Below are 115,343 nucleotides of genomic sequence, written 5' to 3'. Positions count from 1 at the left end.
TAAACGGCCTGCAACACGGTCAATTATTGGAATTTTTAATTGAAGACCGGAATGGCGTATACTGGTAAAACGGCCAAAACGCTCTATGATCGCAGCGGTTTGTTGTTTCACAATAAAGAACGAAGAGATTAAAATAATTAATCCCAGAAATAAAATGGGAATCAAATAGAAGCTCATAATAAAATATTAAAGGTTAAATAAGAAGCATTATGTTATCCTTAAAGATACAATGAAAAAAAGGATAATCTAATGTATTAGTAGTACTAACCACCTATTTTGTTACAAAAACCTCTGAATGTTCTTAGAGGTAATAGCGACTTATATCTGACTGAGAAAGGTGTCGATCCTCTTTGCGGTTTCATTTTTACCGATCATGAAAATGATATCGAACACATCAGGTCCCTGAAGTGCACCAACCAAGGCTAAACGCAGTGGCATCATCACTTTTCCAAAACCAATATTGTTTTCGGTTATCCAGCCTTTAATATCACTTTGTAGCGCATTTACCGAGAAGCTGTCGATATGAACAACGAGTGATTTTACTTGCTTCAGAATATCTGAGGTATCGTCTTTTATGGCTTTTTTCAACGCTTTCTCATCATAGGAGTCCGGTGCTTTAAAAAAGTAATGGCCTAAGTCCCAAAAGTCGGAAACAAAATTGGCACGTTCCTTTATAAGACCTATAACCATAGCGATGTAATTGATGTCAGTAGCATCAGAATTTAATTGGGCATCAACAACAGGTTTAAAAGCAGCAGCTAATTCGTTATTAGATTTAGTTTGCATGTAATGGTGATTGTACCATTTGGTTTTATCCGGATCGAAACGTGCACCGGATTTATGAACGCGGTCCATATCAAAGGCTTCCACAAGTTCTTCTAAACTAAATAATTCCTGTTCCGTTCCAGGATTCCATCCTAGAAAGGCAAGGAAATTGGTAACGGCTTCGGGGAAATATCCGGATTCACGGTACCCCATAGCCACATCACCGGTTTTAGGATCTTTCCATTCCAGAGGAAATACAGGAAACCCAAGTTTGTCGCCGTCGCGCTTACTAAGTTTCCCTTTTCCGGTAGGTTTTAAAATGAGAGGTAAATGGGCAAATTCAGGCGCTTCCCAACCAAAAGCCTTGTATAATTGGTTGTGAAGGGCAAGAGAAGGCAACCATTCCTCACCTCGAATCACATGAGTGATTTCCATGAGGTGGTCATCAACGATATTAGCCAAATGATAAGTGGGCATGCCATCGCTTTTAAATAATACTTTGTCATCAAGAATATTCGTGTCAATGGTCATTTCCCCGCGAACCTGATCTTTGAAGTGAAGCGTTTCATCTTGCGGGCTCTTAAAACGGATCACATAATCTTCTCTGGCATCTAATTTTGCCTGAGTGTCTTCCGCGCTAAGCGCCAAAGAGTTATCGAGTTTTAAGCGGTTATGCCAGTTGTAAATAAATGTTTTTCCCTGGGCTTCATGGCCTTTTCGGTGGGCATCAAGAGCTTCAGCGGTATCGAAAGCATAGTAAGCGTTTCCAGAGGCAACGAGCTTATCAGCATATTCTTTGTAAAGATGTTTGCGTTCACTTTGACGATAGGGTCCAAATTTTTCGTTTTTCCCCGGACCTTCATCATAAGGAATACCACACCAGTTCAAGGCATCGACAATATACTTTTCAGCACCTTCAACATAGCGATTTTGGTCGGTATCTTCGATGCGTAAAACGAAAGTCCCATTATTCTTTTTAGCAAACAAATAATTAAACAGCGCGGTGCGAACGCCGCCTATATGTAAGGGTCCTGTAGGGCTAGGTGCAAATCGTACGCGAACAGTATCACTCATCTTTCATAAATTTGCTGTAAAGATACAATTAACACCTAATTTAGCGAGCAGAAGGAAATAAAATTGTAGATTTATAAGTTATAGAAAACGCAACATTTTTTCGGTTTATTAAGCTGAAAACGTCATTTTTAGTACTTTACCCAAATTGAATTATGAAAAGCCACTTTAAAACCATAGAACAAAAATTAGAGGCAATCATAAAACGTTACTATGTGAACGTTTTATTGAAAGGGCTTATTTTGTTTGTTGCTATTTGGTTGCTTTACGTGTTGGTTACCCTTTTTGTTGAAAATGTGTTTTGGTTAGGAACAATAGGGCGTGGGATACTTTTCTGGACTTGTATTTTAGTTTCTGTTGGTTTACTGGGGTATTTAATTTTTATGCCTTTGGCGAAGTTGGCCAAGCTTCAAAAAGGTATCAATTACAGCGATGCTGCTGTAATTATTGGAAATCAATTTCCAGAGGTAAATGATAAATTACTCAATGTACTTCAACTTCATGAAAGCGCCGAACAATCAGAATTGGTTCTGGCCAGTATCGATCAAAAATCCATCGCCTTAGAACCTGTTCCATTTAGGAAAGCCATTAACCTTAAAAGCAATGTTAAATATTTAAAATATCTTGCCATTCCTTTTATTATAATTGGTCTGGTTTGGGTTTCCGGTAACTTACATTGGTTCAGTGATTCCTACCGTCGTGTGGTTCATTATAAAACAGCTTATGAGCCTCCGGCCCCTTTTCAATTTTTTGTGTTGAATGATGATTTACAAACCATCCAAAATAAAGATTTTGTTCTAAAGGTAAATACGGCCGGGAGTGTTATTCCTGAAAATGTTCAAATCTCTTATAATGGTCAGCAGTACTTCTTAAAACAAATCCTGCAAGGTTCTTTTGAATATACCTTTGTTAAACCTAACAAACCTATTGAATTTGTGTTACTGGGAAATGATGTTACATCCAAGCCTTACAGGTTGGAGGTCTTGGAAGCCCCGGCATTATTAAGTTTTGGTATGACATTAGATTACCCGGAGTATACCAAAAAAGAGGATGTCATATTAAAAGGATCCGGTAATGCCACGGTGCCGGAAGGCACCATAATTACCTGGGACCTTAAAACCAAAGCCACTCAAAATGTGACGTTTTATTCGCGGGATACCGTGAATTTTAATGCTGTGGATCCAGATAATTTTAGTTATAAATATCAAGCTAAATCCTCTTTCGACTATGTTATTGCCGCAAGCAATTCTAGGCTACAAGATTATGAAAGTCTGGGCTACGGAATTGAGGTTGCTAAGGATGCTTATCCGGAAATAGCTGTGAGATCGGAAGTTGATACTTTAGGAACAAATATGATGTTCTTTTACGGTCAGCTAAGTGATGATTATGGTTTATCTCAGCTGGACTTGGTGTATTATCCGTCGAACAATGTGGATAACAAAAAGGTTGTTCCTATAACTTTTAACAAAAGTACTATAGCCGAGTTTTACAATGCGTTTCCGGATGACACTTTAGATATTATTCCGGGAGTCTCTTATGAGGTTTATTTTCAGGTTAAGGACAATGATCAGGTAAACGGACCCAAATCGGCCAGGAGCAAAACCTTTGTATTTCGAAAAGCAACAAAGGAAGAGTTAAATCAAAAGCAACTTGATCAACAGCAAAACACAATCAAAAATATAGGGAGATCTATGGAGGGTTTCGAGAAGCAAGAAAAGAGTCTTGAGGAGTTGGCTAAGACCCAAAAGGAAAAACGCTCTTTAAATTTTAACGACCAGAAAAAATTAAAGCAGTTTTTGGAACGCCAAAAACAACAGGATGAATTGATGAATCAATTTAATCAGGATTTGCAGCAAAACCTTGACGAGTTACAACAACCTGAAAATTCTGATCAAGGTTTTAAAGATGATCTGGAAAAGCGGCTTAAGGATAATGAAGAGCAATTAAAAAAGGACGAAAAGTTACTTGAGGAATTAGAAAAAATTAAAGATAAAATTTCTCAGGAGGAGCTAACAGATAGATTGGATGAACTTGCTAAGCGGAACAAGAATAAAAAACGAAGTCTTCAACAGTTATTGGAACTCACCAAGCGTTACTATGTTCAAAACAAGTTGGAGCAATTAAAAGATATTTTAGGAAAACTGGCCGAAGAACAGGAGTCACTTTCTAAAGAAAATTCCGACAATAGCAGTCATAAACAAGAGGAGTTGAATAAGCAGTTTCAGGACTTAAAAGAAAGCCTGGATCAGCTGGAAAAGGATAGTCAGGGCTTGCGAAAACCCATCGATATTCCCAGAGATAGGTTGGATGAGAATGCTATTCAAAAGGAACAAAAGGACGCTTTGGGATCTCTTGAGGAATCCGAAAGGCAGTCAGATTCCTTGGGTGTAAAACCTGAGTCTAATCCGAGCATGCAGAGGGCTAAGCAAAGTCAGAAGAACGCCTCTGATAGGATGAAGGAATTACAAAAGAAAATGAAAACAAGTTCTATGTCCATTGGCCAGGAACAGTTACAGGAGGATACGGATATGTTGCGTCAAATTTTGGATAATGTTGTGTTGTTCTCCTTTGATCAGGAAGCTTTGATGAATGTATTTAAGAATAGCCCTGCGGAGAATAATAAGTTTGCTTCAAATCTTTTAAAACAGAATGATCTTCGAAATTATTTCGAACATGTTGATGATAGTTTGTTTGCACTTTCTTTAAGACAACCAAAGCTATCCGAAACGGTAAATAAAAATATTTCTGATGTTTACTATAATATAGATAAGGCCTTGGATCAATTTTCTGAAGGTGATGTTTATCAAGGGACCTCGCGACAGCAATTTGTGGTTACTTCTGCTAACAATCTCGCTGATTTTTTAAGTGAGGTTTTGGATAATATGGAGGAGAATTTGAATATGTCTTCAGGCGAATCAGGTGAAGGAGAAATGCAATTACCTGATATTATCATGAGTCAGGAGCAATTAAATAAAATGATGCAGGAGGGGATGGAAAATAGCATGAAGGGTAAGGAACAGGAAGGCGATGATAAGGATGGTGAAAAATCTAAAGAAGGTAATAAAGGTGAACAAAAATCCGGGAATGGTTCCAATGAAAACGGACAGGAAGAAATGAACGGTATGTTATATGAGATCTATCAAAGGCAACAGGAACTTAGGCAACAGCTTCAGGATAAATTAGCCAAGGATGGTTTAAGCCCGGGTGAAACGAATGTATTGAATAAAATGGAAGAGGTGGAATCCGATTTATTGAATGATGGATTTACTAATGAAACACTCCAGAAAATGCTTGACTTAAAACATCAGTTATTAAAAATGGATGACGCTACGTTTCTCCAGGGTGAAGACAATAAACGTGAATCCAATACAAATCGGAAAGACTTCCAAAACCATTCTAACAATCAAATTCCTGATTTGAAAAGGTATTTTAATTCCTTAGAAATTTTAAACAAACAAGCTTTACCTTTGCAGCAGAACTACAAGAAAAAAGTTCAGGAATATTTCAAGGAAAAGAATGATTCAATATAATTTTGAAACGGATTTTGAATTACAGGATTCCGGTATGTTGACCGATTGGATTTCTATGGTGGTTAATGAAGAGTCTTTTACATTGGGAGACGTAAATTATATTTTTTGTGACGATGACTATTTGCATAAAATCAATGTTGAATTTTTGAATCATGATACCCTTACGGATATTATTAGTTTCGATTATAGTTTAGGAAAAACCATACATGGGGACATCTATATTTCCGTAGAACGCGTTCATGATAATGCCAAGGATTTTAATGTACCTTTTGAGGAGGAATTACATCGCGTTATGGTTCACGGGATATTACACTATTGTGGTTACAAGGATAAGACAGATGAGGACGCCAGGACCATGCGCCAGAAAGAAAATCACTATCTCAAAATGTTAGGTTAGTTTAAGTTAAACGTCTTATATTTGCACCCTTAAAATTAACAGGTGTTCCACGTGGAACATTAAAGAAAATTACAAGTTTATGTTTAATGATGTTTATGATGTTATAGTTGTTGGTGCCGGTCATGCCGGTAGTGAGGCCGCTGCGGCTGCCGCCAATATGGGCAGTAAGACGTTGCTTGTAACCATGAATTTACAGAATATTGCGCAGATGTCATGCAACCCGGCCATGGGCGGTATTGCTAAGGGCCAAATTGTTCGGGAGATTGATGCGCTTGGTGGTTATAGTGGTATCGTTGCAGATACGTCGGCCATTCAATTTAAGATGCTTAATAAATCAAAAGGTCCGGCCATGTGGAGTCCAAGAGTGCAATCAGATCGGATGCGTTTTGCTGAAGACTGGAGGTTGCTTTTGGAACAAACTCCGAATCTGGATTTTTACCAGGAAATGGTGTCTGGTATTTTAGTTAAAGGAGACAAAGTGGTTGGCGTTAAAACATCCCTTGGTATCGAAATAAAAGCTAAAACGGTTGTCCTTACCAATGGTACTTTTTTAAATGGTTTAATCCATATTGGTGATAAAAATTTTGGTGGTGGTAGAGCAGGAGAAAGAGCCGCTAAAGGGATTACCGAACAGCTTGTTAATTTTGGTTTTGATTCCGGTAGAATGAAAACCGGAACACCTCCAAGAGTGGATGGAAGAAGTCTGGATTTTTCTAAAATGGTTGAACAACCCGGTGACGAAAACCCTGAGAAATTTTCATTTTTAGATGTTACAAAACCTTTGAAAAATCAGAGGTCTTGTCACATGACTTATACGAGTCCGGAAGTTCATGAATTGCTCAAGGAAGGTTTTGATAGATCACCTATGTTTAATGGCAGAATTAAAAGTGTTGGACCAAGATATTGTCCTTCCATAGAAGATAAAATCAATCGGTTTGCTGATAAAGATCGTCATCAAATATTTGTAGAACCTGAAGGCTGGAATACCGTTGAGGTGTATGTTAATGGTTTTTCTACATCGCTACCTGAGGATGTTCAATATCGCGCTTTAAAATCTGTAGCTGGTTTTGAAAACGTAAAGTTCTTTAGGCCAGGTTATGCTATAGAATATGATTATTTTCCACCTACACAATTGCGCCATACTTTAGAAACGAAATTGGTTTCAGGCTTATATTTTGCCGGACAAATTAATGGTACAACGGGATATGAAGAAGCCGGTTCCCAAGGATTAATGGCTGGAATAAATGCAAGCTTGAAAGTTCAGGAAAGAGATCCTTTTATCTTAAAAAGAGACGAGGCTTATATTGGTGTTTTAATTGATGATCTTATCACAAAGGGCACCGAAGAACCATATAGAATGTTCACCTCAAGGGCAGAATATCGTACGTTGCTTCGTCAGGACAATGCAGATTTACGCTTAACACCTAAGGGTTATGAGTTAGGTTTAGCTTCCGAAAAGCGTTTAAGACGGATGGAAGAAAAGCACGATTCAGCTAAAAAATTTGTAAGCTTTTTTAAAGATACCAGTGTAACTCCGGAGGAGATAAACCCGATTTTAGAGTCAAATGATTCTTCGCCCGTGAATCAATCCGGTAAACTTTTTAAGATATTTGCGCGCCCAAATATTTCTATGGACGACATCAGAAAAGTTGAAGCTGTAGAAGCATATATCCAATCCAATAATTTGGATAATGAGGTTATTGAACAAACCGAGATCCAGGTAAAATATTCCGGGTATATCGCCAAAGAAAAAAACAATGCCGATAAACTTACGCGTTTAGAATATGTAAAAATTCCTGAGGATTTTGATTATTCTAAAATTAAATCCATGAGTTATGAAGCCCGAGAAAAGTTGAAAAAAATTCAACCCACCACCGTGTCTCAGGCATCAAGAATTAGTGGAGTTTCACCAAATGATATTTCGGTATTATTGGTGTATATGGGTCGATAATTCATTCTGAATTTTAATTCGTTCCACGTGGAACATGTAATAGTTTTATAAAATAATTAAGCCTTTTTCAGTTTCTTTTAATATTCCATGACGTACAAACCAACAGACTTGCATATTAAAGATCATTCCGTTTCCGGAGAATTATTCCGACTAAAAAAGAATGAACGCTATGGTTTTTTGGAGACTGTTCCGGCTCCAGGTTTAAAGAAACTTCCGGAGTATTACGAGAGCGAAGATTACATTTCTCACACCGATGCAAAACGGAATCTTTTTGAAAAAGCCTACCATGCGGTTCGTGAGTTTTCAGTAAAACAAAAATTAAATTTGATTTCGAAATACGCCACGTCGGGAAAACAACTTCTAGATGTTGGGTGTGGTACTGGAGATTTTTTAAAGAAAGCACAAAATGATCAATGGACGGTTTTTGGAATTGAACCTAACGAAAAGGCCAGGGCCATAGCGAATCAAAAAACAGGACAAGCTGTTTTTAATTCTGAACAATTATTCAAGTTTGAAAAGAATAAATTTGATGTGATCACTTTGTGGCATGTTTTAGAACATCTTCCGGATCTGGAAAATCAGTTGCAACAATTTCATGAACTTTTAAAACCCAACGGCATTTTAATTATCGCCATTCCAAATTACAAAAGTTTTGATGCAGAACATTATCAAACGTTTTGGGCGGCTTATGATGTGCCGAGACATTTATGGCATTTTGATAGAACATCAATTAAAAGAATTGCAGACGAATTTCAATTCAAACTCTTAAAAATTAAACCCATGTGGTTCGATGCATTTTATGTGAGCCTGCTTTCTGAAAAATATAAGACCGGAAAAATGAATCCGGTCAAAGCAATTTGGATAGGCTTCCTTTCAAACTTCAAAGCTTTTTTTACAAAAGAAGCCTCTTCTTTAATTTATATCCTTAAAAAACACTAAAAAGGTCGCCAAGCGACTCTTATTAATTTATTTCATTTGAATATAGCGGATATGCTTACTAAAAAATGAAGTGCGCTTAAATCGCTTTATTTTAATTCATTTCAAATAGTTAAAAATTATAACGCGAACCAAAACCCATAATTATAAACTATTTAACAAAACACCAATATATATTTAGCGTTTTCTTAAGGTTTACTTTATTACATTTGCTTGTGTTAAAATAAAACAAACCATGAAAAATTTATTTGTTATTGCCCTGAGCTTATTAGCTTTTACGTCATGCCAGAAACAAAACAAGATCGGTTTTGTAGATAATGGTGTTATCATAAATAAGTACAAGGAAAAATTAGATCTCGAAAATAAATTCGAAAAAAAGAAAGAAGCCTTCCAAAAGAAATTTGATAGTATTGATGCTTCTTTTAAAACCGAGGTTCAGGATTTCCAAACGAATGCTCGTAAAATGTCTCAGGTAAATGCTCAGAAAAAATACCAGGAGCTGGGACAGAAAAAACAAATGCAAGACCAACAGAAGCAAATGGAAGCTCAAAACTTTCAACAATCTTTTCAAACGGAACTTGATACCATCATCCAAAAAGTACGTCGTTACGAAAAAGCTTATGGAAAGCGTCATGGTTACACCTTTGTGCTTGGAACTACAGATGCCACTTCTACAGTTCTCTACGGTGACGAACAATACGATCTTACTCAAACCATCTTAGATTCGTTGAATGCTGATTATGGCTCAAAATAAATGTAAATAATTGAAAATCAATTAAATAAAATAAAAAAACCTCGTTTTAAACGGGGTTTTTTATTGGACTGAAGTTTCTTTTTTATGAAGTAAACGCGTTAGTTTGATAGACAGATCGGTAAGGATGATCTTAGCATTTCCGTTGCGCTCAATATGATACATGGCATCCTGCAACTCATTGCTAATTTCCATGATATTACCACCATGAACGAAAGGGGCGAATTTTTCTAATTCGAAGGAGTCTGTTTCCGGTTCGTAATACACCAGATCGTGTGCCTTATAATTGAGTAACATGGCCTGGCGGAAAAAATCCAAACAAAAATGCAAGAACTGTTTTTGCGTTTCGCGTCCGGATTTTGCGATATCTTCACTCCAGGAAATGAGATCATGAATGGCCGCTTTGTTACCTTTTGCTTTAAAAGCGCTGCGGATCCAAAAAATGAACCAGGTCTCAAACTGTAAGTCTTCAGAACTTTTATTTATAAGATCGCAGGCCTTGTTATAATTTCCGTTGGATTGATGTGCAATTTTAGTGGCTTCAACTTCATTCAAATGTTTATTTTTCATCAAGGCATTCTTGATGATATCTTCCGCCAGGGGCGGAAAATGTAAAACCTGACATCGGGAGCGAATGGTATTAATGATCTGTTCTTCGTCTTCAGCAATTAAAATAAAAATGGTTTTATTTGGTGGTTCTTCAATAAGCTTCAGGAGTTTATTGGCGCAGGCAGCATTCATTTTTTCCGCCATCCAAATGATCATAACCTTAAAACCACCCTCGTAAGCTTTTAAAGACAACGATTTTACAATATCCTGAGCTTCATCAACACTAATCAAACCTTGCTTATTGTCTACACCCAACATCCGGTACCAGTCAAAAAGATTACCGTAAGGCTGTTCTTTTAATAGTTGGCGCCATTCTTCCAAATAGTGAGCAGAAACAGGATGCTTTTTCACCTTATCGCTACTGGTTACCGGAAAAGCAAAATGCAGATCGGGATGCGATAAATGTTCAAACTTTAAATTACACGCGGCGTTTCCGGAATTATTTTCACCATGGCTATTGTTACACAGAATATATTGCGCATAAGCGATCGCCATAGGCAAGGTACCACAGCCTTCGGGTCCCACAAACAATTGCGCATGAGGCAAACGCCCATTATCCGCAGATTGCGTAAGGTGTTTTTTGATGTGTTCCTGACCTAAAATTTCTGAAAATAGCATAAAACAAACCTACATAAATTTTTAAAGCTTTTCTAATGAAAACAGCCGTTCGAGGAAAATGAATTTGGCATTTTTAAAAAATCTTTACAGCTTCAAACGTTTTCGTGAAAAATCCCATTTCAATTACTTGTTTATTTAGTTACATTTGTGAATCAAACGCTTAAAAATAAAAACATTATATATAGATGAAGACTTTAGACGATTTTAATTTTGAAAATAAAAAGGCGCTGATCCGCGTGGATTTTAATGTGCCATTGAATGATAAATTCGAAGTAACTGATGATACCAGAATTGTATCGGCAAAACCAACGATCATTAAGATTCTGGAAGACGGGGGAAGCTGTGTGCTGATGTCGCATTTGGGTCGACCAAAGGGATTTCAGGATGAATTTTCGTTACGCCATATCGTACCAAAAGTGGAAGAAATTTTAGGTGTTGAAGTGATCTTTGTTGATGATTGCATTGGCGAAAAAGCTGAAAAAGCCGTTGCAGCACTGGAACCCGGGCAAATTATATTACTTGAAAACCTGCGTTTTTATAAAGAAGAAACCGCCGGAGATGAAGCATTTGCTAAAAAACTCTCGAAATTAGGCGACATTTATGTTAATGACGCTTTTGGAACTGCCCACCGAGCTCATGCTTCTACAACCATTGTTGCGAAATTTTTTGAAGGTAAAAAATGCTTCGGAAAATTGCTGGAACAAGAAATTGAAAGTATTGATAAGGTTATGAAAACCGGAGAAAAACCGGTATTAGCCATTTTAGGTGGTGCGAAAGTGTCTTCAAAAATAACCATTATTGAAAATATTTTAGACAAAGTTGATCATTTGATCATTGGTGGTGGTATGGCCTTTACCTTTATAAAAGCGCAAGGCGGAAAAATAGGTAACTCTATTTGCGAGGATGACAAAATGGATCTTGCCATGGATATTTTAAAGCAAGCCAAAGCCAAGAATGTTGAAGTTCATTTACCGGTTGATACCGTTGCCGCTGATGCTTTCAGTAATGATGCCAACACTCAAATTGTGCCTATAAATGCTATTCCAGATGGCTGGGAAGGTGTGGATGCCGGACCAAAATCCATCGCACAATTCCATGATGTTGTAATGCAATCAAAAACCATCCTTTGGAATGGTCCTTTAGGTGTTTTTGAAATGGAGTCTTTCGCTAAAGGGACTATAGAATTAGGAAATTCAATTGCTGAGGCCACAAAAAATGGTGCCTTTTCTCTTGTTGGTGGTGGCGACTCTGTAGCTGCCGTAAAGCAATTTGGGTTTGAAGACAAAGTAAGCTATGTGAGTACCGGAGGTGGTGCCATGTTAGAAAGTTTAGAAGGAAAAACACTGCCGGGAATTGCAGCTATTTTAGAATAATTAGAATTTAGTTTTTAATTGCGCCCAAAAAATACGAATTTAGCCAATACAGCGTTCACAAGTGAAAGCAGAGAAGTTTTATGGCTATGAGATATTTTATTCTATTTTTTTTGATTGGATCTATTGGGTTTTCGCAAACAAATGGCGGAGGTTCTCCTGAAAATAAGATCCGGAAAACCACGAAGATCGATGGGACATTAACGATTGTTAAGCCAATGATCGCCGTGGATAGTATGCCTAAAAAACCGCTAAAAGACGATCCTACCTTAGCAAAAATTGATGAAGCATGGTATCAGGAATTGTACACGGAAAATAGTTTTGACAGTCTACATCCGCCATTAGCTGACATAGATTTCAAGGAGGTTGATTATCCTGAATTATCAACCGAAACATTGAAGGCGCAACTTAAAGAGCTTAATGCAAGAACACCTTTTAATGTAGAATATAACCCTTCTTTAGAGAGTGTTATCAAGTCATATTTAAAAAACCGTAGAGAACACTTGCAACATCTTATGATGTTGAGTGCTTTCTATTTTCCGTTGTTTGAACAAGAATTGGACAACCAGAATATTCCTCTGGAAATTAAATATTTGGCCATTGTAGAATCCGCTTTAAAGCCTCGTGCAAAATCACGCGTAGGAGCTACCGGTTTATGGCAGTTTATGTTTTCAACCGGAAAATTATATGGTCTTGATGTAAGTAGCTATGTCGATGAGCGCAGCGATCCTATAAAATCCACCGTTGCCGCATCAAAATATTTGTCTAAACTTTATGAAATTTTTGGTGACTGGGATCTCGCTTTAGCCGCCTATAATTCCGGGCCGGGGAATGTTACCAAGGCTATTCGGCGTTCTGGTGGTTATCAAAATTACTGGAATTTAAGATATTATTTACCACGTGAAACCGCTGGATACTTGCCGGCCTTTCTGGCTACAATGTATATTTTTGAATACGCCAAAGAACTCGGTTTTACGCGTTACAAACCAGAGCAAACCTATTTTGAAACCGACACCGTTCGGGTAAAACAAATGATCACCCTCGACCAGGTTTCAGAAGTTACAGGAGCGCCAATAGAACAGTTAGAATTTTTAAATCCCTCTTATAAATTAGATATTATTCCGGTAATTAAAGGTGAAAATTACAGTTTGCGTTTACCAAATGAGGTAATTGGCAAATTTGTAAATAACGAGGATAGTATTTATGCTTACGCTAAAGCGGAATTTGATAAGCGTGAAAAACCATTACCACAATTCTTCAATGCCAACGACCGAATCCGTTATCGCGTGGTTTCCGGTGATTATTTAGGATTGATCTCAAGGCGTTATGGTGTTCGCGTTAGCGACATTAAACGCTGGAACGGTTTAAGAAGTAATAATTTAAATATAGGCCAAAGACTTATTATTTACCCGCGTAAACCTTATGTGGCACCACCCCCGAAAAAAACTACTAAAGCTACACCAAGCAAGCCGTTAACGGGTGATGTAACGACCTATGTTGTGAAGAGTGGCGACTCACTTTGGAGCATTTCTCAAAAATTTCCTGGAGTTTCTGTCCAAAATATTAAAGATTGGAACGGTATTAGTGGCACTAATTTAAAACCGGGGATGACGCTGAAAATTTCCAAGAGCTAAACCCTAAAAACAAACGTTATCATGATTATAAAAAATATACTAAGTGTAGCTTTAATCTGTGTGTTCATAGTGTCTTGCAATGGGAAAAAGACCTCACAAAAAACAACATTGCTGGATTCAACAGGGAACATCAATCACGTTTCGGTAGTTATTTCAAACGATCTTTGGAATGGTTCTGTGGGTGATGCTGTTCGGAATGTTCTGGCTACACCCATTTATGGATTACCTCAGGATGAACCGATGTTCACCATTGCACACATTCCACCCTCTGTATTTTCAGGATTCGTTACCAAGAACAGAACTATTTTGATTATCGAATTAGGAAAAGATGCTGCTGTTACCGTAAAAGATAACGTGTATGCGCAACCACAAAAAGTAATTACGGTCTCTGGAAAATCTAAGGAAACCATTATTGAAGCGCTTCAAATGAATAAAGATGAAATCATCAGATTATTCAGAAATGAAGAAATTGCAGAGCGCCAGCGTCAAATGAACCTGTCTTTACACAGCACAATAACATTACAGGATTCTTTGGATATTACAGTTGATTTTCCTTCCATTTACAAACTTATTAAGGAGGATGGCGACTTTTTCTGGTATTCAAAAGACATCGCATCGTCATCCGGTTCGATGCATTTAATGTTTTACGACATTCCTTACGATGCTGTGAAGAAGAATGACAGTACCATCAACCAGATTATAAAAATAAGAGATTCTGTGGGTAAAGTCGAAGTACCGGGACGTTTAGAAGGATCATACATGGGCACTGAAAATGCGTACACGCCCTTTCATGATAAAACCGAAATAGATGGTAAGTTTGCCTATGAAACCAAAGGCCTCTGGGATCTTAAAAATGCTTTTATGGCTGGGCCCTTTTTAAATTACACCATTGAAGATAAAAAGAATAATCGCTGGGTAGTTGCTGAAGGATTTGTATTCTCGCCATCGGTAGATAAGCGTAACTACATGCTTGAGGTTGAAGCGATCTTAAAGACCCTGAAAATAAAGTAGGAAGCAGAATAATAGCATAAAAAAAGAGCAATTTTTAGAAAATTGCTCTTTTTTTTATGGTCTATTGTGTTATTCTTTTTTAGTGTCTTTGGTATCGTCTTCTTTGGTAGCATCTTTAAATTCTTTGATGCCACTACCTAACCCACGCATGAGTTCAGGAATTTTTTTCCCTCCAAATAATAACAATACTACCACAACAATTAAAGCTATTTGCCAAGGCCCTATAGCTAATGGAATCATGTATAAACTCATAATCTTTAATTTAGGCTACAAAGGTAATAATTAAACTGAAACAAAAGCGTTATTGACTTAAACTTTAATCGTTTTAAAAAAATAGGTTATGGCGTTATTTTATTTACTTTTGTTTTAAACGGAGCATATGAGCAAGAAGAAAAAAATAAAGCGGAAACTCCTGGATAAATACAAGCTGGTAATCCTCAACGAGAACACCTTCGAGGAGCGCTTGTCTTTAAAATTAACACGCTTAAACGTATTTGTTATAGGTTGCCTTATAACTATAATTTTATCAGTTACTGTATTCACCATAATCGCTTATACCCCATTAAAAGAGTATATCCCGGGGTACTCGTCTACCGCATTAAAGCAAAAGGCCACGGATCTTAGCTACAAGACCGATTCCTTAACTCAGGTTATCCTGATGAACGAACGCTATTTTGAATCGATCAGAAAAGTTTTAAAAGGTGATGTGAGCCCTGAGGATTTCAATAAAGATTCCATTATTCAAGCGACTCAAGTGGAAGCAAGTAAGGTTGATTTTGCGCCTTCGGCGGAAGATTCGCTCTTGCGTGAAAAGGTGGATAAAGAGGATAAATACAACCTGTTTGAATCTGCAACTTCAGCGACAAATTTTGTGTTATTTCCTCCTGTAAATGGGCAAATTACATCGGATTACGATGTAAAAACCAAACATTATGCCGTTGATATAGCCGTTGCAAAAGACACACCGGTTAAGGCTGTAGCCGATGGCGTTGTTGTTTTTGCCGGTTGGACGGCCAGCACCGGATATGTTATTATTTTAGAGCATAGTTATGGTCTAATATCGGTGTATAAACACAATAGTTCCTTGTCTAAAGCACAGGGTGATCTGGTAAAATCGGGAGAAGTTATTGCTTCAGCTGGCGATTCCGGAGAGCTCTCCACTGGACCACATCTTCATTTTGAACTTTGGAATGACGGCTATCCCATCAACCCAACAAATTTTATCGATTTCAACGAATGATTTTTAAGGCGTATCTCGCAAAACTTCTCGCTAAACGCGTGCATAGGCAGATCAAAAAGTGGTCTGATAACCCTGTAGGCACTCAAGAACAGGTTTTTCAAAATCTGATCCAAGAGGCTAGAGACACTGCCTTTGGAAAAGATCATCATTTTGGGAATATCAAAACTCATGAAGATTTCGCTAAGCACGTTCCCGTTAGGGATTACGAAGCATTGAAACCCTATGTGGAACGTGTGGTTGAAGGCGAGGAAAATGTATTATGGCCAGGTAAACCCACCTATTTTGCTAAAACATCAGGAACCACTTCGGGAGCAAAATATATTCCGATTACAAAGGCGAGCATGCCCACTCATATTGAAGCTGCCAGAAATGCGATTTTAATGTATATCTACCACTCTGGAAAGAGTGCATTTGTAAATGGGAAAATGATCTTTTTGCAAGGAAGCCCTGTTTTAAAAGAACAAAATGGGATAAAATTGGGGAGGCTCTCAGGTATCGTAGCGCATTATGTGCCCAAATATTTGCAAAAGAATCGTATGCCTTCTCTGGAAACGAATTGCATTGAGGATTGGGAAACCAAGGTAGATGCTATTGTTGAGGAAACAAAAGATAAGGATATGACGGTGATTTCCGGAATACCATCCTGGGTGCAGATGTATTTTGAAAAGCTCATTGAAAAAACCGGAAAACCTGTTGGAGATTTATTCAAGAATTTTGATCTCTTTATTTACGGTGGGGTGAATTATGAACCGTATCGTGCCAAATTCGAGAAATTGATTGGCCGGAAGGTAGATAGCATAGAGCTATATCCGGCAAGTGAAGGCTTTTTTGCATTTCAGGATAAGCAAGATGACAATGGCATGTTGCTCCAACTTAATTCCGGGATATTTTATGAGTTTATAAAAGCCGATGAATTCTTTAACGAAAACCCCAAACGCCTTACATTGAAAGATGTAGCTTTGGGTGTGAATTACGTCATGATCATTTCAACAACGGCAGGACTTTGGGCGTATAATATCGGTGATACAGTTCAATTCACATCTCTAAAACCTTATCGTGTTATCGTTTCCGGGCGTATCAAGCATTTCATTTCGGCCTTTGGCGAGCACGTTATTGGGAAAGAAGTCGAGGAGGCGCTTCAGGAGGCTTTAGCAGACTCAGATGCCAGTGTTTCCGAATTTACGGTAGCACCTCAGATACATACAGAAAATGAATTACCATATCACGAGTGGTTTATCGAGTTTGATAAAAAACCGGAAGACCTTTCCTCTTTAGCGCAAAAAATCGACAAAGCGCTTCAAAAACAGAACAGCTATTATTACGACCTGATTCAAGGGAAAGTATTACAACCACTTAAGATACAAGAGGTTGAAAAAAACGGATTTAAAAACTATATGAAATCTGTTGGTAAATTAGGTGGTCAGAACAAGCTGCCACGCCTGTCCAACGACCGAAAAATTGTTGATACATTTACTTACAAAAGATCGAAATAATAGTATCTTTGCCAAGATCAAATTAAAGCATGGGCAAAAAGAAATTACAAGGGAGAACGCGGGCACAGGAGAGCTCGAATGCCATTGAGCGTATGTACATAACCATGCGTCACCTGTTTAATCGCGGGTTTTATAAGCCTATGGGTGTTTCAGGTGAGACCTTGCGCCAGTCCTTGTTATTACTGCGCCCCGAGATTTATGGGTCGGTAGGCGATGAAAAAGCAGAACTTGCAGGTTTACATTATGTAGTAGATCGTCTTCCACAAGGCATTGAAGAATGCCGTTTTATTAACCTAACCAGTGACGAGGGATATTCCTCATCACATTTCAAACCGATAATTCCTGAAAAACGTCGTAGAAATTGCTATCGTATAGACGATGAGCAAATGAATATTGAGATCACGCGCGGGCGATCGGAGATTTATGATATCTTAACGCACCTTACTTTTTTATTTATTGAATCGCATAAAATAAGCAATAAGGTCGTTATAAATGAAGATGGCGCTACAACCCGTGATTGGGTGAAGTTGGAAAATGCCGTAAATAAGAAAAAATTAACCCAGGAAGATCGTGAAGTTGCCATTACGCATATGGCTAATATTCTGGGACACACATTTCAGGAGATTACAGCGGTTTATAAAGATTTTGCAACACCATCGCAACCGGAAAGACTCTTGCATTTGATCTATTGGTTAGGTAAATTAGCCATTGACGAACAGGTAAATGATAACAAAAGGACCGTAACATTCAGTCCCGTGTTAAGAGAAAGGATTGGTCACCACATTCACGGTGAGATCTGGGCAGATAACATCAAAGATGTGTTGTTTAAAAATAATTTGATCGATCGGCCTTTGCACATTATTAGTGCCAACATGCACAGTGTTATGAATACGCTTTTTACCCCAAAGGCCTTGAAAGCTGAGGTGGATAAAAAAGATGTGTTTAAGGTTTATGAATCCTTGAGTAAAAAGGGAAATCAAGCTTTACGAAATAAAGTTCATGAAGAGGCAGCACAACAGGGGATGATTTATATTCAGGACACCTCTGGAACCAATATAGATGTTCAGATATTTGACACCTCGAAAATAGATCTTGCCGGTTTGGATATAAAGTTGAATGCAGAAGCAGTAAAGAAAAATAAACCAGTAATCCTGGTGATGGATTATGCTTTTGGAGAACAGGCTTATGAGACCATTGATGAGCTTTTAAAGCCATATCAATTAAAGAAGAAAAAATACCATCTCAATGTAGATTCTGTTTCCATCATGGGTAAAGCAGGAATTTTAGAAGGTGGCAAAGGTGATATTATGATTCCTTCTGCGCATATATTTGAGGGAACAGCGGATAATTATCCGTTTCATAATGAATTGAACAAAGCCGATCTAGAAGGACAAGGTGTTGCTGTTTATGAAGGCACGATGATTACGGTATTGGGAACATCTTTACAAAACAAGGACATATTGAAGTTCTTTTACAACTCCACCTGGCAGGTGATCGGATTAGAGATGGAAGGCGCCCATTACCAAAAGGCGATACAAGCGGCGGCCAAAGTTCGCAGTAGTATTAGTCCGGATGTAAAAGTGCGTTATGCCTATTATGCCAGTGATAATCCGCTGGAAACAGGAGCCACTCTGGCTTCAGGAGGATTGGGTACTTCGGGCGTAAAACCCACGTATTTAATAACACGAACTATTTTAGAACAAATCTTAACTTAATTCATACAATGAGCAAAGAAACCTCAAAACCGGAAGCTTCAGAAGAAGTAGACTTAGGCCAGTTATTTAAATTGATCGGTAATGCCTTTGACCGTTTTTTTAAATTTATAGCCAGTATTTTTATTGGACTTTATAAGTTTGTCTTATTATTACTCATACACTTTTATAAGCGTCTTTGGTGGTACGCAGGAGCTATTTTTATTGGTACTATTTTAGGTTTTATTATTGATAAGTCTTCGGATAAGCTTTACGGCGCCAATATGTTTATTGAGACCAACTTTAATTCTGCAAGACAGGTTTATGAGAATATCAAGCAATTTCAACAACTTGCAAAAGTAGATCAGGATACGGTTGAGCTTGGAAGGATTTTAAATATCTCGTCTACCGAAGCAGCAAAACTCAAAGGCTTCTACATAGAACCGGATATGGATGAAAATAAGATTGTAGAAATGTATTCTGATTTTTATAAAAGCTTAGATTCTTTATCCCGGGCAGATATGACCTACGATAGATATAAAGAATCTTTAAATGCTTATAATTTTAAAACACACAGGATAGGTGTCGCATCAACAGATAAACATCTGTATAAAAAAATTGAAAAGGCATTTACTCAAGAACTTGTCAATAACACTTATTTGGAAGATCTTTTAGAGGTAAATCAACTCAATCTAGATCGAAAAGAAAAGACATTATCGGAACAGGTTCAGAAAACAGATTCCCTGGTAGAAGCTTACTTAAAAATAAGGATAAATGAATCGAATAAGGAACCCATTCCAGGCTCTGGAACCACCTTATATATGGGAGATGCTGAATCGGGTAATTTAGTAGTCGATGAGTCTAAAATTGTTGACAAACGCCTGAATTTGGAAAATCAAAAACTTGAAGTTTATCAACAAAAGGTAGAGGGTCAAAATGTAGTGAATGTATTAGCAGGTTTTCCAAATACAGGTTATGATATAAGAAGTTGGTCTGATAAAATGAAATTCACCTTGCCAATAGCCTTATTTTCTCTAACATTTTTAGTGTTTATGTTTTTAGGTTTAGGTAAATATTTAGATAAACAAAGCAAAACAATTTAAATTAGAATGCATGAAAATTTTGATAACAGGCGGCGCAGGCTTTATCGGATCTCATCTGGTGCGGTTGTTTGTTACTAAATACCCTCAATATTCAATTTTTAATCTGGATGCCTTGACCTATGCGGGAAACCTCGAGAATTTAAAGGATATTGAGGGGACCCAAAATTATAACTTTGTCAAAGGCGATATTACCGATCAGGACTTTATCAATACCTTATTTAAAACGCACCAGTTTGATGCTGTTATTCATTTGGCGGCCGAGTCGCATGTAGACCGTTCCATAACGGATCCTTTGGCTTTCGCCAAAACCAATATTTTAGGAACACTAAATTTATTAAATGCGGCGAAGGAAACCTGGAAGGGCAATTTTAAAAATAAATTATTCTACCATGTAAGTACCGATGAGGTTTATGGCACACTTGGAGACACCGGCTTATTTACAGAAACCACAGCATACGATCCCAATTCGCCGTATTCAGCTTCCAAAGCCAGTTCTGATCATTTTGTACGTGCTTATGGGGAGACCTATGGTTTGCCTTATGTCATTTCCAATTGCTCTAATAATTATGGCCCCAATCAATTTCCTGAAAAATTAATTCCATTATTCATTAACAACATCATCCATGAAAAACTGCTACCGGTTTATGGAGACGGAAACTATACTCGTGATTGGCTTTATGTTATTGATCATGCCAAAGCCATTGACCTCATTTTTCATAAGGGAAAATTAAAGGAAACATACAATATAGGAGGTTTCAACGAATGGAAGAATATCGATTTGGTAGCCTTGCTTTGCCTACAAATGGATGAAAAATTAGGGCTTTCAAAAGGAAGTTCTGAAAAACTTATTACCTATGTTAAGGATCGTCCCGGACATGATTTGCGCTATGCAATAGATGCTTCAAAAATTAATAAAGAACTAGGTTGGAAACCTTCGGTGACCTTTGAAGAAGGTTTATCCAAAACGATTGACTGGTATTTAGGTAACACAAAGTGGTTGGAGCATGTGACCAGTGGGGAGTATCAGAAGTATTATCAGAAGCAGTATGAATGAAGTTACGAGGTTAAAGAGTTACAAGGTTACAAGGTTACAAGGTTACGCAGTTATAAGGTTACGCAGTTACAAGGCGATAAAATTAGAATTGAATAAAAACGCTATAACAATATAACCGTTTAACTTTTTAACCACGATTATGGAAAAATTAAAATCACATCAAGATTTGAGAGTTTGGCAGGAGGCTATGGATTTGGTTACTAAAGTTTATGAATTAACTAAAGACTACCCGAAAGATGAGTTATATGGATTGACCTCACAAATTAGAAGGTCAGCAGTCTCCATACCTAGTAATATAGCAGAAGGAGCAGGACGAAATGGGCAAAAGGAATTAATTAGATTTTTGTACATAGCCATGGGGTCTTTATCAGAATTAGAGACGCAATTAGAAATATCGAAAAGGCTTCATTATATTTCGGATTCAGAACCGTTAAATAAACAAATTTATTTTATTCGAAAGATGTTGTCTAAGCTCATTAAAAGCTTTTAGTTTTATAACCATATAACCATATAACCATATAACCGTATAACCGTATAACAACATAACAATGAAAGGCATCATATTAGCAGGAGGTTCAGGCACAAGACTACATCCACTAACTTTAACGGTGAGTAAACAGCTTATGCCTATTTATGATAAGCCGATGATTTATTATCCTTTGTCCACTTTGATGTATGCTGGAATTCGTGAGATTTTGATTATTTCAACACCAAAGGACCTACCTTTATTTAAGTCTTTATTGGGTGACGGAAAAAAATATGGATGTCGGTTTGAGTATGCAGTACAGGAGGCTCCAAATGGTCTCGCGGAAGCTTTTATTATCGGAAAAGAATTTATTGGAGCGGATAAAGTAGCCTTGATTTTGGGAGATAATATTTTTTACGGAACAGGGTTGTCGAAACTATTGCAAGCTAATAACGATCCTGATGGAGGCATTATTTATGCTTATCGGGTAAATGACCCTCAACGCTACGGTGTGGTTGAGTTTGATGACATGGGCCAAGCAATTTCTATTGAAGAAAAACCCAAAATTCCTAAATCTAATTATGCAGTTCCGGGAATATACTTTTATGATAATACTGTTGTTCAAATTGCTGAAAACATTAAACCTAGTACAAGAGGAGAGTTGGAAATTACCGATGTAAACAAGGCTTACTTAAATCAAGGAAAATTAAATGTAAGTGTTCTAGACCGTGGAACAGCCTGGTTAGATACCGGTACGTTTCAGTCGTTGATGCAAGCTTCCCAATTTGTGGAGGTGATCGAAGAACGTCAGGGCTTAAAAATTGGGGCTATTGAAGCAGCGGCTTATGAGATGGGTTTTATTGACGAAAGACAATTAAAAGCGCTGGCTGAGCCTTTAATAAAAAGTGGCTACGGAAGAACATTGTTAGGGATACTAAAGAAAAAAGAATGACTGTAAAAGAAACAAAATTACAGGGATGCTTTGTGATTGAACCCACCGTTTTTGAAGACAAACGCGGCTATTTTTTTGAAACGTTTAACCGAAAAAATTTCAAGGAAGCCACGGGATTAGAAATTGACTTTGTACAGGATAATGAATCGTATTCAACCAAAGCCGTATTGCGAGGACTGCATTTTCAGACTGGAAAATATGCTCAGGCTAAGTTAATTCGGGTTGTAAAAGGGAATGTGCTTGATATTGCTGTTGATCTTAGAAAAGAATCCGCAACTTTCGGGCAGTGTTTTAGCATTGAACTTTCAGAGAAAAATAAAAATCAATTATTTATCCCACGTGGATTTGCCCATGGTTTTGTGGTATTAAGCAATACAGCTATTTTTTCTTATAAATGTGATAATTATTATAATAAGGCTTCTGAAAGCGGAATTATTCATAATGATCAAGATTTAAATATTAATTGGAAATTACCTGAAGAAGATTTAATCATTTCTGAAAAGGATAAACAATTACCAACCTTCAAAGAATTTTGTCATTCAGAAGGCATATAAATTGTCATTGCGAGGACTCCTTTTTGTCATTCCTGCGAAGGCAGGAATATATTTAAACGAATCAGCTGTGATTCAGAAAAAAGTAAATATTTAAGAACCTAAACATTCGTAATTGCGAGAAAGGAAGTGACCTGATAATCTTTTAAATTGAAAACCAAGGTCATTCAGACGAAGCGAAGCGGTGACTTGCCAGCCGATAGTAGGAAGAATCACTTTCAACAAGAAGACTCCTCTCTGTCATTCCTGCGAAGGCAGGAATCTATAAAAACGAATAAGAAAAACAAGTTACAATAACCATATGCCTCAACACAACTCAAATAAAACAAAAAACATTTTGGTCACAGGCGCCAATGGCCAACTAGGTCTATGCATCAAAGCCCTTCAAAGCAAATATCGTGATCTACGATTTGTTTTAACGGATTATGAGGATTTAGACATTACAGATTTAGATCAGGTTAAAGCGTTTTTCAAAATGAATAATTTTGATTATTGTATTAATTGCGCGGCCTATACCGCTGTAGATAAAGCTGAAACAGAAAAAGAATTGGCTTTTAAAATCAATATGACCGGAGCAAAAAATTTAGCCGTTGCCTGTAAAGCTTCTGAGGTCGTATTGATCCATATTTCAACTGATTTTGTATTCGATGGAAACAATACCAGACCTTACAAGGAAACTGATGCTACAAACCCCTTAAGTGTTTATGGAAAAACCAAATTAGAAGGGGAAACCGCTATTCAAAAGCTCTTAAAGAAGTATTTTATTATTAGAACCTCCTGGTTGTATTCGGAATATGGTAATAACTTTGTAAAAATCATGTTGCGTTTGGCGGAAACTCGGAATGAAATCAGTGTCGTTTCCGACCAAATAGGGTCACCCACTTATGCTGGTGATTTAGCTGAGGTAATTCTTAAAATCATTCATATACAATCGGAGGATTACGGCATTTACCACTATAGTAATAAAGGTAAAACAAGTTGGTTCGAATTTGCAAAAGCTATTTTTGAGGAAGCTAAAAAAAAGATTGAGGTTACGCCCATAAAAACAGAGGCCTATCCAACAGCCGCTAAAAGACCTAATTACAGTGTTTTAGACACCTCAAAAATTAAGAAAAGTTTAAAAATTGAAGTGCCATTTTGGCAATCTAATATAACCAAAGCTATTAAGTAATAAAATTAATACAAACCTTGTTGAAGTTATCAATTATGTTACTTTTGCAAAGCCACCTCAACGTTAGTTTTTTTGAAAAGACGAAATTAAAAATATGTAAGTGAAAAAAAAGAATTTAATTGTTTTTGGAACAAGACCTGAAGCCATCAAAATGGCACCTTTAGTTAAGGCCTTTTTAAAACAAGATGGGGTTTTTGAAACAAGGGTTTGTATAACGGCACAACATCGTGAAATGTTAGACCAGGTTTTGGAGTTTTTTGATATTACTCCTGATTACGATTTGGATTTGATGAAACCTAATCAAAATCTTTATAGTTTAACGGCAGATATCATTACGGAATTAAAGCCTGTTTTAGAAGATTTTAAACCGGACTTCGTTTATGTTCATGGAGACACTACAACGACTATGGCAGCAAGTATAGCAGCCTTTTATTGTGGAGCTAAAATTTGTCATGTTGAAGCGGGGTTGCGTACTTTTAATATGCGATCACCTTTTCCGGAAGAAATGAATAGGTCCGTTACCGGTGTGGTAACTAACCATCATTTTGCACCTACCATGAGATCAAAAGAAAACCTAATAAAAGAAAATAATAACGAAAAAAATATCCTGGTTACAGGGAATACAGTTATTGATGCCTTACTTTTTAGTGTAAACAAAATTGGTAACAATTATAGTGATGCCGAAATAAGTGAATTAATGAAAATTCTAGACCCCAACCAAAAAATAATATTGGTTACAGGACACAGGAGAGAAAATCACGGTCAGGGATTTATAAATATCTGTGAAGCCCTAAAAAGCATTGCTTTGCAACATCCCGAATGCCAAATTATTTACCCGGTACACTTAAATCCAAACGTTCAAAAGCCCGTTTATAAATTATTAGCTGATTTAGAAAATGTCAAATTAATAAAACCTTTATCTTATCCGGCCTTTGTTTGGCTTATGGAAAAGGCGTACTTAATTATTACAGATAGTGGCGGTGTTCAGGAGGAAGCGCCTAGTTTAGGTAAGCCGGTTTTAGTAATGCGTGATACTACAGAGCGCCCGGAAGCTGTAGAGGCTGGAACTGTTTTGCTCGTTGGCACGGATGTTTATAAAATTATTAATGAAACAAATAAACTATTAAGTGATGTTTCATCATACGAATCCATGAGTAAATTGCATAATCCTTATGGAGATGGTAAAGCCAGCGATCGTATTGTAGAATATATTAAACAACTTTAAGAGCTATCATTAGCTCATTCAAAAATGGAAAATATGAATAAACCTGATGTGGTTATGATTGGTTTGGGATATATTGGCTTACCTACTGCTACCCTGATTGCCCAAAACAAGGCGTATGTTTATGGTGTAGATATTAACCCGGATATTGTTAATACTATTAATAGCGGAAAGATTCACATTGTTGAACCGGAATTGGATACCGCTGTAGCGAAAGCTGTAAAGGAGGGTTATTTAAAAGCGGGATTAAAGCCGGTCGAGGCAAATACTTACTTGATCGTTGTACCAACGCCTTTTAAGGCAAAGAATGAGCCTGATATCTCATTTGTTGAGGCAGCAACTAAAGCAATAATTCCTCTCTTAAAGGAAGGGGATCTTTATATTATAGAATCTACCTCTCCTATAGGAACAACTGAAAAAATGGAGAAATTAATTTATGACGAACGTCCGGAGCTTTCAGGTAAATTGAATATTGCCTATTGTCCTGAACGTGTTTTGCCTGGAAACGTCATGTATGAGTTGGTTCATAACGATCGGGTTATTGGTGGGATTAATGAAAAATCCACGGAAAAGGCGGCTTCCTTTTACAAACAATTCATAAAAGGCAATTTGCATAAAACCAATGCGCGAACCGCTGAAATGTGTAAGTTGGTTGAGAACTCTTCCAGAGATGTACAAATTGCTTTTGCTAATGAATTGTCATTAATCTGTGATAAAGCAGATATAAATGTTTGGGAACTCATTAATCTTGCCAATAAACACCCTCGGGTAAATATTTTACAACCCGGATGCGGTGTTGGCGGGCATTGCATTGCAGTAGATCCTTATTTTATTGTTTCAGATTATCCCATGGAGTCAAAAATCATCGGGACTGCCCGAGAAATTAATAATTATAAATCCTTTTGGTGTGCTGAAAAAATTCAAAGTACCAAATTACAGTTCGAATTAGAACATGGGCGTAAGCCAAAAATAGCATTGATGGGCTTAGCCTTTAAACCAAATATTGATGATTTAAGGGAATCACCTGCAAAATATATTGCTCAAAAAGTATTACAAAATGCTAACAATGAAGAATACTTTGTGGTTGAACCAAATATTCGGGATCACCATGTTTTTAAAATCACAGATTATAAGGAAGCCATGGATAAAGCTGATATTATAGCTTTTCTAATAGCACACGATGAGTTTAAAAACCTGCAAATTTCAAAAAATAAAGTTATTTTAGATTTTTGTGGTCTGCAATTATAACGAGGTTTCATGTACGTAAAAACAGCAATAAAAGCAGTATTAGAAGCTGGTAAAGAAATTTTAAAAATTTACGAAAAAGATTTTACCATTGAATGTAAAGACGACAAATCTCCCTTAACTGAAGCCGATCTAGCCTCAAATAAAATTATTCTTAGCTATCTTAAAAAAACCAACATTCCAATAATTAGTGAAGAAAACAAGCTGATTGATTATTCGGAGCGGAAAAGTTGGAAATCATGTTGGATTGTAGACCCTATTGATGGAACGAAAGAATTTATCAAAAAGAATGGAGAGTTTACGGTTAATATTGCTTTAGTTGAAAATGGAGAGACACGGTTAGGTGTCATTTTTGTACCGGCAAAAAATGAATTGTATTACACAAACGAACATAAAACAGCAGCATTTAAAACAGCTATTACAGCAGAAAAGGATATTGAAAAAGATTTGTTTTGTGACACAGACCGAATTGAACCTGCTCCAACAAATTCACAAAAAATAAATGTCGTGGGAAGCCGTTCTCATATGAATCAGGATACACTTGATTTTGTGGAGGAATTAAAACAAAAAGGAAACGACGTTGATATTGTTTCTCAAGGCAGCTCCTTAAAATTCTGTTTGGTAGCAGAGGGCAAGGCAGACGTATATCCGCGCTTTGCTCCAACCATGGAGTGGGATACTGCTGCAGGGCAAGCTATATGTGAAGCAGTTGGTTTAAAAGTAATCGATCAGAACACTCAAAAACCTATGGTTTACAATCGAGAAAACCTGTTGAACAATTACTTTTTAGTTACTAAATAATGCCTAAAAACTCCTATAAACGCCATATTGCGAAAGCCATTACATGGAGAATAATTGGTACGGCCGATACTATTTTACTATCCTGGTTGATCTCCGGAGATTCTTTTGTTGGTATGCAAATAGGTGCTTTTGAGCTTATCACGAAAATGGCCTTATACTATGGTCATGAGCGTATTTGGTTCAAAATGAATATCACGGAAAGTAAGAAAAGACACCTCATAAAAACCATAACATGGCGAATTATAGGAACCATGGATACCATGCTTTTAGGTTGGATTATTTCCGGCAACCCTTTAACCGGATTTAGTATTGGTATGGCAGAGGTAATTACTAAAATGGTCTTATATTACACCCATGAAAGGATTTGGTATAAAATTGATTTCGGTCTGGAAAAAAGAAGACGATTAAAACGATGGAAAAACATATCACAAAGCACGACTATAGGGTCACAAGAGTAGAACGTCAACAACTAAATAACCACAATTCATTTTTAGTTTTTTTTACAGGGCTTTCAGGATCCGGGAAATCCACACTTGCAAATGCATTGGAGGAGAAGCTTCATGAAGAGAAAGTACACACCTATGTTTTAGATGGGGATAATGTAAGACGAGGCATCAATAAAAACTTAGGATTTTCACCAGAGGACCGTTCAGAAAATAACCGCCGAATTGGAGAAATTGCAAAGCTGTTTATCGATGCAGGACTCGTTGTATTGGCAGCTTTCGTGGCTCCTTATAAAAAAGACAGAAAATTCATTAGAAAAACCGTCAATTCTGATAACTTTGTCGAGGTTTTCGTGAACACCAGTTTAGAAGAATGTGAGCGTCGCGATGTAAAAGGTTTGTACAAAAAGGCCAGAGCCGGAGAGATTAAGAACATGACAGGAATCTCTGCCCCATACGAACCACCGGAAAACCCAGATGTCGAGGTGTCTCACCTAAACACAATTGAAGAAGCAGTAGAACTAATTTATGATGCCATTAAGGCCAAATTAGAATTAAAATAAATGAGCAAGTACTATTTAAATTATTTAGATGAATTAGAATCAGAAGCTATTTATGTCCTTCGGGAGGTTTGGGCACAGTTTCAAAATCCAGTTGTTCTTTTTTCAGGAGGAAAAGATTCTATTGTGGTTACCCATTTAGCAAAAAAGGCATTTTATCCATCTAAAATCCCTTTCTCCTTGATGCATGTTGATACCGGCCATAATTTTCGGGAAACCATTGAATTCAGGGACAATATTATAAAAGATTTAGGTGTAGAATTGATCGTTGGTTCTGTTCAGGAATCGATCGATGAAGGGCGGGTTGCTGAAGAACGTGGTAAAAATGCGACACGAAACGCCCTTCAGATCACAACACTTTTAGATGCTATCGAAAGTAATAAGGTAGATTGTGCGATTGGTGGTGGCCGGCGTGATGAAGAAAAAGCTCGGGCTAAAGAACGTTTCTTTTCGCATCGTGATGATTTCGGTCAGTGGGACCCCAAAAATCAACGTCCTGAATTATGGAATTTGTTCAATGGAAAGTATTTTGAAGGTGAGCATTTCAGAGTATTCCCGATCAGTAACTGGACCGAAATGGATGTATGGAACTACATTCTTAGAGAAAACATAGAAATACCATCCCTATACTTTGCTCATGAACGTGAAGTGGTTTGGCGCCAGGATTCCTGGATACCCAATTCCGAGTTTTTAGTTTTGGACGATAGTGAAGAAATTGTTACCAAAAAAGTTCGGTTTAGAACCCTTGGCGATATTACAATTACAGGAGGGATTGAATCTGATGCGGATACACTTGAAAAAATTGTTCAGGAAGTAGCCGGCATGCGGCAAACCGAACGTGGAAACCGCAGTGATGACAAACGTTCTGAATCGGCCATGGAGGACCGCAAACGGCAAGGGTATTTTTAATGAATTAAATTTGAAAAATTATGTCAGCCTGAGCCTGTCGAAGGCGGATTCTCGAATTTTGAAATTACATATGAATACCTACTACGTATATATTTTAGAATGTTCAGACCATTCGTTTTACGTTGGAATCACTTCAAATTTAACAAGAAGAATTAATGAACATAACAACGGAGTAGCTTTAAATTCTTATACATATAAAAGAAGACCGGTAGAATTAAAATGGTTTGTAGAATTCACGAATGTTGAATTAGCTATAGAAAAAGAAAAACAGCTCAAGGGCTGGAGTAGAAGAAAAAAGCAGGCTTTAATTTCAGAAGATTGGGATAAGTTAGTTCAGTTTTCAAGAAATTATACGGAATTTGGTAAAAACTAGTAAATGCTTCGACAAGCTCAGCATGACAGTTTACTAAAATTAAGATTTGAATAAAAATTAATATGATAGATAATAATCAATTACTTCGATTTACTACAGCTGGAAGCGTCGATGACGGAAAAAGCACCTTAATAGGCCGTCTCTTATACGACTCTAAATCTATATTTGAAGATCAATTGGAGGCCATCGAAACAACGAGTAAAAAGAAAGGTCATGAAGGTGTAGACCTGGCCTTATTCACCGATGGTTTGAGAGATGAGCGCGAACAGGGCATTACTATCGATGTAGCGTATCGTTATTTCACAACACCAAAGCGTAAATTTATTATTGCCGATACACCTGGTCATATTCAATATACCCGAAATATGGTAACCGGAGCCTCAACAGCTAATGCCGCACTTATTTTGGTGGATGCCCGCCACGGTGTGATTGAACAGACCAGAAGACACGCTTTCATAGCCTCACTACTTCAAATACCACATATCATAGTATGTGTAAATAAAATGGATCTGGTTGATTTTGATGAAGGAGCTTACAATAAGGTTCTTAATCAATTTGAAGAGTTTTCCTCTAAATTATTAGTAAGAGACGTGCGTTTTATACCCATGAGCGCCTTATTAGGGGACAATGTGGTAAACCGTTCCAAAAATATGGACTGGTATCAAGGAGCCCCATTATTACACACCTTGGAGACGATGCACATTAGTAGTGATATTAACAAAGTAGATGCGCGTTTTCCGGTACAAACGGTCTTAAGACCTCAACGGGATGAGTTCATCGATTACAGAGGCTATGCAGGGCGTATTTCAAGCGGTGTTTTTAGAAAAGGCGATGAAATTACGGTGATGCCATCTGGATTTACCTCAAAGATTAAAAGCATTGACTTTTTCGATCAAAGTTTAGAAGAAGCCTATGCACCGATGTCTGTTTCCATTACCCTGGAAGATGATATTGATATCAGTCGGGGTGATATGATCGTTCGAACGAAAAATATTCCAGAGGCCTCTCAGGATATCGAAGTCATGCTATGTTGGTTGAATACTGCGCCATCACGCCCTAGAACTAAGTATAGTATTCTCCATACAACCAATGAACAGAAGGCCATGGTTAAGGAGATCATCTATAAAATAGATATAAACTCCTTAAATAGAATGCAGGTGAATGAAGAACTAAAAATGAATGAAATTGCTAAGGTAAAAATAAGAACTACGAAACCTTTGATGATCGATTCTTATCGAGAAAATAGAAGTACAGGGAGTATTATTTTGGTTGATGACGCTACGAATGAGACTGTGGCTGCGGGAATGGTGGTTTAATTTTATAACCAAACCCTTATGGGAAAAAAGAGTATTATTAATAAGGTATAGTTTTATGAAAAAAACAGCATTGATTACTGGAGTTACCGGACAAGACGGTGCTTATTTAAGTGAGTTTCTTTTGAAAAAAGGATATGAGGTTCATGGTATAAAAAGACGTTCTTCTTTGTTTAATACTGATCGAATTGATCATTTATACCAGGACCCGCATGAAGAAAATCAAAATTTCTTTCTGCATTATGGTGACCTAACCGACAGCACCAATTTGACCCGGATTATTCAAGAGGTACAGCCTGATGAAATTTATAACCTGGCTGCTATGAGTCATGTACATGTGTCTTTTGAAATGCCTGAATATACAGCTAATGCCGACGGTATTGGAACCTTGAGATTGTTAGAAGCCATTCGTCTTTTAGGAATGGAGAAAAAAACGAGGATCTACCAGGCCTCCACCTCTGAATTATATGGTAAAGTTCAGGAGGTGCCTCAAACCGAAACAACACCGTTTTACCCACGCAGCCCTTATGCCGTTGCTAAAATGTATGCTTATTGGATCACAGTTAACTACAGGGAAGCTTATGATATCTATGCTTGTAATGGAATTTTATTCAATCACGAATCACCAATACGTGGAGAAACCTTTGTGACCCGCAAAATAACAAGGGCAACTTCAAAAATTGCTTTAGGACTTCAAGATAAAATATTCCTTGGCAATTTAGATGCGCAACGTGATTGGGGCCATGCCAAAGATTATATCCGAATGATGTGGATGATCTTACAGGCTGATGAACCTGAGGACTGGGTCATTGCTACAGGAAAAACAACTACGGTAAGAGATTTTGTAAAAATGTGTTTCGTACATGTTGGCATTGAATTAGAATTCAAGGGAACCGGGGTTGACGAAAAAGGAATTATCAAATCTTGTTCTAATCCTAAATATCAATTGGAGATTGGCAAAGAAGTCATTGCTGTAGACCCGAAATATTTTAGACCTACTGAAGTAGATTTACTGATTGGAGATGCCTCCAAAGCTAAAGAAAAACTAGGTTGGGTTCCAAAATATGATCTACCAGCTTTAGTTGAAGATATGATGACCAGTGATATCAAGTTGATGGAACAACAACAATACCTTAAAGACGGTGGTTATCGAATTAAAAATTATTTTGAATAATTTCGACATCACAGCGAAATAAGCATGTCGGAAGCAAACTCAAAAAAATGATGCAAAAAGACTCCAAAATCTACGTAGCTGGACACCGAGGATTGGTGGGCAGTGCCATCTTAAAGAACCTTCAGGGAAACGGCTATCAAAACATTATTACCCGAACACACAAAGAACTTGATCTAACGGATCAGCAAGCTGTAGGCGCCTTTTTTAAGAATGAAAAACCTGAATACGTATTTTTAGCCGCAGCAAAAGTGGGTGGTATCGTTGCCAATAATGTGTATCGTGCTGATTTTATCTATGAGAATATGATGATTCAGAATAACGTGATTCATCAGAGTTATTTGAATGGTGTAAAAAAGCTCTTGTTTTTAGGTAGTACTTGTATCTATCCAAAGAACGCTCCTCAACCCATGAAGGAGGAGTATTTACTAACGGATGTTCTAGAATACACCAATGAGCCATATGCTATTGCTAAAATTGCCGGAATTAAAATGTGTGAGAGTTATAATTTGCAGTATGGCACGAACTTTTTATCGGTGATGCCTACTAATTTGTACGGTCCAAATGATAATTTTGATCTTGAAAAATCCCACGTATTGCCGGCCTTAATTCGAAAAATCCATTTAGCTAAATTGCTGGCTGAGTCAAAATTCGATGAGGTCATTAAAGATTTAGGGATGAATTCTATTCAAGAAGCCCGAGACTATTTATCAAAATTTGGTGTTTCGGAGAATAGTGTGGAGATCTGGGGCTCAGGAAAACCGAAACGAGAATTCTTATGGAGTGAAGATATGGCAGACGCTTGTGTGTTTATCATGGAAAGTAGGGACTTTAAGGATACTTATACTCAGGGCCAAAAAGAAATTCGTAATACACATATTAATATAGGAACAGGAGAAGATATTTCTATAAAAGAATTAGCAGTAATGATCAAAGGTATTTTGGGGTTTAATGGGAGTTTGGTATTTAACCCTGATAAACCGGACGGAACTATGAGAAAACTCACGGATGTATCTAAACTAACTAATTTAGGCTGGAAACATAGAATAGATTTACAAACAGGAATTGGATTAATTTATGCTTGGTTAATAAATCATAATAATCATTAAAACAATGATGAATAACAATTAATTATTTAAAAAAAATAACCTAGCCTTAGTATTAATTTATCTATTTATCGAAAATGCTTTTAATATTAATAGAAGTCATATGGGCTTAAACCCATTTAATTCGGAAAAGATAAAAGCTCAAACATTTACTTAATTTTTAAATGAAAGGTTTTATAAATGAACTGGAGAACATCAAATTTTATTAAACAATTAAAATTTTCTTTTGGATTCAAATTATTGTCAATATTAATTTCATTTTTACTTGTTAGATATTTGTTAAAATATCTGGATATCAGAGATTATGGTCTTTGGTCAGTGATTTTATCTTTTTTGAATTGGGTAGTTTTTTTTGATTTAGGTATTGCCAATGGCGTCAAAAATAAAATTGCGGAGAGTCTAAGTTCCAAAAAGACAAACGAAGCCAAAAAATTTATTTCAACTGGCTATATTTCTTTATTTTTCTTTTCAAGTTTTGTTTATCTATTTGTTTTAATTTTTTCAAGACTTATAAATTGGCAAATTGTTTTTAATTCTCATTATCATTCTAATGATTACTTTCAATCATTAATACTGATAATTTTGTTTTTTACTCTGTTTAATTTCATATTATCATTGATTAATAATGTTTTTAATGCTATTCAAAGAGCCTCCCTAGTGACATTAAATCAATTTGTAACCCAGATTTTATCTTTATTAACGGTGTCCCTCTTATTAATTTATACAAAACCAGATTTACGCATATTAGCTTTTGGATATGGATTATCGATTCTTTTAAGTAATTTAATTTTATCAATTTGGTTTTACAACAAAAACAAAAATTTATCACCTAGCTTTAAGGACTATGATAAAAAAAAGGTGAAATCAATAATTCACTTAGGACTACGGTTTTTTTTACTACAACTTACAATGATGATTATCTTGACTACGGACAGGTTTATTTTAATACAATTAGCTGGAGCAGAAGATGTAACAAGGTATGATATAATTTCTAGATATTTTAAAACAGTTGTTATTTTTCATACAATTATTAATGCCCCTCTATGGTCAATGTATACAGATGCTTATAGTAAAAGAGACTTTAATTGGCTTGAAAAGACAATGAAAAACTTAATCAAATTGTTTGGAGTTTACGTTTTAGGAGTAATTGTTATGATTGTGTTTGGAAAAAAAATAATTAATTTTTGGTTGAATAATGACAATCTTGGGTTATCCATTTCCAATTACATTTATATGGGGGTACTGGTTTTATTCAATATAGCACACTCAATTTTAGCTTATTTTACGAACGGAATTGGTAAAACAAAAATTCAAATGATGACTTCCATAATTGGAGCTGTATTAAATATACCACTATCAATATTTTTTGTTAATTACCTAAACCTAGGAATTAATGGCGTAATATTGGCAACTGTAATTTGTTTGTCTTTTTTCTGTTTTATTGGCCCTTTCCAAGTTTATAAAGAGATTAAGTTAATCAAATTAGGAAGTTCCAGCTAACAAGTAAATTATGAATAAATCGTTAATAATTCTTATCCCAGTTTATAACGAACTTTACTACACTAAGAAGTGTTTAATTAATTTAAATTCAACTATATCACAATACTATTTGAATATGACTGATTGTTTTCAGATCAAAATTGTTCTTATTGATGATGGGTCTACGGACGGTACATTTGAATGGGTTAGTTCTAATTATCCTGATATAAAAATTCTAAAAGGTGATGGGTCTTTGTTTTGGAGTGGGGCGATAAATAAAGGAATTGAGTATTGTTTGAAAATTCCAAACGTTTCGCATGTTTTGTTTTGGAATAAAGACCTCTCAACTAAAAAAGATTATTTGGAATTTTTGCATAAAAGGATTATTGATGAAAATCAAGATATCATTCTTGCTTCAAAATTACTTCGAAAAAATGACCCTCAAATTCTATTTTCTTATGGAGGATTATATAATCCGAATCGGGATGAAAAAACTAATATTGGAAGCGGAGAAAAAGATTCTGGAATTTATAATGAAAAGAAGAAAATAGATTGGTGTGGAGGAATGGGAGTAACAATTCCAATTAGGGTTTTCAAAGAGGTAGGTTATTGTGATTCTAAAAATTTTCCACAGTACGACGGTGATGTGGATTTTTTTCTTAGAGCAAAGGATAAAGGATATAAACTGTATGCTTTTCCCGACTTAATTGCATGGAATTATCATGAAAACACAGGAAGAAAGGAAAAATTTAATTTTAGGAATTACTGGTGGTATTTAACAAATATAAGATCTTTTAAAAACTTTATAATTAGTTATAAGTTTTTAAAAAAACATTCAAAGGGACTGTTGTTGCCTTATTTGTTTTTTGTTAAACGATATTTAGAGTTTACTATAAAGTACTTTACTAAAATCGTAATTCATGTATTTCGATGAGTAAAAGTCCTGTCCTATTGAATTTAAATATGATATTGATTGCTTTTAGTGTAGCAATTTATACTTTAGGGTTTACTTATTTTTCTTTAATTATTGCTTTTTATGCAATAATTATTTCTTTAAACTCAAGGTTTTCGAAAGATATTTTTCTTTTTCTTTTTTTATGCTTAATTCCAGGTGCACTAATAGGTTTATGGGTTGTTTTATTTGGCAAATATGATTCTATTTATGATTTAGGAATATTATATCGAATTCGTTTTTTTTGTATCAGGATCTTTTTTGCTTTTGCTGTTTTTATCTATTTAAGTAGACTAGATTATACTCAGGTTTTAAAATTTGTATATTATATAGCTTTTCTTCTTGCAATTTTGGGCCTATTTCAGGTTATATCAAACCCCTTTGACAGAATTACTATGCTCTCCTCTGAACCCAGTGCTGCTGGAATGTACTACGTGTTTTTAGCCCCATTATTGCTCATATACTATGACTTTAACAAGAGAGCCAGACCAATAATTTTATTGTATTTAATTATTGGAATTTTTATAAGATCTAAAGCTCAAATATTAGTAATCCCATTTTATTTATTCTATTTTGTTTTTAAGTCAAATAATAAGAAGTTAAAGCGTACTGTTTTATTTTTAATAATTATAACTTTACTTTTAACTCCTATGATATTGAAAATTAAGGAATTGCAAGATATTTCAAGTTTTCTCGATGTGTTATTTAATCAAGGCATTAAGGGTTTAACTGAAAAAAATAAAATCTGGAGTACTTTCACTTTAAGATTTAGCTCCATTTTAACCGCTATCCAAATGTTTATTGAAAATCCTTTTGGAAGTGGATTTGGTACCTTTCATCCAGAGTACATTACTAAAATGACATCTTCCGAAAACATTCAAAGTTTTATGACAGGCATTGAGATATCCAAGACTTTAAATAATGAGCTTTATGCTACACCAAAATCAATTTTCTTTGAATATTTGGTGAGTTCTGGTCTATTTTTTTTACTGCCTCTTTTTTACGTGTTATTCAAATTTCACAAGACTGAAAAATCAAATCTTATTAAATCATCTTTATATGGCTTGGTATTGGTTTCAATGATGGTTGAGTTAGCTCCTTTTATGGTATTTATAATTGTTCTTTTGGTACTCCATAAAAAAGGTAAAAAATTTAATAATAAAATAACTAGTTTAATTTAATGAATAACGTAATAATTTATTGTAGTAGTAAAGATGAGTTGAATGTAGCCACTTTGATGTATGTTGAAATATTAAATGAAGCATTGAATTTTGGTCAAAAATTACAGGTTGTTAATAGTATTTCAAAGGTTAAAAACAACAATATTGTTTTGACTATAAGATGGATTGATTTTCTTCGTGTAAAGTTAAATAAACCTTCGGCAAAATGTCTTAATTGGTTTCAAGGGGTTGTTCCCGAGGAGTCTTTTATGAAGAACGGCAGTAAACTAAAATATTTAGTATTATCTTTTTGTGAGTTTATTGTGATAAAAATGTCAATCTATAATTTTTTTGTTTCCCAAGAAATGTATCTTCATTACAAGAAAAAATATAACTATAGAAAAAACAATTTTTATATTATGCCTTGTTTTAATATGAAATTAAATGAAAATATTCATTTGAAGGATAATAAAAAAAGTTTGGTATATGCTGGTTCTATGACTAAATGGCAAAAAGTTGAATCGGTTTTAAAAGTTTATATGGAATTAAAAAGTATTGATCCTGATTTTGAGCTTACTATTCTTACAAGGCAATTAGAGAGATCTAAAGTATTATTGAAAAAAAACAAACTTTTAGATGAGGTTTTATGCAAGCAAGTAAAAATGGAAGATATGCCAAATGAACTTATTAAATATAAATACGGGTTCTTACTTCGTGATAATATCACTGTTAATAAAGTAGCTTGTCCTACAAAAATGAATTCCTATTTAGCTTGTGGAGTGATTCCAATTTATTCTGAAAATATTGGAGACTTCAAGGAGGTTTTTGGGAACATGAAATATACTATCAGAGTAGATGATTCATCTGATTGCATTGAAATAGCCAAAGAGATACTGCAATTTGATAAGAGAAATTTATTTTACGAAGATTTGTATTTGGAGTATAAGAATCTTTTTGAGAAATTTTACAATAAAACTAAATATGTATTTGAAATAAGGGAAAAAATTAAGTTTTTGATAATTTGAAAATTACTACCAAAAATTGATAAATGATATTACTTAGAAATAATAATAAATTAAGACAATCAATCCTTTTATTATTTAATTGCTGTTTGGTCTTTTCTATTCCTTTTGAAACCATCTATAGTAACGTGGCTTTAATTATATCGACTTTAGGATTATTCCTTTTCAGTGATAAAAATCACCTAATTCTGCTTTTAAGAAATAAAGCATATCTTTTTTTAGTATCTAATTGTTTGGTTTTTTTATTGGGGTTAATTTATATTGATATGTCTTTTTTTGTTGTTTATGAGGCAAGGATTGGTAAAACAATACTACTGTTGTTATTACCTGTTTTAATATTTACTTTGACTGAACTGAAAAATGAAGAAGTTGAAAACAATATTCTTTTAAGTCTTGTTTATTCAGTTTTATTCGGGCTATTTTTAATATTCATTTTGGCAATAATAAGAAATCCAAATAACCAATTTATTTTCAATTATGGAGATCTTACAAAGTATATAGGAGGAATCCATCCAGCATACTTTTCCCTATTTTGTGCAATGGCTTTTTTTATTGTTTTAGAAAAATTTATTAATCATATTGAACTAAAGGTCAAAATACTATGTTTTTTAATATTGATGATTTTGTTTGGAGCCATTTTAATAATTAATGCTCGCACACCAATTGTTGCTTTTTTTGTTTGTCTGTTGATATATTTTATTTTAAAAATAAAATCGCTCAAATTAGTATTGATGATATTTATTGGGTTGTCATCTGTAATAATTACCTTATATCTCACCTTTAGTCAAAGTCAAATAAATTTATTCAAAGAAAGGTTGTTTAATAATTTATATTTTAGTTTTTTATTAAGAACTGAAATTTGGAATTGCTCTTGGAGTGTCTTTAAAAATTTTGGCTCTCCTTGGTTTGGTGTTGGTTCTGGGAATGTTCAACCACTGTTAAATGAATGTTATAAGCAGAATTTTTTGACAAGACCATATTTCTTAAATTATAATGTTCATAATGAACATTTCCTGGTTTTGGTAAGAAATGGTTTGGTAGGTTTCTTTTTTTGGATCAATATGTTTGTTTATGGGCTATATATAAGCGTTAAAAGAAAGAATGTACTTGGAATACTATTCTTATTACTTTTTTTTATTTCCTGTATGACGGAAGTTTACTTACAACGTATTTGGGGAGTGTTGTTTTTTGGAATATTTTATTCTTATTTTATTGTTAATGGAGAATTTAGGTACAAAGAATCAAGGTAAGTACAAATTAATATTCTATTGATTTATGATATTTACAATAATAGTAAAAAAAATTGGAGGTTATTATAAGTTGAGGTTGAATTTTGAAAAATCAAATTCTTCATTAATGAAAAAATTCTATTTGTTTATTTTAAAAGGTTTTCAACATGAGACTAATTCATTTTTACCCTTCAATAACAAAATAAAGGGACCATTGAATTTAATGCATGGAACTTATGGTATTTTTATTAGTGGAAAAGCTGTAATAGGAAGGAATTGCAGTATTTATCAACAAGTAACAATTGGTTCCAATATGTTAGTTGATTCAAAGACTCTAGGAAGTCCAAATATTGGAGATAACGTTGTAATTGGTGCTGGCGCCAAGATTATAGGAAATATTAAAGTAGGGAATAATGTTAGAATAGGAGCGAATGCTGTAGTTTTTTTTGATGTTCCTGATGAAAGTGTTGTTGTATTGGGAAGTCCCATGGTCAAATCCAAAAAAGGTTTAATAAATCAGGTTTATCAGTATAAAAATAATAAATGGGGGTATCTCAAAGATGGAAGTTTTTATTTGGAAAAAGATAAAGCTGTTTTAAATAGATTAAAAAACATTTAATTATATATGTCTATTCTAGTAATTGGCAAATGTAGAACATTGAAAGAGCCTCACAACGCAGGAGGTGTTATAGTTCTTTTTGAGCAGTTAATTAAATCTTTTTCAAAGGCGAAGGTCGCTTTTGAAATTTTAGATTTAAACAATAGGAATTATAGGTTTTCGAAATTGTCGGTAGTATATATTTTTCTGAAGATTATTATTAGAACTCGTAAACATAATCTAGTGTTTTTTAATGGTACAGCCAGGGAATATAAGTACTACACCTTTTTTGTAACAATGATTTCTAAATTTTATAATAAAAATATTGTGTTAAGAAAGTTTGCTGGTAATTTTGATGAGTATTATTTAAAGGATTGTAATTTTTTGAGCAAAAAATTAATTCTTTCTGCATTAAGAAAAGCAAATATTAATTATTTTGAAACTCAGTATTTAGTGCAATTTTTTAGACAGTACTCAGAAAATTGCAGACAATTTCCTAATACTAGACAGTCTTACTACTCTAATAATTTGCCTACTGGACCATTTAAGAAAAGATTTGTATTTATAAGTCATATAAAAGAAGAAAAGGGAATAAATGAGATACTTGAAGCAATTACTTTGTTGCCAGAAGAATATCAAATTCACATATACGGGCCAATTATTGATAGTTATACTCCTCCTGAAAAATTTTCAGAGGTTTTCATTTCTGCTTATAAGGGCAAACTTAATCACAACGAGGTTCAACGGGTTTTAATCACATACTCCACATTACTATTGCCAACCTATCATAAAGGAGAGGGTTATCCTGGAATAATTATAGAGGCACTATCCTTAGGTATTCCAATTATTGCCACACCTTCCAGAGGGATCAAAGAAATGATTGAGGATGGAGTGTCTGGTTTTTTTGTGAAAGAGAAAGACCCAATTAATTTAAGGGATACTATTTTAAAGGTAAATGAAAAAAATTTTCTTATGCTTAGAAAGAATGCATTAAATACGTTCTCCAAATTTGATCAGGATATAGTTATGAAAAGAATTTTGTCTGAAATTAAATCTTTGTATTGAAATGTTAGGAACATTAAAAAAAATATACCAATGGTTTCCAAAAAAATTAGTGACTCCTTTTTTCAAGTTTTTTCAGGTTACCCCAGTTTTTTCCGATCGTCATTGGAAAAAAGTAAGGGCTTTAAAAGTTTGCTTAGATCAAGGGTTTACTTTGGAGGATATTAAAAAAAAATTAAAGGACTTAGCGTTTTTAATAAAAGAAATTGAATTTTACAAGGATATGTCCTACGGAACCTTCATAGCTAACCCTAATTTAAATTCACTTTGGTCTTTACCTATAATTGATAGTGAGGTCGTTAGAAATAACTTTGAAGAAATAATAGATCCCTCAATTCATGGTTATTATACTACCACAGGGGGTTCCGGAAGAAATCCTTTAAAATTATACTTAAGTAATAAAAGTTATTTTACAGATAGAACACATGCTTTTTACGCGTGGTCTCTTCTTGGGTACCGAAAAGGAGATTTAAAATTGACATTGAGAGGTGTAAATCTTAAAAATAAACTAGTAAGTTATAATCCCATGAACAATGAAATTAATGTTAATGTTTTTCTTTTGAATGAAAGAAACATAAAGTTAATTGTTCAAAAAATCAATAAATATAAACCAAATTTTGGCCATGGTTATCCCAGTGCGTGGTATACCTTGGCACAATTGCTATCTCAGAATAACCTAAAATTAGATACTAACTTAAAGGGTATTTACTTTGCAAGTGAATCAATTCAAAGTAAAAAGAGAGACTTTATTGAAAAAGTTTTTCAAACGACAGCGCGTTCCACTTATGCATTTTCAGAGAGAGCTTGCTTTGCATATGAATTACCGGATAAAAAAGGGTTTTATAAAGTATCTCTAAATTATGGACTTGTAGAAATATTAAAAGAAGATAATTCTAGTGCTAAGGTAGGAGAAATGGGAGAAATTGTTTGTACTGGATTTATCAATAAAGCAATGCCTTTAATAAGGTACAGAACGGGAGATTTTGCAAAGGTCACTAAAATATTTAATGGGTTGATTATAGAATTTTCGCATTTAAAAGGTAGGTGGGGTAAGGATTATATATTAGATTATAATGGAGATAGAATTTTTACAACTTCGATTAACATCCATTCAGAAGCTCAATTTGAGTTTAAATATATTCAACTGTATCAAAATGAAAAAGGAAAATTGTTGATTAAACTTGTGCCATTTGACAACCTTCGAGAAACTTCTCTAAAGATAGTGTCAAAAGAATTTAAGGAAAAGCTACCAGGAATTGATGTCGATGTTAAAATCGTTGATATTGATAATCTATATTGTACAAATCGGGGAAAAGTTCCGTATCTTGTTAAGAATAAAATATGAAAGGAAATATAATTTTTATTGTTGGTGTTGGTCGTTCGGGTACAAGCTTACTCCAATCAATGCTTAATTCACACAGTGAGATAGTCTCTTTGCCTGAAACCCAATTTTTTAGGAAGTACATTGCATCTGGAAAAAAGAAAAATCAATTAGAAAAAAAGGGGGTTGAGTCGTTTATAAAAATATTGGAAACTGATAAAGCATTTCAAAGATTGAATGTACCACTTAAAGGTTTAAAGAGTTTAAAAAATCAAGATCTTTCAATAAAATCTGTCTATTGGGAAATACTTGAGATATTTATTCAAAAAGAATCAAAAAAACACATTGTTGATAAAGATCCTAGGAATCTTGATTTTATAAACAAAATCATAGATGAAAATAAGGGAGCAAAAGTGATTCAAATAGTAAGAGACCCCAGGGACGTTGTTCTTTCAAAAACCAAAGCTAATTGGTCGGCTAAAAGACCTTACTGGTTACACGCTTTAATTGGTGAAGCCCAAATATTAAATAGTCAAAAGTATTTAAAGGAAGTTTCAAATGATAAATTTTTCCAAATAAAGTATGAAGACCTCCTTAGTACACCTAAAAATGTTTTGGAAAGACTTTGTCAATTCCTTGAAGTCAAATATGAAGTTAATATGCTTAATTTTAATAAATTTTCAAAAGAATTGATTTCTAAGGAGGAAATGCAATGGAAAAAAGAAACTTTAGGTCCTTTATTAAAAAACAATTCAAAGAAATGGCGATATGAATTAACACATAAACAAGTTGTTTTAATTGAATGCATGTCTGAATTTTCAATGAAAAAATTTGGATATACACCATCATTTTTAAAAACACCTATAATTTGTAAGTTATTATTTAAATCCCTGAAAGTCCTTTCACATTTTTTTAATAAGAGTTACTATCTTAAAGTAAAATTATTGACAAGATGAATTTTGGTTTTAAATTGCCAATAAATTCGGTTTTTAAAAGTGAAAATCCTATTCTTAAGGACAATAACTGCCTATTCACTTTTAAAAAAAATAAAATTATTGAATATAGATTTAAAGAAAAACAAAAGGAGTATTCAATACCAATTAAGAATTTTATTTTCAAAATTCTTTATCAAGTTGCTTTAGTTAGAAGAGTTCTGAGACTGAATGTCGAGTCTATGGTAGTCACAAATAATAAGGATTTGGTTGTGGTCGCTAGAGGAGCAATTTTATTTTGCCGTCACGGCACAACTATGTTTAAAGAAGTGCACAAAATTAAACGGGGAAGTAGACCTTTAAATATTTATAAACATACTAATGGTAATATTTATTGGGGTGAATATTTTGATAATAAAAAAAGGGAACAAGTTTATATTTTTGGAAGTAAAAACGGTGAAAAATGGCGAGTTAAATATATTTTTCCAAAAAAATCTATTAGACATATACATGGGATATATGGAGACCAATTTAGGAAAGGAATCTGGGTTTTAACAGGTGATCTGAATGATGAATGTGGCCTTTGGTTCACAACAGACGAATTTAGAACTTTAAAATGTGTAGTTGGTGGAACCCAAAAGGCAAGAGCAGTTTCTATAATTCCTTTGAAAGAAAAACTAATAGTTCCAATGGATACTCCAACAGAAAAAAATTATATACAAGAATATGATTTTATCAAAAAAAAATTTAACAATCTTAAAGAACTTCCCGGAAGCGCCTTTCATACATATTCATCCAAAAATTTATATTTAGTTTCAACAGTAGTGGAACCAAGTGTAATAAATAACAAAAAATATTTAGAAATATATTCATCAGTAGATTGTGAAAATTGGTTTTCTATCGGTGTTTTAAAGCAAGATTTTTTATCCTCCCTCTCCTATAAATTTTTTAGATATCCTGAGGTACTTTTTGTAAACGATGAAAGTGAAAATTCTAAAGAAGTATTTTTTTATTGTCGAGGAATAAGAAAATACAACAATAGAATGTTGTCGATTTCTAAAAAAGTTATTGAAGATTTTATTAAAGTAAAAATGAAAAGTATTGAAAAGTTTAATTAAAACAGTTTTTGTGATTTTTGTTTTTCTTGTCTTTTCGTGTAAGAAGAGAGGTTATTTAATTAATGAATTAAGATCCGATAATAATAGAAAAATATTTAATTTAGAAAATACGGAAAGTAATTATTTGATCTATACTGAAGATTTTATGGATGAGTCTTGGAGTAAATTTCACGTTAAAGTTAGAAATAATGCAACTCTTGATCCAAATGGTAATCCTACAGCTGACTTAGTCGATTTTTCTGAAGATATCAGTAACTCACGAATAAGTCAGGTAGTGGATAATTTACCAGAAGGGTACTATGCTTTTTCGATTTACCTGAAGGCGCTGAAGGGCGATATTGGAAAATTTATAATATCGGTCAAAAGCCGAGGGAATAAGGAGGAATGGAGAAATAGGTCTATTAAGATTGAAGATTCCCATTGGAAAAGAGTAGATGTTAGAATTAAATTGGATTCAGTAGGAAGCATTGTTATTTATCCAGGTAATCGGTTAGTAAATGGAAGTGATAAAAGTCTGAAAAGAATATATATGTGGGGTGCTCAGTTAGAAAAAATTAATTCGATTAGTTCAGAATTAAAAAAATATAAAGGAGTCAAAGTTATAAAGTGAATTACTATGATTTTATCCTAGTAGTAAGATTATTTATGAGAAAATTTAAACTATATTTTTATACCATAAAATATCTAAAATGTGAGCAGATTTATTTCCGAATTTATTATTTAATTCGAGGAAAAGTTTCAAAAAAAGAATATAAGAAAGGACTAAAGAGAGAATTAAAGCCAATAATTTGGAATGATTTTTTGTTCAATGAAAAAAGTTATTTCGGGGACGACTGCTTTAAATTTTTAAACATTAAACACTGTTTTAATAAAAAAATTGATTGGAATTATTTGGAATACGGCAAGCTTTGGACGTTTAACTTAAATTATTTTGATTTTTTAAATCAAGAAGGATCAAATCCTGAGCAAGGCATACGATTAATTAATGATTTTATCACTAATGATGCGACTTTAAAAGAAGGGAAAGAATCATATACTATTTCACTTAGAGGAATTAATTGGATAAAGTTTTTATCAAAACATAACATCATAAATCAAGAAATAGATCAAAAGCTGTATAATCACTTTCAAAGATTACTAGATAATTTAGAGTTGCAGTTTTTAGGAAACCATTATTTAGAAAACGGTTTTGCCCTTTTATTTGGAGCTTATTATTTTCAAGACAATCAATTTTATTTAGCCTCAAAAAAGATTTTAAATAAAGAACTTGAAGAACAAGTATTAGCAGACGGAGCTCACATTGAGTTATCACCAATGTATCATCAAACGATGCTTCATCGTGTTCTTGACTGTATTCATTTAATGCAAAATAATAATCTATGGGAGGGTGGAAAATTACTTTTATTTTTAAAAAATAAAGCCAAAAAGATGCTCTCCTGGTTACAAAGTGTAACATTTAAAAATGGAAATATTCCTATGGTTAATGATAGTGCATTTGGCATAGCACCCTCTTCAGAAGCACTATTTAAATATGCTACATTTTTAGGTATATCATGGGAAGAAGGGAAACTTCTTGAGTCAGGATATCGAAAAATTGAAAAAGGTAATTACGAATTGTTTTTAGATGTAGGTGAAGTGGGTGCTTCATATTTACCTGCGCACATACACTCTGACACATTTAATTTTGAATTATATGTTGATAAAAAACCTATAATCGTTGATACTGGTACATCGACGTATGAGAAAAACGAATTACGACAACTGCAACGTTCAACAAAATCTCATAATACAGTTCAAATTAACTCTATTGAGCAATCTGAAATATGGGGAGGATTTAGAGTAGCACGGCGAGCAAAAATCGTTAATTTAATAGAAAATGAAAAACAGATTGAGGCAACTCATGATGGCTATAAAAAATTAAATATTCTTCACACAAGAAATTATAGTTTCAAAGGAGATAAAATTTCAATCACCGACTTACTTTCAAAAGTGTCAAAATTCGAAACGAATGCTTTTTTTCATTTTCATCCAGAATGTTATATAGAAAAAAGTAGTTTGAATAATTCTTTATTAATTAATGATAAGATTAAATTGGATTTTAATGGAGATATTAAAAGTTTAGAGGTTTTGGATTATGAATATTGCATCGGTTTTAATCAAACAAAAAAGGCTAATTTTCTCAAAATTTCCTTTGATAAGCGTCTTGAAACTCAAATTTATATATGAATATATTATTTCTTTCAGATAATTTTTATCCCGAAGTAAATGCTCCCGCAACAAGGACCTATGAACATTGCAGAGCGTGGGTGAAGCATGGGGTTAAGGTTACCGTAATCACAGGAGTGCCAAATTTTCCAGATGGAATTGTTTTTAAAGGTTATAAAAATAAGCTTTATCAAACGGAAATTATTGATGGAATAAGGGTTATAAGAATATGGACTTATATTTCTGAAAATAAGGGTTTTATTAAAAGGATAATAGACTATTTAAGTTTTATGATAAGTTCATTTATAGCAGGACTCTTTATTAAAACGGATATTATTATTGCAACTTCCCCACAATTTTTTACTTCAATTTCGGGCAGATGGCTCTCATTCTTTAAAAGAAAACCTTGGGTAATGGAAGTAAGAGACCTATGGCCAGAATCTATTATTGCTGTTGGAGCAATGAAAGAGGGTTTGGTGATTAGATATTTTCAATACTTGGAAAGAAAGATGTATCAAACGGCTTCAAAAATAGTTGTTGTCACCGACGATTTTAAGAAAAAATTAATCGAATCACATCATATTGATTCAGCTAAGATTTGCGTTGTAAAAAATGGCGCAAACTTAAAGCTTTTTAAACCTCAAGATAAAAATCAAAATTTACTGGAACAGTTAGAATTAAAAAATAAATTCATCGTGGGTTATGTAGGAACTCATGGATTGGCACATGCCCTTGATTTTATTCTTAAGGCCGCAAAAAAGATTAAAGATAAAAATATTCATTTTTTATTTATTGGATCAGGAGCAAAAAAAGTTGAGTTATTAAAGTTGAAGGAAGAATTAAGCCTTACTAACGTAACAATGTTAGATCCAGTAAACAAGGAAATGGTTAAAGAATATATTTCGGTAATGGATGTTGGTTTAGTGAATTTAAAGAAATCAACGGCATTTAAATCGGTTATTCCTTCTAAAATTTTCGAGAATATCGCAATGCATAAACCAATTTTATTAGGCGTGGAAGGGGAGTCTAAAGTTATGGTTGAAAAATATAAAGTCGGGGAATTTTTTGAACCTGAAAATGAAAACGAATTTTTACAGAAGTTGACACTCATGAACAATAAACCAAACAGTTATAAGGATAATTTTGACGACTTTTTAAAGAATTTTGACAGAGAGGAATTAGCTGTAGAGATGCTTACTTTTTTACAAAAAGACTAATAATTAAGTTTTATTAGTTTAAATAAATCAGGGGTTACTTGATTAAATTTGATAATTTTGAATAATTTAAAAATAATTTAATTGGCTTATTATATTCCCATATTGTTTTTTGCAGGTGCCTATGTTTTAACTTACTTTACGATACCAAAAATTATCCGATTAGTAGAGTATAAAAATTTAATGGATGATCCGGTTTCAAGGAGTTCCCACAAGAAAAAAACACCAACTTTAGGAGGCGCATCATTCTTTTATGCCTTAATTTTAGCTTTGTTTTTTTCAAGATCCTGGGGTGAATTTAATGAATCTATTTACTTGGTTCCGGGCCTAACAATCCTCTTTATTATTGGCCTAAAAGATGATTTATTAGTGTTGTCTCCTTATACCAAGTTAATTGCTCAGTTTTTGGCGATATCATTTATAATCTCAAACCCGAGTTTTACCATACACTCTCTGAATGGATTTATGGAAATTGAAGCTATCCCCACCTACGTTAATTATTTAATATCTGGTTTTATTATGTTAACTATCATAAATGCATACAATTTAATCGATGGTATTGATGGTTTAGCGGCGATGGTAGGTATTGTTATTTTAATAATATACTCAGCCATTTTTTATATGACTCACGAGTATTTTTATTTGTTTCTGAGTTTAACGATGAACGGCTGTTTGATCGCTTTTTTGAGATACAACTTATCTATTGCAACCGATGAAAAAATATTCATGGGGGATACGGGTTCACTGATTGTAGGTTTTATTATTAGTATCCTAACTCTTAAGTTTTTAGCATTATCTCCTGAAAAGTACGATAGTCTTCCTTTTCTTATTGAAAATGTACCCTTAATAGCCATTAGTATTCTCATTGTTCCGCTCTTTGATACGGCCAGGGTTTTCACCATAAGATTAGCTGACAAAAGAAGTCCCTTTTCGCCAGACCGAAATCATACCCACCATATTCTTATCGATTATTTTAATATATCACACCGAAAAGCAAGTTATATTATTGGAGCTTTCAATCTGGTTTTTGTTTATTTGATTATTTTGCTAGGAAGTGCTTCATATAATCTTTGGTTGGTTGCCACTCTTGTAACCACAGTAGTTATCCTGGGATACTTGTTTTTCCGCATAGATTACAGTTTTACTAACCTAAAAAGGAAACTTAAAATTAAAAGGAAGGTAGATGAGGTTAAAGAGAAAGGAAAGAAATTGTTTCATAAGGATAAAAATTAAAGTTTTTAAATGAAAATAAAAAACATCTGCTGCATCGGCGCAGGTTACGTAGGCGGTCCCACTATGGCGGTAGTCGCTCAAAAATGCCCGAACATTAAAGTGACTATTGTAGACATTAACGCAGCGCGTATTGCCGCCTGGAATGATGAAGACTTAAATAAACTACCCGTTTTTGAACCCGGTCTCGATGAAGTGGTAAAAGAAGCACGAGGAAGAAATCTCTTCTTCTCTACAGATATTGATAAGGCTATCGACGAAGCGGATATGATCTTTATCTCAGTAAACACCCCTACCAAAACCTATGGAAAAGGTAAAGGTATGGCAGCCGATCTGAAATACATTGAGCTTTGTGCCCGTCAGATCGCCCAAGTCTCCAAAACGGATAAAATTGTTGTGGAGAAATCGACGCTTCCGGTAAGAACGGCATCAGCTATTAAAAATATTTTAGAGAATACTGGTAATGGTGTAAACTTCCAGATCCTTTCAAACCCGGAATTCCTGGCGGAAGGGACGGCAGTTCAAGACCTCCTGAATCCTGATCGTGTGCTTATTGGTGGCGACACCACCGAAGCCGGTCAAAAAGCCATTCAGGCGCTTGTAGATGTTTATGCGAACTGGGTGCCGAATGAACGTATTTTAACTACTAATGTGTGGTCGTCTGAATTGTCGAAACTAACCGCTAATGCCTTTCTGGCGCAGCGTGTATCCTCTATCAACGCCATGTCTGAACTTTGCGAGAAATCCGGAGCCGATGTGAATGAGGTGTCCAAAGCCATCGGCATGGATAGTCGTATAGGATCTAAATTCTTAAAGGCTTCTGTTGGGTTTGGCGGATCCTGTTTTCAAAAAGATATTCTCAATTTGGTTTATATCGCAAAAACATATGGTCTAACGAAAGTTGCAGATTACTGGGAACAGGTGATCATCATGAACAACCATCAAAAACAACGCTTTTCAGATAAAATTGTAAGCACGCTTTTTAACACGGTTTCAGGAAAAAAGATTACTTTTTTGGGATGGGCATTTAAGAAGGACACCAATGATACCCGTGAGTCGGCAGCTATTATGGTCGCTGACAATTTACTTAACGAGCAGGCTAAAGTTTCGGTTTACGATCCTAAAGTTATCGAAGAACGCATGTATGCGGATCTGGATTATCTAAATACGCGCACAGAGGCCAAAAACCGAGAGCTACTTACCGTTTCACAAGATCCTTATGAAGCCAGTAAGGACTCGCATGCTATTGCCGTTTTAACGGAATGGGATGAATTCAAAACTTACGATTGGCAAAAAATTTACGACAATATGCATAAACCGGCCTTTGTTTTTGATGGTCGTGGTATTTTGGATGTAGCCCACTTGAGGTCTATTGGTTTTGAGTGTTATACTATTGGGAAGGGTTAGTAATTCGTCATTGCGAACAACGTGAAGCAATCTTTCTAAAAGGACTTTCATTCATGAGATTGCCACGGCGCAAGCTCCTCGCAATGACAAAGTAGAATGACCAAATGGAACGTCATTACGAGCATAGCGAAGTAATCTGTTTGTTTTGTATTCCTTTTAATGAGATTTCTGCCAAAGGCAGGCAGGCCCACGTCGCAAGCTCCTCGCAATAACAACACAGTTGCTGTCATTCCCGCGCAGGCGGGAATCTTATGATCGTTTTACGCCTGCGATGACAATAAATTCAAACCGAAACTTTTATTTTAAACATATTCCATTAAATTTGTCCGAATCATTAGCGTCATATACATGGGCAAAACATTAGAACGCGTTTTAATTACCGGAGCGGCAGGATTTTTAGGGTCACATCTTTGTGATAAATTCATTAAAGAAGGGTTTTATGTCATTGGTATGGATAACTTCATTACCGGTGATAAAAAGAACCTGGAGCATCTGGAATCGCATCCTAATTTTGAATTCATTGAACATGATATCACTGAGTTTATTTCCATTGACGGCCCACTGGATTATATTTTACACTTTGCCTCCCCGGCAAGCCCGATAGATTATCTTAAAATTCCGATACAAACTTTAAAGGTGGGTTCCTTAGGAACGCATAATTTGTTGGGTTTAGCCAAGGCAAAAAATGCTCGAATTTTGATTGCATCGACTTCCGAAGTATATGGAGACCCACTTGTACATCCGCAAACCGAAGATTATTATGGTAATGTAAATACCATTGGCCCCCGCGGGGTTTACGATGAAGCCAAGCGCTTCCAGGAATCCATTACCATGGCTTACCATCGCTTTCATGGACTCGATACCCGTATCGTACGTATATTTAATACCTATGGCCCTAGAATGCGTTTGAATGATGGACGCGTCATTCCGGCCTTTATGGGTCAGGCACTTCGGGGTGAAGATCTTACTATTTTTGGTGATGGCTCTCAAACCCGATCGTTTTGTTATGTAGACGATCAGGTGGATGGCATTTATAAATTACTGATGAGCGATTATGTTTATCCCGTAAATATTGGTAACCCAAACGAGATCTCGATAAAAGATTTCGCCGAAGAGATTATTGCGCTTACCGGAACTAAGCAAAAAGTGATTTATAAGCCCTTACCCCAAAACGACCCTTTACAGCGTCAACCTGATATTAGTTTAGCTAAGAAAATTTTAGGCTGGGAACCAAAAGTCGATCGTCAAGAGGGCATGCGGAAAACCTTTGAATACTTTAAAAGCTTATCCAAGGAAGATCTTAACAAAAGAGAGCATAAAGATTTTAAAAAGTATATTAATTAAAAGATTATGGCGTTTTATCGTGGGAGATTTTCTTGGATTTTAAGACCGTTCCTCACGCTATTTGATCTTTTTATTATCAATATGTTTGCTTTTCATTTTCTTGGATTTAGTAAGGAATCTTTTGATTTCCATTTCTTCGGAATACTAGTTAATGATTTTGAGATTTTTATTTTGTATTCCACCACAATGTGGATTATTTCTACAGCTATTACCAATTTTTATAGCGATTATAGACATATCTTATTTATTAATTTATTAGTCAAGCTATTAAATCAGTTATTCATATTCAGTATTGTTGTTTTCGCTTTTTTAGGTTTTTTCAGAGAAATACAAGCCCCGATAGGAGTTACTTTTAAATTCTTATATCTTTTATTTTTCACGATTGGCGCCATTAAAATTTCAGTTTTTTATATATTGAAATCGTTCCGTGGTTATTTAAAGGGGAATCAAAGGAAGGTAGTCGTCGTTGGTAATGGAGAGAGTATTCAGGAAATAAAGGAGATCTTTCTTACTGACAAAGAATTAGGGTACCATTTAATAGGCTTTTTTACGGATTCTAAATCAAACGATTCATTGGGAACAATTGAGGATTGTTTCTCTTTTTTAGAATCTAACAATGAAGTTGATGAAATATACTGCGGCATAGACGATCTATCTGAAAAGAATGTCAATAAGTTTATTCAATACGCTAATATAAAACAGTGTAATATCAAATTTGTTCCCAATACATTAAAACTATTTAATAAAAAACTTAAAACCGATTATTACAAATACGTTCCTATATTAACTATTCAGGAAGGTGTTTTGAATCAGGAATTTAATAAAATAGCGAAGCGGGTTTTTGATATTATTTTTTCAATTTTAGTAATTGTATTCATCCTCTCCTGGTTATCCGTGATTTTATTTATAATTATAAAACTAGAATCTAAAGGGCCATTATTCTATAGGCATAAAAGAACGGGAATTCATTATAAAGAATTCTATTGTTATAAATTTAGATCTTTAAAAATAACTAAGGAAATTGAAGGTACTTATGTAAAAAGAGATGATGATAGAACAACGCGAATAGGGACTTTTCTAAGGCGCACAAGCATTGATGAATTACCTCAATTTTTCAACGTATTAAGGGGTGATATGTCTGTTGTTGGTCCTCGGCCGCATATGCCGTCGTATACTGAGGAGTATTCAAAAAAAATAGATAAGTATTCCTTTATGTATCGCCATCATGTAAAGCCCGGAATCACTGGCTTAGCCCAAATCAAGGGATACCGTGGCGAAATCGAAGAAGATAAAGACATCATCAACCGCGTGAAATACGATATTTTTTATATTGAGAACTGGTCTATTCTTCTCGATCTAAAAATAATGTTTCAAACCTTTATCAATGCTTTGAAAGGTGAGGAAAAGGCGTATTAAACGCTACCTTAAAGTTTCTAAAAAACTTCCATTAATATAACCTGAATTGTTTTGATTAATTTTATTTTTGCCATTATCAAAACAAGCTAACATGAATATCTTAATTCTTGGATCCGGCGGACGTGAACATACCTTTGCCTGGAAGATCGCTCAAAGTAACCATTGCGATAAACTTTTTGTAGCTCCGGGTAACTCCGGCACAGCAGATATTGCCGAAAATGTTGCCATATCTGTAACCGATTTTGAAGCTCTTAAACAATTTGCGCTTAAGGAAGGGGTTGATATGATCGTGGTGGGACCTGAAGATCCGCTTGTAAACGGCTTTCATGATTTTATTCTAAATGACCCAAAAACAAGACATATCGCTGTTATCGGACCGCAAAAGGCCGCAGCAGAGCTTGAGGGTAGTAAAGAGTTTGCCAAAGAGTTCATGTCGCGACACAACATCCCAACGGCCGCGTATCAGAGTTTCACAAAAGATAATCTTGAAGAAGGCTATGCTTTTTTAGAGAGCCTCAAGGCTCCGTATGTGTTAAAAGCTGATGGCTTAGCCGCGGGAAAAGGGGTGGTCATCTTGCATGATCTGGAGGCTGCCAAAGCAGAATTAAAAAGTATGCTTATCGATTCGAAATTTGGGCAAGCGAGTTCCAAAGTGGTTATTGAGGAATTCCTGGATGGCATTGAATTGAGTTGTTTTGTGTTAACCGACGGAGAACATTACAAAATACTTCCAACCGCAAAAGATTATAAACGTATAGGAGAGGGTGATACCGGACTGAACACAGGTGGTATGGGTGCTGTTTCACCGGTTCCATTCGCTACCAGGGAATTTTTAAATAAAATTGAAGAGCGCATCGTAAAACCTACGATCGCCGGTTTGAAGAAAGATAACTTACCCTATGTTGGTTTTGTTTTCATTGGTTTGATCAAAGTAGGAGACGATCCGAAAGTTATTGAGTACAATGTACGTATGGGCGACCCTGAAACTGAAGTGGTTTTCCCACGACTTAAAAACGATCTGGTCGAGATCCTTCAGGCCATGGCTAAGGGCACTTTAGACACTGTTACCCTGGATATCGACTCCAGAGCGGCCACAACTATCGTTCTGGTTTCAGGAGGCTATCCAGAGGCTTATGGCAAAGGTCATGAGATTAAAGGTTTGGAAAACATTACGGAATCTATTCCTTTTCATGCAGGTGCGCAACTAAAGGATGGTAAAATAGTAACCTCAGGAGGGCGAGTTTTAGCCATTACATCCTTTGGGGACAGTTATAAAGAGGCCATAAAAAAATCTTACCAAAGTATAGAAAAGCTACATTTTGATAAGATGTATTATAGAAGTGATATCGGTTTTGACCTGTAAGATCATCAAAACCTAACCCATAATTTTAGTGTTCCGGATCGAATAAACTCAATTGTTTCATCCAATAGGCAAAAAGTACCGCGAAAATAGCAAGGAATATCCAGGAAATGGTATTTGCTCCAAACCACGTGTCTAATTGTAATTTTCTTAAATAATCGAAGGGTGCAAAAAGGTGGTTCACAAATAAGTCCTGTATGCCATAAAAGAAATCTTTCATAAGTCTTGTTTATTTTCTAACCGCTTTTAGTTAGTATATTTACGCAACAAAAATACAAAATCCACTAATGATTACAAGTGTTTTTAGTAAATCTAAACCAATAAATTACATTATTGTTTTTGCAATAACGCTTTTCGCTGTGCTGTTGGCTTATATTCTGGTGGTTAAGCAACCCTTCTCAGCGGCTCTTTTTGGAAATTTTATGCTTAGGCTGGCCTTGTCGTACTTCTCCATTCTGGTGTTGAACTTTATTGTAACTAAAAACCAATTATCCAAAAGTAATAACTATCAGATCTTTCTGTTCAGTTTGTTCTTATTACTTATTCCGCAAACTACAACGAATGTTGATGTGTTGTTATCGAACTTATTTATTCTTTTTGGCTTACGCCGATTGATCAGTCTGCGTTCTCAACGAAATGAAAAATCAAAACTTTTCGATGCCGGATTCTGGTTTGCCATTGCAGCCCTGTTTTACTTTTGGGCTATTTTATTTTTTGTGGTCGTATTTGCAGCCTTGTTATTCTATCGCGATAATAAACTTCGAAACTGGATCATTCCATTTACAGGTGTTGCTTCGGTATTCATTATTACCGTTTGTGTTTCTATTGTTTTGCATAACGAATACCTGTATTATTTTCAGAATCTCCCTGAAATTAGTGAGGATTTCAGTAGTTATAACACACCGAGGTTCTTTGTGGGCATTACCTTGTTACTTTCTTACACCGTTTGGTCCATTATTTTTTATTTGAATGCCATCAAAGACAAAAAGCGCGATGTGAGACCTTCGTTCTACATCATTTTGATCACCTTATTAGTGGCGATTGTAATCTTGTTTTTTTCGCCATTTAAGAACGGCAGTGAGTTCTTATTTGTTATGGCACCTCTGGCGATTATTATTGCAGCCTATTTAGAAACCATCAAAGACAAATGGTTTCGCGAAGCTTTTGTAGGCCTTTTGATTTTGATGCCCATCGTCCTTTTATTTCTGTAGTTTTTCACCGAAGGAAAGATCTCCCGCATCTCCTAATCCGGGAACAATATAACCTTTGCTGTTCAAGGTTTCGTCTACAGTAGCGATCCATAAATGCGTGTTTTCAGGGAAGGCTTTAGCAACAAAGTCGATCCCCTCTTTGGCACCGATCACACTCATAAGGTGAATGGCTTTAGGCGTTCCATAAGGTTTCAGCGCCGCAAAAGTAGACACCATGGATTGTCCGGTGGCTAGCATAGGATCAGCAAGGATCAACGTTTTATTTGTAAGGTCCGGGCAAGCCAGATACTCCACAATAATTTCGAATTCTTCAGAATCTCCTTCATGATGTCGGTAAGCTGAAATAAATGCATTTTCGGCTTTATCAAAATAATTCAATATGCCATAATGCAATGGAATTCCGGCGCGCAATACGGAACACAGTACCATGTTGTCATGCAATAAGGCCGTTTTTGAAGTTCCTAAAGGCGTTTCTACAGCGGTTGTTTCATAGGGTTCTGTTTTGCTCATTTCATAAGATAGAATTTCACCAATACGTTCAATATTTCTGCGGAAGCGCATCCGGTCTGTTTGAATTGTTTTACTCCGGATTTCTGCAATAAAGGTGTTAAGAATGGAATTTTCTTCGGATAAATTATGAATGTGCATACTCTGGGTTTTACAGTAGTAAAGTTAATTAAATATGACCTATATTTACACCCTAAAATTTTAAACCCATGTTTACAGATAAAGCAAACAAAATATTTCAAGACGTTATTGAAAAATACCACATCATTAATTCTGTAGATCAGCCTTTTGAAAATCCTTATGATAAGAGCGATTTAATTGAACATTTGCTCTATAGAAAATGTTGGATCGATACCGTGCAATGGCATTATGAAGATATTATTCGCGATCCGAATATCGATCCTGTGGCGGCCTTAAAATTAAAGCGCCAGATCGATGCTTCAAATCAGGATCGTACTGATATGGTGGAATATATTGACAGTTATTTTCTTGAAAAATATAAAGATGTTACACCAAAACCGGATGCAACCATTAATACTGAAAGTCCGGCCTGGGGCATCGACCGCTTGTCTATTTTAGCATTGAAAATATATCATATGCATGAAGAAGCTACGCGAGAAGATGCTTCAGAAGCCCATAGAGCAGCTTGCCAAAAGAAACTGGATGTTTTATTAGAACAACGTGTTGATCTCTCTACAGCCATTGATACGCTTTTAAACGACATCGAGAACGGCGACAAATACATGAAGGTGTACAAACAAATGAAAATGTACAACGACGACGAATTGAATCCCGTTTTGCGTTCTCAAAAATAATCCCTGCGTTTTGTTTTAACGCCGTCTGAAATTCTTTTGGATGGTCAACTCATAATTCATGAAAGCATCACCCAAACATATCTTAGTGATACGATTATCAGCTCTGGGTGATGTTGCTATGACGGTACCTGTACTCCGCGCCCTTTTGGATCAAAACCCTGAAGTTCATTTAACGGTTTTAACGCGGCCGTTCTTTAAACCTTTATTTCGGGATATAGATCGGCTGGATGTTATTGAGGCTGAGGTAAATTCAAAACATAAAGGTGTTTTCGGGTTGTATCGTCTCGCTCGACAACTTAACAGGACGCATAAATTTTATGCTATTGCCGATCTTCACAATGTGTTGCGTACTCAAATCTTAAAACCTTTTTTACGATGTAAACGCGTGGTGACCATCGATAAAGGTAGAAATGAAAAAAAAGCGCTAACCAAAGGGCTAAACTTTAAAAAATTAAAAAGCACGCATCAACGCTACGCGGATGTTTTTAATGCCCTGAGTTTTCGTGTGGATTTGAAACAAGCTGTTTTTCCGAAGTCGGAAGCGTTATCCCAAAAGATTTTATCTCGAACCGGTGAAAAAGAAGGTCCCTGGATTGGTATTGCACCATTTGCGGCACACGAGGGAAAAATGTATCCGCCGGACCAAATGAAAATGGTGATAGCGGAGCTTTCAAAAACCTATAAGATTTTACTTTTTGGAGGTGGCAACGATGAAGCAAAACGCTTACAAAGTTGGACGGAAACCTTTGAAAATACTGTAAATCTCGCTGAAAATCTTTCTTTAGAGGAACAACTGGACGTGATCTCAAACCTGGACGTGATGCTTTCCATGGATTCCGGTAATGGGCATTTAGCAGCCATGTATGGCGTAAAGGTTATAACCGTTTGGGGTGTAACGCACCCTTTTGCCGGTTTCGCACCATTTGATCAACCGGAAGATTATGCCTTGTTGGCCGACCGGGAAAAATACCCAAAAATACCAACCTCGGTTTATGGCAATAAATATCCTGAAGGCTACGAGCGTGCCGCTGGTAGTATTCCGCCGAAGGCGATCATTCAGAAAATAGAAAGTGCTTTAGCAGACTAAACGTCGTCGTAATCAATAACTACTTTAGAACTTGTTGGGTGTGCCTGACAGGTTAAAATCAAACCGTCTTCAACTTCCTGATCTGTAAGAATATTATTCTGACGCATTTTTGCTTCACCTTCTTTTAAACGTGCTAAACAAGTACTGCAAATACCTCCCTGACACGAATACGGAGCGTCAAGATCTTCGTCCAAAGCAGCTTCTAAGATACTTTGACTTGGCGACATTTCGAAGGTTGTGGTTTCCTCGTCTAAGGTTATCGTGATCGTAGTTTTATCTGTAGGCGCGCTGGTATCTTCAACTTCATCCTGTTTAGAAGCTTTAAACAACTCAAAATGAACGCGGTCTTCAGCAATACCATTTTCATCCAAAACAGCTTTTACAGTATGGATCATAGGTTCCGGACCACAAATGTAAAAGGCATCAACATCAATGTGTTTGTATTTGTTTTTCAAGACCAGGTTAACGGTACTTTTCTCGATGTGACCAAAAAGGGCATCTTTCTCTTTTACACGACTAAATATAAATTGAATAGAAAAGCGGTCTTTGTATTGGTGTTGAAGTTGGAGAAGTTCTTCCATAAACATGGTGTCTTCAACCGATTTGTTACCATACATTAAAACAACTTTGCTTTCCTTTTCTTCCTCAAGGGCACATTTTAGAATACTCATTACAGGGGTAATACCGCTGCCGGCAGCAAACAAAACGATATTTTTGATTTTAGAATCGTTTGGCGTAAAAATAAATCGTCCTTTTGGTGAAGCTACTTCCAGGGTATCGCCAACTTTCAGGGTGCGATTGGCGTAGGCGGAAAAAGTTCCGTCTTCAACTTCTTTTACCGCAACTTTGAGTTCCTTGGAATTGGGCGCGACACACAGCGAATAATCCCGGCGAATCTCCTTGCCGTCAATATTGGTTTTTAAAGTGATGTATTGTCCGGCTTTAAATTGAAAGGTGTCTTTTAAGTGCTCCGGAATGTTAAAACGAATACTAACGGAATCTGCCGTTTCTCTGGTGATGTTCGCTACTGAAAGTTTATGAAATGATGACATTACTTTTTTCCTGCAAAAATAGTGAAGCACATCGGTTTTATGGGTGTTTTTAGCTTAAAATTATACATAAATAAGTAATGCATAAAATATTTATGTATATTTGAAATCGATGAAAACAACCAATATTTATACTGGTAGTCTATCAACAATCGTTATGAAACTGTTAAATGAACACGATTCCATGTATGGCTACCAGATTGTGAAGCGGGTTATCGAAATTACGCACGGTGAACTGCAAATCACGGAGGGTGCCTTATATCCTTGTTTGCATAAACTTGAAGCGGCCGGTTTTGTTGAGGTATCTTATGCCATGATTGGAAGACGCACACGAAAATACTACAAGCTTACCGAAAAAGGAACCCGTGAAACGGTTAAGAAATTGGCTGAATTGGAACGCTATATTCAAAATATGCGCGCTTTGATCCATCCGAAATTTCGACAGGCGGAGTGATTTCACTTGTCATTACGAGGAGTATAGCGAAGGCCTAGCTGAATTAGATGGGAAGAATCTCAAGAATTAGAATTCATAGATTCTTCGCTGACGCTTTGAATGAGAAACTGATTCGTCATTGCGAGGAGCGGTACGACGTGGCAATCTTATGAATAGAACTTCTTTTATACAGATTGCTTCACGTTGTTCGCAATGACAAAAATAGACGTCATTACAAGGAGCGGAGCCACGTGGGCTTGCCTGCCTTTGGTAGGAATCTCATCAAGCGGTTTCCTAACTACAGATTGCTTTGCTTCACGCCAAATGACCAAAAGATGGTTGGAATTGCGAAGCCGCGTAAGGGATTGTAGTGGCATCCTTTTTTGAAGCATGAAAAAAAGATATAACGGAAAGCCCGACCGCGACGCAGGAGCGGGAACGCCCAAAAAGCAACTATTTATTAGAGCATAGTACTTTTGTCGATAGTTCTGAGTACGCTCATGGACCGCCTGTTTAAAAATTCTGCTAGTTCTTATACAACAAAAATATTCCAACTATCTTGTAACAAATTTGGTGAGCTCTATACCAATGAGTTGACTTTAGCTATTAATCTTTTTTAAAAAATCAAAAACACTTTACATGAAAACATTTTTATTGGCAGGTTTAATGTTCCTGGGTTTAACGTTGAATTTGAACGCGCAATCTGACGATTCGTACAAACAGGAAACTATTGAATTCATAAAATTAACAGGCGCAACCAAGGCGTTTCAAAATGCGATAGCTCAAATTGGCCAAATGGTGCCGGAAGATAAAAAGGTTGATTATACCGCGGAAGCAGAAGGCACTTTGGATGATCTTTACAGTAAAATGGCGGATATTTATATGGCCGAATTTACACAAGGTGAGATCGAGCAATTGGTGGCTTTTTATAAAACCGATCTGGGTAAAAAATTAGCCTCAAAACAAACCAGTTTAACTCAAAAGGCTATGGGTCTGGGACAAAATTGGGGTATGGAAGTTTCGGCTATTGCGCAGAAATATCAATAATTTTTAGTGGTTTACAACGAACTAATTTTACAATTTCCTTATTGTGATTAAGCGATTTCTGTTTTTAGAATGGCGGTCTTTTTTTAGATCTGCGAGCTTGGGTAAAAGCCTGGTAATAAAATTTTTTATGGGGTTTATTGCCTTGTATTTTATGGCCGTGTTTTTATTTATGGGGTTTTTCCTCTTGGATATTATCAATAAAATAGCTCCGAATCAGGATCCCATAAGTGCGATAAATACCGGAATATTTTTCTGGATCATGGTGGAATTGCTGATACGGTTTTTCTTCCAGAAGCTCCCTGCAATGCATGTAAAACCCTTATTGGTATTAAACTTAAAACGTAAAACTATTGTGAACTACGTTTTAGGTAAATCGGCATTGTCGTTCTTTAATTTTTTACCGTTATTCGCCCTGATCCCGTTTGGGATTCGCCTGTATTTAACCGGTTATAATGGCGGAACCATTGTGTTATGGATCTTCGCCATTTTTCTGATCAGTCTTATAAATAACTTTCTCAATTTTATTATTGAAAGTGTGTTTGCAGATTTTGCAGCGTCTTTTTTACCCATTGTGCTAGGTTTAGCCGGCCTTTTTGCTTTGAATTATTTTGAGATCATTCATTTAGATACCCTGGTAGCTAGTGGTATGAACGCTATTTTAGAATCACCGGTTTATTTTCTTGTGCTTTTAGGGCTTTTGGTATTGCTGTATTATTACAATTTTAAATTATTGAATGCCAAACTGTATCTCGATAGCGGTTTAAAAACCAAAGTGAAAGAAGTGAATGCCTCCAACCTGGAATGGACCAGAACCTTTGGAAGTATCGCGCCTTTTTTACAACTAGACCTACGTTTGATATGGCGTAATAAACGCAGTAAATCTTCAATATGGATTTTAGTCATGGGGTTGTTATACGGATTGTTCTTTTATCCAAACCCTACTTACCATGATATGCCCTGGTTCTTTATGTTTGTTGGGATGTTTTCAACGGGTATTTTTCTGATCAACTTCGGACAATTTATTCCTGCCTGGGATAGCGGTTATTACAAACTGCTTATGAGTCAGAATATCAAATATGAGGATTATTTGAAATCGAAATTTCTCTTAATGACCATCAGCGTCGTATTGCTTTTCGTTTTGGGCATTCCTTATGTTTATTTTGGATGGAAGATCTTAATGGCTCATTTCGCGGCAGCAGTTTACAATATTGGTGTAAACTCACATGTCATTTTATTCGGGGGTTCGTTCAACAGAAAAAAAATAGATCTGAGTCAGAAAGCTGCCTTTAATTACCAGGGAACCGGATTAGTTCAGTTTTTAATTGGTATTCCTTTACTCATTATCCCAATGGGTCTTTTTGCAGGCTTCTACTTTTTGATCGGTTTCGAATTAGCTTGTGGTGTGCTTTTGCTTTTCGGAATCGTGGGGATCCTATTTCATAAACCCTTAATGAAAGCTATTACCAATAAATATATCCAATCTAAGTACAAAATGATCTCAGCGTTTAACCAAGACAATTAAAACAGGTGTTATGATAACAACAAATAACATTTCAAAAAAATACGGCACCAATGAAGTGCTAAATATTCCTTCATTAGATATTCCCAAAGGCCAAAGTTTTGGTCTGGTTGGAAATAATGGCGCAGGGAAAACAACCTATTTCAGTTTAGTGCTCGACCTTATTAAGCCAACAACAGGGTATATTGATAATAATAATATCCGGGTGGATGAAAGTGAAGACTGGAAACCTTTTACCTCTGCGTTTATTGATGAAACCTTTTTGATCGGGTATCTTACACCGGAGGAATACTTCTATTTTATTGGAGAATTACGAGGCCAGAATAAAGCTGATGTAGATACTCTGGTAGCACAATATGAAGATTTTTTCCATGGTGAAATTACCGGTCAGAAAAAATATTTGCGCGATCTGAGTAAAGGAAATCAGAAAAAGGCCGGGATTGTTGCCGCGTTGATCGGGAATCCGGAAGTGATCGTGCTGGATGAACCTTTTGCTAACCTGGATCCAACAACTCAAATACGACTAAAAGGAATTATTAAAGACCTTGCAGAAACTAAAGGGGTTACCATCCTGATCTCAAGTCATGATCTGATGCATGTCACCGATGTTTGCGAACGTATCGTGGTATTAGATCAAGGTAAAGTAGTTAAAGATCTCGTGACCAGCGAGGCCACCTTGAAAGAACTGGAGATGCATTTTTCAAATTAAATACATTTCGATCTGCCGTTTATTTTTATGGTTGAAATGAAAAAGATGTTTATTTTTACCCTTTAGTATAATAATAACAACGCTTTGTAGTTATTTAACCAACTAAAGACCGGCAGTATTGAAAGCATCTGGAAACCGAATTATTCTTACTATTTGTGCTGTGCTTTTGCTGATAAGCTGTTCTCGAAAAAAGGACAAGTTTTTGAGCCGGAATTTCCATGCTGTAACCGCAGAATATAACACACTTTTTAACGGATATAATGCGTTGGAACAGGGACGCTCTGAGTTGAATACCCGTTATAAAGATAATTATTGGGAGCTTCTTCCGGTAGAGCGCATGCAGATTGACGAGGATATTCTGCTGCCCGGAGAAGCCAGAAACGACAATTTTACCCGAGCCGAAGAAAAAGCGGCAAAAGCCATTCAAAAGCATAGTATGAACATCGAAGGGAAAGAAAAAAACCCACAGATGGATGAAGCCTATTTGCTTTTAGGTAAAGCCCGGTATTTTGATCAGCGGTTTGTGCCGGCACTGGAGGCGTTCAATTATATCCTATATAAATATCCTGCCAGTGATAAGATCAGTCAGGCACGGATCTGGCGTGAAAAAGCCAACATTCGTTTAGATAATAACGAGCTTGCTATAGAGAATTTAAAACGCCTTCTACGCGCGGAGCCTTTGGAAGGCCAGGATCTGGCTGATGCCACATCAATGTTGGCCCAGGCGTATATCAACACAAAGGTTATCGATACGGCGGTTACGCAACTTGGGATGGCAGCCAAGGCCACAAAAAGTAATGACGAACGTGGTCGCTATCGGTTTATTCAAGGCCAATTATACAACCAGTTAGGATATAAGGATAGTGCCAATATGGCTTTCGATAAGGTGATCGAACTAAATCGAAGAACGCCGCGAATTTATATGATCAGTGCCTACCTGGAAAAGATCAAGAATTTCGATCTTGAAAATGGCGATAAAATGGCTTTGGAAGACCTGCTGGATGAATTGGAAGAAAACCGCGAGAACCGTCCGTTTCTTGATAAAATTTACCATAGTATTGCCAAATACCGCTTAAGAAATGGACAGGATTCCTTAGCTGTGGTATACTTCAATAAATCACTACAAACCTTATCTTCGGATTTGCTACTAAAGTCCAAAAATTACGAGGCGCTTGGTGATATGAATTTTGATAATTCCGTGTATGAGGTTGCCGGTGCGTACTATGACAGTACGATGACTGTTTTTAAGGATGAATCTAAAATATCCAGAGTAATCAAACGAAAGCGAGATAATTTAGAGGACGTTATTTTATATGAAGGCATTGCTAAAACTAACGACAGTATTCTGAACTTAGTAAATATGCCGGATGCTGATCGTTTGGCTTATTTTGAAGCTTTCGTAGCCCATTTGAAAGCCAAGGCAGAGGCTGCCGAGGCTGATGAAAAGTCTAAAAGCATGAATTCCGGAATTATAGGAGCTGTGGCAAATCAACAAACTAACATTTCCGGTGGACGGACGGCACAGCAATCGGCGGGATTCTATTTTTACAACCCTACGTTAGTAGCGTATGGTAAGAATGAATTCGTTAAAATCTGGGGTAATCGGCCGTTAGAAGATAATTGGCGTTGGTCCAAAAGAACACTAAATAATCAGGTTTCACAAACGCAACCCACACAAAATATAGTAGCCCAAGCTACGGATGAAGAAAAGTTCGATCCGCAGTTTTATATGGCCACCGTGCCTTCAAACCCAAAAGACATAGACAGTCTAAAAACAGATCGTAATTATGCTTACTATCAGTTAGGGTTGATTTATCGGGAAAAGTTCAACGAACTGGAATTAGCCAAAGATAAATTCCTTGATCTTTTGAACAGTGATCCGGATCCGAAGTTGATACTTCCTTCAAAATACAACTTGTATAAAATTTATGAAGCTTTAGGAGAAACCGGTGAAGCTGAGGTGGCGCGCTACGATATTATTAAAAACTATCCTGATTCCCGCTATGCAAACATATTATTGCATCCCGATCTGGTAACCGGTAGAGAAGAGAACAGCCCCGAACGAATTTATGAAGCCTTGTATGAAAAAAATCAAAATCAGGAGTATACTGAAGTAATCTCTGAATGTGAAAAGGACATCAATAAGTTCAATGGCGACCCTATTGTTCCGAAATTCGAATTATTAAAGGCAAATGCTATAGGGCGTTTAAAAGGTTTTGAAGCCTATAAAGCGGCATTAGGCCAGGTAGCCTTAAATTATGCCAATACTGAAGAAGGTAAAAATGCACAATTCATGCTTACGGATGTATTGCCGAAGTTAGCGTCTACCGCGTTCAAACCCGATACAGAGGAAGGTAATTACTACGTTGTATTTCAATTTGATAGCATCGATAGAGAAGCGCTTCCGGAATTCAAAAAAACCTTGGATGAGATATTGGAAAATATTCAAAAATATTATGACTTGAATACTTCCATTGATGTCTACTCACCCAACACCACATTTTTGGTTATCCATGGCTTTAACAACAAGCAGGTGGCTGAAACATTCGACCAATTACTTGCCGAATACAACGAGAAAAAAATAAAAAGATCGTACTTTTATATTTCTGCAGCCAATTATCAGGTGGTGCAGATCCATAAAAACCTGGATCAATATCGAACCCAATTATCAATTAATTAATAGCAATAATGTTCTCTGATAACAAAAAAGACAAGAAAAAAATGGAAAATACATCTGGACAAAATATAATTTCTGAAGGCACAAAAATTGTTGGCGACCTTACGGGTAAAGGTGATTTTAGAATAGATGGAGCCATTGAAGGTAATGTAAAAACCTCTGGTAAAATAGTCGTAGGAAAATCAGGTATGATCAAAGGATCTCTGGAAGGTACCGATGCTTATTTCGAGGGAAAATTTTCAGGTAAATTAGCGCTTTCAGGAACCTTAACTCTGAAAAGCTCAGCACATATTGAAGGCGAAGTAACTTCATCTAAATTAGCCGTAGAGCCTGGTGCAACGTTTAATGTAACCTGTGTGATGAAAGGCGCAGTTAAAGAAATCAACAACGGTGGGCAAAAACGAGAAAAAGAATCCAAATCCGAAAAAACCGCTTAAAAACTTTGCGATCCTCACGGGCGTGGGGCTTCAAATGGGCGTAACCATTTATTTGTTCGTTCAATTGGGGAAATGGCTGGATGCTACCTATAACGACGGAGGAAAACTCTACCTGGTTATTATGACGCTTCTGGGCGTTGCAATATCTTTATACGCTTTAGTAAAGCAATTAAACCGATTCAATAATTAATGACACAAAATACCTTTGTAAATTTTTCTATCAAAGTCGTTTTGTTATTCAGTCTTACTTTTGGGATTCATTTAGGTATTCTAAAAGCTTTGGGCTTACCCTTGTGGGCGCATTACATCCTGTGGTCTTATATTATTAACTTAAGTTTAGTTGTAGTCATTTTTGGGTTTCTTTATTATTTTCGAAAGAAATACAAAGAGCAATTAGGTTTTTTATTTCTTTTTGGCAGTTTATTCAAGTTCTTGGTGTTCTTCATTTTTTTCTACCCGATCTATAAAGCAGATGGCACTATTTCAAGAGCAGAATTTGCCACCTTTTTTATTCCGTATGCAGTGGGCTTAATTTTCGAAACTTTAAGCTTAGGAAAATGGTTAAATAATTTAGACTAACGCTCTAAATTTTATAGACTTAACTTATATTTTAAATAAAAGAAAAAATTGTTTTTGTTTTTGAGATAAAAAGCTACCTTTGCAGCGATTTTTAAGCCACTATGATTTAAAGTGATATGCGAAAAAAAATAGCCTTAAAACCAATAACATTTTTACTGCTTTTAGTAACCTTTTTGTCCTACGGAAAAGAAGGTGAACACGAGATGTCGTATTCTGATGGGAAAGATACCAAGCCAGAGGTAAAGGCTTATATCGAACATCACTTAAAAGATTCGTACGATTTTAATTTCTTCTCCTATACCAAAGACGGTCATGAGGTTCATGTTGGATTTCACTTACCTGTGATTCTATGGGACAATGGCTTAAAAGTATTTTCCTCAGGAAAATTCCACTATGGCGAAGAAGTTGCCGAAGTAGATGGTAATTATTACAAGCTTTTTCATTCTAAGATTTACAAAGTAGATGGTCCTGAAGGGCACATCAATGAAGATGCTGAAGGGCATCCAACGAATGAAAAGCCACTAGATCTTTCCATTACAAAAAACGTGGTCATGATCTTTATGATCTTCGCGATCGTTTTCATTATGTTTTACCGCATGGCGCGCGCTCACAAAAACAACGACGGTATTCCAAAAGGAATGGGGCGTTTTCTTGAGCCTATCGTGCTTTATGTTCGCGATGAAATAGCCATACCCAATATTGGAGAGAAACATTACAAAAGATATATGAGTTATTTGCTAACCGTGTTCTTTTTCATTTGGATCGTTAACCTGTTTGGTTTAACACCCATCGGAATGAACCTTACAAATAACATTGCGGTAACCATGTGTTTAGCGCTTATCACTTATGTGATCACAACATTTTCAGGTAATAAGAACTATTGGAAACACATTTTCTGGATGCCTGGTGTACCATGGCCAATGAAAATCATTTTAGCGCCCATTGAATTGCTTGGAACCATCATTAAACCTTTTGCCTTGATGATCCGTTTGTACGCGAACATCACAGCAGGTCACATTGTTCTAATGAGTATTATCGGATTGATCTTCCTTTTTGAAAACTGGATCGGAAGTTCATTATCCTTTTTATTAGCCTTTGTATTAGCTATCCTTGAATTATTGGTAGCGGCTTTACAGGCGTATATTTTTACCGTGCTATCGGCGCTATATTTCGGTATGGCTGTGGAAGAACACCACGACGAAGCACATTAATAAGTTGAATGTTTAATTAATTTAATACATATATTTATGGAAATACCAGTTATGGTAGGTGCAGGTTTAGTAGTAATTGGAGCCGGAATCGGAATCGGTCGAATCGGTGGTTCTGCCATGGAAGCAATTGCACGCCAGCCTGAAGCTACAGGGAAAATTCAAACCGCTATGCTTATTGCAGCAGCGCTTATTGAAGGTATTGGTTTCGCAGCGTTATTTGCTGTGAGCTAGAAACAACTAAGAAACAGCTATAACGGTTGGTTATAGCTGTTCTTTTTAATTAAACAGAAGACGATTTTATTTAAGTAATTATGGAAAAATTATTCGAAGACTTTTCATTAGGATTATTCGTTTGGCAAGCAGTTTTGTTCATTGCTTTGATATTATTATTGAAGAAGTTTGCCTGGAAACCCATTTTAGATTCTGTTAACGACAGGGAAGAAGGTATCAAGAACGCGTTGGAATCTGCTGAAAAAGCAAAACGCGATATGGAAAACCTTCAGGCGGATAATCAAAAGCTTTTGAAAGAAGCACGTGCGGAACGCGAATCAATGCTGAAAGAGGCGCGTCAGATGAAGAATAAAATGATTGAGGATGCCAAAGGTGAAGCTGAAGCACAAGCGAATAAAATGATTCAACAAGCACACGATGCGATCGAAACCGAAAAGAAAGCTGCTATGGCTGAATTGAAAAAGCAAGTAGCAGACCTTTCAATTGAAATCGCAGAAAAGGTAGTGCGTCATGAATTGGCTAGTAAAGAAAAACAAAACGCGTTAGTGGCAACTATGTTGGACGACGCAAAAATAAACTAATAACGCATGGCAGGAGCAAGAGCAGCAATACGATATGCAAAAGCCGTTTTGGCTTCGGTTTCTAATGACAAAGAAGCTCAGGCGGTAAATGAGGATATGAAACTCATTGCAAATACCATTGCAGGAAATCGCGAGTTCAGCAGTGTTATTCAAAGCCCTGTGATCAATGCCACTGCAAAAAAGGCAATCCTTGATGAGGTTTTCAAAAACACCAATAAGCTAACCATTAGTTTAATAGATGTCCTAATTGAAAATAACCGGATTGCACTTTTACATCAGGTTGCTTCAAAATATTCGGAGCTATACGATCAATCTAAAGGAATTGCCCATGGTACAGTAACCACGGCTGTGGCACTAACCCCTGAACTGGAAAAACAGCTTTTAGCTAAAGCCAAAGCCATGACCGGGAAAGACGTGGATTTAAAAAATAAAATAGACGAATCTATTATCGGTGGATTTATTTTACGCATTGGCGATGTACAGTACAACGCCAGTATCATAAATCAACTAAACAATTTAAAAAGAGAATTTACATTAAATTAAGACTTGCCCGGGGCCAAGCCAAGGGTGTAAATACTAAATAAAGATGGCAGAAGTAAAACCAGCTGAAATATCAGCAATCTTAAAGAAACAATTATCAGGTTTTGAAGCGAGCGCTTCATTAGATGAAGTTGGAACAGTATTAACGGTAGGTGATGGTATTGTACGTGCTTACGGATTATCTAATGCGCAATATGGCGAGTTAGTAGAATTCGATGGCGGATTAGAAGGTATCGTACTTAACCTTGAAGAAGATAACGTTGGTATCGTATTACTAGGTGGATCCTATGGAGTAAAAGAAGGCTCTACGGTAAAACGTACCTCTAAAATTGCTTCTATTAATGTTGGTGAAGGCATTGTTGGTCGTGTTGTGGATACTTTGGGTAACCCTATCGACGGTAAAGGTGCTATTTCTGGTGAAACATATCAAATGCCATTAGAGCGTAAAGCACCGGGAGTAATTTATCGTGAGCCTGTAACCGAGCCATTACAAACAGGTATTAAGTCTATTGATGCGATGATCCCAGTTGGTCGTGGTCAACGTGAGTTGGTTATTGGCGACCGTCAGACCGGTAAAACTACCGTTTGTGTGGATACCATCTTAAATCAAAAAGAATTTTATGATGCCGGTAATCCTGTGTATTGTATCTATGTTGCCATAGGACAAAAAGCGTCTACGGTAGCGAATATTGCAAAAACCTTAGAAGATAAAGGTGCTTTAGCCTATACAACGATTGTTGCGGCCAATGCTTCTGATCCTGCACCAATGCAGGTATACGCACCTATGGCTGGTGCTGCGATCGGTGAGTATTTTAGAGATACTGGTCGTCCAGCTTTAATCATCTATGATGATCTTTCTAAGCAAGCGGTAGCATACCGTGAGGTGTCGTTGTTATTACGTCGTCCACCGGGACGTGAAGCGTATCCTGGAGACGTATTCTACTTACACTCCCGTTTATTAGAGCGTTCTGCAAAAGTCATTAATGATGATAATATTGCCAAGAACATGAACGACCTTCCTGATTCTTTGAAACCTATGGTTAAAGGTGGTGGTTCATTAACAGCATTACCGATCATTGAAACACAAGCGGGTGACGTATCAGCTTATATCCCAACAAACGTAATTTCGATTACCGATGGTCAGATCTTCCTGGATGGTGATTTATTCAACTCTGGTGTGCGTCCGGCGATTAACGTAGGTATTTCGGTATCACGTGTGGGTGGTAACGCGCAGATCAAATCGATGAAGAAAGTAGCCGGTACTTTGAAATTAGACCAGGCTCAGTTCCGTGAATTGGAAGCTTTCGCGAAGTTTGGTTCTGACCTTGATGCTTCTACATTAAATGTTATTGAAAAAGGGAAACGTAACGTAGAGATCTTAAAGCAGGCGCAAAACGATCCTTACAAAGTAGAAGATCAAATTGCGATCATCTATGCCGGATCTAAGAATTTATTGCGTAATGTACCTGTTGAAAAGGTTAAAGAATTTGAACGTGATTATTTAGAGTTCTTGAGAGCAAAACATGCAGACGTTCTTAGTACTTTAAAGGCAGGTAAACTAACCGATGAGGTAACAGATACCTTAACGGCTGTAGCGAAAGATCTATCAAGTAAATATTAATTGTCATTCCTGCGAAAGCAGGAATCTCATTATTTGAAGTTCAATTAAAAAAGATTCCGTAACAAGTACGGAATGACAAAAAGAGATTATGGCGAATCTTAAAGAAATACGTAACAGAATATCATCGGTGTCTTCAACGATGCAGATTACCAGTGCCATGAAAATGGTGTCGGCTGCAAAGTTAAAGAAAGCCCAGGATGCCATTACCGCCATGCGGCCTTATGCCGATAAATTGACGGAGTTATTGCAAAATCTGAGCGCTACTTTGGATGATGATACCGGAAGTAAATATGCTGTACAACGTGAGGTGAAACGCGTTCTTATTGTTGCTATAACTTCAAACAGAGGTTTGGCAGGAGCGTTCAACTCGAACATTATAAAAGAGGTTAACCGATTAAGTACTGAAACATACGCTGATCAAAAAGTATCCTATGTGGCCATTGGTAAAAAGGCTAACGATGCTTTTAAGAAGTCAGGAAAAGTGATCGCTAATGAAAGTCCCGTTTTTGATGATCTGACTTTTGATAATGTGGCCAAGATCGCAGCGTTTTTAATGGACAAATTTGTTGATGGTGAATTCGATAAGATCGAAATCGTTTACAATCAATTTAAAAATGCTGCGACTCAAGTTGTTAAAGCAGAACAATTTTTACCTATCGCTCCGATTGAAGGGGATGTAAAGGCCCAGGCCGATTATATTTTTGAACCTTCTAAAGTAGAAATTGTTGAACAATTGATTCCGAAGTCTCTTAAAACCCAATTATATAAGGCTCTTAGAGATTCATTTGCAGCGGAACATGGCGCTCGTATGACAGCTATGCATAAAGCTACAGATAACGCTAAAGAACTACGGGATCAGTTGAAATTAACATACAACAAAGCACGTCAGGCCGCTATTACTAACGAGATCCTTGAGATCGTTGGTGGTGCTGAGGCCTTGAATAATTAATTGTTATTCAGAAGGAGCGGTAGCGACTGAAGCTTGCCTGCCTTGGGTAGGAATCCGAAAAAATATAACCCCACAATCTGTGGGGTTTTTTAGTTTTTTAGAACCACGTTATCCATTTCCTCCTGCAATAACGTATATTTGGTATGTCGTGACTTAAAAAGCGTATTTTTAGCATTATAAACTGTCTTTTTCTTGAGTGGATTAAAGTCATTATTCAAACAAACTGCAATCTATGGGTTAGCCACCGTGCTGCCCCGCATGCTTAGCTTCTTACTGGTGCCTCTTTATACTACCAAAGGTGTTTTATCTTCGGTAGCAGAGTACGGTAAGGTATCTGTTATTTTTTCCTATTTCGTATTGCTGAATGTGGTCCTGGCCTATGGCATGGAAACTGCTTTTTTCCGTTTTTTCAATAAAGAAGATGACAAATCTAAAGTTACGGCAACCTCTGCGATCTCTTTGGTGCTATCCTCTGTTTTATTTTTTGTTCTGGCTTTAACTTTTCAGAATTATATTGCTGAGCTTATCAGTATTGATGTAAAATACATTAAGCTGGTCATTTGGATTCTGCTATTAGATGCTTTGGTAATCATACCATTTGCCTGGTTACGAGCCAAGGCCCGACCCATGCGCTATGCTATTGTTAAAATATTGAATGTAGCCATTAACCTGGGATTGAATTTGTTTTTCCTGTTAGCTTTAAAAGATCTGGCCCAGGATTACACGTTTTTTGACGCCATTTATAAACCGCATTTTGAGATCAGTTATATCTTTATTGCCAACTTAATTGCAAGTGCAGTGACCCTCCTTTTAATGGCACCGTTCTATTTGCAGCTTCACTATGTTTTTGATAAAGTCCTTTGGAAGAAAATGCTGAAATACGCCTATCCGGTGCTTATTGCCGGCGTTGCCTTTTCAATTAATGAAACGTTCGACCGCATCTTACTAGCCGAAATATTACCATCCGATAGTGCCGACACACAAATTGGGATGTATTCAGCCTGTTATAAGATTGCTGTTTTTATGACGCTTTTTGCTACAGCCTATCGCCTGGGAATAGAACCTTTCTTTTTTAGTCACTCTAAAGCGGAAAATCCACAGAAAAACTATGCCAGAATCCTTGAATTTTTTGTAGCCTTAGGAGCTATCATATTTTTATCCGTTGTGGTTTTTGCGGATGTTTTAAAACTTTTCATTGTACGCAGTGAAGACTATTGGCAAGCCATGTGGGTTGTTCCCATAGTGCTCTTAGCTAATTTCTGTTTGGGTATTTACCACAACTTATCTGTGTGGTATAAAATTACCGACCGCACAAAATTTGGTGCCTGGATTTCTGTAACAGGAGCTTTGATCACCTTAAGCATTAACTTATTTTTTATCAAAGAATTCAGTTATAAGGCATCGGCTGTGGCAACCTTAGCCGCTTATTCCATCATGATGTTTTTGTCCTTTTTCTTTGGCAGAAAATATTATCCTATTCCTTATAACCTCAAAAAAATAGGGTTGTATCTGGGAGGTTCTACGCTGTTTTCCTGGTTGTCCTTTTATGAATTTAGGGGCAATTATGTTATTGGAATAGCGCTGTTAATTGTATTTTTGGGAATCGTTTACAAATTAGAGCGAGACAAGATAAAACAGGTTTTGAAATTGTGATGTGGCCACAGAAAAACAATAAAAATAAACACATGAAAATAAAAATCATCAATAAATCCAATCACGGTTTACCACATTATGAAACGGAAGCTTCGGCAGGACTGGACTTACGTGCATCGCTATCCGAACCAAGGGTTTTAAAACCTCTGGAACGCAGTGTGGTGGGCACTGGGTTGTTTATTGAATTACCAATAGGCTACGAAGCCCAGGTGCGCCCCAGAAGCGGATTGGCTGCCAAGAAAGGCATCACTGTATTAAATGCTCCCGGAACGATCGATGCCGATTACCGTGGTGAGATCGGGGTGATTTTAGTGAATTTATCACATCACGATTTTGTGATCCAAAATGGAGAGCGTATTGCACAATTGGTTATTGCCAGGCATGAGCGCGCTGAGTGGGAATTGGTAGAAACGCTTACCGAAACAAAACGTGGCGAAGGTGGTTTTGGTAGTACCGGGGTGAAGTAGACCAATTCCTGCGCAGGCAGGAATCTCCTGATAAAAATTTATGAATCATTGGTATGTTTATATAATGACAAATAAACCTAACGGGGTTTTGTATATTGGAGTAACAAATAATATTGAAGAACGTGTTAAAGAACATAAATTAAAGATTTATCCTAAATCATTTACTGCAAAATACAATTGTAATAAACTTGTTTATTTTGAAGAATTTGATAAGGGAAGCGAGGCGGAAAAGAGAGAAACGCAATTCAAAAAATGGAAAAGAAACTGGAAAATTGAATTAATTGAAAGCATGAATCCTGGTTGGATGGATTTTTCCATGAACTGGAATATGAATTATAATAGATTAAGATAATAACCTTTAAAAGATACCTGCTTTCGCAGGCATTTATATGAAAATAATAGTTCCCATGGCGGGTCGCGGATCGCGATTACGGCCGCATAGTTTAACTGTTCCAAAACCTTTAATTCCGGTGGCAGGGCAGCCTATTGTGCATCGTCTGGTAAAAGATATTGCCAAAGTTTTAGATCAACCTGTAGATGAGATCGCCTTTGTGTTAGGAGATCCCGCCTGGTTTGGCGACAATGTTGTAGCTAGTTTGGAAGCTTTGGCTAAAAGTTTAGGTGCAAAGGCGAGTATCTATCGTCAGGATCAACCCCTGGGAACCGGGCATGCCATTATGTGCGCCAAACCTTCACTTACCGGTCCTGCTGTAATTGCATATGCGGATACTTTGATCCGTGCCGATTTTGAATTGGATCCGGAAGCCGATAGTGTAATCTGGACCAAAAAAGTGGATAACCCGGAGGCCTACGGTGTTGTAAAACTGAATGAGAGAAATGAAATTGTGGAGCTGGTTGAAAAACCGAAACAATTTGTTAGTGATCAGGCCGTTATAGGCATTTATTATTTTAAGGATGTAGCGGTTTTAAAGACGAAATTACAGGAAATTCTAGATGAGAATATAACCAATGGCGGAGAATACCAGATCAATGACGGGATTAAGCGCATGATGGCCGAAGGAAAAATATTTAAAACAGGAACCGTTGATGAATGGATGGATTGCGGAAACAAAGCCATTACCGTAGAAACCAACCAGCGCATGCTTGGCTTTTTAGAAGCCGATGGCGAAGAACAATTGATAGCTGATTCAGCTACCATTGAAAATTCTTCTGTTATTGAACCCTGTTTTATTGGAGAAAATGTGGTATTGAAAGATTGTACGATCGGACCGTTTGTTTCGATTGGGGAAGGTACTGTAATTGAGAATTCAACCATAAAAAATAGTCTGATTCAAACGCGGACTCAGATCAAAAACGCCAATCTAGAGGATGCCATGATCGGGAATCACGTGTCTTACAATGGCGAGTTCACCAAAGTAAGTTTGGGTGATTATACGGTTTTGGAATAGAATTTGACAGGTGTTATGCGGATTAGTATGTAACAATTCATGAATAAAAAAAGCATCATATTTATTTTACTTACAGCCCTTTTTATGGGTTTGCAGGTAACTTTTGCTCAGGTAGATTTCAATAAGAAACCTACGGACGATCTGGGCAATGTTCAGGATGCTTTTCAGGAATCATTTTTTGAAGCCTTGAAACAACGCGCTATTGAAAATTATGATAAAGCTATTGAGGCTTTATTGAAGTGCGAGGATATCGATCGCCGATCGGCTGTCGTTTATTATGAGTTGGGCTTGAATTACATTCAGCTTATGAATTTCGGCGCCGCCGAAGATGCGCTTAAAAAAGCCGTTCGCCTGGAGCCGGAGAACAAATGGTATAATGATGCACTTTACGGCTATTATCTGGAACAAAAAGATTATGATAAGGCCATAAAGACCCTCAAGGACATTGTGGAATATTACCCCGATTATAAAGAAGATTTAGCCGGACTTTACGTAAAGGTGGAAAAATTTGATAAGGCGCTTGATATTCTGGACGAACTCGATGCACAATTCGGCATTACTGAAAGCCGGGATATGATGCGAAATGCCATCTACAAGGCCACCGGAAGAAAGGATGAACAAATAGAGAATCTTCAGGAACGCCTCGAGAACAATCCGGATGATGAAGCGAATTATTTAAAATTGATTTATCGCTATAGCGCCAATAATCAAGAGGAAAAAGCCTTTGAGACTGCTAAGGAGCTCCTTAATGTTCATCCACAATCTCAGTTGGTACATTTAGCTTTATATAAGTTTTACTTGAAATACAATCAGCCGGAAAAAGCTATTGAATCGATGAAGATCGTAGTTAAAAGTCCGCAAATAGAACCGGAAGCCAAATTAAAGGTCCTAACCGATTTTGTTAATTTTGTAAAAACGCATCCGGAATACGAAAAAGATCTGGTTGAAGCGACCGCAGTGGTTGGAAACACTAACAATGTGAGTACCTTATTAGAGCTTGGGCAGTATTATCTTAAAACCAACGATAAGACCAAAGCACTCAAAAATTTTGAAGCCGCCATGGCACTCGATCCTGATAATTTAAGAGTTTTGAAAAACACTTTGCTTTTGTATCTGGACTTTAAGAAATATGAGAATGCAGCTGAAAAGAGTAGTGAGGCCATGGAAAAATTTCCGGCGCAGCCCATATTCTATTTAATTAACGGTGTGGCCTCCAATGCCTTGAATAAACCCAAACAGGCTCTGGAAGCCTTGGATATGGGTATAGATTTTGTGGTAGATAATCCAAAAATGAAACGTGATTTCTATTCTGAAATGAGTAAGGCCTACACCTTGTTGAACAATACGGCTAAAGCTAAAGCGTTTAGTGATAAAGCCGCGCAAATACCCGAATCAAATTAATGACGAAGTATACAAAACTTATTATTGTTTTATTTCTGAGCACACTTTTTAGTTGTGGCACGACTAAAACCCTGACTTCAGGCGAAGCGAATTATAAGCTTTCCACTAAGCAACTCCTAAGAGAGAACACCAGACAAACGGCTAAATTCCGAACGCTGGATTCAAAAGTGAAATTGACCTACGACGCTGATGGCCGATCTCAATCTTACAACATCAATTTGCGAATGGAGAAGGATAAAAAGATTTGGATCAGCTCCTCTTTTTCTGTGGTAAAAGCGATGATCACACCTGAAGGCGTGAGCTTCTACAACAAGTTGGATAAAACTTATTTTGAAGGTGGATTTTCTTATTTGAGTGAAATTCTGGGAATCCAATTAGATTATACGAAAGCGCAAAACCTTATTTTAGGTGAATTGCTGTATCCCGCCAAAGGACAAAACTATACCTCTGAAGTTTCGGATAACAACTATGTTTTACAACCTAAGAATCAAAGTGAGCTTTTTGAACTATTCTTTTTGATAGATCCGGCGATGTTTAAAGTGAGCTCTCAACAAATAGCGCAATCGGAAACACGCCGTTTATTGCAAATTGATTATCAAAAATATCAGGAAGTACAACGTCAGATCCTCCCGGAGGATATTCGTATCCTGGCTGTAGACGGCACCCAGGAGGCCATCATTGAACTGGATTTTAAGAATACCTCACTAAATGAAAGTCTGCGTTTTCCTTTTAAAATTCCGTCGGGTTATAAAAAGATTGAATTGTAGAAATGTTACTAAAACAAACACATAGAAGACTTATTATTTTAGGCTTGTTGCTGTTTTGTTTTATGGGTTTTTCGCAAAATAATAAGCAAAAAGCCCTGGAAAATCGGCGTCAGGAAATACTTCGAGACATCAAAATGTTCAATGCCTTGCAGTCAGAGAATCGCTCGCAAAAGCAATCGGAGTTATCCAAGATCGAGGATTTTAATTATAAGATCAATGTGTTGAACAATCTGATCAAGGTTACGAACCAACAAGCTAATTATCTTACCCGAGAAATAAATAATAACCAGAAAAAAGTAACTGATCTGCGTGCTGAACTAAAACAGCTAAAAGCGGATTATGCGGCGATGATCGTGAAGTCGTATAAAAGTAAAAATCAGCAGAGCAGGTTAATGTTCTTATTGTCTTCGGAAGATTTTAAACAGGCCTACAAACGTCTGCAATACATTAAGCAATACGCGGCTCATCAGAAGAAACAGGGTGAAATGATCAAGGCGAAAACTCAGGAACTACAGGAGATCAATCAGGATTTACTGAAACAAAAAGAAGCCAAGAATGCGTTAATTGCTGAAAATCGAAAAACCCAAAGAGAACTGGAAGCTGATCGGGCGGAACATCAAAAATTGATGAATGCCCTGAATAAACGAATGAGTCAAATTTCGGGTGAGATTAGAGCAAAACAGCGTGAGGCCGATCGGATAGAAAAGCAAATAAATGATATTATCAAGGCGGAAATTGCAAAATCGAATGCCAAGGCCGGGAAATCTGAATCCAGCACTACCTTTGCCTTAACACCGGAAGAAAAGCTACTGGCTTCTAATTTTGAATCTAACAAGGGAAAATTGCCCTGGCCTGTTGAAAAAGGGTTTGTGCGTTTAGGTTACGGACGGCAACCTTCATTGATCAATAAATCGCTCATTGTAGAGCGTAACGGGGTGCTTATTGCTACGGAAAAAGGCGCTGAGGTTCGTGCCGTTTACGATGGTGTGGTGAGCAGAATTATCATGATCAAAAATGCTTATCCCGTGGTCGTGATCCGCCATGGTAATTACATGACAGCGTATCGAAATGTGATCAATATTCGGGTAAAGGAAGGTGAAAAAGTGAGCACTAAGCAGGTTATTGGTGACGTGGCTACCAATCCGGCTACCGGTGAAACTTTATTGAGCTTTATTGTCTACAAAGATTCCAAAACTCAGAATCCTGCGAGTTGGATCAATCATATGTAATTGCGATACTTTCCGGCTTTTAATGATGCCGCAATAGGCCTGCCTGCCGGCAGGGAATGCAACGGTTATCCTTTTTTTACCTTCGGCGGAAAAAGACAGGAGCGGAAAGCCCAAATCCCACTCAAAGTGGGAGGATTGCCCAAATTATTTTTTAATGAAAGAAAAGTGCTTTAAGCTCCGTGGCGTCTTCAGGTCTTAGTTTGCCTGCAAGCACCAAACTGAGTTGTTTACGACGTAAAGCCGCTGCGTGACGCTCTTTTTCGATTTCGGTTTGCGGAAGGACTTCGGGAACCCGGGTTGGCAAACCGGTTTCATCAACGGCTACGAAGGTGTAAATGGCCTCATTCGCTTTAGTTCGGTCGCCAGACTCGCGGTCTTCGATCCAAACATCAATAAAAATTTCCATGGATGTTTTGAAAGCGCGCGATACCTTAGCCTCTACGGTTACTACACTTCCCAGTGGCACGGCCCGATTAAAAGCGACGTGATTTACCGATGCGGTAACCACGATACGACGCGAATGCCGACGCGCAGCAATACTGGCAGCGCGATCCATACGTGCGAGAAGTTCGCCTCCGAATAGATTGTTTAAGGGATTGGTTTCGCTGGGTAGAACCATATCGGTCATGATGGTTCTGGATTCTTCAGGTGTTTTTGCTTTCATAGCCTTTGTAATTAGGCTGCAAAGGTACGTGATTTTAAGGGATTTGCTAAATGCATTTTTTCCTAATTGCTTCGTGGAATAACCGTTTATCGATGGTTTATATTTTGTTTTGTAAGAAATATCAAAATAATAAGATTCACTCAAAGATATTACGGATATGTTTCTCACTTTTAAGTATTCAAAGTACCAAAACCACCTAATTGATTTAATGTTTTAATGAATTTTGATTCTGAAGATTTATTTGGATGACGATTCTAATATTTGATTTAATCAGGAAGTATGAAACAGATTTTTCCAAAAGAAATTGTTGATTTTACTGCTGAGGTGCATTGGTACAAGCACAGTAAACGAAGTATCATAATCTATTCCATTTTATTAATGGCACTTATTTTAGTGATGTTTTTACTTCCGTTTATAGAAGTTCCTATTTATACCAATTCCAGAGGCATCATTAAAGCTGATAAGGAAAGAGTCGTTATAAGTACTTCAACTTCAGGGCTTATTTTAAAATCGTATTTAAGAAATAACGCTTCGGTTCAAAAGAACGATACCCTTTTAATTCTAGATAGCAACATTATTTCTGAAAAGTTGAAACTAACATCTAAGCAAATTTCAGAATTGGAACCATTTATTGAGGATCTGACTTATTTGATCAAAAACAAGTATTGCAATTTAAAACAAATAACGTCATCGAAATATCGTAAAGAGTTTTTAGTTTTTCAGGAGAAGAAAACAGAATTAATAACTCGAAGAAAAAAATTAAAAATAGATTTTGATCGAGACAAAAAGTTATACGATAAAGGCGTTATAGCAAGGGTTGATTTTGAGAACTCAAAATTTAATTATGATTTAGCTTTAAATGACATTAAACAATTAAAACAACAACAAGGTAATCAATGGGAAGCCAGTTTAAATGAATTCAATAAAAATTTATTAGAATTAAAAAGCACACATGAGCAACTACAAGATTCAAAAAATAAGTTGGTTATAACGGCCCCGGCGAGTGGCACACTATTAAATGTAAAAGGCATGGATGCCGGCAGCTTTATTAATGCCGGAGCGGGTTTTGCTGAAATCTCTCCGAATACAGAGCTCCTAGTAGAATGCTACGTAAATACTATGGATATTGGATTGTTGCGATTGAATGATACCGCTAATTTCCAGATAGACGCATTTAATTATAATCAATGGGGATTGGCAAATGGAACCATCATTGATATTGGAAAAGATGTGGAATATATGGATAATGCCATGGTTTTTAAAGTGCGGTGTAGCCTGAATAAAAAGGAGCTTAAACTTAAAAACGGCTATAGGGGTCGTTTAAAAAAAGGAATGACTTTAAATGCGCAGTTTAAATTAACGGAACGATCACTTTTTGACTTGCTATATGATAAAGTTGATGATTGGGTTAATCCTAATACTATGGAGATGGTGTCATCGGAATAGGAAATATCAAAAACGGATTCATTCAAAATAATTTTTTGAAAAGAGGAACATGAAAAACATAAAAACGCTGGAGCGTTTACAACAACTGCATCAAAGAATATTACAAGAAAACACAGGTTCGCCAAAATGCTTGGCAAACCAGATGAATATTAGTGAACGCTCTTTGTACAGGTTGATAGAACAATTAAAAGACCTTCATGCTTCTATTGAATACAACCGTTCCCTACACACCTATTATTACACCGATGATTTTGAACTCAGGGTAAGTATTTCTGTTACGGCTTTAAGTAACAATGAAGTTATTGAGGTGTTTGGGGGTAGTTATTTTATTAAAAAAGATACGCTACTGCAAGGCTTTGGCAGTGAGCAATTTTATTTTAGCTAAACAAAAGTTGTTAACCGGACGCGGTAATTAGGGTTAGACGTAACCTGAACAGACTTTAGAAAAATAAATGTTTAACAATTAAAATTTTATTTATGAAAAATTTAGAAAGTTTTGGTGTTCGGGATTTGAATGCCAAAGAATTGAATAAGATTAATGGAGGACTTTTCGGTTTTGATGTCCCTTTTATTGACAATGCAATAGATTCAGCAATTTCATTCACGGCTGGAGTTATTTCATATTTTTCTGGCGAGAATTCAACTTCTCCTTACCCAAAGCAAGGTTGCGTTGGATAAAAATTAATTTCTAATTAAAATAAGTCAAAAAGATGAAAAATTTAACAGAATATGAATTAAGAGATATTTCAGGAGGAACTGATATAACTGCATTTTATGCTGGAAAGCAATTTGCAGAAGACGTTTATAATGCTGCTGGTGAAGTAGTACACGAAATTGGAGACTTTTTTAGAGGTATTTGGGACGGCTTCAAATAAACATTAAATTCAAAAATTATGAAAACACTAACAATTCAAGAACAAATAGTAATAAATGGCGGACATGACGGAACCGCCTACGAAATAGGTAAGGCGGTTGGAACAACATTGAAAATAATAGGAATGGTTACAACTGTAGGGGGAGTTTTTAAATTCTTAAAATACTTCTAAAAGTTTAATTATCTAAATAAATTAAATGGTTAATGCAATTTTACATTAACCATTTATTACAAATTTTAAAAATGGCAAAAAAAATAAATTTATTTTTCAGCATAATACTCCTTATAGGTGGAATAAGTCCTTTTTTTAATAGCGATTCCGGAAAAGTATATAGTTTATTGGGGATTGTAATGAGCAAATTTTTGTATTGTTCTATTCATCTGGTTCCCGCAATTTCATATATAATATTGTATATAATTTTCAATAAAAAGCCCAAATAATGAAGGCTGGCAACGTAAATTGCTTTTTATTTTTCCCTATTTTATAATGGTTGGGATTTTTCAGTTTCTAGGATTCCTGTTCATTGGAGTAAATCTTGATCAAATCAATGAAAACCTAACTTCAAATCAACAAGTTATCATTAATTTATGTTCCTTGGCAGGGACTTTTTTGGTTATTTGGATATTTATGAGTTTTGTGGATAAAGAACCATTTATAAACCTAGGCCTTCATGTTAAGAATAGGTTTAAAGAGATTATTTTTGGGACTATTTTAGGCTTTGTTTTATTAGGCCTTGGATTATTGATCTTAATAATTCTTGAGGAGGTTACGATCGAAAATTTTAATGTAAACAAGAACAAATTATGGTCGGCTTTTTTATTATTTTTAATAGTTGCCTTTACTGAAGAAATTATGTTTAGGGGGTATGTTTTACGAAATTCTCTATATTCTTTTAATAAATATGGCGCTCTACTTATTTCTTCTATTCTTTTTGCTTTAGCTCATAGCTTTAATCCAAATATGTCATGGTTTACTTTTCTAGAGTTATTTGTTGCCGGAATGCTATTGGGAATTAGTTATATATATACCAAAAATTTATGGTTTCCAATAGCGCTACACTTTAGCTGGAATTTTTTTCAAACACTTTTTGGATTTAAGGTGAGTGGTCAGGAGTTTTATTCGTTAGTTGAACTGGAAGTATCTGATAACAATATCATTAATGGTGGGGAATTTGGATTCGAAGGTTCTATTCTGGCACTTATTTTCCAACTCATTTTACTCGTTACCATATGGGTTTACTTCGAAAAATATAAATCAAAAAGACAACTAAGAGGTTGATTGCTCAAGAAGATTTAATTTCAGTCAAATAAATGAAAAAATATACTATTGATTTTTTTTAAAGTATTACTAGTGGTTATTATGATGAATTTCATTTCCCTATTGGTTTCCAGTAACTTTGAATCTTATAAGTTTGACCTTTTTAGTTTCACACTAAATGTTTTAATAGTTTACATCATTTATCTCATAATAGATTTCTTGAGGAGAAAATTAGGAAAGGGTAAATAATATATTTTAAGTTAATTCTTCGTGCAATTTCTAGTATCCAAAAACATATTTGAAACAGAAAATCATGATTAAAAGAGGTAAATACTATTATTGGTATTGGGTAATTTTATTAATTACAACTCTAGTTATTTCTATCCTATTTTTTGAGTACGGTGAATCTTTAGGAAAAGCAATGGCTGATTAATTGAAATTAATTTTTTTGCTTTTTTAAGTTAGAATATGGTTATAAAAATGGTTAGACGCCATTACTCCCATTATATTCTAATAAATATTATTCACTGCAATTTTATTGCAGTGGTAACTTCTATAATTGTCATATAAAATATAATATGGCAAAAATCACTATCAAACAACACGATATTACAGATTGTGGTGCTGCATGCTTGGCCTCTGTGGCTGCACATTACAAGTTACAAGTGCCTATAGCAAGAATTCGTCAGTACGCAAGTACAGATAAAAAAGGCACCAATGTTTTAGGCCTTATTGAGGCCGCTGAAAAAATAGGCTTTGAGGCTAAAGGTGTTCGAGGCGATTCAGACAGTCTTTTCAAAATACCCAAACCCACCATTGCACATGTGGTCATTAAAAAAAAATGGCATCATTATGTCGTTATTTACGGCGTTCATAAAAAGGAAATAACACTTATGGATCCGGGCTCCGGAAAACTTGAAAAAAAACCTTTGGCGAGTTTTTTAGATGAGTGGAGTGGCGTTTTGGTCCTACTAATGCCAAAAGATACTTTTGTTTCAGGGAATCAAAAAGTTTCCGTTTTTAAACGGTTTTGGTTTTTACTTCAACCTCATAAATATATTTTAATACAAGCCTTTGTTGGCGCTATTGTGTATACCTTATTGGGATTTTCAACATCAATTTATATTCAAAAACTAACCGATTTTGTTTTGATCGGTGGCAACAAAGGACTTCTTAATTTACTCGGTATTATTATGCTGGGTCTCCTTGTATTACAATTAATTATCGGTGTTTTTAAGGATATTTTTTTGATAAAAACGGGACAACAAATTGATGCCAGGCTTATTTTAGGCTACTACAAACATTTACTAAAATTACCTCAACAATTTTTTGATACAATGCGTGTAGGAGAGATTATTTCCAGAATCAATGATGCTGTAAAAATCCGAACCTTTATAAATGGTGTTGCATTAAACCTAACGGTTAATTTTCTGATCATTTTGTTTTCCTTCGGAATTATGTTTTTTTACTATTGGAAGCTAGCCCTGATTATGGTCCTGGTTATCCCGCTCTACACGATTATTTATTTTATTTCAAATAAATTAAACAAAAAAGCAGAACGAAGGATCATGGAACGAAGTGCTGATCTTGAAAGTCAGTTAGTGGAATCTCTGAATGCAGTGAGTACAATTAAACGGTTTGGATTGGAGCGTTTTGCAAATATTAAAACAGAAACCAGCTTTATAAGTTTATTACTAATTGGCTATAAGTCGGCATTGAATACTGTTTTTTCGGGAACGAGTTCTGGATTTATCTCGCAATTGTTCACCATTATTTTGTTGTGGATTGGCTCCTATTTTGTTATTGATAATGATATAACCGCAGGAGAACTTTTATCATTTTATGCTATCATAGGGTATTTTACGGGACCAGCGGCCAGTTTAATAAGTTCCAATAAACAAATACAAAATGCCTTGATCGCTGCAGATCGTTTATTTGAAATAATGGATCTTGACCAAGAAGATTCTAAGCAACGCATAAAACTTATTAAAGAAAAAATAGGCGATATTCAGTTTACAGACGTAAGGTTTCGTTATGGATCTAGAGTTGAGGTTTTTAAGGATTTTAACCTCACGATTCCAAAAGGTAAAATTACGGCGATTGTAGGTGAGAGTGGCTCTGGGAAATCAACATTAATGTCTTTACTTCAAAACATATACCCGATTCAATCTGGTAAAATTACTATTGGTGGTCTGGATTTGAAATATATCGATAATGATAGCTTAAGAAATTTAGTTAGTGTTGTTCCCCAAAAAATCGATTTGTTTGCAGGAAATGTTGTCGAAAATATTGCTGTTGGAGAGTTTTCTCCTAATATGGAAAATGTAATAAGTGTTTGCAAGTCTATAGGCATTTTAAATTTTATAGAGTCTTTACCCCATGGTTTTGGCACCTACCTTGGGGAAAATGGAGCCACACTATCCGGGGGTCAAAAACAACGTATTGCTATAGCAAGAGCACTTTATAAAAATCCTGAAATTTTAGTTTTAGATGAGGCAACTTCTTCTTTAGATAGCCAATCAGAGAATTATATTAAAAAAGCAATTACTCACCTTCGAAAACAGCAAAAAACAATAATAATTATTGCACATAGATTAAGTACCGTAATTCAAGCTGATGGCATAGTTGTTTTGAAAAATGGTAAGGTTTTGGAACAAGGAACACACGAAGATCTTTATTCAAAAAAGCACCATTATTTTAATCTGTGGCAGGAACAGTCGTTATAATGACTTTCAATTTTACCGTTTGTCGACCTTATTTCTATTTTTTTACACCAGTTGTTTAAAAATCAGCATCTTAATGTAAGATATTTCGGTTTGTTTTTTCAATTTTAGGTCATCATACTTCCTGTAAAAATTTATTTTATGGATGCGTATCTGTGAGCTCTGAATTAACCTAAAAACCTACAATATGAAAAATTACTTGACCATTGCCTTATTATTAATAACATTCGTGGCAAAGAGCCAAACAAATGGTATTAAAATAAAGAACGTTTCACCTGAAATTGACGAAAATGTCATGCCCAAAGCTAAAATTATAGTAAAGGGTCACGAAAAGAACGTTTTTAAAACACCTGAAATCATTCAGTTCAATTATAATCAAACAGATATTAGCATTTTAGAAGCGGAATTGACCTCAATTACCAACGATTTATACAACAATTCTATTGACTCAATTCCGGCAAACAGATATCCCGATTCTGTGGTAGTTGCTAAAATGAAACGCATGAAAACGATTCAATCAGAATTAAAGAAATTTAATTTTAAGCAGGATTCTTTATATGCCATTTACGTAAAAGATTATTTACAATATAAAAGATTTAACTTTTTAAATTTTGGTTCAAAACGGTCACGAGCCCTATTCAATATTATTTATGAAGATTCAAAAAATCGCTTTCAGGTTTTAAATAATACTGGTTTTACCTTTGGAAACAATGCGGGTTCCCTATACTCGGAATTAGTAAGTGGCAATTTGGGAATCTTTAGGGTGAGTCTCGGCTCTATGATTTCGAGTAGTTCTTCGGAGGATAACGACATTGCAAAAGAGGAAGAGGCGTTTCAACGATTGGCTAGTTATGGCGGTAATACGGTTCTAACATTAGAATATCCCCTAGCATATATTCATTCAAGAAATTTTCAATATAATTTAATTTCAAGATTTGTTGCAAAAGGCGCAGCAGATTTTCCTGAGTTTGGCACTACGACAGACGACTTCGCAGGGAGTATTTCTTTTGGATTAGACGTTTACGCCGATGCCTCATTAAGTAACAATGCCTTACGATTTTTTATGAATTTTAATACTAATAGAATTTTTGGAACCGACACGTATCAGGAAAATCTGGGCATAGAAAACTCAAAATTTTCTTTTGGTCAACTTTCCGTAGGGCTTATTTTGGCAGAAAACATCAAGCTATCCTTTGTTGTGCGATCATTTAGCTCGGAGAGTAGCCTAAGAAACAAAAATGTGATTCTTGGAGGTCAAATATTGCATTAAAAGCCAATTCAAAAAAGAATATTATTAAAAAAACCACCTTCATATAGATACTTGATTTTAAAAATGAAAAAACATGTTATTAATTTTATTTGGGTCGCCGTGGGTGTCATGATTTACAATTTAATAAACTACTTAATAGGAATCTATTTTTTTTCAAAGGAAGATTATGATTACCTTAATGAACCCTACAGTTTATCTTTTCTTATTCAAATTGTGGTGGTTTATCTCATCGTTTTATCTATGCGCTTTCTTTGCAGGGGATTCAAGGATTAAAACAAAATGATAATTATTTGATTCAAAATTTTTTATGAAGCATCATTTCAGTTGTCCGATTTGCAAAAAGAAACAACCTCTCAAAAAAATTTTTTTGATGTCGAATTTTTCAAAGTGGTCATGTCCGCAATGTAACACCTTAATAAAACCAAAATACCTGTCATCCAAAGCCTGGGTGATAGGTTTTTTGTCCGTAACTTTACCTGGGTATTATGCAATTTTCGTTTTAAAAAAGGCACTTTTACCTACCTTAGGCGTTGCCTTTTCTTTTGGCTTAATTACATATCTGATCAGTTTGATATATTTCTATAAAACGACTAGGTTTGAGGAGGTGTAAGGTTTAAAAAATGTTAGAAAATCGTCTTCTGACCTTGGTTTGACTGAGATTTGTTGTTTTTACCAGGATAATAATCAGTCAGAAACTAATCCAGTTTCTGAACCTTCAACCAGGCGGCAGGATTATCTTCTTTTTTGATCTCTCTAAGGGCGCGTTAGGCTTCTAAACGGTCCTCGTAACTGGCGTAAACCACCTCGTGTAAATCGTATTTGTTAACGCCTATTTTATAGGCATTATAGCCTTTAGACTTAAGTTGGTTGTACTGTTTGTCGATGATTTATTTTTTGTTTAGGCATAAAACTATGATAACCATGTGTTTGTTTTGGAAAATTCAATTTTACTTTTTTACCTGGGTTTATTTAAAAAGTAAACTTAAACCCAAATCTCATGAAAAAAATGGAATTTAAACAAATGGAAGGAATTCAAGGAGGAACGCCGTGCACTCATTCAGAAATGGTAAGCGCAGGGGCAACTATGCTTATTCTTGGAGCCTTATCTTTTGGTACTTTAGCAATTGCCTACGGAATGGTAGTAGGAGGTGCTTGTATAATGAAAGGAATGTAGTCTTCTATACCTTTATATGAGTCTAATCTTTTAATTAATATTCTCTATATTGGGAAAATAAAAGTAAAAGAATGAAAAGTCTTTTTGAAGTTATTAAGGAGCACAATTTATCGGATAAAGAAATAAATCCAATTTCAAAAAAAAATATATTATTGAAAAGGAATATTTTTTACTCCGTTAAATTAATACCAGATTCAGATCGACACATTTACTTGTTAAAAAATTGGAGATGGGGTATCATCGGAAAAGTATTATTCAAGAAAAAGCACGAAGAATATATTAAATTTTTAGATAAGGTTAAAAGTTGTTTAGAAAGTCATAATTTCAAATTCATCCAATTAAACTATTTCCCAAACAGTAAGGATTAGTTAGTGGTTACCTTTACAGCAGTTGTAATTGTGATTCAGAGATACTTACTAGAGCAGAATTAAGATAAATTGTGTAGACTAATCCAGTTTCTGAACCTTCAACCAGGCGGCAGGATTATCTTCTTTTTTGATCTCTCTAAGGGCGCGTAAGGCTTCTAAACGGTCCTCATAACTGGCGTAAACCACCTCGTGTAAACCGTATTTGTTTACCCCGATTTTATACGCGCTGTAACCTTTTTCTTTAAGCTGCTTCACCTTTTTATCACAGTTGGCTTCAATGCGGAATGCACCGGCTACAATGTGATAATTCCCCGTTTGTTTAGTCACGTTTAAGGTGATAGACGGTAAGGTGTTGAGATCGAATGTAGCTTGCTGGATCTGAGATTCCAACTGTTGGTCGGCCTCCTCCTGAGCGATCTGATTATGGCGCTCAATTTGGTTGATATAATATCTTGAACCACCAATACCACCTAGAGTTAAAGCGATCACCGCGATGGCAGCATATTTTAAAAATGGAGTTGCATCACGTTTTTTGGTTGTGATGGTAATAGGTGTTGTTTCTTCTAACTTCTGAACCGTTTCAACATACGTTTCACGTTGGATCTCCGGCGATATAAATTCAGATAATCCAAAAGCATCGGTTAAGTAATTTAACTGGTACGTTGGTTCAAACTGGATCTTACCGGCATTGTTCAAGGTCATTTCCCCGATATTCTTAAAAGTCAGGATTTCACCCTGTGTCAGATAACTTTTAAGAATCTTAACGCGTTTTGCAACCTTGTTGCTTGCAACTTCGAATGGAATTTTCTCGACATCAGCGATATAATGAGCCAATAATCCATCATTATTTTGTAATTGTTCGTTAAACGACAATACTTTTTTTGGTGGATAAAAGGCTTGTGTTTCTTCGGAAATCGTAGCCGAAACAGGTTGTGTTAAAAAAGCTCCAAATTCAGGAATAGTAACACATTCGTAACGGTACAGTAAATCGCTTATGTAGGTTTCAAGTTGCATGAAAACAAATTTAGAAAAATTTGGTATCTAATAAAATTTACGAGGAACTATTTATTAACACCTCAAAATTCCGTTACTTGTAAACCATTAATCCATGTCCCCCAAACATGACAGAAACAGACCTACTTTACACGCTGGCCCTCCAGCATATTCCTAATATTGGCGATATTACGGCCAAGCGACTCATCACTCATTGTGGTTCTGCGGAAGCTGTGCTGAAAGAATCAAAACAAAATCTTTTAAAAATAAACGGCATTGGCACGTTGATCGTTCAGGCGATTTCAGAAAGGAACTATTTTAAAGAAGCCGAGGAAGAATTGCGTTTTATTGAAAATGAAGGGTTGAACGTTTTTTATTTTGAAGACGAAAACTACCCGGAAAAGCTGAAGCATTGCATTGACGGTCCCATTTTATTATTCCAAACCGGAAATATCGATTTAGATAAAAAGCACATCATTAGTATCGTAGGTACACGTAAGATTACCAACAGTGGTGTGGCTTTTTGTGAGGATCTTATTGAAACACTGGCAGTTTATGATCCCATCATCGTTTCAGGTTTTGCTTACGGAACCGATATTACAGCACATAAGGCCGCTATGCAACACAAACTTCAAACCATAGGCTGTTTAGCACATGGTTTGCACACGATCTACCCTAAAGTTCATAAAAAATATATGGCTCAAATGGAAACGCATGGGGGTTTTTTAACCGAATTTTGGAGCACAGATACCTTTGATAAGAAGAATTTTTTAAAACGAAACAGGGTGATCGCCGGTTTAAGCGAGGCTACGATTGTAATCGAATCTGCTAAAAAAGGAGGGAGTCTGGTTACGGCGGATATCGCAAATTCCTATAATCGCGAAGTTTTTGCTGTACCGGGCAGGGTCACAGATGGTTTGAGTGAAGGCTGTAACAACCTTATAAAGCATCAACGAGCCAATATGCTTACTACACCCCTGGATGTGCCCTATATTTTGGGTTGGGATTTAGGTTCTAAACAAAAACCGGCGATACAAAAACAGTTGTTTGTAGAATTGGATGCGGAGGAAAAGGCGATTTATACTTATTTAAAGGAAAACGATAAGCAACAGTTGGATACTATTGCTATAAATTGCGATCTACCCATTTTTAAAGTAGCCGGCACTCTATTAAATATGGAACTTAAAGGTGTTATTCGGCCTTTGCCCGGAAAATTATTTGAAGTTATTTAATCTACTCAGAATTAATAACCTACCTTTTCACGTACACGATTCAGAACATCATCGGCAACAACTTTGGCTTTTTCCGCGCCATGCGCCAGAACATTGTCAATTTCTCCAAGGTTACTCATGTAAAAATCATAACGCTCTCGTTGCTTTTCAAATTTAGAGATGATCAATTCGAACAAAGCTTCCTTAGCATGACCATAACCATAATTACCACCTTCATAATTGGTTTTCATTTCAGCAACCTGATCATCGGAGGCCAGTAAATTATACAAGGCAAAACAGTTACAGGTTTTCCAGTCTTTCGGTTCTTCCAAAGGCGTACTGTCGGTTTGAATACTCATGATCTGCTTACGAAGCTTTTTTTCCGGAAGAAAAATATTGATCGTATTGTTGCGACTTTTACTCATTTTCTCACCATCAGTACCGGGAATAAGCATGGTGTTTTCCTGAATTTTACCTTCAGGCATTACAAAAGTTTCGCCCATTTTTGCATGAAATCGCGAAGCCACATCACGAGTCATTTCAATATGCTGTAACTGATCTTTTCCTACCGGAATAATGTTGGCATCATACATCAAAATATCAGCTGCCATGAGCATCGGGTAGGTAAACAAACCGGAATTTACATCTTCTAAACGGTCGGCTTTATCTTTAAAACTGTGCGCCAGGGTGAGGCGTTGATACGGAAAAAAACAGCTGAGATACCACGTGAGTTCCGTAACCTGAGGCACATCACTCTGACGGTAAAACACTGTTTTTGTAGTATCCAACCCAAAGGCCAGCCAGGTAGCTGCAGTAGAGTAGGTGTTACTTCGCAATAGGTCGGCATCTTTTATCTGTGTTAAGGTGTGCAAATTGGCGATAAATAAGAACGAATCGTTCTTCGGATCATTCGCCATTTCAATGGCCGGCATAATGGCGCCTAAAATATTACCCAAATGTGGGGTTCCTGTACTTTGTATACCTGTTAGTATTCTTGCCATGACTTAGTTTAAAGGGCAAATTTACTGATAAGTTGCCCAATAAAAAAAGTGGCCTGAGCCACTTTTTAAAAATTTTTGGAACGGGGCTATTTTTTAAACAGACCTGCAATAAATAAAATCACACACGCACCAATGGCGCCTGTTATCACGTCACTAATAAGACCATTGCCAATGGCCACGCCAAGTTTGGCAAATATCCAATTCCCTACAACACCGCCTACAATACCAATAATGATATTTAGAACGAGGCCAAAACCGCCACCTTTCATTAATTTTCCTGCTAGCCATCCGGCTATAGCTCCAATGAGTAGGGCATAAAGTAAACTCATAATGATAAAATTTTATAGTTAATGGTATTAAAGATAATCAATTTATAATATTACTTTTGAACGTCATGCGCATCTTCAAATATATTTTTTGGATTCTTTATCGGATTTGGTTTTACATTTTGGTTGCAGTTCCTATCATCGTTCTGTTTCCTATTCTGCTTATTTCCATTTCAAAAGAATCCTGGTATCCTTACTTTTTTAAACTGGCGCGCCTATGGGCTCGATTTATTTTAATAGGCATGGGATTTCACTGTAAGTTCGTTAAAGATCAAATTCCGGAAACAAATAAAAGCTATGTATTTATCGCGAATCATACATCGATGATCGATATCATGCTGATGTTGGTTTTAATAAAAAATCCTTTTGTTTTCGTTGGTAAAAAGGAGTTGGCTAAAATTCCTCTGTTCGGGTTTTTCTATAAACGTACTTGTATTTTGGTCGATCGAAGTTCAGCAAAAAGTAGGCAAGCTGTTTTTATGAGGGCTCAAAAGCGTTTACGTTCCGGTTTAAGCATCTGTATATTTCCCGAAGGCGGCGTTCCTGATGAACGCATTGTTCTGGATACCTTCAAAGATGGTGCTTTCCGACTTTCCATAAACCATCAAATACCTATCGTACCCATTACTTTTCTGGATAATAAAAAGCGGTTTTCTTATATCTTTTTTAGTGGCGGTCCAGGTATTTTGAGAGCCAGAATCCACAACTTTCTCTATCCTGAAGGATTGACCATTCAGGATACAAAAGCTTTAAGCAATAAGGCAAGGGACATTATATTAGAGGATTTAATAGCAAATGAAAAATAAAAAAACTGCCCTCGGGGGAAGGCAGTTTCCCGAACCTGATTTTGAAGGAAAAAAACCGAGGTTCGCATCTAACCAAAGATTTAAAACTTTATAGACAAGCCTGTGTAAACACCAATGAAAAACGGTTGGAATTCACCTGCAGTTCTGTTGAACGAATTGAATTGATATTTTAATAAAGGTTCAATGTTCAGATCTAATTTTTTACTTACACCATAACTAAAGCCCAATCCAAAATTACCCGAATAACTCGTGTTGTTCATGTTGTTGGCTTCCCCCAAATAGGTTCTTCCGGCTTCCGATTCAGTATATACGGCATTATTACTTAAAAATAAAGTACTAAAACCGCCAATAACACGTATGCCAAAACGTTTACTAAGAAGTGCGTATTCCAGTTCCAGCGGAATTTCAATATAACCGAAGGTTTGATCGATCGCAGCATTAGAAGTTGCGGATTCAGGTCGCACGGAATTAATGGTTGTAGCACTCGTAAAGGTGGTGTTATCAGCACTTCCTAAACCGGAAAAATTAGCGGGTTGAGGTTTCGATACGAAGGCCAGTTTCGATGTGGTATAATTAATACCGGCAGATTGGAATACCACAACATCATTGGTTTTGTAACCTAGGGATACCTTGTTAACTCCGGAGCGAACACGAAGTTTTTTGTTCAACGCATAACTTGCAGAAATACCGTAACTCATATTGAGTTCACCCGTTTTAGAATTTCCGTTGAATTGGGCATCGATAGCCGAACCCGGGCCAAGCGAATTAAAATAAACAGGTGCAGCATTAGCAGCAATACTCCACCTGTTCAAACCGTCGTCTTCTTCTTTTTCACGAGTCGTGTTTATATCGTTAATAGCGTCTTCTATACTTTTTTTATTTTTTGGATTGTTTTCTGCTATAACCAAAGCAGCATCTTGTTTTTGGATGTTTTTATCTTTCGTATTATTTATCGCTAAAGCGGAATTTTTGTCTGCTTCTTCTGAAGTTTCTGATTGTTTATTAATGGCCACAGCGGAGGATTCAGCTTTGGTGTTGTTTTTTAAGATAGTTTTTGAATCCTTCTGAATCTTTTGTTCTTCAACAGAATTCGCGGAATAATCAGAATCCTCTGAAGAAGTTTTCATCTTTTCATTTGTGGCAATGGCCGAAGTATTGGCCGGCGCTTTTTGAGAATTCACCCGTTTTGTATTAGCCTCATTTCTATTCGTTTTTTGATTATCCGAAGTATTCATTTGTTTATTTTCTGCGTTATTTTCAGAAGCTATTTTTTGCTCTTCAGTCAGGTTGTTTTCAGGCAATAGATCTTCTGAAGTTTGGGGCGTAATGGTATTATTGCCGTCCTGTGAAGATTCCGTAGATTTCTGAGGCATATTATTTTGCTCCTCGTTTACGATCCTGTTTTGTTCCGGAAGTTCTTCCGTATTAAAATAGGAATAACCTAAGCTTAATAACAGCGCTAAAAGGGCAGCCACGCCGGCATATTGCCACCAGATCGGGATCACGCGCCGTTTTTTCTTTTTATCCAGTTTGGCCTCAATGCGTTTCCAAACAGCATCGTCCGGTTGGGCCTCAAAATCTTTGAAGCTTTCCTGGAATAATCGGTCTATGTGCTTTTTATCACTCATTGTTATGCATTAATCTTTACCGAAGTATTATGGGTTTCAATATCTTTTTTCAAAATTTGTCGTGCTCGAGACAGATTCGATTTTGAGGTGCCTTCACTAATGTCCAGCATGTCAGCAATCTCTTTATGCGAGTAACCGTCAAGTACATAAAGGTTAAATACAAGGCGATACCGGTCGGGTAATTTTTGAATGATTTCAAGCAAAAAATCCAAAGACACCGGAGTCTCTTCAATTTCCACCTCTTCTGCTTCTGTGGTGTTCTCATTTACGATATCAAAGACCTTCTCCTTTCGGTAACGCTGTAAAACGGTATTAATAACAATACGTTTTAACCAACCTTCAAAAGCCCCTTTGTTTTGATATTGATGAACCTTTTTAAAAATGGTTAAAAAAGCGTCTTGCAAATTATCTTCCGCTTCGGTGTAATTTCTGGAATACTTCAAACAGACAGAAAAAAGTTTGCTCGCAAAACGCGAGTATAACTCACCCTGTGCCTTGGTATCCTGAGATTTGCACCTTTCTATGAGTTCCTTTAAACTCAAATTAACCTGTATTTGTTATTAAAAATCTTATCCTGTTACCGGTACTTCAATGGTTAAATAAACATCATCTCCATTACTGTCTTTTCCTTGCCAGAATTTAAAAACATAAGACCCGTTGCTGGTTACTAAAAAGTTAAAAGTAACGTCGGCTAACACATTATCTAGCTGTTCACAATTACCACTTTCAACACAATTAATTGGGGCAACAATACGTATGTTATTGTCTATTCGATAATAAAGATCGAATAGTTTATAACAAGAAGTAGGTTGATAATAATAAACGGTAATCGGATAAACCTCTCCTAATGCAAACTCTTGAGGAATATCCACATTTTCTACCGGCATAAAATCAGTTTTACATACGGGATAATCATCCTTACTGCAAGAAGCCAAAAGCACGAATAAAATCGAAATTAAAATAAACCTTTTCATAACAAATAAACAGTTAGGCTTTCATTTGTTAGATGATAAAAATATAAAAAGGTTGCGTAGGATATAAAAAAAGCCCGATAAACGGGCTTTTTAATTTTTATGAAGTTGCTTCCTTCATGATTTCCCGAACTTTTTCTTCAAGTTCTTCCATCAGTTCCGGATTGTCCTTTATAAGTTCTTTCACAGCATCACGACCTTGACCAAGTTTAGTATCTCCATAACTAAACCAGGAGCCACTTTTTTTAACAATATCGTTTTCAACAGCAATATCCAGGATCTCACCTTCTTTACTCACACCGGTACCGTACATGATATCGAATTCGGCCATTTTGAAGGGTGGTGCTACTTTGTTTTTCACAATTTTCACACGTGTTTTATTACCCAATATATTACCGTTACTATCTTTTATTTGTGTTGAACGACGAATATCCAGGCGCACAGAAGCATAAAATTTTAAGGCGTTACCACCGGTCGTGGTTTCCGGATTTCCGAACATCACCCCGATCTTTTCACGCAATTGATTAATAAACATTACCGTACAATTGGTCTTACTAATCGAAGCGGTTAATTTACGAAGGGCTTGAGACATCAAACGGGCGTGTAATCCCATTTTTGAATCGCCCATCTCACCTTCAATTTCACTTTTCGGTGTTAAGGCAGCAACAGAATCGATTACTACAATATCAATGGCCCCGGACCGGATCAGGTTATCAGCGATCTCCAAAGCTTGCTCCCCATTATCGGGTTGCGAAATGATAAGGTTGTCAATATCCACACCTAACTTCTCAGCATAAAAACGATCGAAAGCATGTTCTGCATCAATAAAAGCGGCAATGCCACCGGCTTTTTGAGCTTCGGCAATAGCATGCAAGGTTAAGGTTGTTTTACCCGAAGATTCTGGTCCGTAAATTTCTACCACGCGGCCACGAGGATAACCGCCAACACCAAGGGCAATATCCAATCCGAGTGATCCGGATGGAATTGCTTCAACATCTACAACCGCGGAATCGCTCATTTTCATTACGGTTCCCTTGCCGTAGGTCTTATCTAATTTATCTAAAGTAAGTTTTAGTGCTTTTAATTTTGCTTCTTTTTCACTGCTCATTATTCAAAAGGATTTGTAAGATTTGTGCAGCTAAAATACCATTTCTTTTCTCAGGATACAATACTAAAACGCAACCTTTATAAACAATTTGCATCTCATAATAAAAGGGAAAGATTTTGTTATGAAACCCTTGAATTTTCTGTGGATATTCAAAGTTGATTTAGTCGAGATCTCATTTATTTTTCCGCAGACTGCCAAAGCACTTAATTTTTAAGTGCTTTTTTAGTTTAATGCCTACGGACAGGAAAATAAGGTTTTTTAAAAGGCAAAAGTTTGATTTTGAGGGTAGCCTTAAAGGAATTTAATCTCGATTATCGCATAAAAATTGTATTTTTGCCCTTCAAAATAAATTCTTTAACCTTAAATTAAGTATAGCATGCAACTGTACAACACCTTAAGCGCTAAAGAAAGAGCCGCATTGATCGAAAAAGCCGGTAAGGATCGATTGACGCTATCTTTCTACAAATACGCTAAAATTGAAAACCCCCGGGAATTTCGCGATCAACTATTCATTGTTTGGAACCAATTAGACGTTCTGGGTCGCATTTATGTAGCTTATGAAGGCATCAATGCCCAATTATCATTACCTGCCGACAATTTTGAAGCTTTCAAAAAGCATTTAGACGCTATCGATTTTTTAAACGGCGTTCGCCTGAATATTGCCATTGAGCAAGACAATATGTCCTTCTTAAAATTGAAGATAAAAGTGCGTCCGAAAATTGTAGCCGATGGCTTGAACGATGATACTTTTGATGTTAGAAATAAAGGCGTTCATGTAGACGCTCAAAAGTTCAATGAGCTTATCGATGATGAGAACACGGTTTTGGTTGATATGCGTAATCACTATGAAAGTGAGATCGGTCATTTTAAAAATGCTGTAACACCTGATGTGGATACCTTTAGAGAATCCCTTGATATTATTGAAGAAGATCTTAAAGAACATAAAGAAGATAAGAATCTGGTAATGTATTGCACCGGAGGGATCCGCTGCGAAAAGGCCAGTGCTTATTTTAAACACAAGGGCTTTAAAAGAGTATACCAACTGGAAGGCGGTATTATTGAATATGCCCGACAAGTAAAAGCATTAGGCTTAGAAAACAAGTATCTCGGTAAGAACTTTGTTTTTGATGAACGCCGCTCAGAAAAAATAAGCGACGATATTATTGCCCATTGTCATCAGTGTGGTGCGCCTTGCGACACGCATACCAACTGTGCGAACGACGCCTGTCACTTGTTGTTCATTCAATGTGATGCCTGTAAAGAGGCCATGGATAATTGCTGTTCAGAAACCTGTAAAGAGATCCACGCTTTGCCTTATGAAGAGCAAAAAGCACTACGGAAAGGTCAGGGCAATAGCAATGACATTTTCAAAAAAGGCAGGGCAGATCACCTACCGTACAAAAAAGATTTACGGAATATTTTCGAGGTCTTTAACAAAAGACGATAATGAACTTTTACAAGATTTTACAACTAAATAAACGGATAAAAAACCATAGAATTAAATTTCTGGGATTGTACATTCTCCATAAATTTAATAAACGGTATTTATCGGTAAATTTAGATCCTGTTTTAGCTTGTAACTTACGTTGTAAAATGTGTTATTTTACCGATAAAGATTATGTAAAGAAATTAAAGGGACAGTTTAAGCAGGAAGAACTTGAACGGGTTGCTGAAGTTGTTTTTCCTAGAGCATTAAAACTTCAGGTGGGCTGTGGTACTGAGCCCACTTTATACAAAAGGCTACCAGAATTAATTGCTTTAGGAAAGCGCAATAAAGTGCCCTATATTTCATTAACAACAAATGCTAATTTACTTACAGAGGATTCCATAGAGGATCTAGTTAAAGCTGGGTTAAACGAATTTACTATTTCGTTACACGGAGTAACCAAAAAAACGTATGAAAGTTTTATGGGTAAAGGCGATTATGAGAAATTTCAAAATGCTCTAAATCTTTTAGGAAAATATAAGAAAAAATACGATTTCAAAGTTCGTGTAAACTACACGTTTAATAAAGATAACTTTTACGAGTTAGAAGATTTTTTTGATAACTTTAATCCAGAAAGTATGGATTTTCTTCAAATTCGACCCATTAGAAAAATAGGAAATACGGAATACAATAATTTTGATATTAGCAGTTTAGTTGAAGATTATCCAAAGGTGATGAAAAAAATAGAAGGAACATGTAAAAGCAATAAAATTACATTGCTCGCACCCAATTCTATTTTGTCGTCTAAAAAAGTTAATGAAGCAAGTTTTATATATGATTACACGTTTTGTTATGTTTCTCCAATAAGTTTTTGGAAAGACGGATTTAATTGGAGAGAAGAAACATTCAATGATTTTAGTAAAAGAATTGGATGGGGTAAATTACTTCTTGCCAATGTATTTAAATCAAAAAAGGAATTTACAGAAACATCAGGACGGCTTGATTACGAAGTAAATTTTAATTAAAGCGCTATACTTTTATAGTCTCTTATAATAATCTTATATTTACGAAGTAAAATGTGGTAAATCATAATTTTACCATGAAAGCAAACAAATATTAACCTTACTTCCAATAGAACAAGTGTTCTAATTGGAACCAACATAAACTTTATGGCTTGTAACAGTTGTTCAACTGGAACCAATGGCCAACCAAGAGGCTGCAAGAACAACGGGACTTGTGGAACAGATAGTTGTAATAAACTAACGGTGTTTGATTGGTTAGCGAACATGTCGCTTCCTAATGGAGAACAGCCTTTTGATTGGGTTGAAGTACGGTACAAAAACGGAAGAAAACACTATTATAAAAATACTGAGAACCTTACATTATCCATTGGAGATATTGTAGCAACTCAGGCGTCTGCAGGGCACGATATCGGTATGGTTACCCTTACGGGGGAATTGGTACGTGTTCAAATGAAGCGCAAGAATATCTCCACCAAACCAGAGGATACGCTCAAGATATACAGAAAAGCGACTCAAAAAGATATTGATGTCTGGACCAAAGCTCGTGAGCGTGAAGAACCGATGAAGGTTAAAGCGCGTCAGTTTGCTATTGATCTGCGTCTGCAAATGAAGATATCAGATATCGAGTTTCAAGGCGATGCCAGTAAGGCAACGTTTTATTACACGGCTGAAGAACGCGTTGATTTTAGAGAACTTATTAAAGTGTTCGCACGTGAATTTCGCACCCGTATTGAAATGAAACAGGTAGGATTTCGCCAGGAGGCGGCGCGACTTGGTGGTATTGGTTCTTGTGGTCGTGAATTGTGTTGTTCTACATGGTTGACCGATTTTCGATCGGTAAGTACCTCGGCAGCGCGCTACCAACAATTATCTTTGAATCCTCAAAAACTGGCAGGCCAGTGCGGAAAATTAAAATGCTGTTTGAACTACGAGTTGGATGCTTATCTCGATGCTTTGAAAGATTTTCCAAAAACAGACATCAAACTTAAAACAGAAAAAGGTATTGCAGTTTGTCAGAAAACAGATATTTTCAGCGGTTTCATGTGGTATGCCTATGAAGGCGAATGGTCGAACTGGCACAAGATCACCGCGCAACAGGCCAATGATATTATCGAGGCCAATGAAAAGAACAAACCTATTGCCAGTTTAGAAGAATTTGCTTTAGATCTGGCCCAAAATACTAAAACCGACTTTGAAAACGTTGTGGGACAAGACAGTTTAACGCGTTTTGATAGTCCAAAACGTCATAAAAAACGTAAAAAGAGTAAAGGCAGAAATAAAAGCAGAAATAAATCGAGTAACAATAAAAGAAAACCTCAAAAGAGTAAGAATGCGTCAAATTAATGTGCTTTTATGGTTGTTAGCTTTAGGTTTGCTTTATGTTTCCTGCGATTCCAAAAGTGTTTACGACGTTTATAAATCGGTTCCAAACAAATGGCATAAAGACTCCATTGTGAGTTTTAATATTACGCCACCGGATTCTATAAAACCGTATAACCTGTTCATTAACCTTCGAAATACAGAAGCTTATAAATACAGCAATTTGTATTTGATTGTTGAAATGGATTTTCCTCACGGAAAAATTATAAAAGATACGTTGGAATATCGTATGGCCGATCCTAGTGGAAAGTTACTCGGCGAAGGCATGACAGATATTAAAGAAAATAAATTGTGGTATAAAGAAGGGGTGGTTTTTGCAGAATCCGGAGATTATACCGTAAAAATTCAACAAGCCATGCGCGAGAATGGCAAGGTTGATGGTGTAGAAGCTTTGGAAGGGATCACCGATGTTGGATTTAGAATTGAAAAGACAACGAAAGAATAACAATAACCTGTTTAAATAGCAAGCTGCTCCAAATGTAGGCGACTTTAACGATGGCAAAAACAAAAAAAAGCAACAAAAAAACCGAAAACTTCTCAGTTTATGTACGTTGGTTCTGGATCCTGTTTTCAGTAGGAATTCTGTCGATCGTACTGATCTTTTTATTGGCATCCTGGGGTGTTTTCGGAGAATTACCGGATTATACGGTTCTGGAAAACCCAAAGACCAATTTAGCAACAGAAATTATTTCTTCAGACGGAAAAACCCTTGGGAAATTCTATCTGAATGATAACCGTACACCGGTATCATACAATGAATTACCACAACATTTGGTAGATGCGCTAATTGCTACGGAAGATGCGCGTTATAGAAGTCACTCCGGAATTGACGCCCGCGGAACGCTTCGTGCTATTTTTAAATTAGGCTCAGGCGGCGGTGCCAGTACTATTTCGCAACAGTTGGCCAAGCAATTATTTACCGTTCAGGTTTCGGATAGTAAACTGCAGCGTGCCTTTCAAAAAGTAAAAGAATGGATCATTGCCGCGAAACTCGAACGTCAGTATACCAAGAATGAGATCATTGCCCAATACTTCAACATTTACGATTTCTTAAATAATGCTGATGGCATTCGCAGTGCAGCCAGTATTTATTTTGATAAAGAACCGCGCGACTTGAACATCAAAGAATCAGCCATGCTGGTAGGCATGTTTAAAAACTCAGCGCTATATAACCCAAGAAGAAATCCGGAAGGTGTTAAGAATCGTCGAAATGTGGTTCTGGCTCAGATGTATAAATATGGTTACATCAGTGAGCAACAAAAAGATTCACTGCAAGCTACGCCTCTGGATCTAAAATATACACCACAATCACACCGCGACGGTATTGCTACCTATTTTAGAGCATATCTGGATGGCTTTATGAAAGACTGGATCAAGAACAATCCGAAACCGGACGGCACGCGTTGGAGTTTGTATAACGACGGATTAAAAATCTACACGACCATCGATTCCCGTATGCAAAAGTATGCGGAAGAGGCCGTTCAAAAACATATGCCACGTTTACAAAAGGAATTCGATCATCAAAACACTCCGGATCGAAATCCAACGGCTCCGTTTTTAGAGTTGGATCAATCGGAAATTAAGGATCTGATGCATCGATCAATGCGACAATCAGAACGTTGGCGTCATATGAAATACGATCTTAAAAAGGATGATAAAGAGATTGAAGAATCTTTTTATAAAGCGACACAGACCAGAATATTTGCGTGGAAAGATGGTCTGGCAACTGAGATCGATACCATTATGAAACCTATCGATTCTATGCGATATTACAAATCGTTTTTACGAGCCGGAATGATGTCTATGGACCCACAAACGGGTCATGTTAAGGCCTGGGTGGGCGGTATCAATTACCGAAATTTCCAATACGATATGGTAAAACAGGGGCGTCGTCAGGTAGGCTCTACCTTCAAACCTTTTGTCTATGCAACAGCTATCGATCAGTTACATTTATCACCTTGTGATGAATTCCCCGATACACCTTTCTGTATAGAAAAGAATAAGTTTGGAAACCCGGAACAATGGTGTCCTAAAAATTCCGGTGGGGATGATGATTACGGCGGAAAACGCACCCTGAAAAATGCTTTGGCAAACTCTGTTAACACGATTACCGCGCGACTAATTGATAAAGTTGGTCCGCAACCTGTAGTAGATCTGGCTCATAAAATGGGCGTAGAATCGGATATTCCGGCGGTACCTTCAATCGCCTTAGGAACGGCTGATCTCAGTATTTACGAAATGGTTGGTGCATTTGCCACCTTTGCTAATAAAGGGGTATATACCAAACCGGTGATGGTAACCAGTATCGAAGACAAGAACGGTACCATTTTATATCAGTTCAAACCGGAGACCCGCGATGTATTAAGTGCCGAAACAGCTTATGTGACTGTTAAACTTTTGGAAGGTGTAACCGAAGGAGGCTCGGGAACGCGTTTACGCCATACCTTTGGGGTGAATCAACCCGTTTATAAAGAAATTATTACCGGATACCCCTATCAATTTGACAATCCTATCGCAGGTAAAACCGGAACCACACAAAACCAAAGTGATGGGTGGTTTATGGGCATGGTGCCCAATCTGGTTACCGGGGTTTGGGTAGGCGGTGAAGATCGTGCGGTACATTTCCGCACCATTACTTACGGTCAGGGGGCATCGATGGCCTTACCGATCTGGGCGTTATACATGAAAAGCTGTTATGCGGATGAGGATCTCAATGTATCGAAAGGCGAATTTGAAGCACCCGAAAATCTCACCATAAATGTGGATTGCACAAAACCCACGGAAGACAAAACCAATGAAAAGGAACCACTTCCGGACGACCTGGATTTTAATTAATATTCCCGTTAAAAAATAAGGTATAATTCAATATTTGAAAGCCATTCTTTTTTTAGAATGGCTTTTTTATTTCGTAATTTTAGAGAGTAAAAAATGCAATTAATTCAAAATGATAAACAAAAAAGTAGCTTCCGTTGAAGAAGCCTTAAAAGGTGTTAAAGATAATATGACTTTCATGTTGGGTGGTTTTGGCCTTAGCGGAATCCCTGAGAACGCCATTGCGCATTTGGTAAAATTGGGCGTAAAAGGCCTTACCTGTATTTCCAATAATGCGGGTGTAGACGATTTTGGTCTGGGCCTGTTACTCCAAAAAAAGCAGGTTAAAAAAATGGTGTCATCTTATGTGGGTGAGAATGATGAGTTCGAACGTCAGATGCTTTCAGGAGAATTGGAAGTAGAGCTTATTCCACAGGGAACATTGGCCGAACGTTGTCGTGCAGCGCAAGCCGGAATACCGGCTGTTTTTACGCCTGCAGGTTATGGAACTGAAGTGGCTGAAGGAAAAGAAACCCGCGAATTTAAGGGTAAAATGTACGTTCTGGAACACGCCTTTAAAGCCGATTTTGCGTTTGTAAAAGCCTGGAAAGGTGATGAAGCCGGTAATTTGATCTTTAAAGGAACGGCCAGAAATTTTAACCCTAATATGTGTGGCGCCGCAACTATTACAGTGGCCGAGGTGGAGGAACTGGTAGCACCCGGCGAATTGGATCCCAATCATATCCATATCCCCGGCATATTTGTGCAACGTATTTTCCAAGGTAAAAAATATGAAAAGCGCATAGAGCAACGCACCACCAGACCAAGAGAATAATTAAACGTCATTCCTGCGAAGGCAGGAATCTCAATAAAAAAACAAACAACATGTTAGATAAAAACGGAATAGCAAAACGCATCGCCAGAGAAGTTCAAGATGGCTTTTATGTTAATTTGGGAATAGGAATTCCCACGCTGGTAGCCAACTATGTACGCGACGATATTGAAGTTGAATTTCAAAGTGAAAATGGGGTGCTGGGTATGGGACCTTTTCCCTACGAAGGCGAGGAAGATGCCGATGTTATAAATGCAGGAAAGCAAACCATCACAACCCTACCCGGAGCAAGCTTTTTCGATTCCGCTATGAGTTTTTCAATGATCCGCGGGCAACACGTCGATCTTACAATTCTTGGTGCGATGGAAGTGGCTGAAAATGGTGATATCGCCAACTGGAAAATTCCCGGTAAAATGGTTAAAGGTATGGGCGGTGCTATGGATCTTGTGGCCAGTGCTGAAAATATTATTGTGGCAATGATGCACACAAACAAACATGGTGAGTCTAAATTATTAAAATCATGTACACTACCGTTAACCGGAGTACACTGCGTTAAAAAGATTGTAACCAATATGGCCGTGATTGAAGTTACTGAAAAAGGTTTCAAATTGTTGGAACGCGCGCCGGGGGTTACCGTGGAAGACATCATAAAAGCAACAGAAGGAACCTTAATTGTTGAGGGAGACATTCCTCAAATGCTGCTATAAAACATTCAAAATAGACTGAAAAATCGGTAAAATGTTAAAAAATATTGCATTTTATCGATTTTATATGTTTTTTATCTGATATTTTGAAAAAATGTATGATATTAGCATCACCCAAGTTAACCAATTAATCATATAGATTGTTTCAAATCTACCATAAATTTTAGACTTATGAATTTTGCCGCAAATCTACCTGAACAACCTACTAAAGAAGAAAGTAAATTCAGTGAAACTGTAAAGCACAACATACAGTTTTTTAAAAGTTTAATTTATTTAACCAAGAAAATATTCATGCTATAACCCTTTGGGTATAGCATGAATTAATTTTTTGGTGTAATCTTTTTGAGGCGCCGAATATATATCATCGGCATCACCAATTTCCTCGATTTTCCCTTTATTCATCACCAGTAACTGGTCACTCATATATTTTACAACGGCAAGATCGTGTGAAATAAAAATGTATGTAAAGCCAAAGCTTTCCTTTAATTCATTCAGCAAATTAAGAACTTGAGCTTGTACGGAAATATCCAGAGCCGAAACAGATTCGTCACATACGATCAATTTAGGCTGCAAAGCGATAGTCCTGGCAATACCGATCCGTTGGCGCTGGCCTCCGGAAAACTCGTGCGGATACCGATCAAAATAGGCTTCTGATAAACCCACACGATCCAGAATTTCAATAGTTTTTTCTTTACGCTCCTGATCTGAGTTATACAATTTATGAACCTGCATGGGTTCCATAATCGCTTTCCCAATTGGGATTCTTGGGTTTAAAGAAGAGTAAGGATCCTGAAAGATTATTTGAATGTCTTTTCGTAGATCTCTGGTAGCTTTTTTTCCAAGTTTGGTAATATCTTCACCCTTATAAAGAATGGCACCTTTTGTGGCTTTATCCAGTTGTAAAATAGCATTGCCAAGGGTCGATTTTCCACAACCGGATTCTCCTACCAGACCTAAAGTTTCACCTTCATATAATTTAAAACTCACCTGGTCTACCGCCTTAAAACCATGTGGTTTTGAGAACCAACCGGATTTTGAAAAATAGGTTTTTTCAACATTAATAACTTCCAGTAATGGTGGTTGGCTATATAAAGCTTTATGATTCTTTTCACGTTCTTTCTTTGTCACTGTTGCTTTTGAGGTGGTACCGCTGAGGTAGTCCTGAATCGTTGGAAGTGTTTTCAGGCGAACATCCAGCGAAGGCCTCGAATTGATTAATGCTTTTGTGTAATTATGCTGCGGCGTTTTAAATATTGCTTCTACAGAACCTGCTTCAACAATAGCGCCTTTGTACATCACCAGTACCCGCTGGGCGATCTCAGAAATAAGCGCGAGGTCATGGGTAATAAAAATGATGCTCATTTTGGTTTCTTTCTGAAGGCGCTTCAATAAATTAATGATCTCTGCCTGAACAGTAACATCCAGGGCGGTTGTTGGTTCATCGGCGATCAAAATATCGGGCTTACAGGCAATAGCCATCGCGATCATCACACGTTGTTTCTGGCCACCGGAAATTTCATGTGGATATTTGTTATAGGTATTCCTAACTTCCGGGAGTTTTACTTTTTCAAATAAAGAAAGGGTCTCTTCCTGAGCTTCTTTTTTAGAAAGATTGGTGTGCTCCAATAACATTTCCTGAACTTGCTTTCCGCAGGTCATGGATGGGTTTAAGGAACTCATTGGTTCCTGAAAGATTATAGCGATCTTTTTCCCGCGAATATCCTGAAAACGTTTTTCCGGAAGTAAAATAAGATCGTCTTCGCGAAACAAAATTTTTCCGGAAGTAATTTTAGAAATACGTTTTGGAAGCAAACCCAAAATGGCTAATGACGACACCGATTTTCCCGACCCTGATTCACCTACAATTCCTAAAATTTCGTTCTGAAATAAGTCATAAGAAATATTGGTCACCACTGTATTTTCACCAAAGGCTACCGATAAATTTTCAACTTTTAATAAGGGTTTTTCCGCCATTTATTTATGAATGATGTCCTCTTCGTCTAATAATTCTTCACCACGCAAGCGCAATAATATTTGAGCTACAGCAATGGTATCTTTTTCGCAATAATTAATAATGCGGTCTATGTTTTTTTCCTCGTAATATACTCTATAAACCTCACTGCCGTCAATATCATCTTTAGGTGACGGTACCCCTAAAACATTGGTGAGTAATTTTAACGAGGTGTAATTTTTGTAATCACCAAATTTCCACAATTCCAGGGTATCTAAATGCGGTACTTCCCAGGGTTTTTTGCCAAACAAATTAAGTTTATCCGGTAATTCAACACCGTGAATGATCATCCGTCGTGCAATGTATGGAAAATCGAATTCTTTACCGTTATGAGCACAAAGCAAATGATTCGCTCTGAAAAAATGGGTGTCCAGTAAATTTTTAAAATCCTTTAAAATGATATCTTCATTACCATGAAATGTAGTTACCCGAAAGGTTTTTTTGTCGTTCAAAATATTGAAATACCCTACGGAAATACAAATGATCTTTCCAAACTCGGCCCAAATACCCGCACGATCATAAAATTCCTCAGCCGTAAAATCTTCCTTTCGCTGGTATTGCGATTTATGTTCCCAAAGGAGCTGTTTTGTTTCATCCAGATCTGAAAAATGTTCGGTTTCAGGAACGGTTTCAATATCCAGAAATAAAATATTTTCGAGATTAAGTTTGGTAATCATAGGTTTGGGATCTATGTTTTTGAAATGAAAACAGCATGGCATTGCTTGCCTAAAATTCCGGCTACTCCGGCTGCCAATCCACCTACAATTCCCGTCACTAAAATTAGGAGATAGGGGTTACCACCTAACGGAAATAATACCGCAATTTTCTTTGCCAAGGTAAAATCATTAGCGCTGCTTATAATAAAAGCCTGAATCATCCATAGCAAAGCAATAGCGAGGAAGGGAATAAAAAACACTGCTGCTTTTTTCAATGGCATAAACAATCCTGATAAAAATCCTGCAAGCATAACAGACCACCATGGAAAAAATGGCCCTAAAATGATGGCAATAACAATAACTAATATAAAGTGGACCAGCGTTCGTTTCATGGTGTTGGATTTAAGGTTTGTGTGCTCATGGTTTCATCATCGGATGTCGCGCTTTGCATAAAGTCGAGATTTAAATAATTTCCAGCGGCCCAGTCGTCGATAAAATTATCGTAATACGGACTTCCGGGATTCCCTGATTGACCGCCGGGGTAGATTCCAAGTGCGGTTGGTGGAGAGGTCATTTCCACGATCATGCGCCATGAAGGTCCGTGATTTGTGTCTGCAGCATTCACCGTATTTCTGTCCCCGCCAACGGGGATATCAAAACGTGAAAATGCAGGTAAGGCTTGAAGTAAGTGCCCTACGTAGGTACCCTTATATTTTCCCCAGGCATCATCGCCGTTTTCCGCTTCCCAGTCTTTTATTTGCTTTACAGTTTCTTTGAATGAGATCAAGAACAGATCAGATGAGGTTTCTTTTTCAGGGGTATTTACAAGATCCATAATCGCACTATCCGGATCGTTTTTCAATAAATAAATGGTTTGATAATGAAGCGTTCGTTTAAAATAATCTTTACTCTTAGAATCTGGTTTTTTCTTCAAAGCATCTTCCCAATCTACATCATCCCAGGTTATGTTGAATAGATTGGGCCACCACACTTCCCAGATGGTTGCGGCGTGTGAATCTATCGTATTGTTGAAATCCCAGTCTTTTATTTGATTGTAAAACTCAGTTTCTTCAGGATTTAAAGTAGAAGTATCCATGTGTTCAAAAATGTAAGGCAAAAGTTCCGAAGCTTTCAAATTGAAAACATTGTTCTGCAAATCTTTAAAATCCTGAATGGTCACATGGTCTTTCGACCGGAAAAAATCATTGATGACCCGATTCCGATAGGCTTCAAAATGATCGTTAAACACATAATAAGGATATTGTTGATCTACCGGATGCTGATTTGCAGAACTCACAAAACCGCGCTCGGGATTCTTCGTTTTAGCGTTGAATTCCTGCGGAATAAAACTCTGCCATTCATTATCCGGATTACTGCCGTCCATCAGAAATTTTCCTTGTCCCTTCCATTTATTAGCGAAAAGCCCCTGAATCCATAAGGCAATATCACCTTCCGTGGAAGCAAACACAAAATTTTGTGCCGGAGCCACCCAGTGTTTTAGGGCACTTACATAATCATCGTAATTTTTGGCCTCGTTAAGTTCTAAAATAGTGCGTTGTTCATTACCTCCCATATGGCCTGTCCATTTCATGGCATAACCTACGGTTTTTTGAGTGCCTTTATAATTATAATCGTAACTCACCGGACCTTCATGGGTATAAAGTACCGTATCCACGTAAGTTTCTTTACCTTTTATTTTGATGTTCTCCAAGCGTATTTTGGTCTTGCGCCAACTGTCGCCGTATTTATATTCAGTTCTGGAGGCATCTTTAAATGTGGTTTTATACCAGTCCTTAACATCACGCGTGGCATTGGTTTCTCCCCAGGCAATATGGGTATTAAAACCTGAAACAACGCCCATGGCACCGGGCAAGGTTGCTCCAAAACTGTTATGTTCTGGTGTTGCCAGTTGCATCACGTACCAGATCGATGGCAAGTTCAATCCCAGGTGTGGGTCGTTAGCCAGGATGGGGTGACCCGAATAGGATTTTGTGCCGGAGACCGCCCAGTTATTACTACCGTTAGAGGGATTCGGATCTTCCATGGTTTCAACAATGGAATCCTGGGGTATTTGAGACTGCGGAATTTCGGTGATTGGTGTATCGATATAACTCCAATCGGTTTCCACAGGAATTACAGGATCTATGATATCATAAAAATCCGGGAACATCTTATTGAATCTATTCTCACCAAATTTTTTGAGTAAATGTGTATAAGTAAAATCATTGCTGTAACCACAAAGGTCGTCTGTCATATACATGAACAGTAAAGTGGTTTTTTCAAGGGTCCACGGTTCCGGAGCGTAACCCAGTAATTTGTATTCTATAGGACAATCTTTAGGATTTAAGGTTTGAATATAACGGTTTACACCATCGCGATAAGCTTCAAGATATCCCAAAATCTCAGGGTCTTTTTTAATGCGTTCCAAAGCTTTTTCAGCACCGTAACCTAAACCTTTCCGGCGTTGCATGCGATCGAATGGGACAGCTTTTTCGCCTACAATTTCAGCTAAGCGCCCGGCCGATGCAAAGGTTTGAAATTCCATTTGCCACAAGCGGTGTTGCGCCGTAATGTATCCTTGTGATCGGTAGAGATCGGTATCATTTTGGGCAAAAACATGCGGAATTAAATGCTTGTCGTAAAACACGGTTACCGGTTCTTTTAGACCAGGCAGATCTAAATTTCCCGAAACATTTGTTGTTTTATCGTTTTGCCAAAAACCTTGGTTTGGATTAAAAAAAGCACCCAATACCGGGGCAGAGCCTAAAGGATTATTTAAGGCATAAAAAATGCCAAAAGCTATGATGAAGGCCAGAATAAATTTGAAATATTTCATTAGGCAAGTTTAGTTTAGAGAAATTAAATATAGGAAATAAATCGCTTAAAAACCTTTGTTTTTTGAATGGTTTTAAGTTGAAGAACTGTTGAAGATTTTAAAACAGGCTTTGCTGTTTATAGGGACTTTCATGTTCCAATAGCCATTGTTTCCGATGGATGCCTCCGGCATAACCGGTTAAGCTCCCATCACTTCCAATAACGCGATGACAGGGCACTACGATCCAAAGTGGATTTTTGCCATTGGCACTGGCCACAGCACGAATGGCTTTAACGTCGCCCAATTGTTTAGACAAATCTAAATAGGAAATGGTTTTGCCGAAGGGAATCTCAAGTAATTTATCCCAAACACGTTTTTGAAAATCGGTTCCTGACGGATTTAGTTTAAGGTCGAATTGCGTCCGGGTTCCTTCAAAATATTCTTGAAGTTGTATGGCGCAATCTTCGAGTTCCTCAGGAATAATATCGGTAATTTTTTCCTCTGAATTAAGCACCGTTATGGCCGAAATACCCTCTGCATCGCCTTCTATTTTAGTGAAACCTAGTGGCGTTTTAATGATGCAGGCCGTCATGAACTTTTAAGAATTTGAGTTGTCATAAATTCCTAGTTTTTTAGCCCGTGATTCCCAGCTTTTTCGCGCCAGATATTGTAAATCGGAAACGTTATCACTCTCATCCATAATTTCCAGGCCAAGTAGGGTTTCAATAACATCTTCCATGGTTACCAATCCACTTACCGAACCGTATTCATCCACAACCAAAGCCATGTGGTTTCTGGTCTCTACCAGTTTATCGAATAATTTCGGAATGGGTAGGTTGCGCACAACAATGATAATGGGACGTTTTAAATCCACTAGTTTTTTATCACCGTTATCCAAAGCCATTTCCTTAAAAATTTCATCCTTTAAAACCAGACCTGTAATATCGTCCTCTTGTTTGGCATAAATAGGAATTCTGGAAAATCGAAGATTCATATTTTTTTCAAAAAAGTCAGCAACTGTTGTATTTTGATCTTCAATTTTCATAACCGGTCTCGGGGTCATGATGTCTTTTGCAAACACCTTTTTGAAGGTGAGCAGGTTTTTAATGATCTTACTTTCATTTTCCTTGAACACGCCCTCTTTATGTGCAGCATCGGTCATGGCCATAAAACTTTCACGACTCAAAACACTACCGTGACTACTTCCGCCAATCAGTTTTGTAAAGAGTTGTAAAAGCCATAAAATGCCTGTCCAACGTAAAGGAAAAATCAGTATTGAAATCGCTGTTGAAGCAAAATTTGCTAATGCTTTCCAGTATTTGGCTCCTATGGTTTTCGGGATAATCTCTGAAGCGATCAAGATCAATAAGGTCATGATCGCTGAAACAACACCAACGGTATTGAAGCCAAGAATCTCTATTTTATACGGTAATTCTTCCGCCTGAATTCCCACCATCATAGCACCTACGGTGTGCGCAATCGTATTCAGGGTAAGTATGGCAATAAGTGGTTTATCCACATCCTTTTTCAGGGATTCCAGGGTGGTTGCATAGTGTTTACCTTCTTCTTTTTTAACATTAATGAATGTTGGTGTGACACTCAATAGAACAGCTTCCAGTATGGAGCATAAAAAAGAAAAGAAAATAGAAAGGAAAGCCCAAAAAATTAGTGCGCTCATGAAATCAGGATTTGTTGATTCTTAATTTTCAAATCCTAATATACACCTTTTTTGTTGAACGCCGATAGCTGATGTAAAGGAACTATTTATTTAAGATTTTAACAACATCTTTCGCAAAATATGAAGCGATAATATCAGCTCCCGCACGTTTAATGGATGTGATTTGTTCCATCATCACCGCATCATGATCTAACCAGCCTTTTTCCGAGGCAGCTTTAATCATAGCGTATTCTCCGGACACCTGGTAAACCGCTACCGGAACATCTACGGCATTTTTAATTTCGCGAACAATATCGAGGTAACATAAACCGGGTTTTACCATGACAATATCGGCACCTTCATCAATATCCATTTCAGTTTCTTTAATGGCTTCGGACCGGTTAGCGAAATCCATTTGATAGGTTTTTTTGTCCTTTGGAATATCAGTAGCATCAACCGGTGCGGAATCTAAGGCATCACGGAATGGACCGTAAAACGCCGAGGCGTATTTGGCTGAATAACTCATGATACCTGTATTTATAAAACCATCATTATCTAAAGCTTCGCGAATGGTTAAAATACGACCGTCCATCATATCGCTGGGAGCTACAAAATCGGCTCCGGCCTGCGCATGCGATAAACTCATTTGACCCAGAACTTTGGCGGTTTCATCATTTAAAATAATGCCGTTCTTCACAATGCCATCATGGCCGTAAACGGAATAGGGGTCGAGAGCAACATCCGTCATAACCAACATATCCGGGCAGGCATTTTTAACCGTTTTGATGGCGCGTTGCATCAATCCTTCAGGATTTAAGGCTTCTTTCCCAACGTTGTCTTTCAGGTTATCCGGCACTTTTACAAAGAGTAAGACTGCTTTTAAGCCCATATTCCAAAGGGATTTCACCTCTTTTTCCAAAAGGTCTAAACTGTAGCGGTAGTAATTAGGCATGGAGGTGATCTCGTCTTTTACGCCTTTGCCTTCAACCACAAAAAGTGGCACTAAAAAATCGTTTGGACTCAGGGTTGTTTCACGAACCAGGGCGCGGATGGCTTCACTGGTTCTTAAACGTCTGTTGCGTTGTAATGGATACATGATGAAACGGTTTAATATTATTTAATTTCTTTATTCACCCAGTCGATCGGGGTTTCTAAAACATCAACAAGTTTCGCTTCCCAGCTTCCCGGTTCGGGATGATGGTCGTACACCCATTGGACCTTGGGTGGCAAACTCATTAAAATACTTTCGATGCGCCCGTTGGTTTTCAGTCCAAACAGGGTGCCTTTATCGTGAACGAGATTGAATTCCACGTAGCGACCTCGACGGATTTCCTGCCAGGTTCGTTGTGCTTCTGTGTAATCCAGATCTTTACGTTTTTCAACGATTGGTTTGTAGGCTTCTAAAAAACTATCGCCCACTTCAGTAACGAAATTATACCAATCTTCCATGCTCATGGCGTCGGTTTCTTTGCAGTAATCGAAAAATAAACCTCCGATACCGCGACCCTCACCACGATGGCTGTTGTAAAAATAGGTGTCGCAACGTTCTTTGTATTCCGGATAGAAATCGGGATGATGTTTGTCGCAGGCGGTTTTACACACTTCGTGAAAATGTTTCGCGTCAGCTTCAAAAAGGTAATACGGCGTGAGGTCGAGTCCTCCACCAAACCAACTATCTATGGTGTTCCCTTGTTTATCATACATTTCAAAATAGCGCCAGTTGGCATGAACCGTTGGCACCATGGGATTTTTTGGATGAATAACAAGACTTAGACCGCAGGCAAAAAAATCGCAGTCGGATACCTTGAAATAGTTTTGCATGGTTTTCGGTAGTGGGCCGTGAACGGCGGAAATATTGACACCGCCTTTTTCGAAAACGGCACCATTTTCGATAACCCGTGTGCGTCCGCCACCACCTTCTGGGCGTTCCCAAAGGTCTTCCTGAAATGTGGCTTTGCCATCGATGGTCTCTAGCGTTGCCGTGATGCTGTCCTGTAAATCTTGTATGTATTGATAAAATTTATCTTTCATTTATACAATTTCTATTTTGTTCATCAGCCGCGTTAGGGATTGAGGCATTGTTGGAGCTCGCCCGCAGGGAAGCGACTGCCGAAAGCGCGACCCTTGTGGTAACGCCCAAAAACTAGGCTTTATATTCTTTTACGGCATCGATAAAAGCTTTCGCATTTTCAACCGGGATGTTGGGCAAAATGCCGTGACCGAGGTTGACGATGTACTTGTCTTTGCCGAATTCGTTGATCATTTGATGCACCATTTTTTTAATGTCGGATGGTTGCGACAATAGGCGCACGGGATCGAAATTGCCCTGTAACGTTATGTTGCCTCCTGTGAGCTGACGTGCTACATTAGGGGCGCAAGTCCAATCGATTCCGAGTGCTGCGGCGTTACTTTTTGCCATATCTTCGAGGGCGAACCAACAGCCTTTTCCGAAAGCGATTACCGGAGCGTAATCTTTGAGCGCCTCGATAATTTGGTTGATATACTGCCACGAAAATTCCTGATAATCGGTGGGTGACAACATGCCTCCCCAGGAATCGAAGACCTGAACGGCATCGACGCCGGCTTCAATTTTTTGTTTGAGATATTCAATAGTGGTATCCGTGATCTTTTGTAACATTTCATGAGCTGCCACCGGATTGGTGAAGCAAAAGGCCTTGGCTTTATCGAAGGTTTTGCTACCCTGACCCTGCACGCAATAGCACAAAATAGTCCACGGTGAACCGGCAAATCCGATGAGCGGAATCTCGTTGTTTAGAAGTTCTTTTGTGGCTTTGATAGCCTCGTAAACATAGTCTAATTCTACTGAAACATCGGGAACAATCACGCGGTCGACATCGGCTTGTGTGCGCACGGGGTTTGGTAAAAACGGACCGAAATTGGGTTTCATTTGTACCTCGATATTCATGGCCTGTGGGATCACAAGGATATCGCTGAACAAGATGGCGGCATCCATGCCGTACCGGCGAATGGGTTGCACGGTGATCTCACTGGCAAGTTCCGGCGTTCGGCAGCGCGTGAAAAAATCATATTTCTCACGGATTTCCATGAATTCCGGTAAATAGCGTCCGGCTTGACGCATCATCCAAACCGGCGGTCGTTCAACGGTTTCTCCTTTTAAAGCTCTTAAAAATAAATCGTTCTTTATACTCATAGTTCTTTTTTTCTTTTTTAGACGTAATGTGCATTTACCAGTTCGATAACACTTTCCACGGTTGGCACTTTCGCGACACGCACATCACTGAAATGTTTTTTTGCCTCCAGAGCTGTGGTTTCTCCAATGCAAAAGGCGATTATTTCCTGACGGTTGGCCTTCACAAAACTTTCCACAGTAGACGGACTGAAAAACATAACGCCTTCAACCGTAGGATCTACCTGAACGCCATCATATTTGGTTTGATAGGCTTCAACCTCATTCACTTTAATATGATTTTCTTTTAGTAGATCAGGGAGCGTATCCAAACGTAAATCGCTGCAAAAATACGTAACTTCTGTGCCTTCTAAG

113 protein-coding genes (2 of these 113 only partly in view) are annotated in these 115,343 nt (G+C 36.6%); 87 read left to right on the top strand and 26 right to left on the bottom strand.

The genetic code is table 11. The features are described 5' to 3' along the window. Both ABD682_RS03300 and gltX read right to left on the bottom strand, forming a co-directional pair. Positions 1 to 177 carry the 5' portion of an SPFH domain-containing protein gene (locus tag ABD682_RS03300; protein ID WP_344738969.1) on the bottom strand. The gene continues 753 nt to the left of window position 1, outside the view, so only the first 177 of its 930 coding nucleotides appear in the window; the start codon lies at positions 175 to 177; its stop codon lies off the left edge, out of view. 141 nt (positions 178 to 318) lie between these two features. Further along, on the bottom strand, positions 319 to 1,839 hold the full coding sequence (gltX, locus tag ABD682_RS03295; protein ID WP_344738967.1) for a glutamate--tRNA ligase: 1,521 nt from the start codon (positions 1,837 to 1,839) through the stop codon (positions 319 to 321). 152 nt (positions 1,840 to 1,991) lie between these two features. On the opposite strand from gltX, the gene ABD682_RS03290 reads away from it, so the two are divergent. The 5 genes from ABD682_RS03290 to ABD682_RS03270 all read left to right on the top strand — a co-directional run bounded on the left by ABD682_RS03290 (position 1,992) and on the right by ABD682_RS03270 (position 9,404). Beyond that, entirely contained in the window at positions 1,992 to 5,366 is a 3,375-nt protein-coding gene (locus tag ABD682_RS03290; protein WP_344738965.1) for a DUF4175 family protein, read from the top strand. After that, positions 5,353 to 5,763: an rRNA maturation RNase YbeY gene (gene ybeY / locus ABD682_RS03285; protein ID WP_344738963.1), complete on the top strand. Its 411-nt coding sequence runs from the start codon at positions 5,353 to 5,355 to the stop codon at positions 5,761 to 5,763. Before ABD682_RS03290 ends, ybeY begins: the two co-directional genes overlap by 14 nt. Positions 5,764 to 5,842: 79 nt before the next feature. Continuing rightward, complete coding sequence (gene mnmG / locus ABD682_RS03280; protein WP_344738960.1) at positions 5,843 to 7,714, top strand: tRNA uridine-5-carboxymethylaminomethyl(34) synthesis enzyme MnmG; 1,872 nt, start codon at positions 5,843 to 5,845, stop codon at positions 7,712 to 7,714. Positions 7,715 to 7,801: 87 nt separating this feature from the next. Continuing rightward, on the top strand, positions 7,802 to 8,653 hold the full coding sequence (locus ABD682_RS03275; protein WP_344738958.1) for a class I SAM-dependent methyltransferase: 852 nt from the start codon (positions 7,802 to 7,804) through the stop codon (positions 8,651 to 8,653). Between the two features lie 232 nt (positions 8,654 to 8,885). Continuing rightward, positions 8,886 to 9,404, top strand: coding sequence for an OmpH/Skp family outer membrane protein (locus tag ABD682_RS03270; protein WP_344738956.1), 519 nt, complete (start codon positions 8,886 to 8,888; stop codon positions 9,402 to 9,404). A 60-nt stretch (positions 9,405 to 9,464) separates the two neighbouring features. Here ABD682_RS03270 and ABD682_RS03265 read toward each other — a convergent pair whose 3' ends face one another. After that, entirely contained in the window at positions 9,465 to 10,628 is a 1,164-nt protein-coding gene (locus ABD682_RS03265) for a DNA polymerase III subunit (protein ID WP_344738954.1), read from the bottom strand. Positions 10,629 to 10,813: 185 nt separating this feature from the next. On the opposite strand from ABD682_RS03265, the gene ABD682_RS03260 reads away from it, so the two are divergent. From ABD682_RS03260 to ABD682_RS03250, 3 genes are all read left to right on the top strand, one after another. After that, a complete protein-coding gene (locus ABD682_RS03260) occupies positions 10,814 to 12,001 on the top strand; it encodes a phosphoglycerate kinase (RefSeq protein WP_344738952.1) in 1,188 nt (395 codons plus the stop codon). Positions 12,002 to 12,081: 80 nt separating this feature from the next. Further along, complete coding sequence (locus ABD682_RS03255; RefSeq protein ID WP_344738950.1) at positions 12,082 to 13,632, top strand: LysM peptidoglycan-binding domain-containing protein; 1,551 nt, start codon at positions 12,082 to 12,084, stop codon at positions 13,630 to 13,632. A 21-nt stretch (positions 13,633 to 13,653) separates the two neighbouring features. After that, a complete protein-coding gene (locus ABD682_RS03250; RefSeq protein ID WP_344738948.1) occupies positions 13,654 to 14,643 on the top strand; it encodes a DUF4837 family protein in 990 nt (329 codons plus the stop codon). Positions 14,644 to 14,712: 69 nt separating this feature from the next. Here ABD682_RS03250 and tatA read toward each other — a convergent pair whose 3' ends face one another. Next, positions 14,713 to 14,895, bottom strand: coding sequence for a twin-arginine translocase TatA/TatE family subunit (gene tatA, locus ABD682_RS03245; RefSeq protein WP_344738946.1), 183 nt, complete (start codon positions 14,893 to 14,895; stop codon positions 14,713 to 14,715). 127 nt (positions 14,896 to 15,022) lie between these two features. Between tatA and ABD682_RS03240 the strand changes: the two genes are divergently transcribed. The 37 genes from ABD682_RS03240 to purD all read left to right on the top strand — a co-directional run bounded on the left by ABD682_RS03240 (position 15,023) and on the right by purD (position 54,559). Then, positions 15,023 to 15,883 carry a M23 family metallopeptidase gene (locus ABD682_RS03240; protein WP_344738944.1) on the top strand — a complete coding sequence of 287 codons (861 nt, stop codon included), beginning with the start codon at positions 15,023 to 15,025 and terminating at the stop codon, positions 15,881 to 15,883. Next, positions 15,880 to 17,376, top strand: coding sequence for a GH3 auxin-responsive promoter family protein (locus tag ABD682_RS03235; RefSeq protein WP_344738942.1), 1,497 nt, complete (start codon positions 15,880 to 15,882; stop codon positions 17,374 to 17,376). The genes ABD682_RS03240 and ABD682_RS03235 overlap by 4 nt, the downstream gene beginning before the upstream one ends. Positions 17,377 to 17,405: 29 nt before the next feature. Continuing rightward, complete coding sequence (locus tag ABD682_RS03230) at positions 17,406 to 19,091, top strand: DUF6909 family protein (protein WP_344738940.1); 1,686 nt, start codon at positions 17,406 to 17,408, stop codon at positions 19,089 to 19,091. A gap of 8 nt (positions 19,092 to 19,099) precedes the next feature. Continuing rightward, the gene (locus ABD682_RS03225; protein ID WP_344738938.1) at positions 19,100 to 20,170 is read left to right on the top strand and encodes a hypothetical protein; all 1,071 of its coding nucleotides are present in this window, start codon (positions 19,100 to 19,102) and stop codon (positions 20,168 to 20,170) included. Positions 20,171 to 20,180: 10 nt separating this feature from the next. Continuing rightward, positions 20,181 to 21,224 (top strand): dTDP-glucose 4,6-dehydratase, encoded by a 1,044-nt coding sequence (rfbB, locus tag ABD682_RS03220; RefSeq protein ID WP_344738936.1) that lies wholly within the window; start codon positions 20,181 to 20,183, stop codon positions 21,222 to 21,224. Positions 21,225 to 21,363: 139 nt separating this feature from the next. After that, positions 21,364 to 21,714, top strand: a complete 351-nt coding sequence (locus ABD682_RS03215) for a four helix bundle protein (RefSeq protein WP_344738934.1) — start codon at positions 21,364 to 21,366, stop codon at positions 21,712 to 21,714. A gap of 58 nt (positions 21,715 to 21,772) precedes the next feature. Then, positions 21,773 to 22,642, top strand: a complete 870-nt coding sequence (rfbA, locus tag ABD682_RS03210; protein ID WP_344738932.1) for a glucose-1-phosphate thymidylyltransferase RfbA — start codon at positions 21,773 to 21,775, stop codon at positions 22,640 to 22,642. Beyond that, on the top strand, positions 22,639 to 23,196 hold the full coding sequence (gene rfbC / locus ABD682_RS03205; protein WP_344738930.1) for a dTDP-4-dehydrorhamnose 3,5-epimerase: 558 nt from the start codon (positions 22,639 to 22,641) through the stop codon (positions 23,194 to 23,196). Before rfbA ends, rfbC begins: the two co-directional genes overlap by 4 nt. A gap of 298 nt (positions 23,197 to 23,494) precedes the next feature. Next, entirely contained in the window at positions 23,495 to 24,364 is an 870-nt protein-coding gene (gene rfbD, locus ABD682_RS03200; RefSeq protein WP_344738928.1) for a dTDP-4-dehydrorhamnose reductase, read from the top strand. A 151-nt stretch (positions 24,365 to 24,515) separates the two neighbouring features. After that, the gene (wecB, locus tag ABD682_RS03195) at positions 24,516 to 25,589 is read left to right on the top strand and encodes a non-hydrolyzing UDP-N-acetylglucosamine 2-epimerase (RefSeq protein ID WP_395360222.1); all 1,074 of its coding nucleotides are present in this window, start codon (positions 24,516 to 24,518) and stop codon (positions 25,587 to 25,589) included. A 33-nt stretch (positions 25,590 to 25,622) separates the two neighbouring features. Next, positions 25,623 to 26,834: a UDP-N-acetyl-D-mannosamine dehydrogenase gene (wecC, locus tag ABD682_RS03190; protein ID WP_344738924.1), complete on the top strand. Its 1,212-nt coding sequence runs from the start codon at positions 25,623 to 25,625 to the stop codon at positions 26,832 to 26,834. Between the two features lie 9 nt (positions 26,835 to 26,843). Next, positions 26,844 to 27,632 (top strand): 3'(2'),5'-bisphosphate nucleotidase CysQ, encoded by a 789-nt coding sequence (gene cysQ / locus ABD682_RS03185; protein ID WP_344738922.1) that lies wholly within the window; start codon positions 26,844 to 26,846, stop codon positions 27,630 to 27,632. Then, positions 27,632 to 28,090, top strand: a complete 459-nt coding sequence (locus ABD682_RS03180; RefSeq protein WP_344738920.1) for a DUF2061 domain-containing protein — start codon at positions 27,632 to 27,634, stop codon at positions 28,088 to 28,090. The genes cysQ and ABD682_RS03180 overlap by 1 nt, the downstream gene beginning before the upstream one ends. Then, a complete protein-coding gene (gene cysC / locus ABD682_RS03175) occupies positions 28,045 to 28,638 on the top strand; it encodes an adenylyl-sulfate kinase (RefSeq protein ID WP_344738918.1) in 594 nt (197 codons plus the stop codon). The genes ABD682_RS03180 and cysC overlap by 46 nt, the downstream gene beginning before the upstream one ends. Next, positions 28,639 to 29,544 (top strand): sulfate adenylyltransferase subunit CysD, encoded by a 906-nt coding sequence (cysD, locus tag ABD682_RS03170; protein WP_344738915.1) that lies wholly within the window; start codon positions 28,639 to 28,641, stop codon positions 29,542 to 29,544. It begins immediately after the preceding gene. A 70-nt stretch (positions 29,545 to 29,614) separates the two neighbouring features. Next, a complete protein-coding gene (locus ABD682_RS03165) occupies positions 29,615 to 29,917 on the top strand; it encodes a GIY-YIG nuclease family protein (protein WP_344738913.1) in 303 nt (100 codons plus the stop codon). 62 nt (positions 29,918 to 29,979) lie between these two features. Beyond that, positions 29,980 to 31,233 carry a sulfate adenylyltransferase subunit 1 gene (locus tag ABD682_RS03160; protein ID WP_344738911.1) on the top strand — a complete coding sequence of 418 codons (1,254 nt, stop codon included), beginning with the start codon at positions 29,980 to 29,982 and terminating at the stop codon, positions 31,231 to 31,233. 55 nt (positions 31,234 to 31,288) lie between these two features. After that, complete coding sequence (gene gmd, locus ABD682_RS03155) at positions 31,289 to 32,404, top strand: GDP-mannose 4,6-dehydratase (RefSeq protein ID WP_344738909.1); 1,116 nt, start codon at positions 31,289 to 31,291, stop codon at positions 32,402 to 32,404. Positions 32,405 to 32,454: 50 nt separating this feature from the next. Further along, complete coding sequence (locus ABD682_RS03150) at positions 32,455 to 33,510, top strand: GDP-L-fucose synthase family protein (protein WP_344740793.1); 1,056 nt, start codon at positions 32,455 to 32,457, stop codon at positions 33,508 to 33,510. Between the two features lie 177 nt (positions 33,511 to 33,687). Next, positions 33,688 to 35,007, top strand: a complete 1,320-nt coding sequence (locus tag ABD682_RS03145) for an MATE family efflux transporter (RefSeq protein WP_344738907.1) — start codon at positions 33,688 to 33,690, stop codon at positions 35,005 to 35,007. A 10-nt stretch (positions 35,008 to 35,017) separates the two neighbouring features. Further along, entirely contained in the window at positions 35,018 to 35,920 is a 903-nt protein-coding gene (locus tag ABD682_RS03140) for a glycosyltransferase family 2 protein (RefSeq protein WP_344738905.1), read from the top strand. Next, on the top strand, positions 35,917 to 37,119 hold the full coding sequence (locus ABD682_RS03135; protein WP_344738903.1) for a hypothetical protein: 1,203 nt from the start codon (positions 35,917 to 35,919) through the stop codon (positions 37,117 to 37,119). The genes ABD682_RS03140 and ABD682_RS03135 overlap by 4 nt, the downstream gene beginning before the upstream one ends. Further along, positions 37,119 to 38,123, top strand: a complete 1,005-nt coding sequence (locus ABD682_RS03130) for a glycosyltransferase family protein (RefSeq protein WP_344738901.1) — start codon at positions 37,119 to 37,121, stop codon at positions 38,121 to 38,123. Before ABD682_RS03135 ends, ABD682_RS03130 begins: the two co-directional genes overlap by 1 nt. A gap of 23 nt (positions 38,124 to 38,146) precedes the next feature. Continuing rightward, entirely contained in the window at positions 38,147 to 39,370 is a 1,224-nt protein-coding gene (locus tag ABD682_RS03125; RefSeq protein WP_344738899.1) for an O-antigen ligase family protein, read from the top strand. A gap of 106 nt (positions 39,371 to 39,476) precedes the next feature. Then, positions 39,477 to 39,968: a serine acetyltransferase gene (locus ABD682_RS03120; protein WP_344738897.1), complete on the top strand. Its 492-nt coding sequence runs from the start codon at positions 39,477 to 39,479 to the stop codon at positions 39,966 to 39,968. 6 nt (positions 39,969 to 39,974) lie between these two features. Continuing rightward, on the top strand, positions 39,975 to 41,012 hold the full coding sequence (locus ABD682_RS03115; protein ID WP_344738895.1) for a glycosyltransferase family 4 protein: 1,038 nt from the start codon (positions 39,975 to 39,977) through the stop codon (positions 41,010 to 41,012). Between the two features lies 1 nt (position 41,013). Continuing rightward, a complete protein-coding gene (locus ABD682_RS03110; protein ID WP_344738893.1) occupies positions 41,014 to 42,354 on the top strand; it encodes a phenylacetate--CoA ligase family protein in 1,341 nt (446 codons plus the stop codon). Next, entirely contained in the window at positions 42,351 to 43,286 is a 936-nt protein-coding gene (locus ABD682_RS03105; protein WP_344738891.1) for a sulfotransferase family protein, read from the top strand. Before ABD682_RS03110 ends, ABD682_RS03105 begins: the two co-directional genes overlap by 4 nt. Then, the gene (locus tag ABD682_RS03100; RefSeq protein WP_344738889.1) at positions 43,283 to 44,380 is read left to right on the top strand and encodes a hypothetical protein; all 1,098 of its coding nucleotides are present in this window, start codon (positions 43,283 to 43,285) and stop codon (positions 44,378 to 44,380) included. The genes ABD682_RS03105 and ABD682_RS03100 overlap by 4 nt, the downstream gene beginning before the upstream one ends. Next, positions 44,364 to 44,990 (top strand): phage head spike fiber domain-containing protein, encoded by a 627-nt coding sequence (locus tag ABD682_RS03095; protein WP_344738887.1) that lies wholly within the window; start codon positions 44,364 to 44,366, stop codon positions 44,988 to 44,990. The genes ABD682_RS03100 and ABD682_RS03095 overlap by 17 nt, the downstream gene beginning before the upstream one ends. Before the next feature lie 35 nt (positions 44,991 to 45,025). After that, positions 45,026 to 46,606 carry a heparinase II/III domain-containing protein gene (locus tag ABD682_RS03090; RefSeq protein WP_344738885.1) on the top strand — a complete coding sequence of 527 codons (1,581 nt, stop codon included), beginning with the start codon at positions 45,026 to 45,028 and terminating at the stop codon, positions 46,604 to 46,606. Continuing rightward, positions 46,603 to 47,802, top strand: coding sequence for a glycosyltransferase family 4 protein (locus ABD682_RS03085; protein ID WP_344738883.1), 1,200 nt, complete (start codon positions 46,603 to 46,605; stop codon positions 47,800 to 47,802). The genes ABD682_RS03090 and ABD682_RS03085 overlap by 4 nt, the downstream gene beginning before the upstream one ends. A gap of 81 nt (positions 47,803 to 47,883) precedes the next feature. Next, positions 47,884 to 49,032 carry an MraY family glycosyltransferase gene (locus tag ABD682_RS03080; RefSeq protein ID WP_344738881.1) on the top strand — a complete coding sequence of 383 codons (1,149 nt, stop codon included), beginning with the start codon at positions 47,884 to 47,886 and terminating at the stop codon, positions 49,030 to 49,032. Positions 49,033 to 49,041: 9 nt separating this feature from the next. Then, entirely contained in the window at positions 49,042 to 50,436 is a 1,395-nt protein-coding gene (locus ABD682_RS03075) for a UDP-glucose 6-dehydrogenase (protein ID WP_344738879.1), read from the top strand. A 348-nt stretch (positions 50,437 to 50,784) separates the two neighbouring features. Then, a complete protein-coding gene (locus ABD682_RS03070) occupies positions 50,785 to 51,780 on the top strand; it encodes a UDP-glucuronic acid decarboxylase family protein (protein ID WP_344738877.1) in 996 nt (331 codons plus the stop codon). Positions 51,781 to 51,786: 6 nt separating this feature from the next. Next, a complete protein-coding gene (locus ABD682_RS03065) occupies positions 51,787 to 53,196 on the top strand; it encodes an exopolysaccharide biosynthesis polyprenyl glycosylphosphotransferase (RefSeq protein ID WP_344738875.1) in 1,410 nt (469 codons plus the stop codon). A gap of 91 nt (positions 53,197 to 53,287) precedes the next feature. Next, positions 53,288 to 54,559 carry a phosphoribosylamine--glycine ligase gene (gene purD / locus ABD682_RS03060; protein WP_344738873.1) on the top strand — a complete coding sequence of 424 codons (1,272 nt, stop codon included), beginning with the start codon at positions 53,288 to 53,290 and terminating at the stop codon, positions 54,557 to 54,559. Between the two features lie 25 nt (positions 54,560 to 54,584). Here purD and ABD682_RS03055 read toward each other — a convergent pair whose 3' ends face one another. After that, positions 54,585 to 54,776 (bottom strand): DUF6341 family protein, encoded by a 192-nt coding sequence (locus ABD682_RS03055; RefSeq protein WP_344738871.1) that lies wholly within the window; start codon positions 54,774 to 54,776, stop codon positions 54,585 to 54,587. A 67-nt stretch (positions 54,777 to 54,843) separates the two neighbouring features. Between ABD682_RS03055 and ABD682_RS03050 the strand changes: the two genes are divergently transcribed. Further along, positions 54,844 to 55,767: a DUF6427 family protein gene (locus tag ABD682_RS03050; protein ID WP_344738868.1), complete on the top strand. Its 924-nt coding sequence runs from the start codon at positions 54,844 to 54,846 to the stop codon at positions 55,765 to 55,767. Here ABD682_RS03050 and upp read toward each other — a convergent pair. Then, positions 55,756 to 56,415, bottom strand: coding sequence for a uracil phosphoribosyltransferase (gene upp, locus ABD682_RS03045; protein WP_344738866.1), 660 nt, complete (start codon positions 56,413 to 56,415; stop codon positions 55,756 to 55,758). The genes ABD682_RS03050 and upp overlap by 12 nt on opposite strands. A 68-nt stretch (positions 56,416 to 56,483) precedes the next feature. Here upp and ABD682_RS03040 point away from each other — a divergent pair, with 68 nt between their 5' ends. Next, positions 56,484 to 57,089 carry a DUF4254 domain-containing protein gene (locus tag ABD682_RS03040; protein ID WP_344738864.1) on the top strand — a complete coding sequence of 202 codons (606 nt, stop codon included), beginning with the start codon at positions 56,484 to 56,486 and terminating at the stop codon, positions 57,087 to 57,089. Between the two features lie 58 nt (positions 57,090 to 57,147). Then, positions 57,148 to 58,176: a glycosyltransferase family 9 protein gene (locus ABD682_RS03035; protein ID WP_344738862.1), complete on the top strand. Its 1,029-nt coding sequence runs from the start codon at positions 57,148 to 57,150 to the stop codon at positions 58,174 to 58,176. On the opposite strand, the gene ABD682_RS03030 is transcribed toward ABD682_RS03035, so the two are convergent. Next, the gene (locus tag ABD682_RS03030; RefSeq protein WP_344738860.1) at positions 58,173 to 59,228 is read right to left on the bottom strand and encodes a 2Fe-2S iron-sulfur cluster-binding protein; all 1,056 of its coding nucleotides are present in this window, start codon (positions 59,226 to 59,228) and stop codon (positions 58,173 to 58,175) included. The genes ABD682_RS03035 and ABD682_RS03030 overlap by 4 nt on opposite strands. A 109-nt stretch (positions 59,229 to 59,337) precedes the next feature. Between ABD682_RS03030 and ABD682_RS03025 the strand changes: the two genes are divergently transcribed. Continuing rightward, positions 59,338 to 59,679: a PadR family transcriptional regulator gene (locus ABD682_RS03025; RefSeq protein WP_344738858.1), complete on the top strand. Its 342-nt coding sequence runs from the start codon at positions 59,338 to 59,340 to the stop codon at positions 59,677 to 59,679. 164 nt (positions 59,680 to 59,843) lie between these two features. On the opposite strand, the gene ABD682_RS03020 is transcribed toward ABD682_RS03025, so the two are convergent. Then, a complete protein-coding gene (locus ABD682_RS03020) occupies positions 59,844 to 60,050 on the bottom strand; it encodes a hypothetical protein (protein ID WP_344738856.1) in 207 nt (68 codons plus the stop codon). A 247-nt stretch (positions 60,051 to 60,297) separates the two neighbouring features. Between ABD682_RS03020 and ABD682_RS03015 the strand changes: the two genes are divergently transcribed. The 20 genes from ABD682_RS03015 to ABD682_RS02920 all read left to right on the top strand — a co-directional run bounded on the left by ABD682_RS03015 (position 60,298) and on the right by ABD682_RS02920 (position 78,685). Beyond that, a complete protein-coding gene (locus ABD682_RS03015) occupies positions 60,298 to 60,705 on the top strand; it encodes a DUF2059 domain-containing protein (RefSeq protein WP_344738854.1) in 408 nt (135 codons plus the stop codon). A 43-nt stretch (positions 60,706 to 60,748) separates the two neighbouring features. Beyond that, positions 60,749 to 62,227 (top strand): DUF5687 family protein, encoded by a 1,479-nt coding sequence (locus tag ABD682_RS03010; protein WP_344738852.1) that lies wholly within the window; start codon positions 60,749 to 60,751, stop codon positions 62,225 to 62,227. A gap of 10 nt (positions 62,228 to 62,237) precedes the next feature. Beyond that, the gene (locus ABD682_RS03005; RefSeq protein ID WP_344738850.1) at positions 62,238 to 62,933 is read left to right on the top strand and encodes an ABC transporter ATP-binding protein; all 696 of its coding nucleotides are present in this window, start codon (positions 62,238 to 62,240) and stop codon (positions 62,931 to 62,933) included. A gap of 160 nt (positions 62,934 to 63,093) precedes the next feature. Then, complete coding sequence (porW, locus tag ABD682_RS03000) at positions 63,094 to 65,613, top strand: type IX secretion system periplasmic lipoprotein PorW/SprE (RefSeq protein ID WP_455429220.1); 2,520 nt, start codon at positions 63,094 to 63,096, stop codon at positions 65,611 to 65,613. An 8-nt stretch (positions 65,614 to 65,621) separates the two neighbouring features. Further along, the gene (locus ABD682_RS02995; protein ID WP_344738846.1) at positions 65,622 to 66,047 is read left to right on the top strand and encodes a bactofilin family protein; all 426 of its coding nucleotides are present in this window, start codon (positions 65,622 to 65,624) and stop codon (positions 66,045 to 66,047) included. Beyond that, on the top strand, positions 66,001 to 66,237 hold the full coding sequence (locus tag ABD682_RS02990; RefSeq protein ID WP_344738844.1) for an AtpZ/AtpI family protein: 237 nt from the start codon (positions 66,001 to 66,003) through the stop codon (positions 66,235 to 66,237). Before ABD682_RS02995 ends, ABD682_RS02990 begins: the two co-directional genes overlap by 47 nt. Further along, entirely contained in the window at positions 66,237 to 66,626 is a 390-nt protein-coding gene (locus ABD682_RS02985; RefSeq protein WP_344738842.1) for a DUF6168 family protein, read from the top strand. The genes ABD682_RS02990 and ABD682_RS02985 overlap by 1 nt, the downstream gene beginning before the upstream one ends. A gap of 116 nt (positions 66,627 to 66,742) precedes the next feature. Further along, the gene (atpB, locus tag ABD682_RS02980) at positions 66,743 to 67,837 is read left to right on the top strand and encodes a F0F1 ATP synthase subunit A (RefSeq protein ID WP_344738840.1); all 1,095 of its coding nucleotides are present in this window, start codon (positions 66,743 to 66,745) and stop codon (positions 67,835 to 67,837) included. Positions 67,838 to 67,873: 36 nt separating this feature from the next. Beyond that, a complete protein-coding gene (atpE, locus tag ABD682_RS02975) occupies positions 67,874 to 68,068 on the top strand; it encodes an ATP synthase F0 subunit C (protein WP_344738838.1) in 195 nt (64 codons plus the stop codon). An 80-nt stretch (positions 68,069 to 68,148) separates the two neighbouring features. Beyond that, on the top strand, positions 68,149 to 68,649 hold the full coding sequence (locus ABD682_RS02970; RefSeq protein WP_344738836.1) for a F0F1 ATP synthase subunit B: 501 nt from the start codon (positions 68,149 to 68,151) through the stop codon (positions 68,647 to 68,649). Between the two features lie 6 nt (positions 68,650 to 68,655). After that, positions 68,656 to 69,192 (top strand): ATP synthase F1 subunit delta, encoded by a 537-nt coding sequence (gene atpH, locus ABD682_RS02965; protein ID WP_344738834.1) that lies wholly within the window; start codon positions 68,656 to 68,658, stop codon positions 69,190 to 69,192. 43 nt (positions 69,193 to 69,235) lie between these two features. After that, positions 69,236 to 70,810, top strand: coding sequence for a F0F1 ATP synthase subunit alpha (gene atpA, locus ABD682_RS02960; protein ID WP_344738832.1), 1,575 nt, complete (start codon positions 69,236 to 69,238; stop codon positions 70,808 to 70,810). Positions 70,811 to 70,898: 88 nt separating this feature from the next. Then, entirely contained in the window at positions 70,899 to 71,759 is an 861-nt protein-coding gene (gene atpG / locus ABD682_RS02955) for an ATP synthase F1 subunit gamma (protein ID WP_344738830.1), read from the top strand. Between the two features lie 192 nt (positions 71,760 to 71,951). Continuing rightward, positions 71,952 to 73,412, top strand: coding sequence for an oligosaccharide flippase family protein (locus ABD682_RS02950; RefSeq protein ID WP_344738828.1), 1,461 nt, complete (start codon positions 71,952 to 71,954; stop codon positions 73,410 to 73,412). A gap of 32 nt (positions 73,413 to 73,444) precedes the next feature. Beyond that, a complete protein-coding gene (dut, locus tag ABD682_RS02945) occupies positions 73,445 to 73,879 on the top strand; it encodes a dUTP diphosphatase (RefSeq protein WP_344738826.1) in 435 nt (144 codons plus the stop codon). Between the two features lie 40 nt (positions 73,880 to 73,919). Beyond that, a complete protein-coding gene (locus tag ABD682_RS02940; protein WP_344738824.1) occupies positions 73,920 to 74,231 on the top strand; it encodes a GIY-YIG nuclease family protein in 312 nt (103 codons plus the stop codon). A 37-nt stretch (positions 74,232 to 74,268) separates the two neighbouring features. Next, positions 74,269 to 75,288, top strand: coding sequence for a sugar phosphate nucleotidyltransferase (locus tag ABD682_RS02935; protein ID WP_344738822.1), 1,020 nt, complete (start codon positions 74,269 to 74,271; stop codon positions 75,286 to 75,288). 39 nt (positions 75,289 to 75,327) lie between these two features. Next, positions 75,328 to 76,689 carry a tetratricopeptide repeat protein gene (locus ABD682_RS02930; protein WP_344738820.1) on the top strand — a complete coding sequence of 454 codons (1,362 nt, stop codon included), beginning with the start codon at positions 75,328 to 75,330 and terminating at the stop codon, positions 76,687 to 76,689. After that, entirely contained in the window at positions 76,689 to 77,456 is a 768-nt protein-coding gene (lolB1, locus tag ABD682_RS02925; protein WP_344738819.1) for a lipoprotein insertase outer membrane protein LolB1, read from the top strand. Before ABD682_RS02930 ends, lolB1 begins: the two co-directional genes overlap by 1 nt. A 2-nt stretch (positions 77,457 to 77,458) precedes the next feature. After that, positions 77,459 to 78,685, top strand: coding sequence for a murein hydrolase activator EnvC family protein (locus tag ABD682_RS02920; protein WP_344738817.1), 1,227 nt, complete (start codon positions 77,459 to 77,461; stop codon positions 78,683 to 78,685). Positions 78,686 to 78,836: 151 nt separating this feature from the next. Here ABD682_RS02920 and ABD682_RS02915 read toward each other — a convergent pair whose 3' ends face one another. Then, the gene (locus ABD682_RS02915) at positions 78,837 to 79,349 is read right to left on the bottom strand and encodes an acyl-CoA thioesterase (protein WP_344738815.1); all 513 of its coding nucleotides are present in this window, start codon (positions 79,347 to 79,349) and stop codon (positions 78,837 to 78,839) included. 279 nt (positions 79,350 to 79,628) lie between these two features. Between ABD682_RS02915 and ABD682_RS02910 the strand changes: the two genes are divergently transcribed. The 9 genes from ABD682_RS02910 to ABD682_RS02870 all read left to right on the top strand — a co-directional run bounded on the left by ABD682_RS02910 (position 79,629) and on the right by ABD682_RS02870 (position 88,094). Further along, entirely contained in the window at positions 79,629 to 80,795 is a 1,167-nt protein-coding gene (locus ABD682_RS02910; protein WP_344738813.1) for an HlyD family secretion protein, read from the top strand. A 49-nt stretch (positions 80,796 to 80,844) separates the two neighbouring features. Further along, positions 80,845 to 81,180 (top strand): HTH domain-containing protein, encoded by a 336-nt coding sequence (locus ABD682_RS02905; protein ID WP_344738811.1) that lies wholly within the window; start codon positions 80,845 to 80,847, stop codon positions 81,178 to 81,180. A 92-nt stretch (positions 81,181 to 81,272) separates the two neighbouring features. Further along, the gene (locus ABD682_RS02900) at positions 81,273 to 81,473 is read left to right on the top strand and encodes a hypothetical protein (RefSeq protein WP_344738809.1); all 201 of its coding nucleotides are present in this window, start codon (positions 81,273 to 81,275) and stop codon (positions 81,471 to 81,473) included. Between the two features lie 32 nt (positions 81,474 to 81,505). After that, positions 81,506 to 81,670: a hypothetical protein gene (locus ABD682_RS02895; protein WP_344738807.1), complete on the top strand. Its 165-nt coding sequence runs from the start codon at positions 81,506 to 81,508 to the stop codon at positions 81,668 to 81,670. Positions 81,671 to 81,688: 18 nt separating this feature from the next. Beyond that, positions 81,689 to 81,841: a hypothetical protein gene (locus tag ABD682_RS02890; RefSeq protein ID WP_344738805.1), complete on the top strand. Its 153-nt coding sequence runs from the start codon at positions 81,689 to 81,691 to the stop codon at positions 81,839 to 81,841. A gap of 423 nt (positions 81,842 to 82,264) precedes the next feature. Continuing rightward, positions 82,265 to 82,948 (top strand): CPBP family intramembrane glutamic endopeptidase, encoded by a 684-nt coding sequence (locus tag ABD682_RS02885; RefSeq protein ID WP_344738803.1) that lies wholly within the window; start codon positions 82,265 to 82,267, stop codon positions 82,946 to 82,948. Positions 82,949 to 83,505: 557 nt separating this feature from the next. After that, positions 83,506 to 85,653 carry a peptidase domain-containing ABC transporter gene (locus tag ABD682_RS02880; RefSeq protein ID WP_344738801.1) on the top strand — a complete coding sequence of 716 codons (2,148 nt, stop codon included), beginning with the start codon at positions 83,506 to 83,508 and terminating at the stop codon, positions 85,651 to 85,653. A 184-nt stretch (positions 85,654 to 85,837) separates the two neighbouring features. Continuing rightward, complete coding sequence (locus ABD682_RS02875; RefSeq protein ID WP_344738799.1) at positions 85,838 to 86,920, top strand: hypothetical protein; 1,083 nt, start codon at positions 85,838 to 85,840, stop codon at positions 86,918 to 86,920. A 1,021-nt stretch (positions 86,921 to 87,941) separates the two neighbouring features. After that, positions 87,942 to 88,094 carry a hypothetical protein gene (locus ABD682_RS02870; RefSeq protein WP_344738797.1) on the top strand — a complete coding sequence of 51 codons (153 nt, stop codon included), beginning with the start codon at positions 87,942 to 87,944 and terminating at the stop codon, positions 88,092 to 88,094. A gap of 446 nt (positions 88,095 to 88,540) precedes the next feature. Here ABD682_RS02870 and ABD682_RS02865 read toward each other — a convergent pair whose 3' ends face one another. Continuing rightward, a complete protein-coding gene (locus tag ABD682_RS02865) occupies positions 88,541 to 89,476 on the bottom strand; it encodes an HU domain-containing protein (RefSeq protein WP_344738795.1) in 936 nt (311 codons plus the stop codon). Between the two features lie 107 nt (positions 89,477 to 89,583). On the opposite strand from ABD682_RS02865, the gene dprA reads away from it, so the two are divergent. Beyond that, on the top strand, positions 89,584 to 90,687 hold the full coding sequence (dprA, locus tag ABD682_RS02860) for a DNA-processing protein DprA (protein ID WP_344738793.1): 1,104 nt from the start codon (positions 89,584 to 89,586) through the stop codon (positions 90,685 to 90,687). An 11-nt stretch (positions 90,688 to 90,698) separates the two neighbouring features. Here the strand turns inward: dprA and trpS are convergent, their stop codons facing one another. Both trpS and ABD682_RS02850 read right to left on the bottom strand, forming a co-directional pair. Then, positions 90,699 to 91,667, bottom strand: a complete 969-nt coding sequence (gene trpS, locus ABD682_RS02855) for a tryptophan--tRNA ligase (RefSeq protein ID WP_344738791.1) — start codon at positions 91,665 to 91,667, stop codon at positions 90,699 to 90,701. A gap of 86 nt (positions 91,668 to 91,753) precedes the next feature. Further along, the gene (locus ABD682_RS02850; protein ID WP_344738789.1) at positions 91,754 to 91,996 is read right to left on the bottom strand and encodes a GlsB/YeaQ/YmgE family stress response membrane protein; all 243 of its coding nucleotides are present in this window, start codon (positions 91,994 to 91,996) and stop codon (positions 91,754 to 91,756) included. Positions 91,997 to 92,061: 65 nt separating this feature from the next. On the opposite strand from ABD682_RS02850, the gene ABD682_RS02845 reads away from it, so the two are divergent. Next, positions 92,062 to 92,799, top strand: coding sequence for a lysophospholipid acyltransferase family protein (locus ABD682_RS02845; protein ID WP_344738787.1), 738 nt, complete (start codon positions 92,062 to 92,064; stop codon positions 92,797 to 92,799). Between the two features lie 80 nt (positions 92,800 to 92,879). Here ABD682_RS02845 and ABD682_RS02840 read toward each other — a convergent pair whose 3' ends face one another. From ABD682_RS02840 to recA, 4 genes are all read right to left on the bottom strand, one after another. Continuing rightward, positions 92,880 to 94,427 (bottom strand): hypothetical protein, encoded by a 1,548-nt coding sequence (locus tag ABD682_RS02840; RefSeq protein ID WP_344738785.1) that lies wholly within the window; start codon positions 94,425 to 94,427, stop codon positions 92,880 to 92,882. Positions 94,428 to 94,429: 2 nt separating this feature from the next. After that, positions 94,430 to 94,969, bottom strand: a complete 540-nt coding sequence (locus ABD682_RS02835) for an RNA polymerase sigma factor (RefSeq protein ID WP_344738783.1) — start codon at positions 94,967 to 94,969, stop codon at positions 94,430 to 94,432. 27 nt (positions 94,970 to 94,996) lie between these two features. Beyond that, positions 94,997 to 95,401: a hypothetical protein gene (locus tag ABD682_RS02830; protein WP_344738781.1), complete on the bottom strand. Its 405-nt coding sequence runs from the start codon at positions 95,399 to 95,401 to the stop codon at positions 94,997 to 94,999. A 97-nt stretch (positions 95,402 to 95,498) separates the two neighbouring features. Beyond that, positions 95,499 to 96,506 carry a recombinase RecA gene (recA, locus tag ABD682_RS02825; RefSeq protein ID WP_344738779.1) on the bottom strand — a complete coding sequence of 336 codons (1,008 nt, stop codon included), beginning with the start codon at positions 96,504 to 96,506 and terminating at the stop codon, positions 95,499 to 95,501. 376 nt (positions 96,507 to 96,882) lie between these two features. On the opposite strand from recA, the gene trhO reads away from it, so the two are divergent. The 7 genes from trhO to ABD682_RS02790 all read left to right on the top strand — a co-directional run bounded on the left by trhO (position 96,883) and on the right by ABD682_RS02790 (position 104,684). Further along, entirely contained in the window at positions 96,883 to 97,953 is a 1,071-nt protein-coding gene (gene trhO / locus ABD682_RS02820; RefSeq protein ID WP_344738777.1) for an oxygen-dependent tRNA uridine(34) hydroxylase TrhO, read from the top strand. 65 nt (positions 97,954 to 98,018) lie between these two features. Beyond that, a complete protein-coding gene (locus tag ABD682_RS02815; protein ID WP_344738775.1) occupies positions 98,019 to 98,957 on the top strand; it encodes a radical SAM protein in 939 nt (312 codons plus the stop codon). A 144-nt stretch (positions 98,958 to 99,101) separates the two neighbouring features. After that, positions 99,102 to 100,298 carry a PSP1 domain-containing protein gene (locus ABD682_RS02810; RefSeq protein WP_344738773.1) on the top strand — a complete coding sequence of 399 codons (1,197 nt, stop codon included), beginning with the start codon at positions 99,102 to 99,104 and terminating at the stop codon, positions 100,296 to 100,298. Beyond that, positions 100,285 to 100,779, top strand: coding sequence for a gliding motility lipoprotein GldH (locus ABD682_RS02805; protein WP_344738771.1), 495 nt, complete (start codon positions 100,285 to 100,287; stop codon positions 100,777 to 100,779). The genes ABD682_RS02810 and ABD682_RS02805 overlap by 14 nt, the downstream gene beginning before the upstream one ends. A 50-nt stretch (positions 100,780 to 100,829) precedes the next feature. Then, entirely contained in the window at positions 100,830 to 103,169 is a 2,340-nt protein-coding gene (locus ABD682_RS02800) for a penicillin-binding protein 1A (protein ID WP_344738769.1), read from the top strand. Between the two features lie 109 nt (positions 103,170 to 103,278). Then, on the top strand, positions 103,279 to 103,980 hold the full coding sequence (locus tag ABD682_RS02795) for a CoA transferase subunit A (RefSeq protein ID WP_344738767.1): 702 nt from the start codon (positions 103,279 to 103,281) through the stop codon (positions 103,978 to 103,980). Positions 103,981 to 104,030: 50 nt separating this feature from the next. Further along, positions 104,031 to 104,684 (top strand): CoA transferase subunit B, encoded by a 654-nt coding sequence (locus ABD682_RS02790; RefSeq protein ID WP_344738765.1) that lies wholly within the window; start codon positions 104,031 to 104,033, stop codon positions 104,682 to 104,684. Between the two features lie 291 nt (positions 104,685 to 104,975). Here ABD682_RS02790 and ABD682_RS02785 read toward each other — a convergent pair whose 3' ends face one another. The 10 genes from ABD682_RS02785 to hemC form a co-directional block, all read right to left on the bottom strand. After that, complete coding sequence (locus tag ABD682_RS02785) at positions 104,976 to 106,655, bottom strand: ABC transporter ATP-binding protein (protein WP_344738763.1); 1,680 nt, start codon at positions 106,653 to 106,655, stop codon at positions 104,976 to 104,978. Next, the gene (locus ABD682_RS02780) at positions 106,656 to 107,369 is read right to left on the bottom strand and encodes a 3'-5' exonuclease (RefSeq protein ID WP_344738761.1); all 714 of its coding nucleotides are present in this window, start codon (positions 107,367 to 107,369) and stop codon (positions 106,656 to 106,658) included. Between the two features lie 11 nt (positions 107,370 to 107,380). After that, entirely contained in the window at positions 107,381 to 107,740 is a 360-nt protein-coding gene (locus ABD682_RS02775; protein WP_344738759.1) for a hypothetical protein, read from the bottom strand. Then, positions 107,737 to 110,184 (bottom strand): penicillin acylase family protein, encoded by a 2,448-nt coding sequence (locus ABD682_RS02770; protein ID WP_344738757.1) that lies wholly within the window; start codon positions 110,182 to 110,184, stop codon positions 107,737 to 107,739. Before ABD682_RS02770 ends, ABD682_RS02775 begins: the two co-directional genes overlap by 4 nt. A gap of 97 nt (positions 110,185 to 110,281) precedes the next feature. Beyond that, positions 110,282 to 110,755, bottom strand: a complete 474-nt coding sequence (locus tag ABD682_RS02765) for a methylated-DNA--[protein]-cysteine S-methyltransferase (protein ID WP_344738755.1) — start codon at positions 110,753 to 110,755, stop codon at positions 110,282 to 110,284. A 6-nt stretch (positions 110,756 to 110,761) separates the two neighbouring features. Then, positions 110,762 to 111,841 (bottom strand): CNNM domain-containing protein, encoded by a 1,080-nt coding sequence (locus ABD682_RS02760; protein ID WP_344738753.1) that lies wholly within the window; start codon positions 111,839 to 111,841, stop codon positions 110,762 to 110,764. 82 nt (positions 111,842 to 111,923) lie between these two features. After that, positions 111,924 to 112,916: a porphobilinogen synthase gene (gene hemB / locus ABD682_RS02755; RefSeq protein ID WP_344738751.1), complete on the bottom strand. Its 993-nt coding sequence runs from the start codon at positions 112,914 to 112,916 to the stop codon at positions 111,924 to 111,926. Between the two features lie 17 nt (positions 112,917 to 112,933). Then, positions 112,934 to 113,851 carry an oxygen-dependent coproporphyrinogen oxidase gene (hemF, locus tag ABD682_RS02750; protein ID WP_344738749.1) on the bottom strand — a complete coding sequence of 306 codons (918 nt, stop codon included), beginning with the start codon at positions 113,849 to 113,851 and terminating at the stop codon, positions 112,934 to 112,936. Between the two features lie 112 nt (positions 113,852 to 113,963). Continuing rightward, complete coding sequence (gene hemE, locus ABD682_RS02745) at positions 113,964 to 114,992, bottom strand: uroporphyrinogen decarboxylase (RefSeq protein ID WP_344738747.1); 1,029 nt, start codon at positions 114,990 to 114,992, stop codon at positions 113,964 to 113,966. Positions 114,993 to 115,009: 17 nt separating this feature from the next. Next, on the bottom strand, positions 115,010 to 115,343 hold the 3' end of the coding sequence (gene hemC, locus ABD682_RS02740; protein ID WP_344738745.1) for a hydroxymethylbilane synthase. The gene runs 1,244 nt beyond the window's last position; the window shows 334 of its 1,578 coding nt (coding positions 1,245-1,578); the start codon falls outside the window, past its right edge; its stop codon occupies positions 115,010 to 115,012.

This window comes from Gaetbulibacter aestuarii (genome assembly GCF_039537665.1).
GTDB classification, from domain to species: Bacteria; Bacteroidota; Bacteroidia; order Flavobacteriales; family Flavobacteriaceae; genus Gaetbulibacter_A; species Gaetbulibacter_A aestuarii.
This window is presented reverse-complemented; position numbering and strand designations above follow the sequence as displayed.

What these genes read in the sequence shown, in the direction of transcription:
- gltX (WP_344738967.1), bottom strand. Translation starts at nt 1,839, where the DNA reads ATGAGTGATACTGTTCGCGTACGATTTGCACCTAGCCCTACAGGACCC.
- ABD682_RS03290 (WP_344738965.1), top strand. Translation starts at nt 1,992, where the DNA reads ATGAAAAGCCACTTTAAAACCATAGAACAAAAATTAGAGGCAATCATA.
- ybeY (WP_344738963.1), top strand. Translation starts at nt 5,353, where the DNA reads ATGATTCAATATAATTTTGAAACGGATTTTGAATTACAGGATTCCGGT.
- mnmG (WP_344738960.1), top strand. Translation starts at nt 5,843, where the DNA reads ATGTTTAATGATGTTTATGATGTTATAGTTGTTGGTGCCGGTCATGCC.
- ABD682_RS03275 (WP_344738958.1), top strand. Translation starts at nt 7,802, where the DNA reads ATGACGTACAAACCAACAGACTTGCATATTAAAGATCATTCCGTTTCC.
- ABD682_RS03270 (WP_344738956.1), top strand. Translation starts at nt 8,886, where the DNA reads ATGAAAAATTTATTTGTTATTGCCCTGAGCTTATTAGCTTTTACGTCA.
- ABD682_RS03265 (WP_344738954.1), bottom strand. Translation starts at nt 10,628, where the DNA reads ATGCTATTTTCAGAAATTTTAGGTCAGGAACACATCAAAAAACACCTT.
- ABD682_RS03260 (WP_344738952.1), top strand. Translation starts at nt 10,814, where the DNA reads ATGAAGACTTTAGACGATTTTAATTTTGAAAATAAAAAGGCGCTGATC.
- ABD682_RS03255 (WP_344738950.1), top strand. Translation starts at nt 12,082, where the DNA reads ATGGCTATGAGATATTTTATTCTATTTTTTTTGATTGGATCTATTGGG.
- ABD682_RS03250 (WP_344738948.1), top strand. Translation starts at nt 13,654, where the DNA reads ATGATTATAAAAAATATACTAAGTGTAGCTTTAATCTGTGTGTTCATA.
- tatA (WP_344738946.1), bottom strand. Translation starts at nt 14,895, where the DNA reads ATGAGTTTATACATGATTCCATTAGCTATAGGGCCTTGGCAAATAGCT.
- ABD682_RS03240 (WP_344738944.1), top strand. Translation starts at nt 15,023, where the DNA reads ATGAGCAAGAAGAAAAAAATAAAGCGGAAACTCCTGGATAAATACAAG.
- ABD682_RS03235 (WP_344738942.1), top strand. Translation starts at nt 15,880, where the DNA reads ATGATTTTTAAGGCGTATCTCGCAAAACTTCTCGCTAAACGCGTGCAT.
- ABD682_RS03230 (WP_344738940.1), top strand. Translation starts at nt 17,406, where the DNA reads ATGGGCAAAAAGAAATTACAAGGGAGAACGCGGGCACAGGAGAGCTCG.
- ABD682_RS03225 (WP_344738938.1), top strand. Translation starts at nt 19,100, where the DNA reads ATGAGCAAAGAAACCTCAAAACCGGAAGCTTCAGAAGAAGTAGACTTA.
- rfbB (WP_344738936.1), top strand. Translation starts at nt 20,181, where the DNA reads ATGAAAATTTTGATAACAGGCGGCGCAGGCTTTATCGGATCTCATCTG.
- ABD682_RS03215 (WP_344738934.1), top strand. Translation starts at nt 21,364, where the DNA reads ATGGAAAAATTAAAATCACATCAAGATTTGAGAGTTTGGCAGGAGGCT.
- rfbA (WP_344738932.1), top strand. Translation starts at nt 21,773, where the DNA reads ATGAAAGGCATCATATTAGCAGGAGGTTCAGGCACAAGACTACATCCA.
- rfbC (WP_344738930.1), top strand. Translation starts at nt 22,639, where the DNA reads ATGACTGTAAAAGAAACAAAATTACAGGGATGCTTTGTGATTGAACCC.
- rfbD (WP_344738928.1), top strand. Translation starts at nt 23,495, where the DNA reads ATGCCTCAACACAACTCAAATAAAACAAAAAACATTTTGGTCACAGGC.
- wecB (WP_395360222.1), top strand. Translation starts at nt 24,516, where the DNA reads ATGGCACCTTTAGTTAAGGCCTTTTTAAAACAAGATGGGGTTTTTGAA.
- wecC (WP_344738924.1), top strand. Translation starts at nt 25,623, where the DNA reads ATGAATAAACCTGATGTGGTTATGATTGGTTTGGGATATATTGGCTTA.
- cysQ (WP_344738922.1), top strand. Translation starts at nt 26,844, where the DNA reads ATGTACGTAAAAACAGCAATAAAAGCAGTATTAGAAGCTGGTAAAGAA.
- ABD682_RS03180 (WP_344738920.1), top strand. Translation starts at nt 27,632, where the DNA reads ATGCCTAAAAACTCCTATAAACGCCATATTGCGAAAGCCATTACATGG.
- cysC (WP_344738918.1), top strand. Translation starts at nt 28,045, where the DNA reads ATGGAAAAACATATCACAAAGCACGACTATAGGGTCACAAGAGTAGAA.
- cysD (WP_344738915.1), top strand. Translation starts at nt 28,639, where the DNA reads ATGAGCAAGTACTATTTAAATTATTTAGATGAATTAGAATCAGAAGCT.
- ABD682_RS03165 (WP_344738913.1), top strand. Translation starts at nt 29,615, where the DNA reads ATGAATACCTACTACGTATATATTTTAGAATGTTCAGACCATTCGTTT.
- ABD682_RS03160 (WP_344738911.1), top strand. Translation starts at nt 29,980, where the DNA reads ATGATAGATAATAATCAATTACTTCGATTTACTACAGCTGGAAGCGTC.
- gmd (WP_344738909.1), top strand. Translation starts at nt 31,289, where the DNA reads ATGAAAAAAACAGCATTGATTACTGGAGTTACCGGACAAGACGGTGCT.
- ABD682_RS03150 (WP_344740793.1), top strand. Translation starts at nt 32,455, where the DNA reads ATGCAAAAAGACTCCAAAATCTACGTAGCTGGACACCGAGGATTGGTG.
- ABD682_RS03145 (WP_344738907.1), top strand. Translation starts at nt 33,688, where the DNA reads ATGAACTGGAGAACATCAAATTTTATTAAACAATTAAAATTTTCTTTT.
- ABD682_RS03140 (WP_344738905.1), top strand. Translation starts at nt 35,018, where the DNA reads ATGAATAAATCGTTAATAATTCTTATCCCAGTTTATAACGAACTTTAC.
- ABD682_RS03135 (WP_344738903.1), top strand. Translation starts at nt 35,917, where the DNA reads ATGAGTAAAAGTCCTGTCCTATTGAATTTAAATATGATATTGATTGCT.
- ABD682_RS03130 (WP_344738901.1), top strand. Translation starts at nt 37,119, where the DNA reads ATGAATAACGTAATAATTTATTGTAGTAGTAAAGATGAGTTGAATGTA.
- ABD682_RS03125 (WP_344738899.1), top strand. Translation starts at nt 38,147, where the DNA reads ATGATATTACTTAGAAATAATAATAAATTAAGACAATCAATCCTTTTA.
- ABD682_RS03120 (WP_344738897.1), top strand. Translation starts at nt 39,477, where the DNA reads ATGAAAAAATTCTATTTGTTTATTTTAAAAGGTTTTCAACATGAGACT.
- ABD682_RS03115 (WP_344738895.1), top strand. Translation starts at nt 39,975, where the DNA reads ATGTCTATTCTAGTAATTGGCAAATGTAGAACATTGAAAGAGCCTCAC.
- ABD682_RS03110 (WP_344738893.1), top strand. Translation starts at nt 41,014, where the DNA reads ATGTTAGGAACATTAAAAAAAATATACCAATGGTTTCCAAAAAAATTA.
- ABD682_RS03105 (WP_344738891.1), top strand. Translation starts at nt 42,351, where the DNA reads ATGAAAGGAAATATAATTTTTATTGTTGGTGTTGGTCGTTCGGGTACA.
- ABD682_RS03100 (WP_344738889.1), top strand. Translation starts at nt 43,283, where the DNA reads ATGAATTTTGGTTTTAAATTGCCAATAAATTCGGTTTTTAAAAGTGAA.
- ABD682_RS03090 (WP_344738885.1), top strand. Translation starts at nt 45,026, where the DNA reads ATGAGAAAATTTAAACTATATTTTTATACCATAAAATATCTAAAATGT.
- ABD682_RS03085 (WP_344738883.1), top strand. Translation starts at nt 46,603, where the DNA reads ATGAATATATTATTTCTTTCAGATAATTTTTATCCCGAAGTAAATGCT.
- ABD682_RS03075 (WP_344738879.1), top strand. Translation starts at nt 49,042, where the DNA reads ATGAAAATAAAAAACATCTGCTGCATCGGCGCAGGTTACGTAGGCGGT.
- ABD682_RS03070 (WP_344738877.1), top strand. Translation starts at nt 50,785, where the DNA reads ATGGGCAAAACATTAGAACGCGTTTTAATTACCGGAGCGGCAGGATTT.
- ABD682_RS03065 (WP_344738875.1), top strand. Translation starts at nt 51,787, where the DNA reads ATGGCGTTTTATCGTGGGAGATTTTCTTGGATTTTAAGACCGTTCCTC.
- purD (WP_344738873.1), top strand. Translation starts at nt 53,288, where the DNA reads ATGAATATCTTAATTCTTGGATCCGGCGGACGTGAACATACCTTTGCC.
- ABD682_RS03055 (WP_344738871.1), bottom strand. Translation starts at nt 54,776, where the DNA reads ATGAAAGATTTCTTTTATGGCATACAGGACTTATTTGTGAACCACCTT.
- ABD682_RS03050 (WP_344738868.1), top strand. Translation starts at nt 54,844, where the DNA reads ATGATTACAAGTGTTTTTAGTAAATCTAAACCAATAAATTACATTATT.
- upp (WP_344738866.1), bottom strand. Translation starts at nt 56,415, where the DNA reads ATGCACATTCATAATTTATCCGAAGAAAATTCCATTCTTAACACCTTT.
- ABD682_RS03040 (WP_344738864.1), top strand. Translation starts at nt 56,484, where the DNA reads ATGTTTACAGATAAAGCAAACAAAATATTTCAAGACGTTATTGAAAAA.
- ABD682_RS03035 (WP_344738862.1), top strand. Translation starts at nt 57,148, where the DNA reads ATGAAAGCATCACCCAAACATATCTTAGTGATACGATTATCAGCTCTG.
- ABD682_RS03030 (WP_344738860.1), bottom strand. Translation starts at nt 59,228, where the DNA reads ATGTCATCATTTCATAAACTTTCAGTAGCGAACATCACCAGAGAAACG.
- ABD682_RS03025 (WP_344738858.1), top strand. Translation starts at nt 59,338, where the DNA reads ATGAAAACAACCAATATTTATACTGGTAGTCTATCAACAATCGTTATG.
- ABD682_RS03020 (WP_344738856.1), bottom strand. Translation starts at nt 60,050, where the DNA reads ATGCTTCAAAAAAGGATGCCACTACAATCCCTTACGCGGCTTCGCAAT.
- ABD682_RS03015 (WP_344738854.1), top strand. Translation starts at nt 60,298, where the DNA reads ATGAAAACATTTTTATTGGCAGGTTTAATGTTCCTGGGTTTAACGTTG.
- ABD682_RS03005 (WP_344738850.1), top strand. Translation starts at nt 62,238, where the DNA reads ATGATAACAACAAATAACATTTCAAAAAAATACGGCACCAATGAAGTG.
- ABD682_RS02995 (WP_344738846.1), top strand. Translation starts at nt 65,622, where the DNA reads ATGTTCTCTGATAACAAAAAAGACAAGAAAAAAATGGAAAATACATCT.
- ABD682_RS02985 (WP_344738842.1), top strand. Translation starts at nt 66,237, where the DNA reads ATGACACAAAATACCTTTGTAAATTTTTCTATCAAAGTCGTTTTGTTA.
- atpB (WP_344738840.1), top strand. Translation starts at nt 66,743, where the DNA reads ATGCGAAAAAAAATAGCCTTAAAACCAATAACATTTTTACTGCTTTTA.
- atpE (WP_344738838.1), top strand. Translation starts at nt 67,874, where the DNA reads ATGGAAATACCAGTTATGGTAGGTGCAGGTTTAGTAGTAATTGGAGCC.
- ABD682_RS02970 (WP_344738836.1), top strand. Translation starts at nt 68,149, where the DNA reads ATGGAAAAATTATTCGAAGACTTTTCATTAGGATTATTCGTTTGGCAA.
- atpH (WP_344738834.1), top strand. Translation starts at nt 68,656, where the DNA reads ATGGCAGGAGCAAGAGCAGCAATACGATATGCAAAAGCCGTTTTGGCT.
- atpA (WP_344738832.1), top strand. Translation starts at nt 69,236, where the DNA reads ATGGCAGAAGTAAAACCAGCTGAAATATCAGCAATCTTAAAGAAACAA.
- atpG (WP_344738830.1), top strand. Translation starts at nt 70,899, where the DNA reads ATGGCGAATCTTAAAGAAATACGTAACAGAATATCATCGGTGTCTTCA.
- dut (WP_344738826.1), top strand. Translation starts at nt 73,445, where the DNA reads ATGAAAATAAAAATCATCAATAAATCCAATCACGGTTTACCACATTAT.
- ABD682_RS02940 (WP_344738824.1), top strand. Translation starts at nt 73,920, where the DNA reads ATGAATCATTGGTATGTTTATATAATGACAAATAAACCTAACGGGGTT.
- ABD682_RS02935 (WP_344738822.1), top strand. Translation starts at nt 74,269, where the DNA reads ATGAAAATAATAGTTCCCATGGCGGGTCGCGGATCGCGATTACGGCCG.
- ABD682_RS02930 (WP_344738820.1), top strand. Translation starts at nt 75,328, where the DNA reads ATGAATAAAAAAAGCATCATATTTATTTTACTTACAGCCCTTTTTATG.
- lolB1 (WP_344738819.1), top strand. Translation starts at nt 76,689, where the DNA reads ATGACGAAGTATACAAAACTTATTATTGTTTTATTTCTGAGCACACTT.
- ABD682_RS02920 (WP_344738817.1), top strand. Translation starts at nt 77,459, where the DNA reads ATGTTACTAAAACAAACACATAGAAGACTTATTATTTTAGGCTTGTTG.
- ABD682_RS02915 (WP_344738815.1), bottom strand. Translation starts at nt 79,349, where the DNA reads ATGAAAGCAAAAACACCTGAAGAATCCAGAACCATCATGACCGATATG.
- ABD682_RS02910 (WP_344738813.1), top strand. Translation starts at nt 79,629, where the DNA reads ATGAAACAGATTTTTCCAAAAGAAATTGTTGATTTTACTGCTGAGGTG.
- ABD682_RS02905 (WP_344738811.1), top strand. Translation starts at nt 80,845, where the DNA reads ATGAAAAACATAAAAACGCTGGAGCGTTTACAACAACTGCATCAAAGA.
- ABD682_RS02900 (WP_344738809.1), top strand. Translation starts at nt 81,273, where the DNA reads ATGAAAAATTTAGAAAGTTTTGGTGTTCGGGATTTGAATGCCAAAGAA.
- ABD682_RS02895 (WP_344738807.1), top strand. Translation starts at nt 81,506, where the DNA reads ATGAAAAATTTAACAGAATATGAATTAAGAGATATTTCAGGAGGAACT.
- ABD682_RS02890 (WP_344738805.1), top strand. Translation starts at nt 81,689, where the DNA reads ATGAAAACACTAACAATTCAAGAACAAATAGTAATAAATGGCGGACAT.
- ABD682_RS02880 (WP_344738801.1), top strand. Translation starts at nt 83,506, where the DNA reads ATGGCAAAAATCACTATCAAACAACACGATATTACAGATTGTGGTGCT.
- ABD682_RS02875 (WP_344738799.1), top strand. Translation starts at nt 85,838, where the DNA reads ATGAAAAATTACTTGACCATTGCCTTATTATTAATAACATTCGTGGCA.
- ABD682_RS02870 (WP_344738797.1), top strand. Translation starts at nt 87,942, where the DNA reads ATGGAAGGAATTCAAGGAGGAACGCCGTGCACTCATTCAGAAATGGTA.
- ABD682_RS02865 (WP_344738795.1), bottom strand. Translation starts at nt 89,476, where the DNA reads ATGCAACTTGAAACCTACATAAGCGATTTACTGTACCGTTACGAATGT.
- dprA (WP_344738793.1), top strand. Translation starts at nt 89,584, where the DNA reads ATGACAGAAACAGACCTACTTTACACGCTGGCCCTCCAGCATATTCCT.
- trpS (WP_344738791.1), bottom strand. Translation starts at nt 91,667, where the DNA reads ATGGCAAGAATACTAACAGGTATACAAAGTACAGGAACCCCACATTTG.
- ABD682_RS02850 (WP_344738789.1), bottom strand. Translation starts at nt 91,996, where the DNA reads ATGAGTTTACTTTATGCCCTACTCATTGGAGCTATAGCCGGATGGCTA.
- ABD682_RS02845 (WP_344738787.1), top strand. Translation starts at nt 92,062, where the DNA reads ATGCGCATCTTCAAATATATTTTTTGGATTCTTTATCGGATTTGGTTT.
- ABD682_RS02840 (WP_344738785.1), bottom strand. Translation starts at nt 94,427, where the DNA reads ATGAGTGATAAAAAGCACATAGACCGATTATTCCAGGAAAGCTTCAAA.
- ABD682_RS02830 (WP_344738781.1), bottom strand. Translation starts at nt 95,401, where the DNA reads ATGAAAAGGTTTATTTTAATTTCGATTTTATTCGTGCTTTTGGCTTCT.
- recA (WP_344738779.1), bottom strand. Translation starts at nt 96,506, where the DNA reads ATGAGCAGTGAAAAAGAAGCAAAATTAAAAGCACTAAAACTTACTTTA.
- trhO (WP_344738777.1), top strand. Translation starts at nt 96,883, where the DNA reads ATGCAACTGTACAACACCTTAAGCGCTAAAGAAAGAGCCGCATTGATC.
- ABD682_RS02810 (WP_344738773.1), top strand. Translation starts at nt 99,102, where the DNA reads ATGGCTTGTAACAGTTGTTCAACTGGAACCAATGGCCAACCAAGAGGC.
- ABD682_RS02805 (WP_344738771.1), top strand. Translation starts at nt 100,285, where the DNA reads ATGCGTCAAATTAATGTGCTTTTATGGTTGTTAGCTTTAGGTTTGCTT.
- ABD682_RS02800 (WP_344738769.1), top strand. Translation starts at nt 100,830, where the DNA reads ATGGCAAAAACAAAAAAAAGCAACAAAAAAACCGAAAACTTCTCAGTT.
- ABD682_RS02795 (WP_344738767.1), top strand. Translation starts at nt 103,279, where the DNA reads ATGATAAACAAAAAAGTAGCTTCCGTTGAAGAAGCCTTAAAAGGTGTT.
- ABD682_RS02790 (WP_344738765.1), top strand. Translation starts at nt 104,031, where the DNA reads ATGTTAGATAAAAACGGAATAGCAAAACGCATCGCCAGAGAAGTTCAA.
- ABD682_RS02785 (WP_344738763.1), bottom strand. Translation starts at nt 106,655, where the DNA reads ATGGCGGAAAAACCCTTATTAAAAGTTGAAAATTTATCGGTAGCCTTT.
- ABD682_RS02780 (WP_344738761.1), bottom strand. Translation starts at nt 107,369, where the DNA reads ATGATTACCAAACTTAATCTCGAAAATATTTTATTTCTGGATATTGAA.
- ABD682_RS02775 (WP_344738759.1), bottom strand. Translation starts at nt 107,740, where the DNA reads ATGAAACGAACGCTGGTCCACTTTATATTAGTTATTGTTATTGCCATC.
- ABD682_RS02770 (WP_344738757.1), bottom strand. Translation starts at nt 110,184, where the DNA reads ATGAAATATTTCAAATTTATTCTGGCCTTCATCATAGCTTTTGGCATT.
- ABD682_RS02765 (WP_344738755.1), bottom strand. Translation starts at nt 110,755, where the DNA reads ATGACGGCCTGCATCATTAAAACGCCACTAGGTTTCACTAAAATAGAA.
- ABD682_RS02760 (WP_344738753.1), bottom strand. Translation starts at nt 111,841, where the DNA reads ATGAGCGCACTAATTTTTTGGGCTTTCCTTTCTATTTTCTTTTCTTTT.
- hemB (WP_344738751.1), bottom strand. Translation starts at nt 112,916, where the DNA reads ATGTATCCATTACAACGCAACAGACGTTTAAGAACCAGTGAAGCCATC.
- hemF (WP_344738749.1), bottom strand. Translation starts at nt 113,851, where the DNA reads ATGAAAGATAAATTTTATCAATACATACAAGATTTACAGGACAGCATC.
- hemE (WP_344738747.1), bottom strand. Translation starts at nt 114,992, where the DNA reads ATGAGTATAAAGAACGATTTATTTTTAAGAGCTTTAAAAGGAGAAACC.